The sequence below is a fragment of the Paraburkholderia sp. CNPSo 3272 genome (genome assembly GCF_024206495.1).
GTDB lineage: Bacteria > Pseudomonadota > Gammaproteobacteria > Burkholderiales > Burkholderiaceae > Paraburkholderia.
The window spans coordinates 57672-170912 of record NZ_JAMBPQ010000005.1; the positions used below are offsets into that span (position 1 = coordinate 57672).

Consider the following 113241-nt stretch of genomic DNA (forward strand, 5'->3'; position numbering starts at 1 on the left):
TGCATAGTCATGGATTCGACCTCTTGAGGCTCATGCCGCTTGCAGGGTTTCGCGCTCGGTCGCGAGATGCATGATGCGCTCCTGGGTCGCCTCGCTGGCGGAGAGTTCGCCAGTGATACGGCCTTCGCACATCACTACGATCCGGTCGCTCATGCGCAGGATTTCCGGAAGTTCCGACGAGATCATCACGATCGCCTTGCCTTGTTCGGCGAGCGCCCGCAACAGCTTGTAGATCTCGCTCTTCGCGCCCACGTCGATGCCGCGCGTGGGCTCGTCGAAGAAGAGCACGTCGCAGTCGCGCTCGAGCCACTTCGCAATGACGATCTTCTGCTGGTTGCCGCCCGACAGCAGACGCACCGGCTGCGTGGCGGAAGGCGTGCGAATGGCGAGCAGACTGATGAAATGCGCCGCCGTCTTGCGAATCTGCACGCGGCGCAGAAACATGTTCACCGAAAGGAATTTGCCGAGATTGGACATCACGATGTTCGATTCGACGTCCATGCCGGTCGCGAGACCAAAGCGCTTGCGGTCCTCGGAGAGATACCCGATGCTGTGCGCGACCGCGTCGCTCGGCGTCTTGATCGATACCTTCGCGCCTTTCACGAAGATGTCGCCGGACTCGACCGGGTCCGCGCCGAACACAGCGCGCGCGACCTCGGTGCGGCCCGCGCCCATCAGTCCCGCAAAGCCCAGTATTTCGCCTTTGCGCAGCGTGAAGCTCACATCCCTCACGAGCGGGCCCGCATTCAGATGCTTCACTTCGAGCGCGACTTCGCCCTGGTGCGCCGGCCCCTGATACGGTGCGACATCGGCGAGCGTTCTGCCGACCATCATGCCGATGATGGCTTGCACGCTCGTATCGGCGGCGGTGACGGTGGCGACGTACTCGCCATCGCGCAGCACGGTGACGCGATCGGCAATCTGCTTGAGCTCATCCATCTTGTGCGAAATGTAGACAATGCCCACGCCCCGCTCTTTCAACTGCCGAATGATGCGGAAAAGCTCGGCGATTTCCGCGTCGTTGAGCGCGGAAGTCGGCTCGTCCATGATGAGCACGCGCGAATCGAACGACAGCGCCTTGGCGATCTCGACCATCTGCTGGCTTGCCACCGTGAGCGAACCCACCACGGTGCGCGGGTCGAGGTGCACGTGCATGCGGGCGAGAATCTCGCGCGCCTGCGCATTGAGCTTGTCTTCGTCGAGAAAGAGCCCGAGGCGCCCGCGCGGTTCGCGGCCGATGAACATGTTCTGCGCGACGGTCAAATGATTCATCAGCTGGAGTTCCTGATGAATGATGCCGACACCCACGGCCTGTGCCTCGCCCGGACTCTCGAACGCGACAGGCTTGCCATCGTAGAGAATGTCGCCCGAATCTCGCGTATACACGCCAGCGAGAATCTTCATCAAGGTCGACTTGCCCGCGCCGTTCTCTCCCATCAGCGCGTGCACCTCGCCTGCCATGAGCTCGAATTGCACTTCGTGAAGCGCTCTCACGCCGGGAAAGCTCTTGCTCAGCTTGTTGACGGAAATGAGCGGCGTCATGGCGCTAATCCGCGAAGAAAAGCCAGACACATTACCGGGGCCTCTTGATTGCGTGCGCGGCGTGGCTTGCAGCGCTGCACGAAGGTGGTTGAAGGACGGGCGTTGCTCGACGTAAGACTAAGGTGTTCAAGGTGCAAAGAGATCCGGCCGTTCTTTCGCGGACCGGCGCAATTCCTCGATCACCTGATCGAGATGGTCGTGCATCGCTTTGGCTGCGGCGTCGGCACGGCCGGCGCGAATGGCTTCGAAAATGCGTTCGTGCTCCTCGAGCGTGTGCACGAGACGCTCGGGACTCGCCAGCAGTTGCCTCGCGCGGTCCAGCGCGTTGCGCGACACCGCGACGATCTCTTTCACGCGCGGCAGGTTCACCGCGTCGAGCAGGATTTCATGAAACGCCAGATCGAGCTCATGAAACTCGAGACGCTGGCCATTGCCGGCGATCTTGCGCTGCTCGTCGAGATTGGCGGCCAAGGCGTCGATTGTGGCGCGGTCCTTCATGCGCGCGACGCCGCGCACCGTTTCGACTTCAAGCGCGCTGCGAATGAACAGATGCTGGCGAATATCGTCGAGCGCGATCGGCTTGACCCGCGTGCCGCGCTGCGGCAAAACCTCGACGAGACCCGCATGCGCGAGCTTCGCCAGCGCGGCGGAAACCGGAAAGCGCGACACGCCCATGCGTTCGCAGACCGCCATCTTGTCGATCATCATTCCGGGTTCCAGCGCGAGCGTCACGATCGCTTCTCTCAGCGCATGCTCGACGGCATCGGTCAGGCTGCCGCGCTCGCCGCCTCTAATCTTTTGCAGTGCGACATAAGGATTGCCGGCAACACTCGCGACTTCGGTTGAAGAGTTCACGGCGCGCTTGATTTTGAGAAGACATGCTAGCATGCTAGGTAGCAGATTCAGCGTTGTCAACGCGTGCAAACGCCTGGTTTTCCCTACCCGAAAGCCATCCCTTCCAGAGGGAGTTCGAATGACCACGATCAGCAAACTGTCCGTTCGCGATATCCGCTTTCCCACTTCGCGTTCGCTCGACGGTTCCGACGCCATGAACGCCGCGCCGGACTACTCCGCCACTTACGTCACGCTCGAAACCGATTCCCCAGACGAATTCACAGGGCACGGCCTCACGTTCACCATCGGGCGCGGCAATGAAATCTGCGTGACGGCGGTCAATGCGCTGGCGCCGCTCATCGTCGGCAAGCGGCTCGAAGACATTACCGCGAACATGGGCGCATTCTGGCGCGTATTCACTTCGGATAGCCAATTGCGCTGGATCGGGCCTGACAAGGGCGCGATTCATCTGGCTACGGCGGCTGTCGTCAATGCGGTGTGGGACCTGTGGGCCAAATCGGTTGGCAAGCCCGTATGGAAACTGCTCGCGGACATGAGCCCCGAAGAACTCGTGCGCTGCCTCGATTTTCGCTACGTGACCGATGCGATCACGCCTTACGAAGCATTGGCCATCCTGCACCGCCACACGAAGACCAAGGGCGCACGGGAAGCTGAAATGCTCGCGCAGGGCTATCCCGCCTATACGACTTCGGCTGGCTGGTTGGGCTACGACGACGACAAGATCCGGCGCCTCGCGCGGGAAGGCGTCGCGCTGGGCTGGACGCATTTCAAGCAGAAAGTGGGCGGCAATCTCGACGAAGACGTGCGGCGCGCGCGCATACTGCGCGAGGAAATCGGCGAGAACCTGAAGCTGATGATGGACGCCAACCAGGTGTGGGACGTCGACCAGGCGGTGGCGAACATGCGGCGGCTAGCGGAGTTCGATCCGTGGTGGATCGAGGAGCCGACGAGCCCAGACGATATTCTCGGACATGCGGAGATACGCCGGCGTTTGGGGTCGATTGGGGTGGCCACGGGCGAACACTGCCACAATCGCGTGATGTTCAAGCAGTTGTTGCAGGCGCAGGCGATCGACTTTTGTCAAGTGGATGCCTGTCGGTTAGGTGGCCTTAACGAAGTGATCGTCGTGTTGCTGATGGCGGCGAAGTTCGGCATACCCGTTTGTCCCCACGCGGGCGGCGTTGGGCTGTGTGAGTACGTGCAGCATATTTCTCTGTTCGATTATTTGTGTGTTTCGGCTTCGCTCGAGAATCGCGTGCTTGAGTATGTTGATCATTTGCATGAGCATTTTGTTGATCCTGTTGTGATCCGGAATGGGCGGTATATGCCGCCTCAGCGGCCTGGTTATAGCATTGAGATGATTGCGGAATCGCTCGATAAGTATGACTTCCCTGCGGGGGAGGCATGGCGGGGTTAAGGGCCGCTTTGCGTTTTCCTTGTTTTCGCGGTGGTATGCAGGCGTTGTCCCTGTGCGCGGCGGCACCTGCTCTTCTATTGACCGTCAAAACGGGGAATGTGCGCCACCGCACGTTCTCGCGCGACTCCGGCGCACGTCGTCGCGCTTGCCCGCCTACTCTGCAGCAACCGGCTTTCACTTCCCACGCTCGCCAGTCAGGAGCCATTCGACCCATGCACGAAACAAGCCATATTGTTCGCGCGTTCATTGAGGAAGTCCTGAATCAAGGGCAGCTCGACGCCGCTGAGCGGTTTTTCTGGGAGGACATGGTCGAGCAGGCGCCGTTCCCTGGCCAGGGTCCCGGTATCGAGGGACTCAAGGATGTCGTGCGTGGGATGCGAGCCGCGTTCCCGGACATGCATTGGCGCGTCGAGGAACAACTCGCAGACGGCGACCGCGTGCTGACCCGCTTCGAGTGGACAGGCACGCACAGGGGAGCGTTCCTCGGCGTGGACGCGACGGGGCGCTCCGTCAAGGTATGGGGCATGGTCATCGACCGCTTTCAGGACGCCAGGATCAAGGAAACCCGCCTCATCATGGACACGCTCGGGTTGATGATCCAGCTAGGCGGGGTTCCTCCACCGGGCCAGTGAAACCGCGAAACCGGGTTGGTCCTGCGCCCCGCCGCACGCGCAAACCGTGCATGCAGCCCTCACCCCTCGCTACAGCGACAGCTTGCACGCCTCGTGCAGCGAAGTCAGCCTGCGCACTGGCTCCGCCACGTACGGGTTGCTCTCGTCCCATGCGTAGCCCGCCAGCACCGAACTAATCATCCGACGGATCAAGGGCGTCTGGCGCGGGTAATAAATGATGTCCTGCAGCTCCCCGCTGTACCAGCGCTCGACAAAGGCGCGGAACGTGTCGATACCCTTGCGCAGCGGCACGTCGTATTCGGCCTGCCAGTCCACCACCGCGCCGCCGAGCGCGCGCTCGAGCACCTTCACGGCAAGGTGCGCCGAACGCAGCGCGATGGTGACGCCCGAAGAAAACACCGGGTCAAGGAACTCGCCCGCGTTGCCGAGCAGCGCGAAGCCTGGCCCGTGCAATCGTTCGACGTTGGCCGAATAGCCGCCGATCTGGTTCACGGGCATGAGAAACGGCGCGTCGCCGATCAGGCGGTTCAATGTCGGCTCCTCGCGAATGAGCGCCCGCAGCCGCGCCTCGCGTTCCGCTTGCGGCACGTCGAGGAAAGCGGCATCGGCAACACAGCCCACCGACGAGCGGCCGCCCGCGAGCGGGATCATCCAGAACCACACATCGCGATGCTCGGGGTGCGTCGCGATGCAAATCTTGTTGCGATCGAAGGCGTCCAGCGCCAGCCCGTCACGCACGTGGCTGAAGATCGCGGCACGCGTCGGCAGGCCGGAAGGCGCCTCAAGATTCAGGAGGCGCGGCAGCACGCGGCCGAAGCCGCTCGCGTCGAGCACGAAACGCGCGTGCACTTCATAGTGCGCCTGGTTTTCGTCGATGACCTCCAGCACCGGCGCGTCGCCCGTGCGCATGCCGGTCACCGTGTGGCCGAAGCGCACTTCGGCGCCCTGCTGTGCGGCGCAGCCGATCAGCAGATCGTCGAACTTCGCGCGCTCCACCTGGTACGTCGTGCCCCAGCCCGCCGCATGCTTGTCGCGGAAGTCGTACGACGATACCTCGTCGCGCCACACGAAATGCGCGCCGTTCTTGTACTGAAAGCCGGTTTCCACCACAGCCTGCAGCATGCCGGCCTCTTCGAGATACGCCATGCTTTGCGGCAAGAGGCTCTCGCCGATCGAGAAGCGCGGGAAATGCTGGCGCTCCAGCACGAGCACCGAGCGTCCGGCCTTGCGCAACAAGGCTGCAGCCACGGCGCCCGAGGGGCCCGCGCCGATAATCGCCACGTCGACGGCTTCGCGTCGCGTGGACGGCGTAACGGCTTCTCCAATGCTCTTTTCCATAGTCCTTTCCCTTCTCTGCGTCCTGACGCGCTCTGTTACGTCCTGTCACGTCCAGTTACGACTGTATGCCCAATGCAAGCGCACTGCGCTGCGCGAAACCGTGATTCTGACACCCCTCGCTGCGCCCTTGCATTTACAATGCCCATTCGCGTCCATGACCGCATTCGCAACGGGTAAAAAAATATGTCGGTTTCCGAATCAAATTACGTGCCGTTCGTCCCGGAAACGGCCTTCGGCATCTGGTTTCTCCGCACCCATACATGGGAGCACCATGTGCTGCGCGTGGCGATCGACGACCTTAAGCGCCTCGTGGACGCGCCTTTGCCCGACGCGCCCGAAATCGTCGATGTCGGCTGTGGCCAGGGCAAGTCGTTCCGCCTGCTGGCCGAGGCTTTCCGCCCGCGCCGCATCGTGGGGATCGACTATCACGAGGCATCGCTCGAACTGGCGGCGCGTGCCGCGCGCACCTGCCAGGACAAATTGCAGACGCAGACCACGTTCGAACTGCTGCACGGCGACTGCGCGAACCTGCCGCTGCCCACGGCCAGCGCGGACATCGTCTTCTGTCACCAGACTTTCCATCATCTCGTCGAGCAGGAACGCGCGCTCGCGGAGTTCCACCGCGTGCTCAAGCCGGGCGGCGTGCTGCTGTTCGCCGAATCCACCGAGGCCTATATCCGCTCGTGGGTCATACGCCTGCTGTTCCGCCACCCCATGCACGTGCAGAAGAGCGCCAACGGCTACCTCGAAATGATCCGCACGGCGGGTTTCCGCTTTTCGGAGCGCAATGTTTCGCTAACCCTACCTGTGGTGGGGCCGCGCAGCCGATTTCGGTCTCTTCGAGCGCCTCGGCCTGCATCATCCCAAGCCTGGGAAGCGCCGCGAAACCCTGGTTAACGTAGCCGCCGTGAAGGCGGCGTGAACGCGCGCAAAGGCGGCACGAGCCGGGTCGCCCGCCGCCTTCCGCGGGTTACTTGCCGCTCTTGAGCGTGACCACGTCGCCCACGAGCGCCACGCCGGCGATCATTGCGCCCGCGCCACACGTGAATTCCGTGGCGCTCTCGCGCAGTTCGTTCTTGTAGTTGCTCTTGATGTTGATGACCGCGTTGCCGCCTTCCTTGCGCGCGCGTTCCTGCAGCTCCTGCACGGCCGAAAGGAACACGTGCTGGCAGGCCGCTTCGTCGCTCTTGCCAAACGCGTTCGTCTTCTTGTTCGTGGAGAACTGGCCCAGCGTCTTCTTGACCGCCGGATGAGGCTGGCCCGCAAAGTACAGCGCAATGTCGTCGCTCACCTTGCCGGGCTCGCTGTGGAGCGCGACATCCACGGAATAGGTGTCGACCGAATTGCGTGCGTAGGCTTGCGGCGCCGCGAAAGCCGCGCACAGCGCGGCGAACATCCACAGTTTTTTCATTGCTTTTCTCCGTTGGTTCAGTTCGCTTGCAGCACTACGAGGTCACCCGTGACGGCGATGGCCGCCGCGCTCTGGCTCACGCCGCAGGTGTATTCGGTGGCCGACCCGGTTTCGCTGCCGTGAAAGCGCGTGGTCACGTTGATGACGGCGTTAGCGCCCTTGTTGTGGGCGTCCGCGCGCAGCTTGTCGAGTGCGATGGCGAGCACCTTGTTGCAGCTGGCCTCGGCGCCGTCGGTCGCGCGGGCGATACGCAGGGAATGCGAGGCGTCACCCACGTGGCGCACCACTTCCGGATGCGGCTGCGCGCCGAAATATACGGCGATTTTCGCGGCGGGGTCCGCGCTGGACGCGGCTTTCGCCGTCGAGAGGGAAGCGACGGGCTGGATCGGCAGCGTGAGGCGCTGCGATCCGCAAGCGGCCAACGTCAGGCTGACGATCGCGGCGGTGCTCAGCGTGAGGCAAGTCTTTTTCATTGGAATCCTCATTATTTTCAGGGTTGCCCGAAACTTCAGACTGCGCGCCGGAAGTTCGGCGACGTGTTCACGCCGCCAAATGCGAAGTTATTGCTCATCACGTATTCGCCGTCGCGCATGCCGATAAGCTCGCTCAAGAGCTATATCGGCCATACGCTCGGCGCCTGTGGCGCGATCGAGGCCTGGTGGACGATCGAGATGATGAAGCGCCACAGGTATGCGCCCACGCTCAACCTGACCCCGGTCGATCCAGCCTGCGCGCCGCTCGACTACATCCAGGGCGAGCGCGCGCGATAGACTCCGAATAGGCATATCCCCGCGCAAGCCGTAGAATGCGGGCACCGCGGCGGATTATTAGCGACTGGCCGCCGCAACGCCCTACAGTCAGCTTGCAATAATCCGAACCCTTATCCCCCGTCACCCTCATGCTTTCCCTTTCTACCGTCGGGCTGATGGTCTCGGGCTGTGCGATTGTGCTGCTCATGCCGGGGCCGACCAACACGCTGCTTGCCGCCGCCGGTTTGCGGCAGGGCCTGCGGCGCTCCGCGCATTTGACCGCTGCCGAACTGGCCGGCTACCTGGTGTCGATTACCGTCTGGGGGCTTTGCTTCACCCACGCATCGCATTCGCTGGGCTGGCTGCCGAAGGTGTTGCGTGTGGCCAGCAGCCTCTATCTGGCGTGGCTCGCCTTGCGCCTTTGGTTCACGGCAAACGCGATCGAAACGTCGGCCAGTGGTGTGGTCGGCACGCGCACGCTGTTCAGCGCCACGGTGCTCAATCCCAAGGCCATTTTGTTCGCGGGCTCGATTTTTCCGCCGGCCGCGTTCGTGAGTGTCGTCACGTGGCTCCAGGCCATGGCGATCTTCGCGGTCCTGCTGATTCCCATTGGCCTCACGTGGATCGCCATTGGCGCCGCGCCGCGCAACGGCCGTGCGCCGTTCATTCGTCCCGCGTACTTCCAGCGTTGTGCATCCGTCGTGGTGGGCGCCTTCTCCGTGTCGCTCATGTGGGCGCTCGCGCACTGACGCTATCGCGTCATTCCCTCGCTCGCGCGGCTTGCGGCGCAACGAGTTCGGCAACGCTCAACCAGCGGCTGCCCGGCGTGCCAGCCAGGCGCTGCAGCGCCTCGGCGTCTTTGACGCCGCATTCAACCGGAAAGGTTTTCGCTGCGTGAGTGGCTAGCCAGACGGTCCGCATCACGCCATCCGTGAACGCAACGTACGGTACGGCGGCGCTCGCCGGACAAATGACTTCAGCAAGCGGCACGGGATCTTCTTCGCCGAAACTGAAACCTTCGGACGCCAGTTCGAAGCGCGGGTCGGCACGCCATGTCTGCGGATTGCCGTTTGCGAGCCCGCTCGATTCGACGAGCTTGAATTTGCCGAGCCCATACTGATTCGCGCCGATCATCTTCTGGATCAGCGCGTTGCCGTCGTTGCCGGGTTCGATGCCGTAGATGCGGCCTTGCAGCTTGTCCGCGTATTTGGCGATGTCCTGGAACGATTTGAGGCCGCCCTGGTAGACGTAATCGGGAACGGCAAGCGTGTATTTCGCGCCCGTGAGGTTCGGCGTCGAGAGCACCTTGATCGAGCCCGACTTCGTGAAGGGCTCGATGATCGGGTCCATGGTCGGCGACCAGTAGCCGAGGAACACATCGATCTGCTTGCTCTTGAGCCCTGCGAACGTGATCGGCACCGAGGCGATCGTCTCGGTCGGCGTATAGCCAAGCGCGCCGAGGATCGTCGATGCCACGCCCGTGGTCGCCGCGATATCGGTCCACCCCACGTCGGCGAAGCGCACGTCCTTGCACGCGGCGGGATCGGCCGCGTAAGCGCTGGTGCAGAGAATGGCGGCGCACGCGAGCGCGCCTGTCTTAAGCAGGGGGAATCGGCACATCGTCATCTCCTCAGGAATCGAACTGCGTCGCTGGGTCATGAAGTCTCATGACACATGGTTGTCCGGCAAAAAGCGGACTAACGTAGCAATTGCGACGAGCAATTGCGCAGAAGCGACAAGCGATTCCCGAGAAGCCCCCTGAACAGCGGCTTTAAGTTAATTGAACGATCAATATACGAACTTGAACGACGTTCCTTTCATTTTCAAAACGTAATCCGTCAGCCTCGTACACGGGGCTGTTGCCAGACCGGGTCGCGCGCGAATTCGACAAACGATTTGAGGTAATCGACCACGGCGTCGCCTTCGCGCCTGCCGAGAAAGATCTGCTTCGCGATGCCCTGCTTGCCGAGCTTCACGATCGCGAGCGGCATGCGGTCTGCGTATTCTTCCGCGAGCCAGCGCGGCAACGCGGCCACACCGCGATGGCTCGCGACCATCTGCAGCATGATGTCGGTCGTTTCGATCGTCTTGTGACGGCGCGGCGTGATGCTCGCGGGCCGCAAAAACTGGTTGTAGATATCGAGCCGGTCGGTATCCACTGGATATGTAATGAGCGTTTCGTCGACGAGCTGCTCGGGCTTCACGTAGCGCACGTTCGCGAGCCGATGGCCTTCAGCAACCACCAGCACCTGTTCGTAGTCGAACACCGGATCGAAACGAAGCCCGGGCCGGTTGAGCGGATCGGGCGTGACCAGCACGTCGATGTCATAGCCGATCAACGCGCCGATGCCGCCAAACTGAAAACGCTGCTTCACGTCCACATCGACGTCGGGCCAGCGCGCCAGATATGGCGAGACCACCTTGAGCAGCCACTGATAGCACGGAGCGCACTCCATGCCGATGCGCAACGTGCCCCGCTCGCCCGCGGCGTACTGCTTCATGCGTTCTTCCGCGAGTTCGAACTGTGGCAAGAGCCGTTCGGCCAACGAGAGCAGATATTGCCCGGCCTGCGTCAGCCGCAGGCTGCGGCCCTCGCGGTCCCAGATTTGCGTGCCCAGCTGCTGCTCGATCTTCTTGACCGTGTGGCTCAACGCCGATTGTGTGAGGAAAAGCGATTCCGCCGCTGCGGTAAGCGAGCCCTGGCGGGCGACTTCGCGGACGATGACAAGGTGAACGCGTTCGAGCATAAAAAAGAGAACCCCGCGTCAGGCTGGCGACAGATGAAGAAAACTAATGAATGGATGAAATAATGCCATTTTTCTTCATCTACGGATACCTCTATCATCGCTGCCACTCTGGATCGTTTTCAGCACTTTCATTTCGGACGGCACCGCACATGGTCACCACGCACAATCTCGGCTTTCCGCGCATCGGCGCGAAACGCGAACTCAAATTCGGTCTGGAGCGCTACTGGAAGGGCGAATCTTCGCGCGACGAACTGAAGGCGCTCGGCGCGCAACTGCGCAAGCGCCACTGGGAAAACCAGAAGGGTCTCGACTTCGTGCCCGCCGGCGACTTCGCCTTCTACGACCAGGTGCTCGGCATGAGCTTCACGCTCGGCAACCTGCCCGAGCGCGTGCAGGGCTTTCACGGCGACAAGCTCGACAACTACTTCCGCGTGGCGCGTGGCCGCTCGGCGGCAGGCGCCGAGGATCATGCCGCTTGCTGCGGCGGCGTCGCGGCCGGCGAAATGACGAAGTGGTTCGACACGAACTATCACTACATCGTCCCCGAATTCATGGCCGATACGCAGTTCAACCTCGACACCTCGCGTCTTTCGGAGCAACTGCGCGAAGCCCGCGAACTCGGCGTGAAAGCCAAGCCGGTGATCGTCGGGCCGCTCACGTACCTGTGGCTCGGCAAGGCCAAGGACGACTCGGACAAGCTGGCGCTGCTGCCGCGCATCATGCCCGTGTACCGCGCGCTGCTCGACTACTTCCGCGTGATGGACGTCGAATGGGTGCAGATCGACGAGCCGATTCTCGTGACCGAACTCGAGCCGGCCTGGCGCGCCGCGTTCGCGACGGCGTATGAAGGGTTCGAGCTGCGCAGCGTCAAGCTGCTGCTGGCCACCTACTTCGGCCAGTTGCAGGACAATCTCGACCTCGCGTGCTCGCTGCCCGTCGACGGTGTGCATATCGACGCCGTCAACGCGCGTGAAGAAGTCGCGCTGGCCGCGCAAAAGCTGCCTGCACAGAGCGTGCTTTCGGTGGGCGCAATCAACGGCCGCAACATCTGGAAGACGGATCTGACCGCCGCGCTCGAATGGCTCGAGCCGCTTGCCAAGCAACTGGGCGAGCGCCTCTGGATCGCGCCGTCATGCTCGCTGCTTCACGTGCCGGTGGACCTCGCGAGCGAAGAGAAGCTCGACGCTGAAATCCGTTCGTGGCTCGCGTTTGCGCTGCAAAAGCTCGACGAAGTGAAGGTGCTCGCCACGGCGCTGAATGCCGGCCGCGACAAGGTCGCAGCCGACCTCGCGGCGAACGCCGCCGCCATACAGGCGCGCCGCCAGTCGCCGCGCGTGAACAACCCCGCAGTGAAGGCCGCGATCGCCCGCATCGATGCACAGCTCGGCAATCGTCAGCACGCCTACGCTGAGCGCGCCGCGAAGCAGGCTGCGCGTCTGAAGCTGCCCGCCTTCCCAACCACCACGATCGGTTCGTTCCCGCAAACTGCGGAGATCCGGCAGGCGCGCAGCCAGTTCAAGAGCGGCGCGCTCGACGAGGCTGGCTACCAGGCCGCCATGCGCGCCGAAATCGAGCGCAGCGTGCGTGAGCAGGAGCAACTGGGTCTCGACGTGCTCGTGCACGGCGAAGCCGAGCGCAACGACATGGTCGAATACTTCGGCGAGCAGCTAGACGGCTACGCATTCAGCCAGTTCGGCTGGGTGCAGTCGTACGGCTCGCGCTGCGTGAAGCCGCCCATTCTGTTCGGCGACATCAGCCGCCCGAAGGCGATGACGGTGGAGTGGATCACCTACGCGCAGTCGCTCACGAACAAGCCCATGAAGGGCATGCTCACGGGCCCGGTGACGATCCTCAACTGGTCCTTCGTGCGTGACGACCAGCCGCGTTCGGTCTCGTGCTACCAGATCGCGCTCGCCATTCGCGAAGAAGTGCTCGATCTGGAAAAGGCCGGCGTGGGCGTGATCCAGATCGACGAGGCCGCATTGCGCGAAGGTCTGCCACTGCGCCGCGCGCAATGGGGCGCGTATCTGCGCTGGGCCGTCGATTCATTCCGTATCACCGCGAACGGCGTGGAAGACGAAACGCAGATCCACACGCACATGTGCTATTCGGAGTTCAACGACATCATCGCGTCGATCGCCGATATGGACGCGGACGTCATCACGATCGAGACCTCGCGCTCGGACATGGAACTGCTCGACGCGTTCGACGACTTCAAGTATCCGAACGAAATCGGGCCCGGCGTATACGACATTCACTCGCCGAACATCCCGACCGAAGCGCACATCGTGCAATTGATGCAGAAGGCCGCCGGGCGCATTCCGGCAGAACGCCTGTGGGTCAACCCGGACTGCGGTCTGAAGACGCGTCAGTGGACCGAGGTGATTCCGGCGCTGACCAACATGGTCGCTGCCGCCAAGTCGTTGCGCAGCCAGGTGCAATAAGGCGCCGAAGCGCCCCGAGCCCGTCTCGGGGCGCGTCAGTTTTCGATCTCATAAAGTTGCTTGCGCAACCATCACCGCAACTCGCGCCGCAAGATCTTCCCCGTGGCCGTCTTCGGTAATTCGTCGCGGAACTCGACGATGCGCGGGTATTTGTACGCGGCCATACGCGCCTTGCAGAACGCGATCAGTTCCGCTGCGTCTGCCACCGCGCCCGCACGCAGGCTCACCACGGCTTTCACAGTCTCGCCGCGATACGGATCGGGCACGCCCACCACGGCCGCTTCGCGCACGGCGGGATGGCCGTAGAGCACGTCTTCGACTTCACGCGGCCAGACCTTGTATCCGGCCGCATTGATCATGTCCTTCTTGCGGTCGACGAGATAGAACCAGCCCGCTTCGTCCATGAAGCCGACGTCGCCGGTATGGAACCAGCCACTGCGAAACGCATCGGCCGTCGCCGCGGCGTTGTTCCAGTAGCCGGGCACGACCATCGGTCCGCGGCAGACGATCTCGCCAGTTTCACCCGCAGCAAGCATGTGACCGTCATCGTCGACGATCGCGGCTTCGGCGCCCGGCACGGGCACGCCCATGGCGAGCGCGCCGCTGCGCGGATCGACGGGCGCCGTCCTCGCGAGCGGCACCATGTGTGTGGGCGAGTTCGTTTCGGTGAGGCCATACGCGCCGTGGATCACGTGGCCGAACTTCGCGCGAAACGCCTCCACCACACTGGGCGCAATCGGCGCGCCGCCCGAATAAATCTTCGTGAGCGTCGCGAGTTGCTCGCGGGTCGCATCGGCGTGATGCAGCAGGGCGATGAACACCGTGATCGCGCCGATCGTGAATTCCGCGCGGTGTTCCTCGATGGCGTCGAGCGTGGCCGCCGTGTCGAAGCGGTGCGTGAGAATGAGCGGCGCGCGCGCGATCCACGCCGCGCCGATGTGGCCAACGAGGCCGGTAATGTGAAAGAGCGGCGCCACGCCGAGTATCGGGCCGCCTTCGCGCAGGACGCAGAAATCGCGATAGGTCTGCGCATTGAACGCGAAGTTGCCGTGCGTGCAAATCGCGCCTTTCGGGCGGCCGCTCGTGCCCGAGGTATAGACGAGCATGGCGGCGTCGCTCGCCGCCAACGCGACCGGCGGCGGCTTGCGCCCTGGCTGCACGGCCTGCGCAGCCTGCAAAAGATCGCGTGCGCGCTCGCCTGCCTCGTTTGCCTCGCGCGGTGCGCCGAACACGCGCGGATCGTCGCGTGTTTGCAGCGCACGCGCGCGCGTCGTGAACACGCGCGGCGCGGCGTCGCCTTCGGCTTCGATGCTCGCGATCACCTCGCGAACGACTTCGCCTTCGAGCGCGGCGTCGCAGATCAGCACGCGCGTCTGCGAATCGTCGAGCAGCAGTTTCAGTTCGCGCGCGCGGTTCATCGGATTGACCGGCACCATCACGGCGCCCGCCTTCCAGATGCCGAGCAGGGCCATCACGAATTGCGGCACGTTCTGCAGATAGAGCGCCACACGGTCGCCGTGCTGTACGCCTTCGTCCAGCAGTACGCAGGCAACGTGGTCGCTCCATGCGTCGAGCGCCTGCCAGTCGAGCCTGCCGTCGAAGTAGAGCAGCGCGCTTTCGTGCGGCGCGCGAGCGAGCGCCGCCGCGAACATGTCGAGACCGTTCGTATAGTCCTGGCGCGGATTCGGCTCGATGCCGGTGTCGTAGAGCGCGCGCCAGGGAAAGCTTTCACAGGCGTTCACGTGCGTCTCCTCAAGCCGCGTCCGCCGGCTGGCCCACGGTGCTGCGCGCCATGAACCAGTAGAACAGCGCGGCGCAGCCCGCAATCGCGCCGCCCATGATGAACGCCGGCGAATACGATCCCGTGCGGTCGACGATAAAGCCCGCCACGACCGGCGAGAACGCCCCGCCGAAATAGCCGCCGAAATTCTGGATCGAACTCACGGAAGCGACCATCGACGACGGGGCGATGTCGGCCGCGAGCGCCCACGCGTTGCCGATGGTGGCCGCGATGAACGCCAGCCCCAACGTCATCAGCGCGACGCTCGCGCCTATCGTGCTCGCGAGTGGCAGCGCCGCCGCGCACACGCCCGCACCGATTGCACCCACCACGATCAGCATGCGCTTGGCGACCATGGGCGAAGCCACGCGGCGATCCACGAGTTTCTTCGCGATCCAGCCCGCGACGATCTCGCCCGCCGCGCCGCCGAACCACGGAATGCTCGCGTAGATACCCAGTTGTGCGAACGAAATATGAAAGCGATCGAGCAGATAGAGCGGCAGGAACACGAGGAAGATATTCCACAGCCAGATCGCGCAGAAGTAGCCGAAGATCATGCCCCACACGCTGCGCGAGGCGAACAGCGCGCGCCAGCGAATGGGCGCGGTGGTGAGCGAGCGCTCGTGGCCGCCGCCGCCCGCTTCGATATAGGCGAACTCCTCGCGCGTGAGCCGCTTGCTTTGCACGGGGTTGCGATAGAGAAACAGGAACAGCACGGCAAAGACGATGCCGATGGCGCCCGTCACGTGAAAGAGCGAGCGCCAGCCGAACGCGATCATCAACGCAACCAGCACGGCGGGCGCGAGCGCGGGCCCCCACTTCGACGACGAATCCCAGATGCCGGTGGCGAAGCCGCGCTCCTTGGCGGGAAACCACGCGGCCGTGATCTTCGCGGAGGTTGGCCAGCACGGCGCCTCGCCCACCGCGAGCAGCACGCGCATGACGATGAGGCCCGAGATCGAACCAACCACGCCGGTGAGCCACGTCGCCACGCTCCACCAGATCATGCCCACTGCATAGGCGCGCTTCGCGCCGAAGCGATCGATGATCCAGCCCGCCGGCAATTGCATCACGGCGTAGGTCCAGGCGAACACGGTGCCGAGCAGGCCGATTTGCGTGCGCGTGAGGCCGAGGTCGTGAATCATGCCGGGCGCGGCGATCGCGAGATTTGCGCGATCGAGGTAGTTGATGATGCCGCCGAACAGCAGCCAGATCAGCACGCGCCAGCGAAAATTCGCGGCGGTGGTGGCTGTGGCAGTCGATTTTGCGGTGGATGCGGTTGCAACCAGCTCGTCGTCCATCCTGTCTCCTCCTCGTTGGCCTACGTTTTTTTTGCGTGCGCTGATGCACACGCTCGTGAGACTCAAACCGCGTTCGTGCCCGGATCGTGGGACTTTTCGCTGTAGAAGCAACGATACGCGCGAGGGACATTGTGCGCCGGTTGGCGCGAATGGAGAACGCCGCATTTGCATAAACGCATGACGTCGATGTGAATACGCGGATCGTTATTGCATTCGCATGCTCTCTTACCAACCGTTACACAAGCGAAGCAATCGTTTCACCTGAACGGCGAGCGAGTTCATAAAATTCCTCAGACCGTTGAGCAGCAAGGCGCTACGCCACAACGGTCCCGCGCAGAGCCGCACGGAAAGCGGCATCACACAAGGCCCTGCGCGTGCAATCGATACCTACTACGCAGAAAGGAGTTCACATGACTCGCCTCTCGCTTGCCTCGCTCATCGCGGTTTCGGCCGCCAGCCTTTGCGCCGTTACGCTGAGCGCACACGCGCAGACCCCCGCGCCCACCGCGGCTTCTGCCTCGACTTCGGCGGCACCCGGCAAACTGCACGAAGCCGACAAGGCCTTCATTGCGGACGGCACGCAAACCGTCGCCACGCAGCGCGATGCCGCGCGCATTGCCGACTCGCGCTCGACCGACCGCGAAGTGAAGGCCTTTGCGGAAAAACTGGTGGCCGACTACTCGAAGCTGTCCGATTCGATGCGCGCGGCAAGCCCGCGCGGCGTGGACGTGCCGCGCAACGACCCGGATGCGGCGGTGATCAGCAGCATCAACAACCTGCGCGGCGCGGACTTCGACAAGACGTATATTGAGCAGGTCGCGCTGGCCGGCCAGCAGAAGACGCTCTCGGCATTCCAGGCGGAAATCGCCTCGGGTCGCGATGCGGGCCTCAAGAAGGCCGCGACGGAAGGCCTGCCTCTGATCCAGGCCGACTACGCCAAGGCGCAGGAACTCGCCAAGCGCAAACACCTGGCAGGCTGATGACGGTGTGAGATGCGAAGGGGCCGGCCGCACGCGCGCCGGCCCCGCTGCTGTTTACTCTTCCTTCTTATCGCCGGCCGCGAGGGCGAGCCGCTCCATGCGTCGATCGGGCACGAGCCAGAGCAATGCCACGATGAAGTAGAAGATCGCGCCAATGCGGGGATAGTCGAACGCCGCGAGCGCAAACCCCGCCAGATACAGCGCCGGTGAAATCTTGCCCTTCACGTCGTTGCCCAGCGCAATGGCTAGCGGGCTTTGCGTGCCGTGATAGCGCACCAGCGTGAATTGCAGCACGACGTAAGCCAGCGCGCAGAGCAGCAGGTTGACGCCGTAGAGCGCGGTCGGCCAGCGCCCGAACTCGTTCTCGCCCATCCAGCCCGTGGTGAACGGCAGCAGCGAAAGCCAGAACAGCAGATGCAGGTTGGCCCAGAGCACCGAGCCGTTCACGCGTCGCGCCACCTGCAGCATGTGGTGATGGTTGTTCCAGTAGATACCCACGTAGATGAAGCTCAACACATAGCTCAGATAAACCGGCCACAGCGGCGCGAGCGCAGCGAGATCGTCGCCATGCGGCACCTTGAGTTCCAGCACCATGATCGTGATGATGATGGCGAGCACGCCATCGCTGAAGGCTTCGAGTCGGTTCTTTTCCATCTGTGAAATCGGCTTGCAAGGGATGTAAGGCAAGCGGCAAGTATCGCCGAAGTCGCCGCGCGACGCCACGTAACCGCTGAGGCGTCGCAGGTGCGTATATTGCGCCATACATGGCGCGCGCATTCCTGGCCTATGATGCCCTTGAGCGCCACGCCCGGCCGCCCGCCTCGAATCATGAAGTCCACGACCTCCGCAACCCGCCACCGTCCCGAGCACCCTGAGCGGCCTGAGCGCCGCGTGCCTGTCTGGGACCTGCCTACGCGGCTCTTTCACTGGCTGACCGTCGTGCTCGTGGCCGCCGCCTACATCACGCAGCGCATGAACTGGATGCAGATGCACGTGCGCCTCGGCGAAACGCTGCTCGCGCTCGTGCTGTTTCGGATCCTGTGGGGGTGCTTCGGCAGCGAGACCGCGCGCTTCTCGCGCTTCGTCGCCTCGCCGCGCAAGGCGATCGAGCATCTGCGCCATCTGTGGCGGCGCGAGCCCGACCTCCAGGTGGGCCACAACGCGGCCGGCGGCTGGATGGTTCTGCTGCTGCTCGCGCTGCTGCTGGTCGAAACGCTCACCGGTTTCTACGACAACAACGACATCGCCGACGAAGGGCCGCTCAGCGAAATCGTGCCTGCCAAAATCGCCAATGCGATAGCCGGCCTGCACGCGTGGGGCTGGGATCTGCTCGCGGCAGCTGTCGTGCTGCACGTCTGCGCGATTGCGGTCTATGCGCTCGTGAAAGGCCACAACCTCGTCGGCCCGATGGTCAGCGGCAAAAAACGCCTGCCCGCCTCGGTGCGCGCGCCCGCGCGCGGGTCGCTTTGGCTCGCGGCCTTGCTGATGGGGTTATCCGGCGTCGTGGTGGCGCTGCTCGCCGCGTATCTTTGATGCCGGAAATTGCGGTGTAAAGCCCGCACGAAGCCCGCACAACGCGTAAAATCAGCGGCTCTTTTTCACTCGACAAGAATCATCGATGGCTACCTACCGCGAATTGCTCGCCCAGAAGCGCGAACTCGACGAGCGCATCGAAGCCGCGCGCGCCGAAGCGGCGAACGAGGCGCTGGCCAATGTGCGCGCGGCAATCGCCGAATTCGGCTTCACGCCCGACGAGGTGTTCGGCAAGCCGCGCCGCGAAAAGACCGCACGCCGCGCGCGCAAGGCTGAAGGCACCGAAGGCAAAAAGCGCGAGCGCGCCAATCTGGACCTGTTCGGCGACAACGCCTGACCGACCGCGCCCTTCACAGGCAAACAGGGCCGCAAAGGCCCTGTCGCAAGCAGCCATGCCGCGCGCGCCGGCTGGCGCACGCATGGCGTGAACACGTAACGCGTTACTGCGCGCCGAGCTTCTTGATCAGCACGTCGAGCTGCGCCACTTCCTCTTGCGTGAGATCGGTGAGCGGCGCGCGCACCGGGCCCGCGTCGCGGCCCACGAGCTTCGCGCCCGCCTTCACGATGCTCACCGCGTAGCCCGCGCGGCGGTTCCGAATGGCAAGGTATGGCAGGAAGAATTCGTCGATGAGCTTGCCAACCGTCGCGTGGTCGTCGGCGGCAATCGCGCGGTAGAACTGCATGGCCGTCTTCGGGATGAAGTTGAATACCGCCGACGAATACACGGGCACGCCCAGCGCCTTGTACGCTGCTGCGTAGACTTCGGCCGTGGGTAGGCCGCCCAGGTAGGAGAAGCGGTCGCCCAGACGGCGGCGGATCGTCACCATCGCCTCGATCTCGCCCACGCCGTCCTTGAAGCCGATGAGGTTCTCGCAGCGGTCCGCGAGCTGCTCGAGCATGTCGGCGTTGAGCTTCGAATTGGCGCGGTTGTAGACGATCACGCCCATCTTCGGCACGGCCTCGCAGACCTGCTCCACGTGCGCGGCAATGCCTTCCTGCGACGCTTCCGTGAGGTAATGCGGCATCAGCAGAATGCCCTGCGCGCCGTTGCATTCGGCTTCCTGCGCGTATTCGATGGCCACGCGCGTCGCGCCGCCCGCGCCCGCGAGAATCGGCACCTTGCCCTTGCAGGTTTCGGTGGCCGTCTTGATGACCTGCGAGTATTCGCTCTTCGTGAGCGAAAAGAATTCGCCCGTCCCGCCCGCCGCGAACAGCGCGCTCGCGCCATACGGGGCCAACCATTCGAGGCGCTCGGCATAGGTGCTCGCGCGGAAGTTGCCTTGCGCGTCGAAGTCGGTCACGGGGAACGAAAGCAGCCCTTCGGAGACGATTTGCTTGAGTTCTTGCGGCGTGGTCATGGTCTTGATCCTGTTGCGAAGTCAGTAAAGGTGTTCAGTCGATAAATGACGTTCAAGCGGCGTTCAGCGCACGAGGCACGGACGCTTGTTGTCGAATTTCCAGTTGGGAACGAGGTATTGCATCGCGATCGCGTCGTCGCGCGCGCCGAGGCCGTGCTCCAGGTAGAGTGCGTGCGCCTTTTCCAGCGCGTCCATATCGATTTCGATGCCGAGGCCCGGCTTTTGCGGCACCTGCACCTTGCCGCCCACGATCTGCAGCGGCTCGCGCGTGAGGCGCTGGCCGTCCTGCCAGATCCAGTGCGTGTCGATCGCCGTGATCTTGCCGGGCGCCGCGGCGGCTGCATGCGTGAACATCGCGAGCGAAATGTCGAAGTGATTGTTCGAGTGCGAGCCCCACGTGAGTCCCCAGTCGTTACACATCTGCGCCACGCGCACCGAGCCCTGCATGGTCCAGAAGTGCGGGTCGGCGAGCGGGATATCCACCGATTGCAGCTGAATCGCGTGGCCCATCTGGCGCCAGTCGGTCGCGATCATGTTGGTGGCCGTGGGCAGGCCGGTGGCGCGGCGGAATTCCGCCATCACTTCGCGGCCCGAGTAGCCGTTCTCCGCGCCGCACGGGTCTTCCGCGTAGGCGAGCACATCGTGTTTGTCGCGGCACAGGCGGATGGCTTCCGCGAGCGACCACGCGCCGTTCGGGTCGAGCGTCACGCGCGCTTCGGGAAAACGCTCGGCCAACGCCGTGACCGCTTCCATTTCCGCGTCGCCCGCCAGCACGCCGCCCTTGAGCTTGAAGTCGTTGAAGCCGTAGCGCGCTTGCGCGGCTTCGGCCAGACGCACGACGGCCTCCGGCGTCATCGCCTCTTCGGTGCGCAGACGTTCCCAGTCGTCGCGGCCATCGGCGCCGCTCGCGTAGGCGAGATCGGTCTTGTTGCGATCGCCAATGAAGAACAGGTAGCCGAGCATCTCCACTTCGCTGCGCTGCTGCCCCTCGCCGAGCAGCGCGGCGACGGGCACGTTCAAGTGCTGGCCGAGCAGGTCGAGCAGCGCGGCTTCGAGCGCCGTGACCGCGTGAATCGTGGTGCGCAGGTCGAAGGTCTGCAGGCCGCGGCCGCCCGAGTCGCGATCGGCGAACTGCTTGCGCACGGTGTTGAGCACCGACTGCATGTTGCCGATGGACTGGCCGACCACGAACGCACGCGCGTCTTCGAGCGTCTTGCGAATCGCCTCGCCACCCGGCACTTCGCCGATGCCGGTGTTGCCCGCGCTGTCGCGCAGCAGCACGACGTTGCGCGTGAAGAACGGACCGTGCGCGCCGGAAAGGTTCAGCAGCATGCTGTCGCGGCCCGCCACGGGAACGACGCGCAGGTCGGTGACAAGGGGCGTGGCGTTCGGTTGAACGACTTGTGTAGACATGAACGGATTACCTGTAAAAGTGCGGCGCTTGGCCCTGACAATCGAAACTTTGGGTTGAAGCGGTCAAGCGTTGGCGGCGACGATCTCCACCCAGTTCGCGCCGTTGCCGCCCTCGCCTCGAGAAACCGGTGTGAGCGCTCCGCTCGCCGCATCGATCGCGTAGACCGACACGTGTTGCGATTTTTCTCCGCACGCCACGAGAAAACGGCCCGTCGGGTCGATGCGAAAACCGCGTGGTTGCGTCTCGGTCGCGGTCGCGCCGACGTATTCGAGCGCGCCGCCTTGAGATACGCGCAGCGTGAGAATCTGGCTCGTCGTGCGCTCGGAGACATAGACGAAGCGCCCATCGGGCGAGACGTGGATATCGGCGGCCCAGACGAGCTTCGCGAGCACGGCGGGGTCGGGCTGCACCGGGTCCGTGGGGCTCGGGCGCGCAAAACCGTCGTTCAGATGCGCGAGCACCGGCGCGCGCGGCGAGACGTGCAGCGCCGTGAGCTTGCCCGTGGCGGCGTCGCGCGCGAAAGCCGCCACCGTCGCGTGGAATTCGCTCAGCACGTACAGCACGTCGCCGCCCGGCGAAAAGCGCAGATGGCGCGGACCGAAGCCCGCCCCGAGATCGACCGTGCCGATCTCGACGAGGCGCCCTGCGTCTTCCAACGCGAAAACAAACACGCGGTCGCTGCCGAGCGACGACGCATACGCAAAGCGCCCGTCGGCGGAAACGATCACCGCGTGCGCGTGCTCGATGTCGCCGATCACCTGCAGCGGCGCGCCATTGCCGCTCTCGAGATCGTTCGCGCCATACAGGCTCACGCGATGCTCGCCGTACGAAGCGCCCAACAGGAAACGCCCCTGCGGCTCGGCACACAGATACGCGAGGCTCGATTCGATCGACGTCTGCACGCGCGGCGCGAGACTGCCGCTTTGCGCGTCGATGGCGTAGTCGTTGATGCGCTTGTCCGCGCCGCGCGTGGCCGCGTAAAGGCGGCGGCGATCGGGCGAGAGCGCCATCGGCATCACGTTGTCCTGCGCGGCCACGCGCGCTTGCGACGTGAGCGCGCCATTGCGCGCATCGAGATGAAACACGCCAATGTCGCCGTCTTTCGAATTCGCGACGTAGACGAAGAAGCGTTCGGGGTTCAGCTGATTCATGGTGTGGATTTCCTTCTCGATGGGCGGTTGTGCGCGGGCTCAGTGCGCGCCGCTGCGGACCGGATCGTCGGCGAAGGCGCGGCGCGACGGCTTGTTACGGGCGAGGAACGCAGCGGCGGCGGCAATCAGCGAGGTCACTCCGAGGCCGTAGAGGCCGCCCGTAATCGAGCCCGTATGCTGTTGAAGATAGCCGAACGTGGCCGGCGCGAAGAACCCGCCCAGGTTGCCCAGCGAATTGATGAGCGCGATCACGCCGGCGGCCACGCGGGTGTCGAGATAACCTTGCGGCATCGGCCAGAACAGCGACGATGCCGCCTTGAAGCCGATGGCCGAAAAGCAGATCGCCACGAACGAGAATACCGGGTCCGACGACGTCGAAGCGAACAGGCCGCAGGCCGCGATCACCAGTGCGACGGCGAGCCACGCCTGCTGGAAGCGGTACTTCGCCGAGAGCAGCGCGAAGCAGTACATCGCGACGATGGCGATCATCCACGGAATGGCGTTGTAAAGGCCCACCTGGAAGTCGGTCAGGCCGCCCATCTTGCGGATGATCGTGGGCAGCCAGAACGTAGCCGCGTAGATCGTTAGCTGAATGGCGAAGTAGAGGAAGCAGAACAGCACGATCTGCGGGTCCTTCAGGAGGCGCAGCACCGGCACGTGCGCGCCCGTGGCGGCTTCGCGCTCGGCCTGCTCGCGCGCCAGGTACGTTTCGAGCGCGCCCTGCTCATCGCTCGTGAGCCAGTGGGCATCGCGAATGCGCGACTTCAGGAACACCCAGCTCACGCCGCACAGCACGATGGAAAAGCCGCCTTCGATCAGGAACATCCACTGCCAGCCCGCGAGACCCAGGCCGCGCACGGAAAGCAGCGCACCCGTGATCGGACCCGAGAGCACCGAGGCGAACGCCGAGCCCGCGAGAAACACCGCCGCCGCCTTGCCGCGTTCTTTCTGCGGCAGCCACTGCGCGAAGTAATAGATCACGCCGGGAAAGAAACCTGCTTCGGCAACGCCCAGCAGAAACCGCAGCACGTAGAACGAGGTGTCGTTGTGCACGAACGCCATGGCGGCCGCCACGACGCCCCACGTACCCATGATGCGCGTGAGCCATGCGCGTGCGCCATACTTTTGCATGAGGATGTTGGACGGCACCTCGAAGATCGCATAGCCCACGAAGAACAGCCCCGCGCCGAACCCATACGCCGCCGCCGAAAGGCCGATATCGGTTTTCATGTGCGCGCCGGCGAAGCCGACGTTCACACGGTCGATATAGTTGGCGATGAACATGATGAGGAAAAGCGGGAGGACGTGCCGCAGGACCTTGGCGCTGGCTGACTCCAGCAGGTCCTCATAACGGTTGGCAGGGACGGACATCGGGGTTGTCTCCTTCAGGCGCGGGCGGCGCTCGGATTAGAGGTATCGTGGTACGTTGTCTGATGACATTTTAGGCTCGCCTCTCGAAGGAGCCAATGTCGTGTTTACCCTGCTTTGGAACGGGAATCATAACCGACAAGGCTCGAATTCTCTTGTTTTCAGCGTTTTCTCCGCTGCCAACGCGGTTGCCCGCAGGTGTCCGGTGGCGACGATCTGGCGTATGATAGTTGTACGATGACTTAACTCAACGCAACGAGACCCGGAGACGATATGCAAATCACTGGCGACATGCTCATTGGAGGCCGCGCGGTGCGCGGCTCGGAAAAGCCGCTTGCGGCTTTCAATCCCACGACGGGCGAAGCGATCCCCGCACCGGCCTTCGGCAGCGGCACGGCCGCCGACGTCGACGCCGCCTGCAAGCTCGCCGCAGAGGCGTTCGACGCCTACCGCACGCTGCCCCTCGCCGTGCGCGCGGCGTTCCTCGAACGTATCGCCGACGGCATCGCCGCGCTCGGCGACGCGCTCACCGAACGCGCCCACGCGGAAACCGGCCTGCCCAAGGCGCGCCTGGAAGGCGAGCGCGGCCGCACCGTCGGCCAACTCAAGCTGTTCGCACAGGAAGTGCGCCAGGGACTGTGGCTCACGCCCACGCTCGACACCGCCCTGCCCGAACGCAAGCCGCTGCCGCGCGCCGACCTGCGTCTGCAGAAAATCGCGCTCGGCCCGGTCGCCGTGTTCGGCGCGAGCAACTTCCCGCTCGCGTTCTCGGTGGCGGGCGGCGACACGGCCGCGGCGCTGGCGGCGGGCTGCCCGGTCATCGTCAAGGCGCACGGCGCGCACCTCGGCACCTCGGAGATGGTGGGCCGCGTGATCCAGCAGGCCGTGCAGGAGATGGGGCTGCCCGAGGGCGTGTTCTCGCTCATCGTCGGCGCGGGGCGCACCGTGGGCGAGGCGCTCGTCGCGCATCCGGCCATCAAGGCCGTGGGCTTCACCGGCTCGCGCGCGGGCGGCACGGCGCTCGTGCGCATCGCCGCGAACCGGCCCGAGCCGATTCCCGTCTACGCGGAAATGAGCAGCATCAATCCCGTGTTCCTGCTGCCCGAGGCGCTCGCGGCGCGCGGCGCGGCGATCGCGCAGGGTTTCGTCGATTCGCTCGTGCTCGGCGCGGGTCAGTTCTGCACGAATCCGGGTCTGGCGATCGGCATCGAGGGCCCGGCACTCGACCAGTTCGCGCAGGCCGCTGCGCAGGCGCTAGGTATCAAGCCCGCGCAGACCATGCTCACGTCGGGCATCCATGCGGCGTATGAAGAAGGCGCGCGGCGCCTTGCCGAAACGCAGGGCGTGAGCGCGCTCGCGCAAGGCCAGGGCGCGAGCGGCCCGAACCAGGCGTTCGCCGCCCTCTTCGTGACGGATGCGCAAACCTTCCTCGCGCAGCCCGCCCTCGAAGACGAAGTGTTCGGCCCGGCCTCGACGCTCGTGCGCTGCAAGGACGAGGCCGAACTGCTCGCCGTGGCCGAGCACTTCGCGGGGCAGCTCACCGCGACGATCCAGATGGACCGCACCGACCTGCCCGCCGCGATGCGCCTCTTGCCGATCCTCGAGCGCAAGGCCGGCCGCCTGCTCGTGAACGGCTTCCCGACCGGCGTGGAGGTCACGCACGCAATGGTGCACGGCGGCCCGTTCCCGGCCACCTCCGATAGCCGCGCGACCTCGGTAGGCACGAGCGCGATGGAGCGCTTCTTGCGCCCGGTGTGTTATCAGGACTTCCCGGCCGAGCTGCTGCCGCAGGCGCTGGCTGACGCCAATCCGCTCGACCTCTGGCGGCGCAAGAATGGCGAAATGGTGCGAGGCTGAGTTAGCTCGGTATCGCCTTGCGCGCATCGCAAATGAAAACAGCGGCTGCAGTTCAACCTGCAGCCACTGTTTTTCCATGCATGCTACGCGCTACGCCTTGTCGCCCGACTCCGCCGCCGCTCGGCGCAGCCGCTCGCGGCTGCTCGAAAGGTGCATGCGCATGGCCGCGCGGGCGCCTTCGGGATCGTGCCGGGCGATGGCGTCGAAGATGCTCTCGTGCTCGCGGTTCACCAGTTCGGCGTAAGCCTGCGGATCGCGATGCGCAATGCCGGCCGAATCGACGCGACGGCGCGGGATCAGCGCCGCGCCCATCTGCGTGAGGATGTCGACGAAATAACGGTTGCCCGTGGCGCGCGCCACCGAGATGTGGAATTCGAGGTCGGCGCCCGAGCTGTCGCCGCCCGTGCGGATGACGACGTCGAGCGTGTCGAGCGCGGCGCGCATGCCGGCCAGATCGCGCTCGCTCGCACGCTGGGCGGCAAGGCCCGCGGCTTCCGTTTCCAGACTGATGCGCAGTTCCAGCACGGAAAGCACATCGTCCAGCGTGCTGGCCGGGACGACGTCGAGATCGAGCGGCTCGCGGCGCGGCTCCAGCACGAAGCTGCCTATACCGTGACGCGTTTCGATCACCGACATGGCCTGCAGACGCGAGATGGCCTCGCGCACCACCGTGCGGCTCACACCTAGTTGCGTCATGAGATTGCTTTCGGTGGGCAATTTGTCGCCGGGCTTCAGTGCGCGTGTGGCGATCTGCTCGCTGATGAAGTTGACGACCTGCTCGGCGAGATTGCGGCTACGCGCGGCGATGGGCGTGGCAAGCGACTCCGCCATGTGGATCTCCTTGGCTCGATATGCGTGCGTAAGTCATGTCATTCCATTATACGTTGTCGGACAACCGCCGGAAAAGCGCGCTCGCTTGCGACTGAGGACATCCTACGACCGCATGATGGACGCCAGCCGTGCAGGCCCGGCCACCACACGAAATCGCTCCGTGAACGATCCTTATTTTATTTCGCATTCCGATGCAATTCGCGCCGCGCCGACCCGCAGGGAGAAGCGCACATCGTTGTGTTAGCAAACATATCGCGCTGCAATAATCCGGCAGATTTATTTGCACATCCTGGCTGCACAAGTCGGCGTTCTCCGATAATCTCCTCGAAAAGGTGCGCGCCCGACCGTCTTGGACAATGAGAATCCCCCACGGACGACGCCTCAACTGATATCGAATCGCAACGCGTTTGTGTCGTTACCATCCGCAACGAGGGAATCATTGAGAACCCGCATCGTCCTCCTCATCCTTGCGCTCGCGCTGCCATGGGCGCCGCTCCTCGCGGCGCCGCCCGCCGAGCCCGCGCCTGACACAATGCAGGCCCGCGTGATGGGTTGCGCGGCCTGTCACGGCGCACACGGCGAAGGCACCGACAACGACTACTTCCCACGTCTCGCGGGCAAGCCGGCGGGCTATCTGTTCAACCAGCTCGTCGCCTTCCGCGACGGCGGCCGCAGCTACCCGCCCATGAACTATCTGCTGGCGTATCTGCCCGACGCCTACCTCAAGCAGATCGCGGAATTCTTCTCGCAGCAGCACCCGCCCTATCCGCCGCCCGCCAAACCCACGGTCGACGCGGCCACGCTCGCGCTCGGTAAAACGCTCGTCATGAACGGCGACAGCAAACGTAACGTGCCCGCCTGCGCAGGCTGCCACGGCGCCTCGCTCACAGGCATGCAGCCGACCATTCCGGGCCTCGTGGGCCTGCATGCAAACTACATCAGTGCGCAGCTCGGCGCGTTCCGCTATGGCACGCGCCGAGCTGCCGCGCCCGACTGCATGCACGACATCGCCACCCGGCTCGCCGACCGCGACATCACCGCGATCGCGGCCTGGCTCTCGTCGCAACCCGCGCCCGCCGATACGACGCCAGCGGCGGCCTCGCCGCTGCCGCTCGCGTGCGGCAGCGTCCATAACTAGCCGGGGCCTCGACGTGCGCAGACTTCGATCCCTTCTCCCGTCATCGTCAAAGCCACTCGCGGCGCGTCTTTCGCTCGCGGCCGCCGCGCTTTGCGTGGGCGCGGCCACGGCGCTCGCGCAAACGGCCGCGCCCAGCGCCAACGCAGCGAACGCGGCAAGCGCCGCCGCAGCGGCTGCCGCGGCCAACGCGAAGCCGGTGGCGAGCAACGCCGAACTGATCGCGCGCGGCGAATATCTCGCGCGCGCCGGCGACTGCATCGCGTGCCATACGGTGCCTTCGGAGCAGATGTTCGGCGGCGGCCGCCCGATGGAAACACCGTTCGGCACCCTCTACACGCCGAACATCTCGTCGGACAAGACCTTCGGCATCGGCTCGTGGACCCCCGACGAGTTCTACCGCATGCTGCACGATGGCAAATCGCGCGACGGCACGCTGCTCTATCCGGCCATGCCGTTCGCGTCGTACACCAAGGTCACGCGCGCGGACTCGGACGCGATTTTCGCGTACCTGCTTTCCACCCAGCCCGTGCACAAGGAGAACCGCCCGCACGACCTGCGCTTCCCGTATAACAAGCGCGCGCTGCTGCTTGGCTGGCGCACGCTGTTCTTCCGCCAGGGCGAGTTCAAGCCCGACCCGAAGCAGTCCGCCGAATGGAATCGCGGCGCCTATCTCGTGGAAGGCCTCGGCCACTGCACGATGTGCCACACGGCGATCAACGCGCTCGGCGGCAACTCGGCTTCGAAGGAGTTCCAGGGCGGCCTGATTCCCGTGCAGAACTGGTACGCGCCCTCGCTCACGTCGAACCGCGAAGCGGGCCTTGGGGACTGGAGCATCGAGGACATCGTCGATCTGCTGCACGCGGGCGTGTCCAAACGCGGCGCCGTGTACGGGCCGATGGCCGAGGTGGTCTACGACAGCTTCCAGTACCTCACCGAAGACGACGTGCGCGCCGTGGCCGTGTATCTGAAGTCGCTGCCGGGCCATAACAACGAAGTCGACAAGTCGCCCAAGAGCACCTTCGCAACGGAGGAAGCCGCCCGCCTCGTGCCGCTCGGCAAGAAGATCTACGAGTCGCAGTGCGCGGTGTGCCACGCGACCGAAGGCCAGGGCAAGCCGCCGCATTTCCCGCCGCTCGCCGACAACCAGTCGATTCAGATGAATTCGGCCGTGAACCCCATCCGCATGGTGCTCAACGGCGGCTATGCGCCGGGCACGCGCAAGAACCCCATGCCCTACGGCATGCCGCCCTTCGCGCAGTCGCTCTCTGATGAAGAAGTGGCGGCCGTGGTCACCTATATCCGCACGGCGTGGGGCAATCACGGCACGCCGATTTCCGAGCACGAAGTGAACGCGCTGCGTTCCGCGCCGCTTTTCTGAGGCTGCGATGATCGAGACTCCCGTACCCGAACAACCGGGCGAGCGCCCGCAACACGAACAGGTCGACGAGATCGTGGCCGGCGGCCCGGGCGGCGCGCTCGCGATAGCGGGCATTGCCACGGCGATCGTGGCCGCGCTCTGGTTCATCTTCTACTTCGTCGTGTTCCTGCCGCGCGGCGTCATCCAATAGCTCAGACAGACACGAAAAGGCCGGCCTCATGTCGAATCCGCTCGATAACCATGCCAGTGCCGAAGTCGCCGCGCGCGTCGAGCGCCGCTGGGCGACGCTCATGGTGGCGTTCGTCTCCCTGCTCGTGGCCGTGGTGGTGTTCACGGGCCTGCACTGGGCCATGATGCCGCCCTCGCGCGTGGAGCTCGTCAATCCGCAAACGCTGCACCTGTCCGGCGAATTCGTCGAGTCGAACCTCGGCAGCGCCGTGGAAACCGACGGCTCCGTGACGGTGCGCATTCTCGCCCAACAATATTCGTTCACGCCGCAGTGCATTCTCGTCCCGGCGAACACGCCCATTACGTTCCGCGCGACGAGCGCCGATGTCGTGCACGGCTTTCTGGTCACGGATACCAACCTGAACTCGATGGTCGAACCGGGCTACATCTCGACGTTCCGCACGACCTTCGACAAACCCTCCGACCACCTCATGCCGTGCCACGAATACTGCGGCACGGGCCACCAGGGCATGTGGGCCCACGTGAAGGTCATCGACCGCGATGCCTTCATGCAGATGGCGAACCAGCCAGGCAATTCAGCGCGGAGACTCAGCTGTGTTAAATAACAAGCGACTCGTACTCGCCCACTTCTGGCTCGCGTTCATCGTCTTCGGCGTGGCGCTGCTGCTCGGCGCGTGGCAGATGTTCGTGCGCAGCCCGCTGCACCCGTGGCTCAACGACCCCGAGCTGTACTACCGCTCGGTCACGGAGCACGGCACCGTGATGGGTTATGTGTTTCCCACACTCATCGCTATGGGCTTCGGCTACGCGGTCAGCGAACTCGCGCTCAAGCGCCCGCTCGTGGGCGTGAAGTGGGCCTGGCTCGGCTTCATCCTGCTCGCGCTCGGCGCCGTCACGGCCTCGGTGCCCGTTGCGCTCGGGCTCGCTTCCGTGCTCTACACGTTCTACCCGCCGATGATCGGCAACGTGTTCTATTACCTGGGCGTCGTGCTCGTCGTGGTGGGCTCGTGGGTCTGGGTCGCGCTGATGGGCGTGAACACCGCGAAATGGAAGCGCGAGAATCGCGGCAAACCGCTGCCCCTCGCCATGTTCGCGACCACCGCCGGCGCGTATCTTTGGGGCTGGACCGCGGTGGGCGCGGCCATCGAAGTGCTGTTCCAGATCCTGCCCGTGGCCTTCGGCTGGCGCAATACGATCGACGCGGGTCTCGCGCGCGTGTTCTTCTCCTGGACGCTGCACGCCATCGTCTATTTCTGGCTCGTGCCCGCCTATATCGCCTATTACACGATCGTCCCGCGCGCGATCGGCGGCCGGCTCTACAGTGACGTGATGGGGCGCATCTCGTTCATCCTGTTTCTCGTGGTGGCCATGCCGATCGGCCTGCACCACCTCTTCACCGATCCGCAGGTGGGCTCGGGCTTCAAGTTCGTGCAGTCGGTGTTCACGGCGCTCGTCTCGGTGCCGACACTGCTCACCGTGTTCACGATCAGCGCGTCGGTCGAGATCGCCGGGCGGCTGCGCGGCGGCAAGGGCCCGTTCGGCTGGATCGCCAGGCTGCCGTGGCAGAACCCGCAAATGCTGGCCGTGGCGTTCTCGTTCGTCATGCTCGGCTTCGGCGGCGCGGGCGGCCTCATCAACATGAGCTACCAGCTCGACCAGTCCGTGCACAACACGCAGTGGATCACGGGCCACTTTCATCTGATCTACGGCGGCGCGATAGTCATCATGTATTTCGCCATCGCCTACGACCTGTGGCCGCAGATCACGGGCCGCGCGCTCAACAACTGGCGCCTCATGCGCTGGCAGTTGTGGCTGTGGTTCATCGGCATGATCGTGACGACCTTCCCGTGGCACCTGGTCGGCCTCATGGGCATGCCGCGGCGCATGGCCTATTACGACTACAGCGACCCGGCGCTCGCGGGCCAGGGCGCGCTCGTGGTGCTCTCGGCCATTGGCGGACTGATCCTCGTGATCTCGGCGGTGCTGTTCTTTACGGTGCTGCTCCAGGGGCATCGCAGCGAGGCGGCCGCGCCAGAGGAATATCGCTTCAGCAAGCCGGTGCACGAGTCGGCCACGCTGCCGGCGGCGCTCAATAGCTTCGGGCTGTGGGTCGTGCTGATGATCGCCCTCACGATCACCAACTACGGCTATCCGATCGCGCAACTGCTGGCGACGCCCGAAACGGCCGTGCCCGCGATCCCGATTGGAGCGCAGCGATGAGCGACGAACGCCAGTTCTCGTTTCGCAATGTGTGGTTTCGCGCGAGCGTCGGCACGGCCATCGTCGTGTTCGTCGTCTCCGTGCTGATCGGCTTCATCTGGCTGCCTTCCGCGAAGAGCGACCCGTATTTTCAGGGCATCTGGACAGCGCTCTGCAGCGCGGCCGGCGTGCCGCGCGAGTGGCACCCTGTCGGGTCGGCGGTGCCGCCGGGCTACAAACTGAGCCAGGTCGAACTGACGCCTCACATGCTCGACGGCGCGACGACGCTCTCGGTCGGCCGCGGCGCGACGCTCGCCTTGCGCTGCACGATGTGCCATGGCCCGCGCGGCATCAGCATGGCCAATTCGCCGAATCTCGCGGGCCAGTTCGCCATCGTGGTCTTCAAGGAACTGCACGACTTCCAGACCGGCGCCCGCCAGAACGCGGTGATGTCGCCCATGGCTCGCGATCTGTCCGACGAGGACATGCGCGACCTCGCCGCCTACTACGCCTCGCTGCAGCCGATCGCGCACCTGCATGGCGACGCACCCGCCATCGTGGCGCACGGCGCGCCGCTGCGCAATATTCCCGCGTGCGCGTCCTGCCATGGCGGCGTGGACAGCAAGATCGGCAGCCCGTGGCTCGACGGCCTGCCGGCCGCGTACACCAAGGCGCAGTTGCTCGCGTTCGCGAACGGCACGCGCCATAACGACATCTCCGGGCAGATGCGCAACATCGCGCGCAACATGACGCCCGAGGAAATCGACGCGGCCGCCGCGTGGTATGCGGGCGAAACGCCGCCGAAGCAACCCTGAACCTACCCACGCGGGGCCTGCGGCGGTATGCAAATTGCGCGCCCTGCACGTCCCTCACCCAACCTCGCGGAGCGACATCATGCAAAAGACGGCATCGGCAAAATGGCACGGCGGCATCAAGGACGGACAGGGCACGATTTCGACGCAAACCGGCGTGCTCAAGGAAGCGCCGTATGGCTTCGCCTCGCGCTTCGAAGGCGGTCCCGGCACGAACCCCGAGGAACTGATCGGCGCGGCGCACGCGGGCTGCTTCACCATGGCGTTCTCGCTCTTTCTGACCCAGGCGGGCTTCACGGCCGAGAGCATCGAGACGAAATCGACCGTCACGCTCGACAAGGCGGGCGAAGGCTTCGCCATCACGAGCTGCCAGCTCGACATGACGGCGAAGATTCCGGGCATCGATCAAGCGAAGTTCGACGAGCTTTCGAACGGCGCCAAGGAGAACTGCCCGGTATCGAAGCTCTTCGCCAACAACGCGAAGATCACGCTCAACGCGAAGCTCGTTTGAGAGGCTGTCATGGCCATCCCCCATGCCGCGCCGGGTGAGGTCTTCGACGTGCGTCCGCTAGGCGGCGCGCTCAAGAACACGAAGTCGACCACCCTGATCCGCGCGCAGCAACTCGAAGTCATGCGCATCGTGCTGCCCGCGGGCAAGCGCCTGCCCGAGCACAGCGTGCCCGGCGAGATCACGGTGCAGTGCGTGGAAGGCGTGATCCGCTTTTTCGTGAACGGCGACCCGCGCACCATGCACGCCGGCGACATGCTGCTGCTCGGCGGCGGCGAAACGCACGCGCTGGAAGCGCTCGACGACGCCTCCGTGATCGTCACGATTCATCTTGCCCATGGGGACAAGTAAGGGCTAATGCGGCATCGACAAGTAAAAGGGCGTGTCCTGGCGAATGCCGGACACGCCCTTTTACCTGTCAAACACGGGTTGCCCCGCCTCGCTCATTGCTTCGGCGGCAGCGGTTCGTCATTGAGCGTCTTGAGGAACGCGATGATGTCCTGAATGTCGCTTTGCGTCATCGCCGGCTTGTCGCCGAACTTGCGGTCGAACGGCGCATCGGTCACGTCCACGTTCTTCTGGAACTGCGGCGGAATATCGTCGTACTTGTCGATCTTGCCGTCGGGTCCGTGCGGATAGAACTTGCCCGGGTCCGTATTGCGATCGTTGTAGAACGCCATCACGTCGTCGAGGTTGTGGTACACGCCGTTATGGAAAAACACCGTGCGCGTGGCCGAATTGCGCAGCGTGGGCGTGAGGAACATGCCGCAGTACTGCGTCTGGTCCTTGAAGTCCGAGCGGAACGGGCCGCACACGCCGAGATCGAAGAAGTGCGGGTCCTTGTTCTGCGCGAGCTTGTTGTTGCGCGGCACACCCAGCGCCTCGTACTGGTAGTCCGTGAACATGGGCGGCAGGCCGTCCTTGCCGGGCTTCGAGAGGTGGCAGCCCGCGCAGTTCGCCTTGTTCGGGTCGTTGAAGAGACGAAGGCCGCGCAGCTCCGCTTGCGAGAGGCGCGCGTGGCCTTCGAGCCAGCGATCGTATTTGCTGTTATACGGGTGGAACGACTGATCTTCGACCTGGTAGCGCGAGATCGCGAACATCGCCTCCGCCACGGCCAGCTTCGGGTCGCTGAAGATCCGGTCGCCGAACAGTTCCGTGAAGTGCTTCGCATACGGCGCCTTCTCGAGCTTCGTCGCCACCTGTTCGATGCTCGTGTCCGCCATTTCCACAGGATTGAGCAGCGGGCCATACGCCTGCTGCTGCAGCGTGTCGGCGCGGCCGTCCCAGAACAGGCCGCCCTGCGGCACCATCTCCACGGAGGTCGATGCGCCGCCCGCCACCTTCTGCGACTTCACGACGTCGGCGGCGGCGCTGGCCTGCTGGACGACCGTCGGCGCGTCATCGGCTTCACCCTGGTCCGGACCGATGCTGAAGTTCGGTTGGCGGTACAGATACATGAGCGAAGGCGGCGGGCGATAACCCGGCTGGTTCATCGCGAGGCCGCCCATCTGCACGTCGTGCGCGTTCGGAGGACCGTAGGAACGGTCGGGGCTGTGGCATGAAGCACAGGACTGCTGACCGGAGCCCGAGAGCGCCGGATCGAAAAAGAGCTGCTTGCCGAGCTGCGCCATCGCCGAAAGCGGTGCGACTGGCGGGCGCTGCAGCACCACCGGGTGAGGATTCGCACCAGTCAGGTTCTCGACGACCTCGCCCACGGCATCGGGCACGTTGGCGGGAAACGCCACGGCGTAGGCGCAAAAACCCAGCGCGCCGACCGCAACCACGGCGGCGGCGGCGCGCAGGACGACCCGCGTGGGGCTCGCCGCGCTGCGCGGTTTGGGTGAAGACGGTGTAGGCGAAGTGGAAAGCTCGGACATGATGCGATCTTTCTTTGCGTAATACCACGAGAAGGAAAAGCCGAATGCCGCGAGCACCCAGCGAACATCGAAGCTGGCGCGCAACGCGGCGAGAGCCATACGACGCGACAACGACGCGAGGCCGGCCGCCCGGCACGCGCGAGGCTTGCGCGGGCCGACGGTCGAACCTCGCGCCGGACGTCGATCAGATCGACGGCGCGGCGCTCAAAACGCGGCGTGCACAAGTGCGCCCTGCCGCCGCGGCGTTCAGGCGGCGCCCACCCATTCTGCGGACAGACCCCAATGCGCCTTACATCAGGGCGAGCGCATTACAACATCGCAAGATGACTACACGGCGACCGTTTAATTTCCGAATACTTTCACTTATTTTCAGAGCCGAAAGAATCGCTGGAGGGACGGTGTCTGCGGGGTTCCGGATTCGGCCCTGGATTCGCTCCGTACGCAGGGGCCGGGATTGAGCCGATTGCACTCCTTGGGCCGCGAGCTATAACTGAAAGCACAGCGCGGATGTTCTCTGCGCCCGCGCGCCCCTTCTTCTTGCGCCGCGCCGCGCTGTGCCGCCCCCGAATGCGTGGGCGCGCTTCCTTCGTGAGCAGTGAGCTAAGACGTTCGGCAGCCGTGCGCTGCGCGCAGGCATCCCGACTTTCCAGATGAGTGTGCGACTTAGGCTTTGCCTCTCGCTCGCGCGCACCTTCGCCGCGGAGTCACTCCGCCGTTATCCCGCAGTGACTCCGTCATTGCCGCGAAGGCGCACTCACGAACTCGAGAAAGGAGGTTGATATGACATTACGCCTGGCATTGATCGCCGCATGCGTGGCGGCCGTGGCAGCCGGTGCGCCCGGCACGGCGCGCGCGAAGGACGAACCCGTTTCACAGGAGCGCGCGCATCAGACGATGACCGACGACGCCGATGCTTCGGCTCAGGCCAGCACCGACATGTCGTATGGCGGCACGCCCGATACGCATAGCGCCTCGGGCCATCGCACGGGCAAGATGTGCTGGCCTCGTCCCGACTGCGACGTGTTCTTCGGTCACTGAAGCGCGCCCGCTGAACGAGCGCCGATGAATCCGAGGCGGCGGCACGCAAGATCCGCCGCCCTCGCCTCACTCACTTTGAATGCCTGCGCGCGGGCTGGCCGCCGCGTTACGCGCGCCGGGCGAAACCCACCGCGCGCCACGTAAACAGCGCGCCCGCCAGCATCAGCAGGCTCGTGCCGAGGAACACGGCGCGCATGCCAAGATGCCCGCCGACGAAGCCGCCGATCAGCGGCCCGAGCACCTGCCCCGCGAATTGCGCCGATACCGAATAGCCCAGCACGCTGCCTGCGGCATGGTCCGGCGCGTTGTGACGAATCACCGTCGCAATGCACGGCAGCAGCGCCGCGAGCGACACGCCCATGAGAAAGCGCAGCGCGACGAGTTGCCAGCCCGCCGTAACGAACGCCTGCGGCACGAGCACTAATGCCGAGGCCGCCAGCGCCACGACGATCACTTTCGCGTGCCCCACACGGTCCGCAACGCGCCCCAGCCGCGAAGCCGCGACGATGCTTCCGAGCGCCGCCGCCGACATCGCGAGGCCCGCGACGAACGTGACGCGCGCAGGGTCGCGCACGAGCGTCGCCACGTACACGGTGATGATGGGTTCGATCGACATATTGGCGAGCATCAGCAGCGTGCCCGTCACGAGCATGGCGACGATCGGGCGCTTGTCGGGCAGCGCCGACCAGCCGCCCTTCTGCGCCGCATGCGCTACGCGCGCGGGGCGCGGCGCTTCCTTGACGAACACGCAGGTCGCGATAAAGGCCGCGAAGATCGTCGCGCCCGCCACCCAGAACGTGGCGCGCAGGCCGATGAGCGGCGGCAACATTCCGCCCACGAGCGGGCCGATGAGGTTGCCGGCCATGATGCCCGACGACAGCACGCCGAGCGCCCACGCCGAACGGTGACGCGGCGTTTGCGTGGCGACGAGGATGGTCGAGCCCGACGAATAGCCGCCCGCGAAACCAGCAAGCAAACGCAGCGCGACGAGTTGCCAGATATTGCGCGACATACCGATGAGCGACATCGTGATCGCCATGCCGAGGCTCGCGCGCACGAGCATGGGCTTGCGGCCGTAGCGGTCGCCGAGGCGCCCCCACACGGGAGCGACGAGCGCCGCCGTGAAGAACGTCGCGCTGTACGCAATGCCCGACCATTGCACGATTGCCGCGTGGCCGCGCACGCCCAGTTCCTCCACGTAGAGCGGCAGGAACGGCAGCATCAGCGTCATGGCGGCGAGCGTCGTGAACGAGCCCCCCACGCACACCGCGAGATTGCGCCGCCAGTGTTGCTCGACATCGGCGTCGTGCGGATTTTCGGGTAGCGCTCGCTGCGTGCGGGAGACGGCAGGCGATGGCGTAGATGCCGATGCGGAAGTCGAATCGGACGCCCCGGCGCGATCGCGAGGCGGATCGTCGGGGTCTTCTGCGCGGGAGGTCATCGGCGGATCGAGGTAGCGGCGGGCTACGCGCTTCGCCCGCTCGCCGGGCGTAGTCGCAAGGCGCCTACGTTAAGCGAAGCGCGCCGCGCCTGTCAATTTTTTAAGCGTCCGCCGAGGATGGGCGCTCGGGCGCAGGCCGCAACTACTGGCTCGAGGCGCGCAGTTCGTTTGCCGCTATTGCACGGCGGTCTGCAGCAGCCCCACCACGCGTTGCAGCGGCAAGAGCACTTCGGCGTCGATGCCGTAAAGCGGGCCGAGCGTCTGCGAGACGTCGCGATAGTCGAGCCGCGTGTGTCCTTCGTTGTCTTCCCAGATCACCATGCGCAGCGGCAACTCCACCGCCGCGTGCGGGTTGGCCGCCATGACGGGCGTACCCGCCTTCGGATTGCCCAACAGGATGAGGCGCGTGCGGCGCAGGCTGAGCCCGGCGGTCTCGGCGGCTTCGCGCTGGTCGACGTCGGCGAAGATATCCGCGCCCGCCTTGGCCAGCGCGGTCTTCAGGCGCGCGATCGTCGTGTCGAAGTCGTGGACGCTCTTGAGCGCCAGCACGGACGAGGGATGTTGCCCGTATTCGGCCATGACAAACTCCTCCTATGGCGCACGGCCCGCGCGAATGCGCGATGCATGCAACGGCACTTTATCCCAGAATGCACAGCGGATGATCCAGGGCGCGCGCGGGGAGGGGTCAGGCGCACGGCTACCCGGGGCTCGTCTTCTTCACGCCATGCGACTGGGCAGCATGCGCAGCGTGGCGGGACCACGCGCGCCACCACGCCCACGCCGCGCCTGCCGATAGCACGCCGGCGATCAGCAGATTCACACGCATGCCCGCGCCAATCGATGCGCGCCCCGCGATCATCGCGCCCGCCACGGCCACGCCGAGCGCCGCGCCGGTCTGCCGGGCGGCGTTGAGCACGCCGGCCGCGATGCCCGCGCGGCCCTGATCGACCGTCGCCATGAGCGCCGCCGTGGCCGCAGGCGTGACGAGACTCGCGGCGAGACCGATGGCCGGCAGCGGCAAGGCCAGCAAGTCGTATCGCGTCGTGCCGCACGCCGCCGCGCCGAGATAGCCCGCCGCCGCGAGCAGGCAGGCGAGCGCGACGAGCGCGCGCGGGCCGAGCCACGCCACCGCGCGCCGCGAAAGCAGACTGCCGATCGGCACCACGACGGTGAGCGGCAGGAAGGCGAGGCCCGCGTGCAACGGCGCATAGCCGCGCTCCCGCTGAAGATACAGGCTGAGTCCGAATAGCAGACCGTAGAATGTGAACGCCGAAATCATCGAGACCAGCACGGCCGCAGTGAACACGCTATCGCGGAAGAAGCCGAGCGGTAGCATCGGCTGCGCGCGGTGCTTTTCCAGCGCGACGAAGGCGATCGCCGCTACGCATGCCAGCGCGAGACCGCCCGCGACGAGCGGAGCACGCCAGCCGTGCGCAGGCGCCTCGATGATGGCGGCACTGAGCAGCGCCAGCGCCGCGATGGCCGCGGCCTGGCCAGCGAGATCGAGCCGACGCGAAGCGCCTCTTCGCGGCTGCGGCGCCACGCGCGCGGCCATGACGATGCCCGCGAGGCATACCGGCACGTTGAGCAGAAAGATGCTGCGCCAGCCGACGAGGCCGATCAGGACGCCGCCCAGCAACGGCCCCGCCGCCATCGCGACGCCGCCGAGCCCGGCCCACACGCCGAAGGCGGCGGCGCGTTCACGCGCGCTGGCGCACGCGCCGTTGATGAGCGCCATCGAAGCGGGCACGAGCAATGCCGCGCCCACGCCCTGCAGCACGCGTCCGAGCGTGAGCAGCGCGAGGCTCGGCGCGGCGCCGCACAACGCCGAGGCCGCCGTGAAGACGGCGAGGCCGGCCATGTACACCTGGCGCGCGCCGAGCCGGTCGCCGAGCGTGCCGCCCGAAAGCAGCAGGCTCGCGAATGCGAGCGTATAGGCGTTCACGACCCATTGCAGGCCGGCCACGCCGCCCGCAAGACTCGCACCGATACGCTCCAGCGCGACATTGACGATCGAGGTATCGAGGATCACCACGACATAGCTGATGCTCGTGGCCCAGAGCACCCGGCGTTGCTGTTCCCGGCTGTGCGCCTCTTGTGTCTCGTGTATTTCGTGCATCTGCATAGGCTCTCCCGCCAGGCCGGCGCGCGTTGGGCGCCGGTCACGAGCCCAGTATCGGGCGCACAGCAGTGGCGATGCTTCGATGCGTGTCGAAACATGCGATGCTGCTCGCGCGTTACGCTTTGCGTATGTCCTGGAGAAACGCATGAACGGCACGAACATGCACCCGAGGGTGTCCGCCACAGCATTCCTGATCGCCGACCCCGCGCGGGCCGCGATACTGATGGCCCTCGCCGCTGGCCGCGCGCTGCCCGCCGGCGAGTTGGCTTACGCGGCCGGGGTCACCGCGCAAACCGCGAGCAGCCATCTGGCGAAGCTGCTGGACGGCGGACTGCTCGCCGTGGAAAAGGAAGGCCGCCATCGCTACTACCGGCTCGCGGACGCCCAGGTCGCCACCTTGCTCGAAAACCTCGCGACGGTCGGCGCATGCGCGCCGGTGCGCCGCAAGCCCCCTGGCCGCGAGGCGCAGAATCTACGCTTTGCGCGCTGCTGCTACGACCATCTCGCGGGCCAGGTGGGCGTGGCGATCACGGAGCGCCTCACGGATGCGGGGCTCATCACGGCGCAAGCGGACAAACGTTTCGCGGTGACGCCCGCGGGCGAGACATGGTTCGGCGAACTCGGGCTCGACGTCGCCGCGCTCAAGCCGGGGCGTCACGGCATTGCGCGTCAATGCCTCGACTGGACCGAGCGCCAGCATCATCTGGCCGGGCCGCTCGGCGTGGCCTTGCTCACGCTGCTGTGCGAACGCGGCTGGATGCGGCGCACAAGTGCGTCACGCGCGGTGCAGGTCACGCCGCGCGGCTGGGCCGATCTGCGCGAGCGGCTGGGCCTCACGCCCGAACTGCTGGCCGCCCACGAAGATGATTCGAATGCCTAACGAATTGCGCCTCCTCATGCCACGATAAACCGCTGCGCAAGCCGGACCCAGCACGCCGCGCCGAGCGGCAGCACCTGGTCGTTGAAGTCGTAGCCTGGGTTGTGCACCATGCAGCCGCCGTACTCCCAGGCAGGTTTCACTTTTGAAAGAAGTCACAAACTTTCATCTTGATAACCGGATGGAATCGGAGGGACGCGCAACGGCCCTCGAGCGATGGCCGGCGTTGCGCGGCCTCTCTCAACCGGAGCTCGCAGCCACGACATGACTAGACAATTAATGAGGTATACCAAGGACCGCAACAGCCCATGTCGCAACGACGACTCGACTTGCCACAAGCGCGAATTCACCGAAAGCTCACGCCTGTTCACAGGGTTTTCCATGAGTCGGGATTTATGAAATTCTCTTGCGCTCAAATTCTTTTCTCTCCATGCTTGTCTATGCAAGTCGCACGAACGAATGAACGTCCCCACGGGTCCACAGTACCCACCGACAAAGGAGCATGGTCATGCAGGCGAAGTACACCCGGCTGGCAAAAGCGCTGATTGGCGCAGCACTTGGCGTCACGCTGCTTGGAAGCGGCAGTGCCGGCGCGAAGGAATGGAAAAGCGCGACGATCGCGCTCGACGGCAGCTATGCTCCCTGGAACCTGACACTGCCCGGCGGCAAACTTGGCGGCTTCGAACCCGAACTCGTCGAAAACCTGTGCGCGCGTGCACAAATCCAGTGCAAGCTCGTCGCCCAGGACTGGGACGGCATGATTCCGGGCCTGCAGGCGGGCAAGTTCGATGTCCTGATGGATGCGATCTCGATCACGCCTGATCGCGAGAAAATCATTGCATTCTCGAAGCCCTATGCGGCCACCCCGGCAACCTTCGCCGTCTCCGATACGAAGATCCTGCCGAAGGGCGGCCCGAACACGCCGCCTCTGAAGCTCGACGCCGACGCGCGCAGCAACGCGCCCGCCATCGAATCGATGCGCAAGGCGCTGAAGGGCAAGACCATCGGCATCCAGTCGGGCACGGTGTATACCGGCTTCATCAACGCCAACTTCAAGGACGTCGCGTCAGTGCGCGTGTACAAGACCGCGCCCGAGCGTGATCTCGATCTCACGAACGGCCGTATCGACGCCACGTTCGACGACGTGACCTACTACACAGCCAACGCCGACAAGTCGCCCGTCGTGATTGCGGGCACGATGATTTCCGGTCCGATCTGGGGACCGGGCGAAGGTCTCGCGTTCCGCAAACAGGACGCCGACCTGAAGGCGAAGTTCGACAGCGCGATCACGGCGGCACTTGCCGACGGCACCGTGAAGAAGCTCGCACTGAAGTGGTTCAAGACCGACGTGACGCCGTAAGCATCGCACCCTGGCGGCGCGCGCCGCGCCTGACGCGCGCCTTCGCTTCCCGACCCGCCTGGATCCCTGCCATGTCTCTGTTATCGCTATTCAACACACTCGGCCTCGGTCCGGACGGCTGGGGTAGCGTTCTGCTCCTCGGCGCGTTGATGACCGTCGTGCTCACGCTTGCCGCATTGGCAATCGGCGCCGTGTTCGGTGCGCTCATTGCCGCGGCAAAACTCTCGCGCTTGCGCGTGCTGCGCGTTTTCGGCGACTTCTACACGACCGTCTTTCGCGGCGTGCCCGAATTGCTCGTCATCTATCTGTTCTACTTCGGCGGCTCTTCTCTCGTCACCACCGTCGGTCAGTGGTTCGGCGCCGAAGGATTCGTCGGCGTGCCTCCCTTCGCCGTCGGCGCGTTCGCGGTCGGCATGATTTCCGGCGCTTATCAGGCCGAGGTCTATCGCGCCGCCGTGCTCGCCGTTGCGCGCGGCGAACTCGAAGCCGCTCGCGCGATAGGCATGCCGACGCTCACGCTGTTTCGCCGGATTCTGATCCCGCAGGTGCTGCGCTACGCGCTGCCCGGCATCGGCAACGTCTGGCAGCTGAGCCTCAAGGACTCCGCGCTGATTTCCGTCACCGGTCTCGCCGAGCTGCTGCGGGCGAGCCAGATCGCAGCGGGCTCGACGCACCAGTACTTCCTGTTCTTCGTCGTCGGCGGTCTGCTCTATCTCGCCATGACGGGTGTGTCGAACCGTGTCTTCGGTCGCGCCGAAGCGGTTGTCGGCCGCTCGTTCAAGCGCAACTTTGCTCGCAACTGATCGGGGAGCGCACACTCATGAAAATCGATTTCGCGTTCCTGCTCGACACGATGCGCCAGCTCATCGGCGCCGTGCCGACCACGCTCGGCCTTTTCTTCGCCTCGCTCGTGCTGGGCGGCTTGCTCTCGCTCGTGATCGTCACGATGCGCGTCTCGCCGCACTGGCTGCCGAACCGCTTTGCGCGCGCCTACATTCTCGTATTTCGCGGCTCGCCGCTGCTGATCCAGATGTTCCTCGTCTATTACGGCCTTGGGCAGTTCGGCGTGATTCGCGAAAGCTTTCTGTGGCCCGTGTTGCGCGAACCCTATGTCTGCGCGGTCCTCTCGCTCGCGTTGTGCACGGCAGGATACACGGCCGAGATCATCCGCGGCGGCCTCATGGCGGTGCCCGTCGGGCAGATCGAAGCCGGCTACTCGATCGGCCTTTCCGGCTTCGCCCTGCTGCGCCGCGTGATCGGCCCCATCGCGCTGCGTCAGTGCCTGCCCGCGTATTCGACCGAAGCCGTGCTGCTCGTCAAGTCGACGGCGCTGGCGAGCCTTGTCACCGTTTGGGAAGTGACGGGGGTTGCGCAGCAGATCATTCAGCAGACCTATCGCACCACCGAGGTGTTTACGTGCGCCGCGCTGATCTACCTGTTCCTGAACTTCGTGGTCGTGCGCGTGATCGGCTTCGTCGAGCAACGGCTGTCGCGCCACCTGCGCGCGGCGCCGCCCGCCCCGCGCAAACCCGCCGCGCCGCTCGAAGCCACGCGTGCCGCGTCGTGACCCGCCGCCCTACCTGGAGAGATTGATGAATACGTCAGCACCCGTTGCGCTGTCGGTGCGCAACATCCACAAATCGTTCGGTGACCATCACGTGCTCAAGGGCATTTCACTCGACGCTCACGAGGGCGACGTCATTTCGATTCTCGGCGCAAGCGGCTCGGGCAAGAGCACGTTCCTGCGTTGCCTGAATCTGCTGGAAACGCCGGACGACGGCTCGGTCGCGCTCGCGGGCGAGGAACTCAAGATGAAGCGCCGCAGCGACGGCAAGCTGCAGCCGGGCGACCGCCGTCAGGTCGACCGCGTGCGCTCGCAGCTCGGCATGGTGTTTCAGAACTTCAACTTGTGGTCGCACATGACCGTGCTGGAGAACCTGATCGAAGGCCCCATGCGCGTGCTCAAGCGCAGCCGCGCGGAGTCGGTCGAAGAAGCCGAGGCGCTGCTCGCCAAGGTCGGCCTTGCCGACAAGCGCGGCTACTACCCCGCACACCTGTCGGGCGGCCAGCAGCAGCGGGTGGCGATTGCGCGCGCGCTCGCGATGCATCCTAAGGTGATGCTGTTCGACGAGCCGACCTCGGCGCTCGACCCCGAGCTGGTCGGCGAAGTGCTGCGCGTAATGCGCACGCTCGCCGACGAGGGCCGCACGATGCTCGTCGTCACGCATGAAATGGGCTTCGCGCGCCACGTTTCGAATCGCGTGATGTTCCTGCACCAGGGCCAGGTGGATTCGGATGGCTCGCCAGACGAAGTATTCGGCGAACTGAAGTCGGACCGCTTCCGCCAGTTCGTGTCGAGCCACCAGGATCGCAACGCTCACTAAACCCGCACCACGCACTCCCATGGCCATCACCCGTACCCAGAATCCACTCGACTGGCGCGCGATCGCTGCTGTCGCCGCTGGCGAGCCGCTGATGCTCGGCGCCGATGCGCAGGCGAACATTCGTAGCGCCCGTGTGCTCGTCGAACAGATCGTCGCGCGCAGCATCCGTGCGTATGGCGTGAACACGGGCGTCGGCGCGCTGTGTGATGTGATCGTCTCGCAAGACGAACAGCACGACCTGTCGCACAACATCCTCATGAGCCACGCAGTGGGCGTGGGCGAGCCGCTAGGCGCTGACGAGACGCGCGCGATCATGGCTGCGGCCATCAACAATTTCGCGCATGGACACTCGGGTGTGCGCCTCGAAGTCGTCGAGCGTCTCGCCACGCTGCTGGAGGCGAATTGCCTGCCGGAGGTGCCCGCGTTCGGTTCCGTCGGCTATCTGAGCCATATGGCGCATATCGCGCTCGTTTGCGTGGGCGCGGGACATGTGCGCTGGAACGGCGAGCGCGTGAGCGGCGCTCAAGCCCTGCAGCGGCTCGGCTTGCAGCCCCTGTCGCTCGAAGCGAAGGAGGGATTGAGCCTCGTGAACGGCACGCCGTGCGTGACCGGGCTCGCGGCGCTTGCGCTTCACCGCGCGGAGCGCTTGCTCGACTGGGCGGACGTCGTCGCCGCAATGAGCTTCGAGAATCTCGGCGGCCAGATCGCGGCGTTCGACACTCGTTCGCTTGCGTTTCGTGTGTCGCCGGGCCTCGCCCGCGTGGGCGAGCGTCTGCGCGCGGCGCTCGCCGGCAGCTCGCTGCTCGAGATCTCGCTTGGGCGGCGCACCCAGGACCCGCTCAGCGTGCGCACGATTCCGCACGTGCACGGCGCCGCGCGAGACACGTTCGCTGCAACGGCCGAAGTCGTGAACCGCGAGCTTGCCTCGGTGACGGACAACCCGATCGTAGCCGGCACGCCTGAGTCGCCCCAGGTGTACTCGCAGGCGCATGCGGTCGGCGCCTCCATCGCACTCGCCATGGACAGCCTCGCAACGGCGATTGCGCAGGTCGCGGCGATGGCCGAACGCCGCCTCGACCGTCTGGTCAACCCGCTCGTGAGCGGCCTGCCAGCCTTCCTCGCGCACGCATGCGGCACCCGTTCGGGCTTCATGATTGCGCAGTACACGGCCGCGTCGCTCGTCGCGCAGAACCGCCGTGAAGCCGCTCCCGCGAGTCTCGATGGCGGCGTGACATCGGGGCTGCAGGAAGACCATTTGTGCCATGCGACGCCGGCTGCGCTGAAGGCGCTCGCGGTCATCGAGAACAGCAACCGCATTCTCGGCATCGAACTGCTCGCTGCGGCACAAGCCTACGATCTGCAGCCGCTCGACGCGGCGCGCGCGCCCTATACGGACGCGCTCTACGCCAGCGTGCGCTCCACGCTGCCGACCTATCACGACGACCGCCCGCTCTCCGACGACATGACTTTCGCGTTTCGCCTCGTTGCCGATGGCGCCCCACCGCCGCTTCCCGGCCCGGCATGCGACGGCACCGGTGGCGTCTCGCGGGAAGCGCAGCTGGACATGCCGCCAATCGCGCGCAGTACGACGGCCCCGGCGAGCCGCGCGGTTCCCGGCACCGTCGGCGTCTGAAGCGAGGTCGGATATGAACGCGCCATCTTCGCTGATCGACAACTCGACGCATCCCGCGACAGCGCATAAGGTCGCTCCGGCGTATGAGCAGATCAAGCGCTACGTGGTCGATCGAATCACGGACGGGACCTGGAAGCCGGGTGAGGCCATTCCATCGGAGACAGAACTCGTCAAGGAATTCGGCGTCGCGCGAATGACCGTATCGCGCGCGCTGCGCGAATTGTCGGCCGAGCATGTGCTCAGACGCGTTCAGGGCGCGGGGACGTTCGTCGCCTCGCGCGACGTCGAATCGACCGTCCTCGAGGTTCGCAACATTGCCGACGAAATCGCCGCGCGGGGTCACCGGCACAGCGCGCGAGTGCTGACGCTGGGCGCAAGCTCGAACGATCAGGCGATGGCCGCGCTCGAGCTCGGCTGCGGTTCCGTGTTCCATTCGCGGATCGTCCACTACGAGGACGACGAAGCGATTCTGTACGAGGACCGCTACGTGAACCCCCATGTGTTTCCGGGTTATCTCGAACAGGACTTCACACGGGAAACACCGAACCATTACATGATGCGGCTCGCGCCGGTTCAACGGGCGGAGTTCCGGATCTACGCGCAAAAACCGGATGCGGACATACGACGCCATCTTGCGATGAATATTGGCGAGCCCTGCCTGCTGATGTGGCGGCGTACGTGGGTCGGCAGCGCCGTGGCGACCGCCGTCGAGCTTTGGCATCCCTCATCACGGTTTCATCTGGTCGGCAAAGTATCGGCCTAGCACCGGGTGCACCGCGCCCCGATCCTCACCGCGCCGCGCAACGTTTAGAATCTCCTCCGATCGAAGACCATCGAAGCGCCACGCGCGGGGAGCATCGCAGATGAAACTGCACCAGTTGCGCGTCCTGCTCGCGCTCGCGCAGCACGGCAGCATGCACGACGCATCGCGCAGCCTGCACATCTCGCAGCCGGCGCTTTGGTGTACCGGTCCACCGACCTGATGACGCAGGTGTGCACCGAGTTCAGCAAGGAGATTCGCCATCGCTGCCGCACGATGGTCTCGCCGCGCGCCGCCGCGCTCGCCACGGCGCGCCCGCGCAAGACAACGGGCGCAGCCGCGAAGTCACGTGCGCAAGGCTGACATCGCGGCCTGCGGAGTTTAGCCCGCTGCCTGGCCCTGCTTGCCACTCGCCTCGCGCGCCCGCGCGAGCAGGCCGAGATTGCCCTCGCCGAAACCGTGGTGGCCGCTGCGCTGCACGACTTCGAAAAAGATCTCGCCGGCATGGCGTTTGGCAAAGGTCTGGAAAAAGAGCCGCGGCACGCCGTCTTCGCCAATCTCGCCATCGATCAGCACATGGCGCTTGCGCAACGCTTCCAGGTCCATGCCGTGGCCCGGCAAACGCGAATCCACTGTGTCGTAGTAAGCGAGCGGCGGTTCGACGAACTCGACGCCATTGGCCTTGAGCGCATCGACGCTAGCGAGGATATCGCTGCTCGCCAGCGCGATGTGCTGTACGCCTTCGCCGGGATGCTCGGGCAGATAGTCGTGCAATAGCTGCGTGCGCCGCGTGCCTTCCTCATAGACAGGAATGCGAAGCTCGCCATCGGGCGACACCATCACGCGGGACTCTTCGGACACGTGCCAGTTCGCGTTGATCTCGTGGATCTCGCGAAAATGCAGCAGGTCGCGATAGAAGTCGAGCCATTCCGCAATGCGCCCCGCCCCCACCGTTTGCGTGAGGTGATCGACGCGCGTGAGGCCGGTGCCGCCGTGATCGAGATCGGTATGCGCCGTGGCGACGTCGATGGGCCGGAAGTCGATGTCGAAGATTGAAATGTCGCCCACGCCGCCGCGCTGGCCGCCGCGGCCGCGCCAGCGGTCGATGAAATAGAGGTGCGAATCGCCAATGCCCTGGATCGCGGGAATGTGCAGTTCCGCGGGACCGAGGCGCTCGCCTTCGAATGCCCACGCGCCGAGCGAGATGGCGTGCTTGAACGCGCGTTTCGCATTGTCGACGCGCACGCCTATCGCGCAGATGCCCATGCCGTACTCCTGGGCGTAGCGCGCGGCGAACGAATCGGGCTCGGCGTTCAGCAGGAAATTCATCTCGCCCTGGCGATAGAGCGTGACCGCCTTGCTCACATGGCGCGCGATCGCCTTGAAGCCGAACTGCTCGAAACGGCGCCCGAGGTCGGCGGGCTCGGGCGCGGCGAACTCGACGAACTCGAGTCCCGCCATGCCGAGCGGGTTGTCCGCCTGCGGCGGAGGATTAGAGGGGCTGGACATGCAATGGGCTCCTGACGCAAGCGCTGAAACGGACACCTCGCGCCCCGCCGCAAACTTCGCGGGCGCAACGGCCTCATGAGGCAAGCCGATTTTAACCAGTTCGTTCATTTTGACGAAGAGCGCCGCACATGGGCGGTCCCCGCGCCATCTCGGTGCAAACCCGCAAAGCGTTCGATAATCGCACGCAATTGGGCGATAATCGCGCAAACGGCGCCGGCACGCATTGCCGGACCGCGCGGGCCGCCCTATGCTGCGTCTCACGTTTTGGCACACCTCACTGCAGCATGGCACATGCGCAACATTGCCGTGCCGCTCAGGAATCGCAACGGCGAAGTCGTCGCCGCGCTCAGCACCAACATGCCGATGGGCGAAGAAAGTCCCGAGGCCGCTCTCCAGCGTGTCCTGCCGCATCTGCAGGAATGCGCGCTCGCCATGCTCAACGTGCTTTAACTGCGTTTGAGCCACGGCTCACGGGCGCGTGAGCACTGCATGATCGCCCGTCATGCGCGCATTGCCCGTCACCGCGAGTCCCGCCGTGGCGAGCGCTTCGCGCGCATGCCTGCGTATGTCGTCGACGGCGTATTGCGCATCGGCGTTGCGCACCCAGGCGCGCACCAGCAGGCGCGCGCCGCCGCTTGACGAGTAGCTGTCCACGGCAACCGTCGGCGCGAGCGTCGTGCCGCCCTGCACGCGCGGCTCAGCGCTAACCATCTCCTTGAGCTTGCCGATGGCGGCGTCCACCTGGTCGCGCCGCGCGAGATCGACCGTGACGTCGATACGCTGCGTGCCGCCGCTGCTGTAGTTGATGACGGGATTACTCCAGATCTGGCTGTTCGGCACGAAGACGACATTGCCGTCGCCGCGCTCGATGCGCGTCGTGAACAGCCCCACTTCAGACACGATGCCTGCCGCCGCGCCGCTGCCTTCGATCATGTCGCCGGCGCGAAACGGGCGAAGCATCAGCAGCATGATGCCGGCAGCGATGTTTTGCAGCGTGCCTTGCAATGCGAGGCCGATGGCGAGACCGGCGGCGCCCAGCGCGGCGAGCACGCTAGCGGTTGCGATGCCCACCTCGCTGAGCGCGGCGACGAGCGCAATCACGCGCACCGTCCACGCGGCCATGCCCGCGAGCATCGGCGCGAGCGTCGGGTCCGCGTGCGAGCGCGCCAGCATGCTCGCGCACACATGCGCGACGCGATTGGAAACCCACCAGCCGACCACCAGTATCAGCACGGCGACGATCACATTCATGACGTCGTGCGTCATCGTGGCGAGCAGCGAAGGTTGCAGATGGAAAAGGCGGTTGAGGAAATCGTCCATGATCGGGGATCAGATGGTTGCGATGGGGGCGAGGTGCGCGCCTGGCGCACCCCACAGGATCCGGCAGCAGTCTGCATGCCCGTAAGCTTTGAAAGCCTCGGCTTCCCGAGCCCATCGATCCGGCACCATTGCGGCGCGTTCTCGCGGCCATTGATTGCGCCCGCAACGATATCCCCGCCCTTCGACGCTAGAAGTCCACTGCGTCGCGAATGATCGGGCACGTCATGCAATGGCCGCCGCCGCGGCCGCGCCCAAGCTCCGCGCCCACGATGCTCACGACCTCGATGCCGGCCTTGCGCAGCAGCGTGTTCGTATAGGTGTTGCGGTCGTAAGCGAAGACCACGCCGGGCGAGGTGCACACGAGGTTTGCGCCGCTGTCCCACTGCGTGCGTTCGCGCTGGTAGTCGTTGCCGCCCGCTTCCACTACGCGCATTTTTTTGATGCCGAGCGCCGCGCTCACGACCTCGACGAAGGACTTTTTCTCCTGATGCAGTTCCACACCCGCCGGATGATCGCTGGGCCGGTACGTGAAGGTGCGAGTACGCGCGAGGAAATCCGGCGCGATCAGCACGCAGTCGCGATCGGCGAACGTGAAAACCGTATCGAGGTGCATGGCCGCGCGAATTTTCGGCATCGCCGCCACGATTACCTGCTCGGCGGCGCCCTTCTTGAAGAGCGTAGCGGCGAGCTGGCTGATCGCCTGGCGCGAGGTGCGCTCGCTCATGCCGATCAGCACCGTCTTGTTGCCGATGGGCATGACGTCGCCACCTTCGAGCGTTGCCATGCCGTGGTCCTCCGTTGGGTCGCCCCACCACACATTGACCTTGCCCGCGAAGTCCGGATGAAAGCGGTAGATCGCCGCGGCAAGAATCGTTTCCTCGTGCCGCGCGGGCCAGTACAAGGGATTGAGCGTCACGCCGCCGTAAATCCAGCAGGTGGTGTCGCGTGTGTAGATCGTGTTCGGCAGCGGCGGCAGCAGATACTCGGTGGACCCGGCTGCTTCGCGCACGACTTTGAGCGCCGCGCCGCCATGCGATTCCGGGAAATCGTGGATCGAGAGGCCGCCAAGCAAGGTCTCCGCCAGCTTGCGATCGTCGAGCCCTTCCAGATAGCTGCGCAGTTCGTCGATGAACCCCAGCCCGACCTGGTTCGGCACGATCTGATTGTCGAGAATCCACTTCTTGCCTTCGGACACGGCAACGGTTTCGGCGAGCAGGTTATGCATTTCCACGACCTCGACGCCGCGGTCGCGCATCTTCGTGACGAAGTCGAAATGGTCGCGCTTCGCGTTGTCGACCCATAGCACGTCGTCGAACAGCAGCTCGTCGCAATTGCTCGGCGTGAGACGCGAGTGCGCCATGCCAGGCGCGCACACCATCACCTTACGCAGTTGCCCGACCTCCGAGTACACGCCGAGCGGGCGCTCGTCCTTCGCCTTCGTCTTGCCGCCCTTTGCGGCTTTCTCCGCCTTTTCTACCTTCTCGACCTTCTCTGCCTTTGCGCCCTTGTCACTCTTGCCACCGCCCTTCGCCTTGGACATATCGATCTCCGCTCGTTCTCGTTAGACCGCCATGGTGCCTGTGGCAAGCGCAACGACGCCTACGATGGCCGCTACGGCCGCCACGATGAAAATGACCCAGTCGCTCGTACGCTGGAAAACCTTCAGCTTGCGCTCGCGCCGTGCGAGGAAATACAGCACCGTGCCGGGCGCGTAAAGAATCGCCGACAGCAGGATGAACTTGAGACCGCCGGCAACAATCATGAACAGCGTGTAGATCATGGCGACCGTGGCCAGCGCGAGATCGCGCTTGCGCTCTTCGGGGCGCACTTCGTAGCTCTCGCCGCGGTTCGAGACCATGAACCCGTAGGCGGCGACGAACAGATAGGGAATCAACGACATCGAGCTCGTGAGATTGAGCATCAGCGAGAACGCGTCGCGCGAAAAATACGTGCTCGCGACCAGCAACTGCACGACGATGTTGGTGATCCAGAGCGCATTGGCCGGCACGTTGTTGGCGTTTTCGCGCGCGAACACGGCCGGCATGTCCTGATTGCGCGCCGCCGCGAACATCACCTCGGCGCAGATGAGCGACCATGCCAGATACGCGCCGAGCACGGAAACGATCAGCCCGATGCTCACGAAAATCCCGCCCCACGGACCGACCACGCTTTCGAGCACGGCCGCCATGGAGGGCTGGCGCATGCCCGCCACGTCCGCGCGCGGCAGCACGGCGAACGGCAGCATGGAAACGAGCACCATGAGCGTGGTCACGCCGGCGAAGCCGAAGATCGTTGCACGACCCACGTCCGTGCGCTCCTTCGCATAGCGCGAATACACGCTCGCCCCTTCGATGCCGATGAACACGAACACGGTCACGAACATCGTCGCGCGAATCTGCTGGATGAGGCCGCCCTCTTGCGCCGCGGACTGGATGTTCAGGTGGAAGGTCCCGTATTTGAAGACGAACAGGAGGATGACGATAAACACCACGATCGGAATGACCTTGGCGAAGGTCACGATGGTGTTGATGAACGCGGCCTGCTTCACGCCGCGCAGAATGAGAAAGTGAAACAGCCAGATGCCGATCGAAGCGACGACGATGGCCGTGACCGTGTTGCCGTCGCCGAAAATCGGGAAGAACGCGCCCAGCGTGGACTTGATCAGCACCCAGTACGAAACGTTGCCGATGCAACTGCCGATCCAGTAACCGAACGCCGAGAGGAAGCCGGGGTAATCGCCAAAGCCCTCTTTGGCATAGACGAACACACCGGCGTCGAGATTCGGCTTGCGCTCCGCGAGCGCCTGAAACACGCGTGCGAGCGTGTACATGCCCACGCCCGCCACGAGCCACGCAATCGCCGCGCCGACCGGCCCCGTTGCATTGGCGAAGGTTCGCGGCAGAGAAAAGATCCCGGCGCCCACCATGCCCCCGACTACCATCGCGGTCAACTGCACGCGACTCATCTTCTGCTCGGTATCGGCCATCGGTTTCCTCGCTTTTTGTTTGGAACTGCGCTTTATCGGGCGGCCGGCGCACCGCTGCGCCGCCGTTCAGGCTTCGGGCGCCTGCCGGGTCACCGCGTCACGCGCACCGAGTTGTTGCCCATCAGCACACGCACACGATCACCGGGGACGAATTGCTGATCCGAATCCTGGACCACCGATATCAGTTGTCCCGAATCCAGACGCACGACGATTTCAAGGCCTTGCCGCTGCGTGACGCGCTGCTCCACGGCATTGCCTGCCGCGCCACCCAGCACGGCGCCGCCGATGCCCGCTGCAACAGCGCCGGTGCCGCGCCCGATGTTGCTGCCAGCCGCGATGCCGCCAAGCGCGCCACCGGTGATCGCGCCGATGCCCGTTGGGCCCGGCTGGATAGTGACGGGCCGAACGGATTCGACCGCACCGAGTTCGACCACGAACACCTGCTGCGCCTGGGCCGGCGTGAAGACAGAGCCCGAAGTCGGCGCCTCACAGCCGGAAAGCGCGAGCGAAGCAACTGCGGAGCCAAGAAGTGTTGCTGCGAGATATCGCATGAGATTCCCCCTAATGCGGCGCATTGCGGATTCGCTAATTCATTCGACCTGTTTGCTAACGATTACACATGGGTCATTAGCGAACATTCAACCTATACGTTCCCGGTAATTCTCCTTTTGCTTTCCATCCTCCGGACACCTGACGAACATTATGGAATACGATTCTCACATGATGTATTCAACGTGACATTCGTTCGAGAATAGTTCAGCAATTCCATGTGGCGCGCATTTTTTATCCGCGATTTCCCGCGCTCGCATTACGCCCGGTCAAAGATCAGAAAAAGGCTCGCACATGAAATCGACGGATGACCAGAAATTGTCGCTGCCGGTCCTGACGGGCATGGTCGTGGGCTCCATGGTCGGCGCCGGCATCTATTCGCTGCCGCGCAACTTCGCGCTCGAAGCGGGCCCGATGGCCGCCGTCATCTCATGGTGCATTGCGGGAGGCGGCATGTATATGCTGGCCCGCGTCTTCCAGCTTCTCGCCGAAATCCGGCCCGACCTCGACTCCGGCATCTTTGCTTATGCACGTGACGGCTTCGGCGGCTACGCCGGCTTTCTCTCCGCGTTCGGCTACTGGATGGCCGGTTGCTTCGGCAATGTCTCTTATTGGGTGCTGATCAAATCCACGCTCGGCGCATTCGTGCCGGCGTTTGGAAACGGCAATACACCGATTGCCATTGCCGTTTCGTCCGTCGGCATATGGGCATTTCACTGGATGTTGTTGCGCGGCATTCAGCAGGCCACGCTCATCAATGCGATTCTTACTGTCGTCAAGATTCTGCCCATTTTCGTTTTTATCGGCATTTTGAGCGTCTATGCGAGTGCGGAGCCGTTCACGGACAATCTCGCGGAAAGCGCTCGGGGGCTTGCCCCGCAGGTCAAAGGGACCATGCTCGTGACGGTATTCGTGTTTCTCGGCATTGAAGGCGCAAGCGTCTATTCGCGCTACGCGAAAAAGCGCTCGGACGTGGGCACCGCCACGATACTCGGCTTCGCCTTCGTGCTGTTGCTGCTCGTGCTCGTGACGCTGCTGCCCTATGCGCATCTCCCGCGCGTGGATATCGCCGTCATGCGGCAACCTTCGATGGCGTCGGTGCTTGGCGCCGTAATCGGCTCGCCGGGCGTGGTGTTCATCGGCGGTGCGCTCATCGTCTCCGTTCTGGGCGCCTACCTCGCGTGGTCGCTGATCTGCGCGGAAGTGCTATATGCGAGCGCGAAAGCGGACGCCATGCCAGCCGTCTTCGCGCGCCGCAACGCCCGGCAGCTTCCCACCGCCGCGATCTGGCTCACGAGCGGCGTGGTACAGGCCTTCGTCGTCAGCACCTACTGGTCCACTGACGCCTTCTCGCTCATGCTGCGCCTCACGAGCGCCATGGCGCTCATCCCCTATTTTTTCGTGGCGACCTTCGGCCTCAAGGCCATCCGCGCCCTGCCGCAATCGGCCATGAGCGCGCGAACGCGCACGCTGCGCTATGCCACAGCGGGCATCGCCACGATTTATACACTGTTCCTGCTTTACGCTTGCGGGCTGGAACTGCTGGTCATGTCCGCGCTGCTCTATGGGCCCGGCAGCCTGCTGTACATGTGGGCGCGGCGCGAGCGTGGCGAGGCGCTATTTTCCCGGCCCGAGTGGTGCGCGTTTCTCGTCGTGATGGGCGGCGGGCTCGTCGCGATCGTCGGGCTGAGCACCTCCGCATGGCGTTAGCCGCGCGCCACTGCGCCTGCCCGCATCCATCGGCCTCGTGACTGCGTTTCGCTTCACCGCCGCCATCCAAACGTTCCAAAGTTCGACAGCGAGGAACCATGCCTATCAGCTACGCGCTCCGCAAGGCGCGGCTCGCAGCGGTCGAGCAGCGCACGATGAAGGTTTCCATTTACGTCGTGTGCCTCGGTTTCGCGGCCAACGTCGGCTATGGCTTCCTCGTGCAATCCGACACGCTGCTGCTCACCGCCATTTTCTATCTGCTCAATCTCGTGAGCTCCGCGCTTGGATTGCTCGTGGCCACCGTGGTGAGCCGGCCCGCGACGACTCGCTTTGAATATGGGTATTGGTTCCTCGAGCCGCTCGTGAATGGCATAAACGGGCTCATGATGCTGCTCGTTTGCGTATATGGCTTCGTGAACGGGATTGAGGGGATACGTTCGGGCGGCCACGTGGTGAATGCGCAAGGCGTCATGCTGATCAGCGCCGCGAGTTGCGTGATTAGCTTTGCCATGGTGATCTATAAAAAGCGCGCGGCCGCGCAGATCAATTCCAAGCTGCTCAAAACCGACGGCTGGAAATGGATCATGAAATTCTCGTTCAGCGCAGCCACACTGCTCGGCTTTTTCGTGTATTCGATATTGCCCGAAAGCTTCCACTATTTATGGGCGCGCTATGTCGACAGTGCAATGACCGCGGGGCTCTCACTGATATTTCTCTTTGCGCCAGTGAAGATTGTGAGCACGAGCTTTGCCGAATTGCTGCACATGAGCCCCGAAGAGAACAATCCGCGTTCGGAGATCGAGATGGCGCTTTCGAAGCTCGAACGCGAACTTGGCATTCTGCGCTCACACACACACGTCATCCAGGCGGGCCGGCGCAATTTTGTCGAAGTCAGCGTGCTCGTCGGCGCAACCTCCACGCTAAGCGATCTCGCCTCGCAGGACGAATTGCGCGAACGCATCTGGGAAACGCTCCGCGCGAATCCGCTGGAAAGCCGGCTCATTGTGCAGATTACCGCGGACCCGCGCTGGGAAGACGGACGCCAGCCTGGATAACGCGCGCCTCACCAGAGCGCGCTCGAAGAGGGCGAGTATTCCAGCGGCGTGTCCGGCTCCTTCCTGGCGGCCATCGGAAACTTTGTAATCCGAACACGTCAGCGCGGCGACCGGGAATGGTCGATCGCTCCCGGCTGCGGTGGAACCGGGCCGACTGCAAAGCGTGGTACGGCGTTCGCCACCAGAATCAGGGCGGCACCGGCCAGGCCGCTCGATACGTGCTTCAGCGCATGCCCCGCGATCACATGGCGAGTGAGTTCCCATACCTGCCAGTCAAGGCTCTCAAAGATCTTGGCCAGCCCGTAGAAAACGATCACCATCGTCCAGCCGAATACGCTGTCCACCTTGCGTGTGAGCGTCAAGCCGACGATGAACATGAGCCCGCCGAACTGCAGGATCGCGTACGGCCACAAGCTGTTGAGTGCGAGCCAGTACTCGATCGTGCCTAGCGATACGGCAACCAGGATTAGCAACGGCACCCAGCCTACGCGCTGCCCGGTGTTCGACGTCCAGAGCATCGCCAGTATGCCGGCGAAGACGATCGTCATCGGCAGGCGATCCCAGACGAGCGTCGCGTCGGAAGGCGCCCAGTGATAGTAGGCCGACCCGATTGCGGTTAGCACGAGCCCGAATCCGGCGACTACCATGCAGGGGAATTTAGGCGGCTGCCGCGACGCATTTCGTTTCACCCAACTGAGGCAGGCGATCCCCGCCGCCAGGATGACGAGATTCGACAGCACGTCCGCGGCATGCGGTATCAAGCCCAGCGCGCGTTGGTCCGCGAAGTGGTGATACGACGCCGCCTGCGCCAGCGGCCATACCAGCTGCAACACCGTACCCACCACGAAAAGCATGATGCTGCCAAGCAGCAATCGGGTAATGTTCACGGTGCTCGTCTCCGGGTATGACGTAACACTCAACAGGCGCTGGTGCTGCACAGGTACATCTGGCCGGCAGGTGGCCGCGGCGGGCCCATGCGAGCTTGCGCACCCTGCCCGTATCATCGGACAAACCGGGCTCAGTAACAAGGTCGGCCGACCCGGTGTCTGGATGCTGTCGATTCTTCCAGTCGAGTTGCTGTTGCAGCCGTGGGCTTACGGCTCGTCGTAATCATCTCCGGCCCGCTCCAGTTCCCTCAACGCTTCTGCGGGATCCTCCGGCTTCCCGGCAGCGGTCTCATGAGTGCGCCTCGGTGAATCGACAACTGGAGGAGGCATCTTGCCGATGCCCTCGTCGACGCGTTGCAGGAGATACGGGAAGAACGGATTCGATGCAATCCGGAACATCGAGTCGAGCGTCAGAATCAACGTGCCGCGTTCTCCGCGCGGCGCGAGCGTACCAAGGTTGACATTGAAGTTCTCGTCGTCGCCCGGCTCGATGCCGTAGAGTGCGTCCGTCACGGGAAATGGAATCGCAACATGCGATAACGAAAAAATATCTGGAGGATAGTCAATGTCCAAAGGACGAACGTGAGTTGCCACACTGCCGGCATCGACACTGCGTTCGACCGTATGAGCCGAATCCTGTGAGGCGTTGGCAATGACCGTGGTGCGATAGTTCTGCGGCCCCATGCGCAGCAGACGTGTGAGCGCCGAATAGGACGCGACGCGCAGGAAGGTTCTGAAACTCACGCTGCGGTTCACATCGAACAACACGATCTCACTGCCGTTCGCGGGAAGCTTGTCATACAACGACGACATGACAGCAGGGGTGCTGACCGTGAAATCGGTCACCGACTGGAACGTCAGCACGGGAGGAAGCGAATTCAACCGATTCTCACGCTCTAGCCTCGCCATCTGCTCCTGGATGGCGCTAGTAAGCAGCCAGGACTGACGCGCTGCGTTCACCGGGAACGAGTTGTATTTGAAGGGGTTGAATTCCGGCACGATGCCGAGCCAGGCGGCCCGCGCGAACGCGGGCAACATCGCGGGTAGTCCCACGAGGCCCGCAAACCGCGCGTAACGAGTGACTCCGATCATCGGCGAAATGAGCACGAGCCGGGTGGGACGCGTGAGCGCGGGGTTCTCGATGGCGTCCATTGCATATTGCAGGGCAAGCGCGCCGCCGTTCGAGAAGCCTATCAGTTCGAGCGGCTTGTCCGGGCCCACGCGCCGGCGCGCTTCGCGAACCGCGAGTCGCGTTGCTGCGGCCCATTCCTGCCATGTGACATTGGTCAGTCCCGCAGGCACGGTACCGTGTCCAGGCAAACGGATGGCGATCGCGACAAAGCCCCGGTCACGATAGTTGCGCGCGATGTGCCGCAAACTGTAGGGCGAGTCCGTCATGCCATGCAGCAGCACCACCGCTCCAACCGGCGGTCCGGGAGGTTCCAGTATGTACGAGCGGTTCCAGTCCTGAGCGAAGTGCTCCGGATAGATCGGTGAGCCTTCGTAGTATCGGTTCGACGGGACACGCCCGGATGCGTCGATCTTTTCGACGACGTTGACGCGCACATCCTCGAAAAGCCGCGACTCCTCCCGCATGTACGCACTCCAGTCGCCGGCGTCTATTTCTTCGACGGTCATCTCCCGCGGCACGTAGGTGTGCCAGACAGATAGTTCCGGGCCGCGCAGCGAAGACCATGCCCGCAAACCCAGTGCGAGTAACGCGAGCACGACCAGAATCGACACGCATAGTGTTATTACCTTCAGCGACGTGCGTAGCATGGGTTTTCTCTTGGAAGCAACTTCAAAACACAGAGTGACCTTGAACTTCTTCTGCTGCGTATCAATTCGACCGGATGCTTCGTGATGCGTAGCCTGGTCCTATGTCTTTAAAGACTGTGTCACCTGCCCTGCGAGGGATTGCCCTTGCGGTCGGCGCTCAGGGACACGGGCGTATGCGAATCGGCGATATCCACCCAGCCACCGCCGATGGCCTGATACACGCTGATCACCTGGTTGTAGCGCGAGGCCTGCAAGTTGGCGAGGGCAAGCTCGGCGGAGAACAGGTCGTTTTCGGAGATCAGCACTTCGAGATAGCCGATCAACCCGTCTTCGAACTTGAGCCGCGAGAACCTCGCATATTCGCGCAAAGCATCGACGCGCTGCTGCTGAAGCGCGGTCTGCTCAATGGTCATTTGTGAGCTGACGAGCGCATTATTGGTGTCGTTGAACGCGCCCAGCACCGTCTGCCTGTAGGCCAGTTCGGCCTGGCGCTTTTGTGCCTCGGCTGACTGCACCTGGCCAGCAATCGCACCCGACGTGAAGATCGGCCCGGTCAGACCTGCTGCGACCGTCCAGAGCGACGCGGGCCCGGAAAGGAAGTCGCCGAACGCGGCACTGACCGAACCCAGCGCCCCCGTCAGCGAGAGGGTGGGATAGTAAAGCGCACGCGTGGCGCCGACATTCGCATTGGCCGCGACCAGATTCTGTTCGGCCTGCAAAATATCGGGCCGCCGCTCGAGCAGTGTCGAAGGCAGATCCGCCGGAATGACAGGAAGCACCAGCTCGCTCACCGACTTGCCTCGCACAATGGGCCCGGGATTACGTCCCAGCAGAATGGAGATGCCGTTTTCCACGATGGCGATCTGCTGTTTGATGGCCGGTATGGCGGATTGAGCCAGCTTGTACTGCGAGCGCACCTGGGAAAGCTCCGTCTGGGAAACCAGCCCGTCGCGATAGCGCAACTCGAATATGCGTAATGTTTCGCCGAAGTTACTCGCCGTGGCCCGTGCGATTTCGAGTTGCCGGTCGAGCCCGCGCAGCGTGATGTAGCTGGTCGCCACGCCTGTCACCAGCGAAAGTACGACGCCCCGCTGGGCCTGTTCGCTGGCATAGACCTGCGCCTGCGCGGCTTCGGTCAGGCGTCTTACCCGGCCGAACAGGTCGATTTGCCAGGAAGCGGACAGCATGCCCTGATAAAGATTGAATACGGGATCGAGCAAGGGGGACAGCGGTGGCATCCCGACCTCGCTGGTCCGGTTGCGGCTCACGTTGGCGCCATAGCCGATCTGCGGGAGACCCTGCGAGCGCGCAGCGCGCAACAAGCCGATGAACTGGTCGATACGCGCCGCTGCGATACGCACGTCCAGATTGCCCTGCAGGGCGGTTTGAATCAGGTCGTTCAACACCGGATCGTCGAATTGCTCCCACCACGCCGTGTCCACGACTTCTTCAGCCTCGGGCAAATCGACCCGCCACGTTGCGGGCACCGCCACCTCGGGGCGACTGTAGTCGGGCCCCACGCTAGTGCAGCCGGCCAGGCAACTGGTAGCGGCGGCAAATATCGCAGCACGCGTCAGCGTTCTCATGACGTACTCCAGGTTGTGCTGCGACCGCGTCCCGCGTGCGCAGGCGGTGCGGTCGGTTGCGCCACACACATCATGCCGCCACCGCGAGCAGGCCGCCGAACAGCAGCGCCGCGAGCAACAGCGTCAGACAGGAGACAGCCCATCCGCGCACGAACGCATCCGTAGACACAGCGATTCGTGCGGCCCACGTGCTGGCTCGTCGCAGTCCGCGCAGGAGGCCGCTTACATCTCCCACAGGCACGGACGGCACCGTCTTACCCCATCGATTCCAGCCAATCGCGAGCGCCGCGCCAACGAGTACCGGCCAGAGTGCCGACCACAGCGCCGCGGGAGCCAGGGCCTCGGGTAGCGAGCCTGCCGGGATACGCAGATACAACACCCACGGAACGGCGAGCGAGACCACGACCATTGCCAGCCACGCCCCCCTGAACGGCCCCGGAGCGCGCGCGTTGGAATCGGTGGTGACCACTGCACCCAGACAGCGCACGAAATGAAGCATCAGCAACGTGGTCGCGGCTGAAGACGCCGCAGCCAACGACCCAGCCAGATCGCCGCCCAGCAGGTCCTTGGCCGCGTACTTGGCCAGTGCGCCGCCCGTCAACGGCAATCCGCCCAGTCCAAGCGCGATGACCGCCGTGGGCAGCAGCACCCGTCGCAACGATCCGGCACCCGTCAACGCGACCACGCCCACGGCCAGAAACAAAGTGCCTTTGACGAGCAGATGGTGCGCGGCATAGTAAGCGGCTGCCACGACGGTAGCGGGGTCGCCTGCGGCTAGCCCCATGCCGATCACGGCCATCAGGAAGCCCATCTGGCTGACGCTCGAGTACGCGAGCACGACTTTCGGCTGGGCCTGTGTGATACCGATCGCCACGCCGTAGAACGCGCCGACCATGCCCAGCGCCGCGAAAGGGATGCCAAAGTGCGGCCATGCGTCGTTGAAAGTAAATGGCAGAAAACGAACCAATGCGATTACGCTGGCCTTGACCACCGCGCCGCTGAGCACCGCCGCCGCAGGAACGGGCGCCGCGCGATAGGCGTGCGGCATCCAGAAATGCAGCGGCACCATTCCGGCCTTCATGCCGAGGCCAACCAGGAGCAATAGGAGCGTGGCGTTGCGCCAGGGCGAGCCCGGCAACGCTGCAGCCGCATCGCGAATCAGCAGGCTGCCACCAGGCGTGGCCTGTGCGAGCAGGACCAATCCTCCCAGCACGAAAGCCTCGGCCAGTAATGCAACACCAAGATAAAGCGCGCCCGCGTATCGCGCTTCGGGCCTCTCGCCCTGGAGCACCAGCCCGCTGGCGCCGACACTCAACACCGCCAGCATCAGATAGAAGCCAATCAGATCGGCCGTCAGAAACACGCCCACGCTGCCGGTCAAGGTCATGAGCCAGCAGACGACGAACCCATCGATATCTTCGCGACCGCGTACATATCGTGCGGCATAGATTCCGGCGAAGAGCCATAACAGCGCCGCCGTGCCGAGCAACACCGCGCCTGGCGTATCGAGCGCGAAACCGAGGGCGAACCGGCTGTGGCCGAGCATCAGGGTTTCGCTCTGGCTGGCGCCGACGGCCGCGGCCAGCGCGGGCAGCGCAGCGACAGCGAACCATGCAGGCAGGCGCCTGCGAACCGGCGCCGACGCACAGAGCAGCAGCATCAGCAATGGCAACCCGACGGCTGCGACGAGCAGAGCTTGGGAGACGTTCATGGCAGCCCCGCTGGCGGCATCACCGTGCGGCCAATCTGGGCCACGTCGACTGGCAGCAGCACGGCGAGGCCAAGCAGGAAAGAACACGTTGCGAGGCCAAGCACGGCGAGCTGCTGGTAACGAGGCACCTGCTTTTGCGGCGACCAGCCGGGCGCAGCGGGCTCCATCGCGCGCATCACCACCATGAAAACGTAGACGCTCGTGAGCAGTCCGCCGACCAGCATCACGACCGCCCACCACCATTGCCCCGTCGAGAATGCCGCCGACATCAGCAGCCACTTGGCCAGAAAGCCCCCGGAAGGCGGCAAGCCGATCAACGTGGCGCCGGCCAGCGCGAAAGCCGTCAGCGTCATGGGCAGGGCGCGCCCCGCGCCGCGCAGGTCGGCCAGACGGTCATGCCCCAGCGTGCTATAGATCAGACCGGCCGCGAGGAACATGGCCGCTTTTGCGCTCGCGTGCGATACGGCCTGCAACAGGCCACCCGTGACGGCTCGAGCACTTTCGTGCTGCACAGCAAGCGGAAACAGCAGGAACAGATAGCCGATCTGGGCGACCGTCGAGTAAGCGATCAAGAGCTTCAACCGCACCTGGCGCAGCGCCACCACATTGCCGAAGAGGATCGCGAGAGCCCCCAGGCCTGCAAGCAGTTGCGAGCAGGATCCGGTTGCGATGCCGGCGAAGACGTCGACCCACAACCGCAGCACCACGAACCACGATCCCTTGATGACCAATGCCGACAGCAGCGCGCTCGCGGCGGCCGGTGCGCCCGCGTGCGCTGGCGGCAACCACAGATGCAGCGGAAACAGCGCGGTTTTGGCGAGCATGCCGGCCGTCATCAACGCCAACGCGGCCCAGGCTAGCGGCTGCGCCCCGATCCTCGCGGCAAGCAGCGCAATGTCCAGCGTGCCATAGGCGCCATAGAGCAGAAAAACCCCCAGCAAATAAAGCATCGAGCCGATCAGCGCGTACAACAGATAACGCAACGCAGCCTGCAATGTTTCGGCGCGGCCATCGAGGGACACGAGAGGAACGCCCGCAAAAGTCAGCAGTTCGAGCGCGACGTAGAGCGTGAAAATGTCTGCGCTCACAAACACCAGATTGAGCGCTCCCCATACCGCCAGCAGCAACAGCCAGAACGCCAGCGGCGCGCGTGCCTCGTTCGTGCCGGACGGTGTGCCGAAGTCGCCATTGGCGTAAATCGCCACCGCCCCCACCACCACGGCAACCACCAGCATCATGCACACCGAGAGGCCGTCGGCGCGGAGCATGACGCCCAGCGGCGGCGCCCAGCCGCCCAGCAGATAGCGCAATGCGTCGCCCGAGACCAGCAGCCTCGCCGCAATCTCCAGCACGAGGCCGAAACCGAAGGCGATCGTCACCCAGGCCACGCGTTGCGCGTGGCGTCCGCCGAGCGCCAACCCCGCCAGCATCCCGGCAAAAGGCAACAACACGACGAGCGTCAGCAGCAGGCCGCCCGGCGTCGATTGCCCCGTGAGCGCCAGCGTCGTCACCTCGCCTCCGTATTGGCGCGGGCACCGTCCGACGCCGCATCACCGTCCGACGACAGAGAATTCGAGCCTGTTTCCGCGAACCTGCGCAGCATGAGTCCGACTGCGAGCGCGGAAGCGGCGAATGACACGACGATCGCCGTGATCAATAGCGCCTGCGGCACCGGGTCGCCGGACATGCCGGCGCCAGCTCCCCGATGCGCAATCACGGCACAAGCCAGAAAGACGCCATTGCCCGTGAGGTTGAAGGCCAGCACCTTGCGCAAGGGCTGCGGGTTGACGATCAGGCCATAGAGGCCGAGACCCACGAGGGCAGCGGCGGTCAAGCCGAACAACTGCGAGACGTTCATGGGCTCACCTCCGGCCGCTGCGGTGGACCGACGAGCAGGAGGACCAGGGTCACGGCAAGCGAAGGCAGAAGCGCGGCTTCAATGATGATGATCCACAGTTTCGCCCAGCCATCGGGGTACGCGAGAAACGCTCCCGCCACGACGGCGCCGAGCAGGCCAAGCGCGATGAACACCGCCGGCCCGAGGATCAGCACGGCGCGCAGCCAGCGCCGGCTGACCGGCGGCGCATCGCGCAGACCGGACATCATGACGAGCAGCCACATGGCGGCAATCACCGTGGCGCCCTGAAATTTGCCACCCGGATGATCGGCGCCGACCCAGAAAATGTAGATGCCGATCACGACGCCTATCGGCGGCAATACACGCGCGAGATACACCAGAATGTCGTTGGGACTCACCACCTGCGCCAGTCCCGGCCTGCCGCCCCAGCAGCGGTCCGGCGCCAGCGACCAGACGCCGACCACGCCGAACAGCAACACGATGGCTTCCAGCAGCGTGTCGATCGCGCGGAATGCCAGCAGGACGGCTGTGATCGGGTTGCCGACGCCAGTCGCCCGGATGTGTCGCGCCACCTCGGGCGCCAGCGTCGGCGCGGGGTCCGGCAGGCTCAACAGGCTAACGGCAATCACGACGGCGACCGCCGTGGCGGCCACGCCTGCCGCGACACGCATCGCGAGGCCCGGCGTTTCGGCCTGGGCCGCCGCTTCAGTGACCTCAAGCCGCGACGCCGCGCGGATCAGTAGCGCGCCGGTCAGGCCCGCACCGATGGCCGCTTCGGTCAACGCGACGTCGACAGCACGAAGCACTAGCCAGGCCAGCGTGAGCAGCAGGCCGTAAGGAATGAATCCGGCGACCGCGGCGAACGTATCGCGCACGACGACCGTCCAGAGCGCAAGCCCCAGCAACAGGATGCCGATACCGACGGAGATGGCGGCGATCATGCACGCTCCTCCTGCCGGCGCGCGGCGCGCGCGATGAGTTGCGACACGTCGGACGACGTCAGCATCACCAGCAGCCAGACCACGATCAGCTTGAGGGCGATCACGATATGACCGGTCTGTGGCAACAGCCCCAGCACCACCATGCCAAGGCCTAGATTGTCGGCCTTGGTCAACGCGTGCAGCCGCGTGTACGTGTCCGGGAACCGCAACAGCCCGACTGTACCGGCCACGAAGAAGACAATGCCGGCCAGCATGGCAATGATCGTGAAAATATCGGCTGCGGCTTTCATTTCCGGTCCTCTTTCGCGATATCGCCTTCTGCCTGACGATCGGCCTTGACGAAGGCGACCGACGCGAACGCCGCAAGCACGGCGAGCGTCAACGCCACATCCACGACAGCCTCGACGCCGCTTGCCGTGCCGACCAGCAGCAACGCCGCGATCCCTCCCGTGCCGAACAGTTGCGCGGCCATCATGCGGTCGGCGCGCGTGGGCCCGCGCAGCACCGACAGAAGGCCTACGGCCACCATCAGCAGCACCAGCGCGCAAACGGCGATGAGCACGTCAGCCATGACGTTCACCGCTGACCAGCGCGCCCGCGAGGCGCCGTTCTTCGTCCGCCAGTTGTTCGTCGACCCGCTGCGAGGTGTCGAGGCAGTGGTAGACGAGCCCGTCCGCGGTCTCATCTACCGGCAGCGACCCCGGCAAGAGGCTCGTGATGATGGCGAAACCATTGCGCGCCGTTCCCGGCGGAAAACCGACACGATAGACCACGATACCGGGCCGCAAAGGCAGGCGCGGGTCCAACGCGCGGCGCGCCACGTCGATGCCCGCGAGCAGGGACTGCAAGAGGAAATGCGGAACGAATACGAGTAAGGCGCCGAGCCGTACCCTTCCCGCGACGGGAGGCAGGAGACGCAGGCTCATCTGCGTCGCGACGAGCGTCGCGATCAGGCCGCAGACGAGATCGGCCGGCTTCACGCTCGGCATCAGGATGATCCATAGCGCGAGAAAGCAAACCGCGCGTGTCAGCGCGACGCGCCAGTGCGAACGCCAGTCGAGCAGGAAAGCACGAAGCGTTGGTGAGCTCATGGAAGATGCGCCTCCTCTATCGAAAAACCAGCGAGCGCGAAAACGGCGGGCGTCTGCCGGATGGCGTCAGGCCCCGGCGGCTCAGGTCGCCCCGCTCGCCATCCCCGAAGACCGCGACGGCGGCCGCTCTTCCTTGCCAAACATCACCATGTACAGGGCCGGCAGGAACACGAGGGTCAGCAGCGTCGCCACCAGCAAGCCGCCCATGATCGCGAAGGCCATGGCGCCCCAGAACACCGTGGGCGCGATCGGGATCAGACCAAGCACGGTCGAGATCGAGGTCAACATCATTGGCCGGATGCGCGATGTGCCCGAAGCGACAACGGCCTCCAGTACGCCCATGCCCTCGTGTCGAAAAGTCTCGATCTGCACGATCAGGATCAGGCCGTTCTTGGCGATCATGCCGATCAACGCGAGAATGCCCAGAATGGCGACGAAACCAAGCGGCCGGTTGAAAACCAGCAGCGCGAGCACCACGCCGATCAGGCCCAGTGGCATCACCGAGACCACCATGGCCAGGCGCTTGAAGCTCACCAGCAACAGCATCATGCTCGTCAGCATCAGCACGATCATCACCGGGACCACGGCAAATACCGAGGCTTGCGAAATCGCGCTTTCCTCGAAGATGCCGCCAGTCGCGACGTGGTAACCCTTGGGCAGCTTCGCGTTGAACGCATCGATCTTCGAAGCGAGCGTTGCGACGACTTCGTCGGGCAGCTCCCCATGCATCACGTCGGCGCGCACCGTGAGCGTCGGTACGCGGTTTCGCCGCCATATCAGCGGCGACTCCTGTTCCTCCGTGAACGTCGCGAACTGACTGAGTGGAACCATGCGCCCGCTCGGCGTGGGCACCTGCAGCGTACTCAGTGACTGCACCGTCAGCGGCTGCTCTTCCTGCGCGCGTGCCACGACGTTGACGAGGTAGATGTCGTCGCGTATCTGCGTGAGTGGCGTTCCGGTAATGACGGTGTTCATGATGGCGGCCAGCGCGGCGGAACTCACGCCGAGCTGACGCGCTTCATCCTGGTTGATGTGGATGCGGATCTGCCGGGCCGGCTCCATCCAGTCGAAATTGATGTGGCGCGTTCGCTCGTCGGAACCCACGATACCGGCCAGATCGAGTGCGGCCCTGCGCACCTGCGCCGGATCGGGGCCCGAGACGCGATACTGCAGCGGCCACCCCACCGGCGGTCCTAGTTCCAGCGGCGACACGCGGGCGACGATACCCGGAAACTGTTCACTCAGTGTCTTCTCCAGTTTCAATTGCAGCCGGTCCCGCGCCTCGAGACTTTTCGCGACCACGATGACCTGTGCGAAAAACGGATTAGGCAGCTGAACATTGAGGGTAAGAATAAAGCGCACTGCGCCGCGGCCCACATAGCTGCTGAAGTGATCGACATCGGGATCGCTTTTCAAAATGGCTTCGAGTCGCGCGACCTGGTCCGCGGTCGCGTGGATGGACGCGTTCTGGCGCAAGGTCAGATCCACCGTCAGCTCCGGCCGGTCCGAGGCGGGAAAGAACTGCCGCGGCACGAACCGGACGAGGAAGATCGACAGCACGAACGCCGCGAGCGTGACGGCAATCGTCAACCACCTGAGCCGCAGCGCGCCGCGCAGGAAGCGGTCATAGGCCATGAGCATCTTGCCGGGCTTGCGCGGCTCCTTTTCGGCCTTGGGCGCTTTCAGGATTGCGACACCGACTAGCGGCGAGAAAATCACCGCACCGAACCACGACGCGAGCAGCGCGATGGCGACTACCGCAAAAATAGAAAACGTATATTCGCCGGCCGAACTTTTTGCGAAGCCAATCGGCACGAAACTGGAAATCGACACGAGCGTGCCGATCAGCATTGGCGCGGCCAGCGTACGGTACGCGAACGTCGCCGCCTGATCCTTGCTGTCACCGGCGGCGAGACGGTTGATCATGGCGTCGACGGTGGTCATGGCGTCGTCGACCAGCAGGGTCAGCGCGATGATCAGCGCCCCCAGCGAGACCCGGTGCAGGTCGATGTGCACGACGTCCATGATCCCGAAGACAATCGCCAGCGTCAGCGGGATAGACAATGCCACTACCGTCCCCGGTCGTATGCCCAAACTCACGAAGCTGCACACCAGGATGATGATGATCGCTTGCCAGAGCGACGCCATGAAGTCGTTGATCGCCACGTCGACGGTATCTGACTGATTGGCGACCAGGAACGGCTCGATGCCAGCTGGCAGGTTCGCGGTGGCGTCAGCCATCTCGGCCTTCAGGTTGCGACCGAGCGCCAGTATGTCGCCCGAATCGCGCATGGCGATCGCGAGGCCGATGGCCGGCCTGCCGTTGACGCGGAACATTGGCTGTGGAGGGTCGGTGAAGCCGCGTCTCACGGTGGCGATGTCGCCGAGGCGCACGATGCGCCCTCCCAGCACGAGGTTGACATTCTCGATGTCGCGTTCGGAATCGAAGGCGCCCGTCACCCTGAAGAACACCCGCTCCTGCCCGGTTTGCAGGACGCCGGTCGGCCTGATGAGATTTTGGGCTCTCAATGCGGCGACGATGGTCGGGTAGTCCAGACGCAAGCCCGCCAGACGGGTGGTCGAGAATTCGATGTAGATCTGTTCGTCCTGTGCGCCCAGGACCTCGATCTTCGACACGTCCGGCACCAGCAGCAGGCGCGAGCGAATCGCCTCGACGCGATCGCGCAACTCGCGCATGTTGTAGCCGTCGGCGGTGAAGCCGTAGATGATGCCGTAGGTGTCGCCGAAGTCGTCGTTGAAGAACGGCCCGAGCGTTCCCGCCGGGAGCGTTTGTCGCATATCGTCCACGTTTTTGCGAACCTGATACCAGACGTCCTGGACTTCGGAGGGTGGCGTGGACTGCAGAAGATCGACGAAGATTGTCGTCTGACCCGCTGTCGTATAGCTGCGTATGCGATCCAGGTGACGGGTCTCCTGCAACGTGCGTTCGAGCCGCTCGGTCACCTGCGAGAGCGTGTCGTCGACAGTGGCCCCCGGCCACGCAGCGGCCACCACCATGGTGCGGAATGTAAAGACCGGATCTTCAGCGCGCCCCAACCGCAAAAATGACAGGGTTCCCGCGACCAGCGCAGCGATCATGAGGAACATGACCAGGGGGCGCTTCGAAAGCGCCCACTCGGATAGATTCGGGCCAATCACCTGGCTGCCTCGGTCCAGTTAATTTTTTGTCCTGGCCGCAATGCCTGCACGCCGGCAGTCACGACCACGTCGCCTGTGTTGAGACCTTGCGACACCTCAACGCGGTCCTCGCCATACGCCTGAAGCTCGACCTCACGCGCCGAAACCGTCCCTGTCTTCGTATCGACCACCCAGACCGCCGGCTTCCCTCCTGGCTGGATCAGGGCGCTCGAAGGAATTTCGATGGCCGCCGCGCGCGGGAGCGTCATGTGGCCGATGACCGTACTGCCGAGGCGCATGGCCGCCGGCGGATTGAGAACTTGAACCCGGACCGCAAAGGTTCCGGTCACCGGATCGGCGCGGGGCGATACTTCGCGCACCTTACCAACGGCGGTGACCTCGGGGTTGCTGGCAAGCGCGATGACGATGTCGGGACTGGCCGGCGCGACGTCCTTGATCGCGGCGGGCACATCGAATACGGCATCCACCGCGCCCTCGCGAGCGATCTGCACGATCATGCGGCCAGCCGGAACCACCTCGCCCGGCTCCGCTCCACGCGCCGTCACCACGCCGGCTACGTCGGAAACGAGGTCGGTATAGCTCAGCCGGTTCTGCGCGATGTTGACCAACGACTGCGCCGAATCGACTTGCGACTGGGTGATCTTTGCCATCGCTTCCGACTGTTCGAACGAAGCACGCGACACGGCATGCTCCGCAAGCAGATCGCGCATGCGGGTGAACATGGTGCGCGCTTCCAGGGCTTGTGCCTGCGCGGCGGCCAACTGTGCCCGCGCGGACTGCAGGCTGCTTTCCTCGTTCATCCGGTCAAGCCGCGCCAGTACCTGGCCCGCCTTGACACGGTCCCCGACATCGACGTTGCGGGACGTCATTCTTCCGTCGATACGGAACGATTGATTGATCTCGGCCTGCGCCTGCAATCTTCCGGTCAAGGCGATGGTCGCTCCGGCCTCCTGCTTTTCTATCCTGACGACGCGAACCGGGCGCACTTCCGTCACCTGCGCCTCTTCGCCCTTACGGCAGCCCGCCAATAGTCCGCTCGCCGCCGTTACACACAGCGCACACAGCGTCACGGCCAAAGGCCGCGAAACCGTTCGACCTGCAGCATGATTCGCAAACACTGGCGTATTCCTCTGGATCCTTGGACAGGTTGCCCGTATCCACCCTGAAATGGCTTCGCGCCCTGTTGCAGCCCGGCCGGGCGTGCCGGTACATCCATCCAAAAACAACCACGATTCAAGCGCTGGAACTCGACGACACCAGGCGACGTTCCAGACTGACGATGAACACCACGATCGGAATGACGTTGGCGAACGTCACGATGGTGTTGATGAACGCGGCCTGCTTCACGCCGCGAAGAATGAGGAAATAAACCAGCGAGATGTCAGCCGACGCCACGACCATGGCCGCGTCCGCCATGCCCCCGACTACCACGCGACTCATCTTCTGGTCGGTATCCGCCATTGGTTTCCTCGCGTGGTTCGACACTTCGTTTTATCGAGAGATCAGCGACACCTGCGTTCACTTCATCGCGTCACGCGCACCGAGTTGTTGCCGAGCAGCACACGCACGCGGTCGCCCGGAACGAACTGCTGATCCGCATCCTGGACCACCGACATCAGTTGCCCCGAATCCAGACGCACGACGATTTCAAGGGCTTGCCGCTGCGTGACGCGCTGCTCGACGGCATTGCCTGCCGCGCCACCCAGCACGGCGCCGCCGATGCCCGCCGCTACGGCACCCGTGCCGCGCCCAATGTTGCTGCCAGCCGCGATGCCGCCAAGCGCGCCGCCGGTTATTGCGCCAATGCCCGTTGGACCAGGCTGGATCGTGACGGGCCGCACGGATTCGACCGTACCGAGTTCGACCACCATCACCTGCTGCGCCTGGGCCGGCGAGAAGACAGAGCCCGAAGTCGGCGCCTCGCAACCGGAAAGCGCGAACGAGGCGACCACGGAGCCAAGAAGCGTTGCTGCGAGATATCGCATGACATTTCCCCTAATGCGGCGCATTGCGGATTCGCTAATTCATTCGGCCTGTTTGCTAACGATTCGACGCATAGTCATTAGCGAACATTCAGCCAACACCTACCCGGAGAATTGTCTTTTGCCATCCATCCTCCGAATACCTGTCGAACATTATGGAATACGATTCGCACATGACGTATTCAACGTGGCATTCGTTCGAAAATGGTTCGGCGATTCAATGTGGGGCGCATTTTTTATCCATCTGCTTTGGCTTACGTCTCTTACCGGTGCTGATCAAATCCACGCCTGGTGCAGTTGAGCCGGCACCTGGAAACGGCAATACGCCGATTGCCCAGGCAATGCGACGCCGATTGCGCCCTCATTTTCGTCGCGCAAGCGGAGCGACTGACGCCTCAGATATCAACAGATGCGCTAGTCGATCTCCAGCACCATGCGTCGACAGCAATGACAAGCAGAGTTTGATCGCGATTGCGACGCGTGGCCTGGTTCTTAATCGGCTAACTACCACGAGATGCGTTAGCGGCTATAAAATTATCTCTTTCCTTCCGATCTGTTTTATCGTCTGAAACACGTTGCCGCATTGCGTCGTCGCTCCCCCGTTCAATATATTGGGCTCCTGATTATTTACTATTGACTACGGGCACAAAAAGGGAGAGCGTATCCCTTGGCATCAGGTTCGCTGTTGTCTCGATCAGACCAACAATCCGAGGTAACCATGTGGATCTTCCGTGTCGATGAACCTCGTCTTGGGGCCATCCGTATTCGAGAATGGCGCCGTCGCGCGCATCACACAATCGGCCTTCTCGTCATGCTGCTGGGCGGCGCCACCATCGGGCTGGTCGCCCTCGATCAGTCCAGCAACGCTTTCCCCGACAAACTGTTTACGGCTCTTTGGAACGGAGTCAATCTCATTACGACACTCGGCGCCTTCAGCGAATTCAGTCCGCCTCAAAAGGGCTTCATGCTTCTGGCCATGGGCGCGACACTGCTGATCGGCGGGTTCGCAGTTTCGAGACTCACAGGCATGCTATCGGGCGATGACGTGATGGCTTATCGGGAGAACAGAATCATGGAACGCAAGCTCGAGCAGCTCGCCAATCATGTCGTGGTAGTGGGATTCCATTCTCTCGGAGAGCGGGTTGCAAACTACCTGCATGAGGAGGGAAACACCGTGCTCGTACTCGTGGGCGATCAGGATCAGGCCAACCGGGCAACGGATTGCGGGCATCTGGTCGTACTCGGCTCGCCGGACGCCTTCGACGAAGTGCTCAAGCGTGCGCGACTCGACAGCGCGAAAGCCATGTTCGTCACGACACCCGACAGCAATAACAATCTGGCAATCACCCTGCTGGCCCATACGCTCAACCCGTCGCTCGCCATTGCCGTACCGGGCGAAAACCCCTTGCGAAAAGGGCTGCTGGAGAACGCTGGCGCGACCAACGTCGTCATTGCCGACGACATCATCGCCAAAGCACTGGTCATCAGGGTTACCACTGCAGCGGAGGCCGCACGATGAAGCCCGCCGCTCCTGCACCGCACCGCCTCCCACACCTGGCTTTCCTGCAGGGACTGCTGCCCTTCAATGCCGCGCAACTGCCGCACGACATCATCGCCGGGATCACGCTGGCGGCGCTCGGCATTCCCGAAGTGATGGGATACACGAAAATTGCCGGCACCCCCACCGTGACGGGCCTCTACACGATCCTGCTGCCGCTCGTGGCGTTCGCGCTCTTTGGTGCGTCGCGACAACTGGTCGTCGCCGCCGACTCGGCCACTGCCGCCATTCTCGCGGGTACCTTGACGGCCGTCGCCGCACTCGGCAGCAAGGACTATGTCGCTCTCACGAGTACAGTCGCCTTGACGGTCGCCGTAATGCTGGTGATCGCGCGTGTTTTTCGTCTGGGTTTTCTGGCCGACTTTCTTTCCCGCAGCGCGTTGATCGGCTTCCTGACCGGCGTCGGCATTCAGGTCGCAGCAGGCGAGCTTGCCGGCCTGATCGGACTCGCCAAGCAAGGGCATGGGCCGTTGATGCAGATCGCCTCCGCGTTGCAACGCGTGGCCCAGGCCAATCTTCCGACCACGATGCTCTCGATCGCGGTGCTCGTGGTGATCATCGGCTGCAAGCGCTTCGTGCCGCGCGCACCGGGTGCGCTGATCGCCGTGATCGGCTCCATCGTGGCAAGCGGCGTGTTCAATTTTGCCGGACATGGCATCGCGGTGACGGGCGAAGTACCGGGGGGACTCCCGTCATTGTTCCTCCCACCGTTGCATATGGGCGAGATCAACCAGGTACTGATCACCGCCGCCTCATGCTTCATCGTCATCATTGCCCAGAGCGCAGCAACGGCACGCGCGTACGCCAATCGCTATAACGAAAGGGGCGACGACAACGCCGATATCATCGGGCTCGCGGCCGCCAACGCGGCAGCGGCTTTCACGGGAACATTCGTCGTGAACGGCAGCCCGACCAAGACCGAGATGCTCGACGACGCGGGCGGCCGCACCCAGGTCGCCCATCTCACGACTGCCGCCATCGTGCTGCTGGTGCTGCTATTTCTCACGAGACCGCTGAGTCTGCTCCCAGCCGCCGTGTTGTCGGCCATCGTCTTCATGATCGGCGTAAAGCTGATCGACGTGAAAGGCATGACCGAACTGTATCGCATGCAGAAGGACGAACTCGTCGTGGCGTTGCTGACTGCGGGCGTGGTCGTGTTCGTCGACGTGATGCACGGCATTCTTGCTGCCGTCGTGCTTTCCCTGATCGCGCATGCACGCCACAGCTACCGCCTGCGGACCCGGGTGCTGACGCGAGGCCCCGGCGACAGCTGGATCGCGCGACATGTCGAGCCCGATCTGCTCGCCGCACCTGGGATCGTCGTCTACCGTTTCGAAGCAGACCTGTTCTATGCGAACACCGGCCGATTCACGGAAGAGGTGCTCAAGCTTGTCAACGAAGCAAGTCCGGGGCTGCGCTGGGTGGTGATCGACGCATCGGAGATCAGCAACATCGACTACACGGCAGGCAAGACCTTGATCCAGCTAGGCGGCGAACTCGACAAGCACGGTGTGGGCATAGCCGCGGTCGCCCTCCCCTCGGGCGTCCGACACGAAATCGAGCGGTACAAGGCATTGCGTGTGAGTGGCGTGCATCGCGAGGTCTTTGCAACCGTCGATGCCGCTATCGAGGCACTACGTGACATTTCGCCGTCTACGTCCTCAACTTCTCAAGACGCCAAGCCGCAATGAAGCGACCTGAAATGACACAGGTCCGATCCGGCCTTGAATCGAAAAAAGGAGTGCTGCGTGCCCGATCCCGCTAACACAAAGCGCGCCGCCCCCGGCGCAGTTCTCGCTGACCCGGGTACGGCGGCGGTGCAGGAAGACCCATCCACACTCTTTGCGGGGCGCGGCTCGCTGGCCGATCGCGTCAGACGGGGCAAGACGGCTCGCAAGGAAGTGCCGCGCGAGAAGCTCGCCGAATGCCGGATTGCAGATCGCGATCCCATCGCACTCCTCGACGCTTCCAACGTGGGGCGGGTGACGGAACTGATACCCATCCGTTATGGACGGATGGTCGCGAGTCCCTTCGCGTTCTATCGCGGCGCGGCGCCGCTCATGGCGCACGATCTGTCGAAGCTGCCGCATTCCAACGTAATCGTGCAACTGGGTGGCGATGCGCACCTTGCCAACTTCGGTCTGTTCGCGAGCCCCGAGCGGCGCGTTCTGTTCGGCCCCAACGACTTCGACGAGACGCTGCCTGGACCATTCGACTGGGACGTACGCAGACTCGCGACATCGTTCGTGATCGCTACGCGCGAGCGCGGATTTACCTTGCGTGACCAGCAACGCATCGTGCGCCGGTTGTGCGCAACCTTCCGCCAACGGCTCGCCGACTTCAGCCGCATGGACACGCTCGACGTCTGGTACTGCCAGTTCAAGGCGGCGAGCATGCTGGCCATTGCCGATTCGGTTGAGGAAAGGAACAAGGAACTGGCCGTCATCGAAAAGGCAAGACAACAGTCGTCGCGTTCCGTGCTGAGTCATGCAACCGAGGTAGTCAATGGCAAGCTGCGGATCAAGGACGTACCGCCGCTCGTGTATCACGTACCGCTGGAGAGCGCGAGTGACAGCAAGCAGTACAACGCGATGGTACGGCGCTTCTTCGCCGATTACCGGCTGACGCTTCCCGACGACAGGCGCGCACTGTTCGACCGATATGAGCTGGTCGATGTCGCCATTCGTGTGGTGGGCATCGGCTCGGTTGGAACGCGTTGCTATGAGGCGCTTTTCATGGCCGACGGCGATTGCCCGCTTTTCCTTCAACTCAAGGAGGCGCGCGCTTCCGTGCTGGAGGGCTACTTGCCGCCGAGCCGTTATCCGAATCATGGTCAACGTGTGGTCAACGGGCAGCGTCTGCTGCAGTCTGCCAGTGACATCTTTCTCGGGTGGTCGAAGATGCGCCACACCGGCAATGACTTCTATGTGAGGCAATTGCGCGACATGAAGGGCGCCTTCGACTTCACGACCTTCGACGTCGAAGATCTCGGCGAGTATGCGGTTTCCTGCGCCCACGCGTTGGCCCATTCGATGGCAAAAGCAGCCGATCCCGCGTTGCTCAGCGGATATGCGGGCAAGTCAGCGGTATTCGACGAAGCCATCGTGCGATTCTCGCTCGCCTACGCAGAACAAAATGAACAGGACTGGGCGGTTTTGAAAGCGGCAGTCAAGTCGGGACGCATTCAGGTCATTCGTCAATAGGATTCGAGCGGATTCGAGCGCCGTTCGGTCCGGAGCGGTGACGCGCGCCGCTCACGGCCTGTGCGGCGGTTCCGTAGATGCCACTCGGCCCTTTCACGCCCCCAATCCGTACCGTTTAGCGTCCCCACAACTGTACCGGTACTGTACCGAGAACTGTCGATACACTGGTTCCATCGATTCTCTTTCCGGAACCTTCGCATCATGCTGCCCGAAATGCTCAGCGCGCTGCCCGCCGGCATGCTCTTCGTCGTCGTCACGAGCATCACGCCCGGCCCCAATAACACCATGTTGCTCGCTTCCGGCGTCAACTTCGGTTTTCGTCGCACGCTGCCGCACATTCTCGGCATCAGCGCGGGCGTGGTCGTGCTCATGCTCTCGGTGGGCTTCGGGCTTGGCCAGGTCTTCAGGCACATCCCGTCGCTCTATACCGTGCTGGAAGTCGCGAGCATTGCGTACCTGCTGTATCTCGCGTGGAAAATCGGCAGCTCGGGCGACATCAAGGTGAAGAGCGGCGAGCACCGGCCCATGCGCTTTCATGAAGCCATCGCGTTCCAGTGGGTCAATCCCAAGGCGTGGATGATGGTGCTCACGGCCGCCACCACGATCCGCCTTTCCACGAACTTCGGCACCAACACGATGGCGATGGCGTTCCTGTTCTATGTGGTCGGCCTGCCCTGCATCTGCATCTGGGCCGCGTTCGGCACCAGCATGCGGCGCTTTTTGTCGAATCCGCGGCGGCTGCGCGCCTTCAATGTCTTGATGGCGCTTTCGTTGCTCGTTTCGCTGTATCCGATGTTCGCGCATTTGCTTCAACATTAAATCGACCCGCCGCCTTTCGCACATTCAAACGTTACAATCCCAAGCGGGAAACATGGGCGGCGGAGTCACACTTTGTCTGAGTTTGAAGCGGGTTTTATTCTCACCCGCCACTGGCGCGATACGGGCGAACACACCGAGGTCGACTTCTGGCTTGCGACCGAAGCGGGGCCGCGCCAGTTGCGCCTGCGTCCCCAGCCCTCTGTCGCATTCGTGCCCGCCGCTCAGGAAGCGGCGGCCCGCGCCGAGCTAAAGGGCGACGCACGCGCCGATCTACGCCCCCTCAACTTGCGCGACTTCCAGCGCCGCCCGGTGCTGGGGCTCTACTCGCCGCAATATCGCGCTCTGACCGGGAACGCCAGGCGACTCGCCAAAGCGGGCGTCGACGTCTACGAAGCCGATATCCAGCCGCCCGATCGCTACATGATGGAGCGCTTCATCACCGCGCCCGTGCTGTTTCGCGGCGATGCGGGCAGCCAGGACGAAAGCGGCGTGCTGCTCGAAGGCGAGATGAAGCCCGCCAACGGCTATCGCCCGCAGTTGAAACTGGTGTCGCTCGACATCGAAACGAGCGCCAAGGGCGAACTTTATTCGATCGCGCTCGAAGGATGCGGACAACGCCAGGTCTATATGCTCGGCCCCGCAAATGGCGACGCGAGCCTGATCGACTTCGACTTCGATTACTGCGAAAGCCGCGCGCAGATGCTCGAATGCCTCAACGCCTGGATGGCGAAGCACGATCCCGACGCGATCATCGGCTGGAATCTCGTGCAGTTCGATTTGCGCGTGCTGCACGCGCATGCCCAGCAAACCGGCGTGCCCCTGCGTCTTGGGCGCGGCGGCGAAGTCATGGAGTGGCGCGAGCACGGCATGCGGGAGAATCACTTCTTCGCGGGCGCCGCGGGCCGCCTCATCATCGACGGCATCGAGGCGCTGCGCTCGGCCACCTGGAGCTTCCCGTCGTTCAGCCTCGAATACGTCGCGCAGGCGCTGCTCGGCGAGGGCAAGTCGATCGACAATCCGTATCAGCGCATGGACGAGATCCAACGCCGCTTCGACGAAGACAAACCCGCGCTGGCCCGCTACAACCTCAAGGACTGCGAACTGGTCACGCGCGTCTTCGAGAAAACCGAGCTGATGGCGTTTCTGCTCGAACGCGCGTCCGTCACGGGGCTACCCGTGGATCGAAGCGGCGGTTCGGTCGCCGCGTTCACGCATCTGTATCTGCCGAAAATGCATCGGCTCGGCTACGTCGCGCCCAATCTCGGCGACGTGGTGGGCGAAAACAGCCCCGGCGGCTTCGTCATGGACTCGCGCCCCGGCATCTACGATTCGGTGCTCGTGCTCGATTACAAGAGCCTCTACCCCTCGATCATCCGCACCTTCCTGATCGATCCCGTCGGGCTCATCGAAGGGCTGGGCGACCCGAGCGACGAAGCGTCCGTGCCCGGCTTTCTCGGCGCGCGCTTTTCCCGCGAGAAGCACTGTCTGCCGGAAATCGTCCGCCAGGTCTGGGAGGGCCGTGAACATGCGAAGCGGCAGCACAACGCCCCGCTTTCGCAGGCGCTCAAAATCATCATGAACGCGTTTTACGGCGTGCTCGGATCGACCGGCTGCCGCTTCTTCGACCCGCGCCTCGCCTCTTCGATCACGATGCGCGGGCACGAGATCATGCGCAGAACCCGTCAACTCATCGAGGCGCAAGGCTACGACGTGATCTACGGCGACACCGATTCGACCTTCGTCTGGCTCAAGCACGCGCACAGCGAAGCCGACGCCACGCGAACCGGCAAGCAGCTCGTCGATCACGTGAATGCCTGGTGGAAGGCCGAACTGCAGGAGCGCTTCGGTCTCCAAAGCGCCCTGGAGCTGCAGTTCGAACGCCACTATTCGCGCTTTCTCATGCCCACGGTGCGCGGTGCGGAAGAAGGCAGCAAAAAGCGCTACGCCGGCCTCACACTGGCGAAGCACGGCGGCGAAGAAGTCGTGTTCAAGGGCCTCGAAACGGTGCGCACCGACTGGACGCCGCTCGCTCAGGAATTCCAGCGCGAACTGTACCGGCGCATTTTCCAGCGCGAGCCCTACGTTGAGTACATTCGCGACTATGTGCGGCGCACGCTCAATGGCGAACTCGATGACCAGCTCGTCTACCGCAAGCGTTTGCGGCGGCCGCTCGTCGAGTACCAGCGCAACGTGCCGCCGCACGTGCGGGCGGCGCGTGTCGCGGACGAGTTCAATCGCGCGAAAGGCCGTCCGCTCCAGTATCAGAACGGCGGCTGGATCAGCTACGTGATGACGACGGCCGGACCCGAGCCGCTCGAGACGCTGAGTTCGCCGCTCGACTACGCGTTCTATGTGAGCCGCCAGCTACAGCCTGTTGCGGATGCGATTCTGCCGTTCCTGCGCGAGGATTTCGATACGTTGATGTCGGGGCAACAGAGTTTGTTCTAGGCATGCGCCATCTCGGCCGCCCTAACGCGCGCGCTCAATGAACCGCCACAGCGCATCGTCCGTCGAATATGGCGCGTTGAAGCGAAACCACGCGCTCGGTTCGTCGTCGGGCCTGAAATACGAGCCAGGCGCGAGCCAGATGCCGTCGCGCAACGCCGCCGTGGCGATCGCGCCGGCCCGTTCGGGTTCGATGGCAAGGCGCGCCCACACGAACAAGCCCGCGCGCGGCCGGTGGAATATCTCGAGCCCCAGCCCGTCGAGCCGCTCCTCCACGCAGGCATGCGCGGCCTTCAGCCGTTCGTTCACGAGTTCGACATGGCGCGCGTGGCGTCCTTCGAGCAAGACCTTGTCGACCATGCGCTCGATGGTCGCCGACGAGGTGAGCCCCACCGCCATCTTCGCGCGCGCCAGTTCGCGCAGCACATCGCGCTCGGCGACCACATAGCCGCAACGCAGAGAAGGCGTGACCGTCTTCGAAAAGCCGCTCACGTACAGCACGCGCTGCAAGCCTTCCATCGCCGCGAGCAGCGGCGCGCCTGGCGGCGCAAGCTCGCGGCTCACATCGTCCTCGACGACCCACATGCGCTGGCGTTCGGCGATCTGCAGCAAGCGGAAGGCGTTGGACATCGCATACGTCGCGCCGGTGGGATTCTGCAGCGTCGTGTTCACGAAGATCGCCTTCGGCTGGTGCGCCGCCACCTGGCGCTCGAGCGCCTCGATGTCGAGCCCGGCGGGCGTGCGCGGCACGCCGCGCACCGTGAGCCCCGCGAGCTTGAGAATCTGCAGCAGATTGCAGTAGCCGGGGTCTTCCACGAGCACCGTGTCGCCGGGCCGCAGCAGCGTACGCACGATAAGGTCGAGCCCCTGCGTCGCGCCCTGCGTGAGCAGGACGTTCGACACCTCGACAGGCAGCCCCTGACGATCCAGCTGCGCCGCGATGCGCTCGCGCAGCGGCGCGTAACCGTACGGGTGCCCGTAGTCGCCAAGGCGCACGGCCGGCACCCGGCTCATGGCGCGCAAGGCGTGCTGCAGGCCGCTTTCGTTGATCCACTCGCCCGGCACCCAGCCGCACCCCGCCTTGATCGGCACCGAATGATCGGCGAACACGTCGGAGAGCAGCCACGTCGCCGTCAGCGTGGGCGGCTGCCAGCCCGTCGCGCTCGCCCGCGCCGACTCGCTCCGGGGCGCCACGCGGTAGCCCGAGCCGCGCCGCGCGACGACGAAGCCCATCGAAACGAGACGGTTGTACGCCTCGGTCACTGTATAGGTCGATAGTTCGTGCGATTGCGCGAGCTGGCGCACCGAGGGCAAGAGCGCCCCGGCGCGCAGCGTTTGCGCTTCGATCGCGCGCGTAAAGCCCTGCACGAGCTGCTCGACAAGCGTTGTAGTAACGCCGCGGCCGCGCTCCAGTTCGAGTTCGATCATCGGAAAGCAAGCGTATAGTGCGAGGGAAAACCCGTACGATTCCGGATGCCGACCAATACAGTTGGCGAGAATTGTCCAGCACGGTTTGCAGATCAGTATAGAGACTGTCTATGCCGTCGTTCAAGCCTCGGCGCTACAGTTGAGCCAAACCCATTTGAGGAGAAGCACGCATGACTTCGCGCCCCGTCATCGACGATCTCTCGTCGTTCTGGATGCCCTTCACCGCCAATCGCCAGTTCAAGGCCGCGCCGCGCCTGCTCGAATCGGCCAAGGGCATGTACTACCGCACGACCGATGGCCGCGAAGTGCTGGACGGCAGCGCGGGCCTCTGGTGTGTGAACGCGGGCCATGCGCGCGAGGAAATCGTCGCCGCAATCGCCCAGCAGGCCGGTACGCTGGACTTTGCCCCCACCTTCCAGATGGGCCACCCGCTCGCATTCGAAGCGGCCCAGAAGATCGCCGAAATCATGCCGGCCGGCCTCGACCGTGTGTTCTTCACGAACTCCGGCTCCGAGTCGGTCGACACCGCACTGAAGATCGCGCTCGCCTACCATCGCGCACGCGGCGAAGGCCAGCGCACCAAGCTGATCGGCCGCGAGCGCGGCTATCACGGCGTGGGCTTCGGCGGCATCTCGGTGGGCGGCATCGGGCCAAATCGCAAGGCGTTCTCGGGCCAGCTGCTGCCCGCAGTCGATCATCTGCCGCACACGCACAATCTCGAGCACAACGCGTTCTCGAAAGGCCAGCCGGCCTGGGGGGCCCATCTCGCGGAAGACCTCGAGCGCATCGTCGCGCTGCACGACGCCTCGACCATCGCCGCCGTGATCGTCGAACCGGTGGCAGGCTCGACCGGCGTGCTGATTCCGCCGCAAGGCTATCTGCAGCGTCTGCGCGAGATCTGCACGAAGCACGGCATCCTGCTGATTTTCGACGAGGTCATCACGGGCTTCGGTCGCCTCGGCAAGGCCACGGCCAGCGAGTATTTCGGCGTGACGCCGGACATCATCACCATGGCCAAGGCGATCAACAACGCCGCCGTGCCGATGGGCGGCGTGGCCGCGAGCCGCACGGTCCACGACACGATCGTGAATAGCGGCGCGCAGGGCGCAATCGAACTGTTCCACGGCTACACCTATTCGGCGCACCCGCTCGCCGCCGCCGCCGCGATCGCGACGCAGGATCTGTATCGCCGCGAGGGCCTGTTCGAGCGCGCCGACGCGCTCGCGCCGAAGTTCGAAGCCGCCGCGCATGCGCTGCGCGGCGAGAAGCACGTGAAAGACGTGCGCAATCTTGGCCTCGTTGCCGGCGTCGAACTCGACTCGCGCGACGGCGCACCTGGCGCGCGCGCTTACGAGGTTTTCGTGAAGTGCTTCGAGGCGGGCGTGCTGATCCGCTTCACGGGCGACATCCTGGCGTTCTCGCCGCCGCTCATCGTGACCGAAGAGGAAATCGCACGCCTGTTCGGCACGGTGCGCGACGTGCTCGCCACGGTGCAGTAACGCGCGAGGCGCGAGCTAACGGCTTACGCGCGCCTGCTTTCATTTGGTAATCCGCCGCAAGGGCGGCCCGGGCTCGGGCCGCCCTTTCTTTTTCCGGCCGTCGGCGCGCGAGGACCCGGTTCAAGCACAGCGCGCGCCATCGGCGTATCGTTGCCCTATCCGCCATAAGAAACGCGATTGCGGCGAGCGCGCATCGACCGACGTGCGCTGGCCAGGAGGGAATCTCATGAAGATGCCAGTCCGCATCGGCACGCATATCGAGGGCGTCCACTGGATCGCCGAGTATATGGAAGCGACCCATCAAATCCGTGTGTTCCGTGACGGCCGCGTGGTCGACACGATCCCCGCGCCCGCGGCCATGTTCGGCGAAGAGCGCGACGCGGGTTCGGCCAGCGACGCAGCGAGCCGCGCCGAGGAAGCCGCGCTGCTCGCCTGCCTGCGCCGCTACGTAGCCGACGTGCAGCCGGAAGAATAGGACTCTTGATCATTGTCCCTGCCTCTTGCAAGGAGAGCTCGCCGATGAACGAGCGCAACGATCGCTTCCCGCCGCAGCTTATCGAAACCGATGCGCTCATCATCGGCGCCGGGCCGGTGGGACTTTTCCAGGTATTCGAACTGGGCCTGATGGAAATCCACGCGCACGTGGTCGACTCGCTGCCGGTGGTGGGCGGCCAGTGTGCCGAGCTATACCCCGACAAGCCGATCTACGACATTCCGGCGGTGCTGATGTGCACCGGCCAACAGCTCGTCGATGCGCTGATGCAGCAGATCGAGCCTTTTGGCGCGACGTTCCATCTCGGCCAGGAAGTGCAGATCGTCGAGCCGCGCGCCGACGGCCGCTTTTTCGTGCAGACGAGCAAGGGTACGCAGTTTCTGGCGAAGACGGTGTTCATCGCGGCGGGCGTGGGCTCTTTTCAGCCGCGCACGCTCAAGCTGAGCGGCATCGAGCGCTACCGCGACACCCAGCTGTTCTACCGCGTGCGCGATGTCGAACCCTTTCGCGACAAGGACGTCGTAGTGTGTGGCGGCGGGGATTCGGCGCTCGACTGGGCGCTGCAGCTCGTGGACGTCGCGCAGAGCGTGATTCTGCTGCACCGGCGCGAGGGCTATCGCGCCGCGCCGGCAACCGTCGCGAAGATGCACGCGCTATGCGAGGAATGGCGCATGCAGTCCATCGTCGGCCAGCTGACCGGCTTCGACGACGAAGGCGGCAAGCTCAAACGCATCAAGGTGACGGGCGGCGACGGCGTCACGCGCTCGCTGGATCTCGACTACCTGCTCGTGTTCTACGGCTTGTCGCCGCAACTCGGGCCGATCGCGCAATGGGGCCTCGAGATCGAGCGCAAGCAGTTGCCCGTGGATACGGCGCGCTTCGAGACGAGCGTGCCGGGCATCTTTGCCGTCGGCGATATCAATACCTATCCGGGCAAGAAGAAGCTGATTCTCTCCGGCTTTCACGAAGCCGCGCTCGCTGCGTTCGGCGCGGCGCATCACGTGTTTCCCGAGAAGAAAATTCATCTGCAGTACACCACGACCAGCACACGCCTGCACAAGGTGCTCGGCGTGGAGTCGCCGGTATTCGACTGAACGCGGAGCGCGTGCCCCGCGCTTTGTCACCGCACGATCAGGCTTGCTCGGCGTCCTGCTCGCGGAAGATGCGGTCAGCGAGATGGAACGCCGAGTTCGCCGCCGGCACGCCGCAGTAAATCGCTGTCTGCAGCAGCACTTCCTTGATCTCGTCGCGCGTGACGCCGTTGTTGCGCGCGGCGCGCAGATGCAGCGCGAGTTCTTCGCTGCGGTTGAGCGCGACCATCATCGCGATCGTCAACAGGCTGCGCGTGTGGCGCGGCAGGCCATCGCGCGTCCAGATCTCGCCCCACGCGTAGCGCGAAATGAAGTTCTGGAATTCCTCGGTCACTTCGGTGCGGTTGGCGAGCGAGCGATCGACGTGCGCGTCGCCCAGCACCGCGCGGCGCACCTTCATGCCGGCTTCGTAGCGGTCTTCGTCGTTCATCACGCCCCCAGCAGGAAATCGACCACGATCTTGTTGTACTCGTCCGCCAGCTCGACGTTCGAGATGTGCGCGGCGTTCAGCTCGACATAGCGCGCGCCCGGCACCGATTCGGCCAGTTCGCGCCCTTGGGCGGGCGTCGCGGCCAGATCGTGCGTACCCGAGATCACGAGCGTGCGCGCCTTGATAGACGGCGCCTCGCCGCGCAGATCGGCGGCGTTGATCGCTTCGCAGTTCGAAGCATAGCCGTCCTTGTCGGTATGCACGAACACGTCGCGGACCTGCGACATCACGAGCGCATTGTTCGCGATGAATTCGGGCGTGTACCAGCGCGGCAGCACCGCTTCGGCGAGCGCGAGCATGCCTTCGCTGCGAGCCTTCGCCGCACGCGGCACCCACACTTCCGGCGAGCCGATCTTCGCGGCGGTATTGCACAACACGAGCCGGTCGATGCGGTTGGCGTAGCGCGCGCCGAGGCCGACGCCGGTCAGGCCGCCCATCGAAACACCTACGAAATGCGCGCGTTCGATGCCGAGCTGGTCCATCAGGCCGATCACGTCGCCGGTCAGTTGCTCGATGGTGTACGGGCCCTGCGGCGCCGCCGAGTGGCCGTGGCCGCGCGTGTCGTAGCGCAGCACGCGGAAGTGCTTCGTGAACTCGGCGATCTGCGGCGTCCACATCGACACGTCGCTACCGAGCGAATTCGACAGAACCACCCATGGCGCCGAGCGGTTCTCCGAACCGTCGATGCGGTAGAACAAATGCGTGTCGTTGACGGCTGCGTAAGGCATGCGTGTTACTCCTCGTGTGTCTTCCATGATCAATGGGGCGTGCGTTACTTTGCTTTCGCTTCATACGACGCGAGCACCGCGTCGACGAACGCGGGCGCCTGCCCCACGTAGTTGGCCGGATCGAGCAGCGCTTTGAGGCGCGCTTCGTCCAGGTGCCTCGTCACGGCGGGATCCGCCGCGAGGACTTCGTACAGCGTACGGCCGCTTTGCACCGCGGATTTCGATGCGTGCTCAACGAGATGATGCGCGTCCAGGCGCCCGATCCGGTCGCCGAGCGCGAGCATCACGGCTTCGCCGAGAATGAGTCCGTGCGTGATGTCGAGATTCGCCGCGAGCCGTTCGGGCCGCACTTCGAGTCCGGCCGTGATTTGCTCGATCTGCGCGAGCGCGCCGCCGGCGAGGCGCGCGAGATCGGGCAGCGCATCCCACTCGGCTTGCCAGCCGCCGAGTGCGCGCTCGTGTTCCTGAACCATGCCCGCGAACACCGTTGCGACGAGACCCGGCGCGCGCGTGGCAGCCGTCAGGACGGCTGCGCAACCCACAGGGTTGCGTTTGTGCGGCATGGTCGAGGAACCGCCCTTGCCTGCCGCCGCCGGTTCGCCCAGCTCGCCGACTTCGGTCTGCATCTGCAAGGAGATGTCGCGCGCGATCTTGCCGAGCGTGCCGATGAGCATGCCGAAGAACGATGCGGCTTCGGCAATGCGGTCGCGCTGCGTGTGCCACGGCAACGCGGGCAGCGCGAGACCGAGTTCTTGCGCGAGCGCGGCGCTCACCGCCGGGGCGGCGTCGCGCAGACTCGCGAGCGTGCCTGCCGCACCGCCGAACTGCAGCACGAGCGCCCGCTCGCGCAGCACGACGAGGCGTTCGCGATGGCGCAGCATCGCGTCGAGCCATTGTGCGAACTTCAATCCGAGCGTGGTGGGCAGCGCCTGCTGCAGCCACGTGCGCCCGACCGCCGGCGTCGCGCGATGCGTGCGCGCGAGGTCCGCGAGAGTCGCACACAGGGCGTCGATGCCGCGCTCGATCAGCGCGAGCGCGTCGCGCAACTGCAGCACGGTGGCCGTGTCGATGATGTCCTGGCTCGTGGCGCCCCAGTGAACGTACTTGGCGGCTTCGGGGTCGGCGGCCTTCACGCGCGCCGTGAGCTGCTTGACGAGCGGGATCGCCAGGTTGCCGCCCAGCGCGGCGTCGCGCGCTAGCGCCGGTGCGTCGAGCTGGTCCGCCGCGCAGGCCGCGACGATCGCGGCCACGGCGGACTGCGGAATCACGCCATGCGCCGCAGAGGCGCGCGCAAGCGCCGCTTCGACGTCCAGCATGCGTTGCAGCGTGGCATCGGGAGACCAGACCGCGTTCATCGGTTCGGTCCCGCAGATCAGGCTCGTGAGGCGTTCAATCATGGAGTGTGGCGCGCGGAAAAAAGCAGGCGTTCCGATACAGCCGGAACGAAGCGGGCGCGGCAACCGTCGACGAATGCCGACGGTTGCCGCGCCACTCACGTGCGGACGATGCGCACGTCTACAGACACTTTACGCTGCGCGACGGTTTTGCGTCGCGTCGATCAGCGGCACGCCGGCGAGCTTCTGCAGCGCGTCGAAATCGATGTCCGAATATATCTCGCGCACGGCGAGGCCTTCGGGCGTGACGTCGAACGCGGCGAGGTCGGTATAGATGCGGCCCACGCAGCCCACGCCCGTGACCGGGTACGAGCATTCGCTCACGAGCTTGCTTTCGCCCTGCTTGGTGAGCAGTTCCATCATGACGAACACCTGCTTGGCGCCGAGTGCGAGGTCCATCGCGCCGCCCACGGCCGGAATCGCGTCGGGCGCGCCCGTGTGCCAGTTCGCGAGGTCGCCGTTCACCGACACCTGGAACGCGCCGAGCACGCAGTAGTCGAGGTGGCCGCCGCGCATCATCGCGAACGAGTCGGCGTGGTGGAAGAAGGCGCCGCCGGTGAGCAGCGTGACGTGCTGCTTGCCCGCGTTGATGAGTTCGTCGTCTTCTTCGCCGGGCGCGGGCGCCGGGCCCATGCCGAGCAGGCCGTTCTCGCTGTGCAGGAAGATTTCCTTGCTCGGATCGAGGTGGTTGGCCACCAGCGTCGGAACGCCGATGCCGAGATTCACATACGCGCCTTCGGGAATGTCCGCGGCCACGCGCTTGGCCATTTCATCGCGATTGAGTCGTTTCATTGCCTCTCTCCGTTCCTTCAGGCTGCCTGGCCGCTTTGGTCGGCGTGCGCTTGATGCGCCGCTTGCGGCACTGCCACGACGCGTTGCACGAAAATGCCGGGCGTCACGATGTTTTCCGGATCGAGCTGACCGAGTTCGACGACCTCCGAAACCTGTGCGACGGCGACCTTCGCCGCGCTAGCCATGATCGGGCCGAAGTTGCGCGCCGTCTTGCGATAGACGAGGTTGCCCCAGCGATCGCCCTTGTACGCCTTGATGAGCGCGAAGTCGGCGTGCAGCGGGGCTTCGAGCACATAATGACGGCCGTCGATCAGGCGCGTTTCCTTGCCTTCGGCCAGCTTCGTGGCGTAGCCCGTGGGCGTGAAGAAGCCGCCAATGCCGGCACCGGCGGCGCGAATGCGCTCAGCCAGATTGCCTTGCGGCACGAGTTCGAGTTCGATTTCGCCGGCGCGATAGAGCGCATCGAACACATACGAGTCGGTCTGGCGCGGGAACGAGCAGATGATCTTGCGCACACGCTTCGCCTTGAGCAGCGCGGCAAGGCCGATGTCGCCGTTGCCTGCGTTGTTATTCACGATGGTGAGGTCGCGCGCGCCCTGCTCGATGAGCGCGTCGATCAGTTCGGCGGGCATACCGGCCGTGCCGAAGCCGCCGATCATCACCGTGGCGCCGTCATGCACATCGGCCACGGCGGCTTGAAGCGAGTCGAAAATCTTGTTGATCATGCCTGTTCCTGAGAGCGATGCGCATCGCGGAAGGTCCACGTCACTGGATCGCGGAAAAGTTCTATATACGAACACTGATTCGTTTAGCGAACGTCCCGCGCATTATCGGAGTGGATTCAAGCGCTTGTCAAGGCGGGTCTACCCACACGGGCAATCTACTTCATCCCGGCGCCGGCAAGCGGCGGATCGCACACGCGGCCCATCCGTCAGGCCGGGCGCGCCCGTGAGCAGATACCCCAATATGCGAAATGCCGATTCATCGACTAGTCTTTATCCGATTTCGACATAGTCAGCGCCGCCGCGCCCGCGCCTTCATGCACGACCTCGATCTGAATCTCATCCCCTTTCTCGTGGCCATGGAGGAAACGCGCAACGTGAGCCGCGCCGCCGAGCGGCTCGGCGTGAGCCAGCCGCGCGTGAGCACGGCGCTCGGCAAGCTGCGCGAGTTCTTCGGCGACCCGCTCTTCGTGCGCACCTCGCGCGGCATGGAGCCTACGCCGCGCGCGCTCGGCCTCATTCCCGCCGCGCGCGACGCGCTGGTGCACATCGAGAAAGGCATGCTGCAGGCGCAGGACTTCGATCCCGCCACGAGCACGCACACGTTCTCCATCGCGCTCTCCGACGTCGGCGAGATCGTGTTTCTGCCGCGCCTCCTCCAGGTTTTCGCCGAACGCGCGCCCAACGCAAACCTGCGTTCGGTGTCGCTGCCGCCTGGTCAGGTCGAGCGCGGTCTCGAATCCGGCGACATCGATCTCGCAGTCGGTTATTTCCCCGACCTCGGCGGCAACAACTTCTTTCAGCAGCGCCTCTTCACGCACCGCTTCATCTGCATGATGCGCAGCGGGCATCCGCTCGCGGGCAAAGCGATGACGATCGAGCAGTTTCTCGCCATGGGCCATGCTGTCGTGCGCGCCGAAGGACGCAGCCAGGAAGTGCTGGAACAGTATCTGGAGAAAAGGCGCATGCGCCGGCGCGCCGTGCTCGAAACGCCTCACTTCATGAGCCTGCCGTTCATTCTCACGCGCTCCGATCTCATCGCGACCGTGCCGCATGCAATCGGCTTCGCCTATGTGTCCGAGCACGCATCGATCACGCTCGTCGAGCCGCCGCTGCAATTGCCGCGTTTCGATCTCAAGCAGCACTGGCATCGCAAGTATCACAATGCGCCGCGTGGCGCATGGCTGCGAAGCATCGTGGCGGAACTGTTCAACGACGCCATGGACGAATGGCCCAAATGACCCCTCGCGCCAAGCACGGCAAAACATGAAACAATGGGCGCTCGTGGTGCACGCCAAAGCGGCGTCCTTCCACATGTCAGGAGCCCATGCATGAGCGAAGAAAAAAAGGCCGGGAAATCGAAACAAAGCGCGAAACAAAGCGCGAAGCTAAGCGCGACCCAAGGTGCGAAGCAACGCAAGAACGCAGCGAGCACGAGCGCCACGCGTCCGTCACGCGCCGAAGCCGAGGATGCGGTGCGCGTGCTGTTGCGCTGGGCCGGGGACGACCCGGCTCGCGAAGGGCTGCTCGATACGCCGGGTCGCGTCGTGCGCGCCTATGAGGAATTCTTCGCGGGCTATGAGGTCGATCCGCGCGAAATCCTGTCGCGCACCTTCTCGGAGGTGGACGGCTACGACGAAATGATCGTGTTGAAGGACATCCGCTTCGAGAGCTACTGCGAGCATCACATGGTGCCGATCATCGGGCGCGCACACGTGGCGTATTTGCCCGAGCATCGCGTGGTGGGTATCTCGAAGCTGGCGCGTCTCGTCGACGCATTCGCGAAGCGCCTGCAGATCCAGGAGAAGATGACCGCGCAGATCGCCGACACGCTCAATGAAATCCTGCAGCCCAAGGGCGTGGGCGTGATACTCGAAGCATCGCATCAATGCATGTCCACGCGCGGGGTGCACAAGGCGGGTGTGGAGATGGTGACGTCGCGCATGCTCGGCACGTTCCGCACCGATCCTTCCACGCGCCGCGAGTTTCTCGCGATCGTCGGCAATCCGAGCGCAATGAGCGTCTCGAATACTTGACCGGAACGCACAGATAAAGAACGGGACTGCGTGTCCCGTTCCCCTCCTTACTTGAGCGGACTTTCGTCGCCCCGCTCGATCTCGCGAATCTTGCCCTGGCGCACGCTGCTGCCCGGCGGCACGCTATGCGTGAGCCACACGTTCCCGCCAATTACCGAGCCGCGCCCGATGGTCACGCGGCCGAGAATCGTCGCGCCCGCGTAGATCACCACGTCGTCCTCCACAACAGGATGGCGCGCATTGCCCTTAACGAGCGTACCGTCGAGGTCGGCCGCGAAACTCTTCGCACCGAGCGTCACGGCCTGATAGACGCGCACGCGTTCGCCGATAATCGCCGTCTCGCCGATCACGACGCCCGTGCCGTGGTCAATGAAGAAGCTCGAACCGATCTGTGCGCCGGGGTGAATGTCGATGCCCGTTGCCGAATGCGCGATCTCGTTGATGAAGCGCGCGAGCAGCGGCACGCCGAGACGATGCAGCGCATGGGCGAGCCGATGATGCGTCATGGCCCACACGCCCGGGTAGCACAGCAGGATCTCGGTGATGTGTTGAGCGGCCGGGTCGCCCGTGAACGCCGCCTGAATGTCGCTCACGAGCAGCGCGCGAATATCGGGCAGTTGCCGGCCGAACTCGCGCGCCACGTCGAATGCGCGCGCGCGTAGCTCGTCGTCGCTCGCCTGCGAGCTTTCCGGCAGGAAGCGCAACGCGCGGCGAATCTGCTCGGCAAGCAGCCGCAAGGTGCTGTCGAGCGTATGGCCCACGTAATAGTCGATGCTCTCGTCGGTCAGGTCGGGCGCGCCGTAATGCGTGGGAAAGAGCGCGGCGCGCAGGCCGGCCACGATGGTGACGACGGCATCGCGTGACGGCAGTTCGCGGATACCGAGGGGATGGCGCGTGCGGTGCCGCTCTTCGCGCGACGCACGCAGATCGGCGACGATCTGTTCGAGACCCCAGTCGGGGGAATCAGCTTTGGACATGGTGATGCGGCAACAGACGCAGGTTCCGTGCGGGAGTGAGTGTATCGACCCTAGAGATTACCGCGTTTTGCGGGAGTTCGCCGAAGCCCTCGAAGCCGGGCTACGCCCGCTGGGCGCTCAAAGCGTGACCGTGCTCGCGTCGATCCAGCGAACGGCCCAGTCGCGCGCATGGGCGATGGCGGCCGCCTCATCGGAAAAGCGCAATTCGGCAGGGAAAAATCGGTTGGCAACGAGTTCGCCGTCGCTCGAGCGCGAAATCACCACATACGGTTGATACGTGCCGTCACCGGCACGCGCCGGTGCGCAGTTCAGCAAATAGCCACGATGCGTAAATGCAGCGTCGAAGTGCATGTGTGTCACCCGCCCCTGACTGCCTCGTCCATTTTATTTGGCGCGTGCATTCAGGATCGTGCGGCAAAGCCACAGCATGAGCCCTCGCCCGGCCCATTAATCGAAAGCGCGCCAACTCGTTGAAAGAGGATCATACTCCTGGGAAAAAGGCCGAACCAACGAAAAAAATGCAACATAGCTGGACGCGTTCTCCTGGCGAACCGGCTTGCTTTTCACCCCCGATTCAAGGGTGCGGCGCTGCAGCGGAACGGCGCTTGCGGAATTGCCTGCTGAACGCAGGCACCCAGCTCTTCCAAGGAGGAAGCATCATGAATCGTCCCGACGACATGCAAAAAGCGAATATGGGAGACGTCAGCGCGTCGCAGTCGCGGCCGCGCAGCGCCGAGCTCCACAACGACCGCACGCACGACAGCTCGGTCGACACCGACGGCAAGAACCGCGAGGCGGCGCGCCTGGCGGGCGAAGGCTGCATCGGCCCCGACGAAGTGACGACCAGCAACGCCACTCTCGTCAACAGCGTGGCCGAATCGGATGACGGCCTGGCGGGTTTCGACAGCCGCAAGGGCGTGCACCGGCTGCCGATCGCGCTCGAGTCCGGCTACGAGGTCGTCGACCTCGGCATGAGCGCGCCCGAAGAGTCCAGCGAGGTGGACTGGCAGCGCAACGCCGCACGCGAAGCGGGCGTGCGCCGCAGCCCGGGACGCCTGCACTTCGCGCTCAATCATCTGCGCCCGACGCGCGTGATCGCGTTGCAGCGCAAGCCCTGAACAACGGTTCGCCGCTCACCGTGCGGCGAACCGTTGGCGATTATCCAGGCGAGATCGCAGCAATGGCGGATACGGACAGTATCCAGTCGAGCGCAGCTAAAAATCGAAATGAAAAGCCTGAAAATTAATGAAAGCCGATAAATCGCCGGCATTACCTTGGCGAGTAGCACGCTTTTGTCGCTTTCGAAATGCCGCTTGGCTTTATTTCGGCTTCCCGCAATGCACAACTTTCGTGCAGCCTGACGCTTGTTCAGGGGACCAGAATTCTCTCCGATGTCACCGAAATCTGACAGAAATGACCCCAGCAAAGCGGGAGGATTGCAGACGAGGGGGGATCAGATAGGAATTTAGTGATAAATTCTTACATCATAAGAAGCGAGGAGCGAGTGTCTGAGGGCTTGCCCCGCGATCTCGCCCAGCGCTGATGGAGAGTGTTGAACGTGCCTCTACATTTTATTGAGCAGATGTCGCCCGTGCTCGACGCGCCCGAAGAGGCAGCGTGGTTCGACGCGGTGGCGAAGCTCGCCAGCTCGTGGGGATTCAGCCAGCTCATGCTGGCGATCTTGCCGCGCCCGGGCATGAGGCTCGAGGATGCGTTCATCCGCACGAACTACTCGGCCGCCTGGCGGCAGACGTACAACGACCACGGTATGGCCTACTTCGACCCGACCGTCTCGCATTGCACCACGCGGTCGGCGCCGCTCATCTGGTCGCCGGAGCTGTTCGCGACCGAGCAGCAACAATCCATGTATGAGGAGGCCCGCTCGTACGGGCTGCGCGCAGGCATCACCCTGCCGATCCATGGCCCGCGCCAGGAAATCGGCATGCTCTGCTTCGTCAACGACGCGAATCCCACGGACAAATTCTGGGACGACGTAAACCGCGCGCTGCCGAACCTCGTCCTGCTGCGCGATCTCGTGCTGGACACGAGCCAGCGGCACCTGAACGACCATGTCCAGTCGCTGATTCCCAAGCTCACGCCACGGGAAAAGGAATGCCTCAAGTGGACTGCGCTAGGCAAGTCCACTTGGGAAATTTCTCACATCCTGAACTGCTCTGAAGCCGTCGTGAACTTCCACATGAAGAACATTCGCGGGAAGTTCGGCGTGAACTCACGGCGAGCGGCAGCCGTGATTGCGACCCAGATGGGTCTTATTGACCCGGGCTAAGCACCATCGGTGCTTCGCCGCGCAACACGCGCTCGGCACGGCCAAGGTCGCCGTCCGAAATCGTCTTGTTGAAATACAGCCCCAGCAGGATCGACACCGGCGGCGGAATCTCCGCGCCCGACTCGAACCGGCTGCCGCGCGACTGCGTTACGCCGAAACGCGCCCAGAAGCGGCGCTGGCTCTCTTTCTTCTTCTTCCGATACGCAATGATCAGGACGCGGTCGACGACCGAGGACAGATCTCCCGGGGACGACATGGTATTCGCACCCGAGTGCCATTGATTGCCCATAAGTTCCATGATGACTCTCGCTGTCAGATATGCCTGATGAGTGACTGCCGCGGAAGTGATTCTCCTTAAGAGGCCCTATCTGCGCACCTACCTATCTAGATAGGTGTTTTTTTATATTCATAACGCATAGCTTTCGAACCGTACTGCCGCGCTTCCACACAAATCGGGAGAGTTGTCATGCAAGCTGCGATACGGATCGGACTGAGACAGGACTTCGACAACGAGGACATCAATGAAATGTACCGGCTGCGCGCGCGGGTGTTCCGCGACCGCCTCGGCTGGGACATTCCCACCATCGCGGGGATGGAAATCGACGGCTACGACGCGCTCGGCCCCCATTACATGCTGATCCAGGACGGCGCGGGCCACGTGCGCGGATGCTGGCGCATGATGCCCACCGAAGGTCCCAACATGTTGCGCGACACCTTCCCGCAACTGCTGCAAGGCAAGGCTGCGCCAACGGCCCGCAACATCTGGGAACTGAGCCGCTTCGCCATCGAATCGGGCAACGATCAGGCCTTCGGCTTTGCCGACGTGACCATGAGCGCGATGCGCGCTGTCGTCTCTTTCGCTGACCGCGCGGGCATCAACAGCTATGTGACGGTGACCACGACGCCCATGGAGCGCCTGCTGCGTCGCACGGGCATCGAGCTGACGCGGCTCGGCGCGCCGATGCGCATTGGCGTGGAGAATGCCGTCGCGCTGGAAATCGCGATGAGCCAACAGACGCACCACGCGCTGTTCGGGGCGATGGCCCAGGCCGCCTGAGAGCGACGCCGCGCAGAGACAAATATGCCCTGGCTGGGTGTTGTGCCCTTCTCGCTCAGCCAGGCAGGTTGTTGTTTTTGTCAGACAAATATAACCAGAATTCCTCTGCCGACTGCGTACACCGAACGCGGCGGCCCCTAATCGGCCTTGACCTCGTCGGCGCGCGCTTCCGCCGTTTTCTGCGCGGCCGAAGCGCTGCGCCTGAAGCGGATGTGGGAAATCCGCCCCACGCAAAGCGCCGCCGCGAGCGCCGCGCAGCCCGTCAGGCCGATCCCCAGATGGATCGCATCGACCAGAACGTGGCGCACCGCATCGATCAGCGCCGCGCCGTCGAGTCCCGCCGCCTTCATCTGCGCGACGAGACCCTCGCGCAACGACGCGTCGATCAGCACGCGCGGATCGGCGAGCTGGGGTTGCCAGCGCTGCTGCAGCGGCACGCCGATCACCGCCAGCGCGTCCCCCACCCCGGCCGCATAGCGATGGTTGACGATGGTCGCCACGACGCTGGTGCCGAGCATGCCGCCCACCATGCGCGTGGATTGCAGCAAGGCAGTCGTGATGCCGAAACGCTCCCGCCCGGCAATCTCCTGGCCGAAAATATTCAGGTTGTTCAGGATGAAGCCGAGCCCGATGCCCACCGCCGACATCGCCAATTCGAGCCAAAGGTGCGCCGTGTGGCGGGACGCGAAGGCAAGACCGGCGCAAGCCGCGACCAGCAGGCTGAAGCCGACCGTGAGAATCGTCGTGGGCTTGCGCAGCCGGATCACGATGCGCGTGTTGATCAGGCTGCCCAGCGCGATACATGCTGCGATCGGCGTGGCGAGCAGGCCTGCCTCCTGGGGCGACAGCCCGAAACCGCCCTGCAGCAGGAGCGGCGCGAAAAAAATCAGCGAGAACATCACGAAGCCCGAAAGCGTCGAGAGTGTAAACAGGGTGACGAGCTGCGGGTCGCGAAACAGATCGAGCGGGATGATCGGGTGCGTCGCGCGGCGCTCGCAGGCCAGCAGCGCCGCCGCGCCGGCGAGGACCGCCAGCGCGAGCGCGCCGTTGCCGGCCGTCAGGCCGCTTTTGGGCACCCCCTCGATCAGGGTCTGGAAACCGCCCAGCACCAGCGCGACGAGCGCGGCGCCCGTCCAGTCGATGCGCACCTCCCCAGTACGCGCCGGCTGGTAGCGCGGCAGATGCGCCCAGATGAAATAGAGCGCAAGCGCGCCGACCGGCAGGTTGACGAGAAAGGTCGAGCGCCAGCCAAAGTGCTCGCTGAGCCAGCCGCCCAATGAAGGCCCAGCCGCCGTGCCGATGCCGTAGGCGGCCGCCATGACGACCTGCCAGCGCACCCGCGCGCGCGGGTCGGGAAAGAGATCGGGAATCGAGGCGAACGCCGTGCCCACCATCATCCCGCCTCCGACGCCCTGCAGCGCGCGCGCTGCTGCCAGAAAACGCATGTCTGTCGCGAGCCCGCACAGCACGGAGGCCGCCGTAAACACGATCACCGCGGCGATCACGAAGCGCTTGCGGCCAAAGTAGTCGCCGAGCCGGCCGAACACGGGCACCGTCACGACCGAGGCCAGCAGGTAGGCGCTCGCGATCCACGCGTAGAACTCGAAACCGTGCAGTTCGGCGACGATCGAGGGCAAAGCGGTGCTGACGACGGTTTGATCGAGTGCGACGAGCATGTTGACGAGGCCGATGCCGAGCATGGCCAGCAGCGCGTCGCGAAACGGCAGGTTAGCGGAGGAAGGTTTCACAGGAGGGGAAGACTGCGCAGAGCGAAAAAGAGGCAACGATAACGGGATGCCGGTGCGCGTGCAACATAACGGCATAGCAAACGAAAAACCGACGGCGCTGTGGTATTCCGACGCAACCTACTTGATCTTCCTTCCTGCACCTTCCACATTTCATACAGTCCGGCTGCGTGTTGACCTGCGATCCATTAAGCTTCTCGCCAGTCACGACACGCCGCGCACGCCTCGACGCAGCATTGCCCGGGGCCGCGCGATTCTCGATCCCACTCCAAGAGGAGGTCTTATGTACACACGCATCCTTGTCGCCGTCGACGGCAGCGCCACCTCGCGCCGCGCCTTCGAAGCCGCGCTCGACCTGGCGAAAGCGATGGGCGCGACCCTGCAGCCGTATTACGTGATCGAGAACACGCCCATGTATTTCGACGCGCCGGGCTACGACCCGTCTATCCTGCGCAACCAGATGATCGCGCAGGGCAACGAACTCGCGGAAGAAATGGACAAGGCGATGGGCGAGCGTGGCGTGCAAGGCGCCATGCTCACGGGCGAAGCCTCCTCGCTCGACGACGTGCCGACGCTCGTGCTCAACGCCGCAAAGACCGCGGGCGCCGACCTGATCGTGATGGGCACGCACGGCCGCCGGGGCTTCCAGCGCCTGATCCTCGGCAGCGTCGCCGAACGCTGCGTGCGGCAGTCAACGCTGCCCGTCCTCCTCATCCCGTCGGCCGCCGGAAATGCCGGGCATTAGTCGCATGATTGCTGGCAGTTCTGGGTGCTATTGGAAAGTCGCTTGCGCGCCGTCAGCCGCCGCGTGAGCGGCTTCTGATAAGCCTCAAAACGACTCATCTTAAATGCGCGTCGCTTTGTCACTAATCTGAGATTCGACCCCGGTAGACAATGCCTGGACAGAAATCAAAGGAGCATTGTCCATGCTGAACAATACCGTCGCTTCTCAAACCACCGCGCGCCGCAGCAATCGCACGCCCCTGACGACGGCGCCGCGCACGTCCACGCGCTGTTCGGTTTGCGCCATGCGGCACCTGTGCATGCCCCAGGGCCTCACGCTCGACGACCTGCCAAAGCTCGAAGCCTTGATATGCTCCGCGCGCAGCGTGCGGCGCGGCGAAGCCCTGTATCGCGCTGGCGACACCTTCGACAACCTCTACGTCGCGCGCTCCGGTTCGCTCAAAACGGTCATGGCGCACCGCGACGGGCGCGAGCAGGTCACCGGGCTGCGTCTGGCCGGCGACCCGCTCGGCCTCGACGGCATCAGCACCGGCTTCCACACCTGCAGCGCCGTGGCGCTCGAAGACAGCTCGGTCTGCCTTATCCCCTACTCGGCGCTCAAGCATTTGTGCCGCGAAACCGGCGCCATGCAAGACCGGCTGCACCGCCTCATGAGCGAGCAGCTGATCCGCGAATCGTCGCAAATGATGGTGCTCGGCTCGCTCTCCGCCGACGAACGCGTCGCCGCGTTCCTGCTGGACGTTTCCGAACGCAACGGCCAGCGCGGCTATTCGCATGCGGAGTTCAACCTGCGCATGACGCGTGAGGATATGGGCAGCTATCTCGGCATGACGCTCGAAACGGTGAGCCGCACCCTGTCGAGATTTCAAAAGCGCGGCCTGATCGACGCGCAGGGCAAGCTGATCCGTATCATCGATATCGAAGGTCTGCGGCATCTGTAATTCCCGGCAAACCCCCGGCGGGCGGCCCCCCGGGGATTCCGACGCCGCGCCTTGCTGGCGCGGCAACGCCGTTGGCACAACTCCTGCGCGGGAGTTAAAGTTTCGTACTACGCCCACGCAAGGAGAATCGCCGAAATGCATCTCCCGCAATCCCCCACGCTCGCGGCCCGTCTCGAAGCGGCGCGCAGCGCCAGCGACGCGCTCTTCAACGTCGTCAAGCCCGAGTTTCTGTACGAGCGGCCCATTCGGGAGCGGCACCGCATCGTGTTCTATATGGGTCATCTGGAAGCATTCGACCGTAACCTCTTCGACAAGCGCCTGTTCGACCTGCCCTCCGCCGATGCGCGCCTCGACCAGCTGTTCGCGTTCGGCATCGATCCTGTCGATGGCGGCCTGCCGACCGATGTGCCCGCCGACTGGCCCGACCTCGCCGAAGTCCTGGCCTATGGACGCGACGCACGCAGCCGCATCGACGCGCAGCTCTCGACGCTCGACCTGCCGCCCGATGCCTCCAATCACGACACGCCGGGGCAGTTGCTGAACGTCGCGATCGAACATCGGCTCATGCACGTCGAAACGCTCGCCTACATGCTTCACCAGTTGCCGTTCGCACAAAAGCAGGCGCCCGCCGCTACGGGCGCGCGAACCGACCCGCTCTATACGGTCAAGGCCGCAACGGTGCACGTGCCCGCGGGCCGCACGGAACTCGGCATGACCGCCGAGCGTGGCCTGTTCGGCTGGGACAACGAGTTCGGCGAGCAGCAGGTCGACGTGCCGGCCTTCGAGATCGACCGCTACATGGTGACGAACGGCGCGTTTCTCGAATTCATCGAAGACGGCGGCTACCACAAGCGCGAACTCTGGAACGACGCGGACTGGGCATGGAAGGAAAGCGCACGCGTGGCGCACCCCGTGTTCTGGTCGCGCGGCGCCGAAGGCTGGACGCTGCGCACGATGTTCGAAGACATCGCATTGCCGCTTGCATGGCCCGTGTATGTGAGCCACGCCGAGGCCAGCGCCTTTGCGCGCTGGCGCGGCATGGCGCTGCCGAGCGAGGCGCAGTGGCAGCGCGCGGCGCACGGCGCCCTGCCCGGCCGCAGCGACAACTTCGATTTCCGCGACTGGAATCCGGTGGCCGTCGACGCCACGCCGGACAGCGCCAGCACGTGGGGCGTGGAGGGTCTGTACGGCAACGGCTGGGAGTGGACCTCCACGCTCTTCGGTCCACTGCCGGGTTTCAAGGCGTTCCCGTTCTATGAAGGGTATTCGGCAAACTTCTTCGACGGTCAGCACTACGCAATGAAGGGCGGCTCGCCGCGCACGGCCCAGTGCATGTTGCGACCAACGTTCCGCAACTGGTTTCAGCCGCGTTATCAGTATGTTTATGCGGGATTTCGCTGCGTGCGCAACTGACTCGCCAATCGAACACACGGCAGAGCGCGATCGGCAAGCGACCTATCCCCACCTCCGTCGCACGCCGGCCGTCAAGGCCGTCATGGCGTTTCTCGTGGAATGTGCCATCGCGACACGATAGCGTGCAAGATCGGCTTACCGTGAGCCGGGCACCCGCTGCCCTGGCAAGAAGCCGCCGTCGAATCCAGACAGCGCGGGAAAGCTGGTCGATTTCCCGGGCGCGGCGAGGCCGCCGGCATTGCTTTGCGTGGTTCGCAGGCCCGGGGCCAGAAACAGGAACTTCCATCCGTCGTAGGTCTGCGCCCCCTCGAAATCCTCGTATTGCCGCGGAAATCCCGCGCGCTTGATCGTGGCCTCGTCTGAGCGGCTGAAGACACCGTAGAACCGATCGCCCTGCAGCATCGGCACCCAGTCGTTCTTGCCCGTGACCGGATCCGGATAGGCAAAGCGCAGATGGTGCAAGGGCTTGGGAAACCGTCGGTCGTCGAGCAGTTCATCGACTGATGCGGGATAAGCCCGGCCGACGCGGTAGTAGCGCAGAATCGCGAGCCGATACTGGTTGCCGGCGAACAGCAGTTGCTTCTCCTGCTCGCGGCGGCGTTGCAGCGACCACACGTCGAGCGCCCCCGCCAGAGCAATCGACAGCAGCATCAGCGCAATCAGGAGCGTCAGCAGCACCAACCCGCCCTCATGCGCGGCACGCGGCCGCGCGCGTTGCCTCGCCCGCGCTTTCGCGCGCGAGGCGAAACGCGACGTGCCGGCCGCGCGGCTCATTTGGCGCTCCCTTCTGCGCGCGGTGGCGCTCCCTGAGGAGCGCTCGCCGGCGCCACGTCGTAGACGCCCGGCTTGTTTTCGTCCGGCGAAGCGATCACCGCCCATTTGTCATCGCCATTGACGGGATCTACGGGGACGGCGCGCAAGTAATGCTTCGCCACCAGTTCGTCGAGCGTCTCGGGATATTGGCCGTTGTCTCCGTAGTACTGATCGATCGCATTGCGCATCACGGCGACGTTCTGCTGCCTGACCTGCTCCTTGCCGCGTTCGATGCTGTGCATGTAGCGCGGCACCGCGATTGTCAGAAGCAGGCCGATGATGGCCATCACGACGACGAGTTCGATCAGCGTGAAGCCGCGGGCCTTGTGCGTGCGAGCGGGTTTCATGATGCATCGTCACCATTGTTTGTACGGGATGCCGTTAATGCCGACGCGATCGGATTTCGACGACACGTCGAACACATCCTTGCCAGCCTGTTCGCCGCTCATGCCCGGGTCGCCGGCCGCCGCCGGATCCGGCGGCTCGCCATAAGAGCGCACGCTCCACGTGTCTTCCGCAAGCGTGTCCGGGTCGCCGCTAAAGAAAGGATCGCGCGGCACGTGACGCAGGAACATCAGCAGTCCGCCCTTCGGATCCCTGGCGTTCTTCACGCCCGTCACGAGCACGCTCAACGTCGGCGGATAGCCGGACGCTTCGGCATCCTTGTCGATGAGACCGGTATCGCTCGCCTCCTTGTAGGCGTCGAGCGCGGTACGGATCTCGCGCAATGCGTCGCTCAGCTGCTGCTCCTTCTGACGCTGCACCATCAGTTCCGAGAATGGCATGATTGCGAGCGCGAGAACGCCGACGAGCGCGAGCGTAACCACCAGTTCGATCAGCGTAAATCCGCGCTGATCGAGCTGGCGTGTGGCGCGCAAGCGCATCGTTCTCGTTGCGGTAGCCACGGCTCAGTACCCACCCTCGACTGGGCGAAGCGGGTTATCGCTCGGCATGGTGCCAGGCGGCATAGTCAGCATTGGCGGCGGCGCAGGCGCTGCAGGCGCCGCGGGCGGGGGCGCGGGGGCCGGTGCCGCGGCGGCCGCGGCCTCGCCGCCCGTCTGCTCCGCGGCCGTTGGTTCGGCGGGTGCCGGCGCCGCGCTCTGGCCGGACTGCTGCGCGGGAGCCGCTTGCGGCGTCGGCGTTCGCGAGAAGCGGCCGCCGTAGGGTTCGGGCGGCGGCGTCGTGCGCGGCGGCGGGGCCATTTGTCCGAACGCGCCATTCGAAGGCGACGGCAGCGCGGGGTACGCTTCGGCTCCGCCTCGCGACGACGCGCCGCCAACCGTGCCGCCGCCGACCATGCCCGGCATCGGCTTGCCCGCAGGCGCCACGGACGTTGCCGCGTTCGCCACGACGGGATCCAGCCGGAGCTGATCGGCGTGCACATTGACATCGGTACCCGACCACAATTCCTGTGTATCCGCATCGGCGGCTAGCTGCGGCCGGACGATGTGCGGGGTGATCTGCAACACGATCTCCGTCTTGACATGGTCGCCCTGGTGGTTGGAGAACAGCCTCCCCAGCACCGGCAACTGGCCAAGACCGGGCACTTTGTTGGCATTCCTGCGGTCTTCGTCCGAGATGAGGCCGCCCAGAATCTGCGTTTCGCCATCGCGCAGGCGCAGGCTCGTCGAGGCGCTGCGCGTTCCGATCTGATACGCGAGCGAATTCAGGCCGTTCGAATTGCTGCTTGAAATCGTATTCGTGATGTTGCTGACTTCGAGATTCAACTGGATGCCGACGTCGCCGTCGCGATAGACCCGTGGCTGCACCTCGAGCTTGATGCCGACATCGAGGTACTGAATCATTTGCGTATAGGACGGCCCGCTCGTGCTCGGCGTGCTGGAACTCGAAATCACCGGCACCTTATCGCCGATCATGATGCGCGCCTTCTCGTTGTTGCGCGTCCTTATGCGCGGGCTCGCGAGAAGATTCGCGTCGGTATCGGTGAGCTTGAAGTTCGCCGTGGCCGAGAGGCTGCTGACATTCAGTTCATTGATCGTCAGATGATGCAGCAAGCCCCATGTCGTCGCGGTGCTCGGCGTCGACATCGTGAACGAGTTAGGCCAGTCGATACCCAGATCGGTGAGGCGCTCGTGCGACACTTCCAGCACCTCGACTTCCATCATCACCTCGGGATCCGGCAAATCCTGCGCGGCGATCATCTCCTCGGCAACCTTGATCGTGTCGGGTGTGCCGCGAACCGTCACGGTATTCGCACGCTCGTCGATTACGACTTCCTTGACCTTCAGGATGCTCTTGAGCAACTGCTGGATCTGCTTGGCGTCGACGTTCGACAACTGGAACGTGCGCACCTTGAGTTCCTGATATTCGAGCTGTTTCGCAGGCGTGGCGGGATAGATGAACAGCGTGTTCGCGTTGAGCTGCTTCTTGTCGAGCTGATTCTGCATCAGGATCATGTCGACCGTGTCCTGCACCGACGCGTTCGTCACGAAGATCGTCGTCTTCAGATCAGCGCGGACGTCGCGGTCGAAGATCACGTTCAATCCCGTGGTGCGCGACAACGCTTCGAATACCATGCGCACGTTCGCGTCGCGAAACTGCAGCGTCACGGGCTTTTGCATGATCGACGAAGCCGCGAGCTTGTCATCGCGATCCGCCCGCTGCTGGCTGAGCCTGGCGTTGAGTTCCGTCTGCATCTGCTGCGCAAGGGTGTTGGTCGGGTTCTCCACCAGCACGCGGTGCACCCGCTCGGCCGCCTGCGCATACGCCCCGCGCTTCATCATGCGTTCGGCCTCCTGCAGGATGGCCAGGTCTTTGCGGTCCTGATCGATCTGCAGGCCAATCTTGCGTATGCGCTCATTGGTCGGGTCGATGTCGTACGCCTGGAAGAGATTGCGGATCGCTTCGTCGTACTGATAGTTCTTGCGGTACTGATCGGCTTGGTCGAGCAGCGTGCTGACCTGGGCGTTGCGCTGGTTCAAATAGTCGACCTTCGCCTGGGCGTCGGTCGGGTCGTCATGCACGTTCGGGACGTGCACGCAGCCGCTAAAGGCGAGCACCGACACGGCGATGGCAAGCGCGCGTCTTCTCGCGACCTGCATCGCGTCCGGGCGAGGAACAGGGAGCCCGATGACTGGGGAAAGGCGTGTTGCTGGGCCGCTGCCTGAGTCGCGGTCCGCACCCCGAGTGCGTGAGGTTTTCATTTACTTGTCCTCTCGTGGAATGGCGACCACCTGTCTTTCGTGCAGCGGCAAATAGGTCAACACGACGTCCGACTCCGACACCGACTCGACGCGGTACTGGTTGTCGATCACGTCGCCCGGCGACACGATCAGCAACTGGTCTGCATTGCTGAGAAAGACTTGCGGCTTGGCCGCCTTGGCATCGAGCTGCCCCACGTAGGCGAAAGGCACGGGCGGCGCGGTGGGGGGCGCGGGACGCACCGGCGCGGCCGGCACTTCGACGGGCGGCGGCGGAAGCCAGGAAGACGCCGTGAAGGGATCGTGAGCCGATTCGAGGGAAAGCGGCGCGCGCAACGAGACGAGCTTCGCATGAGCCGACGACGACGCCGCAGACGCAGACGCAGTCGCCGCAGCCTTCGCGGCCGCCTCGGACGGGTGCGTACGGCGCCTGGCATCCGGCCGCGCGTGCGTGTCGTTGGGATGCTGGCTGTCGAGCGCGGCGACTGGCGCCGGCATCTGGCGCGCCGCGACCAGCACGCGATACCCTGCCCCGGCGGCCGCGATTGCGCAAAACACCAGCAGCACACGCATGCGCAGAGCGGGTTTCATGGCTGGGCGCTCCGGTAAATCAGTTCGAAGCGCACCCGCGCATCGAGAATATTGCCGTCCACCGCGGGACGTTCCACATGGATTTCCCTCAGCGCCGCATTCGGCACGTTATTGAGCACCAACGCGAGAAAATGCCGGATCGCACTGTACTGATCCTTGACGGGCAGCATCACCTGATAGCGCGTGAAGCGCGCGCCCGCATCCGTGCTCACCTGGTACTCGGCGGACCCGAGTGACAGGTTGCTGCCGCGCGCCTGCTCGAATATGGACGCGATATCATCCGCACTTTGCGAAAAGCGCGGGAACAGCTCCGGCAAGGCCTCGAGCGCTACCGCGTCGACCTGCGCATCGTGCTTGCCAGCCGCATGGCGTGTCTTTGCCGCCTGTACGACCTGCGCCGGGGCCCGCATCTCACTCGTATCGGCCTCCACGCTGGCAATCTCGGCGCACATGAGTATCGCTGCGCCGATCATCAGGACACCGATTAATCCGGGCAAGCCGAACAGACGCCGCAGCTCGAATCGAAGTGTCAGCAGACGGTCGCGCAACTGAGCCGCATTCATGACTTCCTCCAGACGGCGGTGATCTGGAAACGAACCGGCTTGCCCGGCACGTTGTTCTCGACCAGATGATCGTTGAGTACCGCTTCGCGCAGCAGCACGCTGGTCTGCAGATACTTAAGGTACGCAATCATCGCGTCGATATTCTTCGCTTCGGCCGTGATGCGAATCTGGCTCTGCGCGGGGTTCTGGTCGATGCCGATCAACGCCACATCATGGTCCGGATAATCTTCCACGATCGAAAAGAGGTCTTGCCACGGTACGGTCAGTTCGCGCAGTATCGACAGGCTCTGCTTTTCCGCCAGCCTGGCGGCCGGCGTGAGCGGCGGCGTCACCGCGTGTCTCTGCGCGAACGTCCGGTGCCGCACGGCGTCGAGCTGCGCCTGCACGCGATCGTTCTCGGCATAAGCACGCCAGAGCCGCGCGCCGCATCCGAGCAGCAGCACAACGGCGACGCACAGCAAGATCAGGCCGCTCGTCCCGGCGCGTGCGCGCCGCCTGCCGAAGTCGATATCGAGGAGCTGGATCATTGCGCATACTCCATCAGCCGGCGCGCGGGCGAGTTCTCCGTCGTCGGCTGTGCCGGCCGTATCGCGGCCGCAAAGCGCGCTTCGAACGGCGCCGGGTCAGTGTCGTTGCCGAACAGATAGATCGTGCAGTCCTCCCGCTTGAGGCCCGCTCGCGTCGCCGAGCGCTCGAACAGCTGCTCGGCCAACTCGGCAAGCCGTGGCGCATTGCCCGCGTCGCCGGGAAACAGGCGCTGAGCATCGTAGGCGGCCCAGCCGCGCTGCTCGATCATCACGGCCTGCATCAGCTCCTCAGCGACGAACATCAGCAGTGCGTCGCCGCCCGCCGCCATGTCGATGCTATTGAGCATCTCGGGCAGACACAGTTTCAGGCGCCCAATCCGCACCTGTCCGGCGGCGCCGACTTCATGAATGCCGTCATGGAGCGCGCGGGACATGGCGCTCGCAAACAGCGCGCGGCCGCCCTGCTGCACGCAGAAGCGCACCAGCAGCGTTGCGCCGTCGATCCCGTAGGTGTCGGTGAAATGGGCCAGCGCGACCTCTTCGAGTTCGCGCGCTCGCAGCGTGCGAAAGTCGCCGCGCAATATCGCGTGGATGCCCCAGAAGTCGTCCAGCACCACGTGTGCGTTGCGCGTCGATGGCTTCGCCTCGCGGGGCGCTTGTTCATCCGCATCATCTGCATCGGCCCCGGGCGTGGTGACGAGCGCCGTACGCAGCGCGTCGAGCAAACCCGCTTCTGTGCCGTACTCGTCATCGGGAATCGTGAAGCTGGCCGGCTCCGGAGGCGGCACCTGCTTGCGCGGGCGCCAAAGTCCGGGCGCGCGTACGCCGACGACGATCTCGCGTGTGCCGACTCCGATCGAAACCGGACTATTCGACCATCGTGACACGATTGATCTCCTCGAGAGTCGTTTCGCCGCGCTTCACCAGATCGATCGCGGCGACGCGCAGTGTCTGCATGCCGTAGCGCATCGCCGCGGCCTTGATGTGGCCGAGCGGCGCGCGCTCCGACAGCAATTGCCGCAGCTCGTCGTTCATGCGCAGGGCCTCGGCGATCGCACGCCGTCCGCGATAGCCGCTGCCACGGCAAGCGCCACAGCCCGCACCGCGGCGAAAGAGGTAGCCGCCCGCCGCGTCCGGGTCGATGCCCGAACGGATGAGCGTTTCCGTATCCACCCTGTCTTCGGTCACGCAGTCCGGGCAGCATCGCCGCAACAGGCGCTGGGCCACCACGCCATTGAGCGCGGAGACGAAGCTGTACGGGTCGACCTCCATGTTGGTGAAACGGCCGATCACGTCGAACACGTTGTTCGCGTGTACGGTCGTGAACACCTGGTGCCCGGTCAGTGCCGCCTGCACGGCGATCTGTGCCGTTTCCGGATCGCGGATTTCCCCGACCATGATCTTGTCCGGGTCATGCCGCAGAATCGAGCGCAGCCCGCGGGCGAACGTGAGCCCTTTCGCCTCGTTGACCGGGATCTGCAGAATTTCACCCAGCTGGTATTCGACCGGATCTTCGATCGTCACGATCTTCTCGAGGCCGTTGTTGATTTCCGTGAGGATCGCGTAGAGCGTCGTCGTCTTGCCGCTGCCGGTCGGACCCGTGACGAGCAGCATGCCGTACGGCATCGACGCGAGCTTGCGCATGAAACGCGTATCTCCCTCCTGAAAGCCGAGTGCCTCGAGCGTCAGGCCGCCCGCCGATTGCGAAAGCTGGTAGCGGTCGAGGATCCGCAGCACCGCGTCCTCGCCGAACTGGTTCGGCATGATCGACACGCGGAAGTCGATTTCCCGCCCCGCGTACTGCGCCTTGAAACGGCCGTCCTGCGGCACGCGCCGCTCGGCGATGTCGAGCTCGGAGATCACTTTCACGCGCGAGAGCACCTGATCCGCGACGTCGCGGCCCTCGGCACGGCCGACCACGGCGAGCACGCCGTCCACGCGGCACTTGATCATCAACCCATTCGCGCGGCATTCGAGGTGAATGTCGCTCGCCATCATCTTGAGCGCGTCATAGATCGTCGAGTTGAGCAGTCTGACCACCGGACTGTCGTCGCTGCTGATGCCCTGCAGCGTCAACGCCAGCGAGGCCGGATCAACCGTGTTCTGGATCGGGTCGTCGAACGCGAGGGAGTCCATCGCGCGCACGTCCTTTTCGCGCACGCTCAGATACGCATTGATGTCTCCCGCGCTCGCGAGCGCCCAGCTATACGGCAAGCCCGGCTGCGAGCGCATCCGATGCTCGACCCAGCCGCGCGTGCGCGCATCGAGCGGATCGGCGATCGCGAATAGCATCCCGTGATCGACGTCGGGATCGTGGAAGCACACGCAAAGCCGAGTCGTTGCTTCGACGAACGAAATCACTTCGAAATCCGGTTCGAGCTGATTCAGCTCGCGCATGCCGATCGACTTCATGCGAAAGAGCGCTGCCAGCTGCACGCGCAGTTGGTCCGCACTGAGCGAGGTTTGCGCCATCAGCTCCTCGAGCGCGCGAATGCCGGAACCATGCCGTTCGCCGAGCGCTCTCAGTGCGCCGCGCAGATCTGCGCGCGCTTCGGCTTGTGTGCCATCCGGCTGGGCGATGAGGGTATCCACGCGCTTCCCCAATTCGGTCTACTGAATGCTCGACGCAATTTCAAAGATCGGCATGTACATCAGCACCACGATCCCGCCTATCACCACGCCGATGAAGATCATCATCGCGGGTTCGATCAAGCGCGAAATCAGATCGATCGTGCGCGATACCTGCGCCTCCTGGAACGCCGCGATGCGGTCGAGCACGGGGCCGAGACCGCCCGTCTTCTCCGCGACCGTCAACAGGCGGTACGCAATCGCGTTGGCGAGCCCCGCCTCCTGAAACGCGTCCGAAACCTTCGCGCCGTTGCGCACCCGGTGCAGCGCGCGCGCGAGCGCCGTCTGGTCCGCTCGTCCTACGAGGCCCTGTGCGAGGTCGAAGGCTTTCACGGCCGGTATGCCGCCGTCGACGAGCATGGCCGTCGTGCGATAGAACTGCGACTGACGAAACACGCGGAAATGTTGCCCGATACCGGGCAGCGCCAGCATGCGGTCGGCGATCCAGTTGCGCACGAATGGGCGGCGCAACGCGAAGCCAGTCGCCACGGCCAGCACTGCGACGCTCATGGACAGCCCGGAGCCGTGCGCGTGCACCAACCCGCCCCAGGCCATCAGCATGCGCGACAGCAGCGGCAACTCGCGCCCGCTGTGTTCGAGCAGGCTCGCGAAGCGCGGCACCACGAAACCGAGCAGGAACAGGACGACCGCCGCGCCGACGAATAGCAGAACCGTCGGATAGATCGCCGCGGACACCACGCGTGCGCGTAGCTCGTGGAGGGTCGCGCTGTTGCGCGAGTAGCGCGTGAGGCTGTCGGCGAGACCGCCGGTCTGCTCGCTCGCCTTCACGCACGCGACCAGCACCAGCGGGAAGATATGGCTTGCGTGCTCGAGCGCCGCAGACAGCGAGTACCCTTCTTCGAGCTGACGCAAGAGGTCGCGATACACCTGCGCCGACGTCTCGCGGCGCTCGTTGCCGCCAAGCGTGCGCAACGCGTCGACGACACCGACGCCCGCATCGAGCAGCGCGGCCAGTTCGCGCGCGAAGAGTTCGACGTTGAAGCGGCCTCCGGGAAGCCCCAGCCGGTTCGCACGTTGCCGCCGCCGGCCACCCTCGGCGCGCACCGAAACGACGCGCAGACCGCGCGAACGCGCGAGTGCCGTGGCTGCCGCGGGCGTTTCGCTGTCGATGCGAAGCGTCTGGACCGAGCCATTCGTATCGAAGACACGCAGCAGGTACTTCACGTCGACTCTCCTTGCTGAGAACCCACCAGCGGCGCGGCGGCCTCGCCGCGCACTCCTACCACGACGAGATCGTGACGTTCTCGCCAGAGCCGTCACCGCGTCCGTTCTTGCCGAGCGAAAACAGGTCGTAGTCGCCGTGGTCGCCCGGCGAACGATACTGATACGGGCGATCCCACGGATCCACGGGCACCGCCTTCTGCAGATACGGGCCGCTCCACCGCGTGGCGTTCTGCGGCTTCTCCACGAGCGCCTCGAGGCCTTCTTCGGTCGTGGGATAGGCGCCGACGTCGAGTCGGTATTGATCGAGCGCCTGGCCGAGCGACACGATCTGCGCACGCGCGATCTTGACGTTCGACTTGCCGACCTGTTCGAAATATCGGGGCGCAACGAGACCGGCCAGCAAGCCGATGATGACCATCACGACCAGCAGTTCGAGCAGCGTGAAGCCGCGGCGCGCATACGTGCGTGCCGGTGCCGCAAAACCGGCGCAACGCCGTGGCGCCTGTGACTCGGGCCTCCGCACACCGCGTTGGATAGAGGTCGATTCGCTATGCACGGCTCCCCCTGTATCGACTCACCGCTTCAGCGCCGCTGAAGCCGTTGAATGCATTCTTGTTCAGGTCGATACGGGCAATAAGTAGGGAGTGCCGTCCAAAGACATGGGTAAAGACCCTCCAGTTGCACGAACCCGTCTGGAGGGATATCACACATGCTCGTCGTCGGGCAACGACAGCACGCCCATGTCGATCGCAATGCGCACGAGGCCATTCAGGTTCCTGATGCCGAGCTTGCGCATCAGGTTCGCGCGATGCTTTTCGATGGTCTTGGGGCTCAGACTCAGGCAGGCGCCGACCTGACGGTTGGTGTGCCCTTCGACGACGAGCCGCAGCACCGTGCGTTCGCGGCCCGTCAACGCGTTCCAGAGCTGCGCCTTGTGGGCGAAGTCCTCCTGCGATCCGTGCGCACCGCCGCTGATCCGGTTGGCGCCGGCCACGCGCTTGCCCTTCATCACGAAGCGCATTTCCCGCACCAGTTGATCGAATGACGCGTCCTTGACCACGTAGCCGTCGGCACCCGCGGCGAACGCCTCCCGCACATGGTCTTCGCTCCAGTGAACGGTGAGGACGATGATCCGGACGCGCTGGGACTCGCGCTTGATGGCGGTGATCGCTTCGAAGCCGCTGCCGCCGGGCATCGTCAGATCCATCAGGATCAGATCGGGCAGCATCTCTTTCGCGAGGCGATGAGCTTCGAGCCCGCCGCTCGCCTCGCCGACGATGCAGTAGTCGTCCAGTTCGGAAACCATGCGACAAAGACCGCTGCGCAATAAATGCTGGTCCTCGGCAATCAGCACACGATGTCTTTTTTCCAATTTCGTCGCTCCGTGCGGGACGCTGCAGGCCTAGTTGGAAGCGACGACGTCGTGATAGGCGGCGAGCAGTTCCGACGGCGTGGCGAAGCCGTCGATGCGCAGCCAGGGCTTGCCCGGCGCGGCGCGCAGGAACGCAACCGGCGTGTGATTCATCTTGTCGCCCCGGTAGACGTTGAACGCGCGCTGCGCCGCGATGCTCGCCTCGACCGTGCCGGTATAGTGCTGCCACTCGGGGCCGGCTTCGAACCTGGCCGCATAGGCCTTCAGACGCGCAGGCGTGTCCTCTTCCGGATCGATCGAGATCGAGACGATATGGACCTTGTCCCGGTCGCTGCCCAGATCGTTCTGAAATTGCTCCAGCGTCTGGCTGGTCATCGGGCAGATCGTCGTGCACGTGGTATAGATGAACGTCACGATCACCGGACGGCCATCGTTCAACTCGTCGACGAGCGAAACGGTCTTGCCGTCATCGCGCACGAGGTCGACCGAAGGCAGCGTGTATTGCTCGGTCGTGCGCGTCGTCATCCCCGCCATCATGTGATGATGCATGTGAGGATCGGCAGCGGCGTCGTCGGCAGGTGCGCTCCATGCTGCTGGTGCCGCGAGTGCCACCGCCGCCAGTACCCCGATCCTTAATTTTGCAGTCCTGTTCATACCGGTCTCCAGAAGTGAGGAGAAAGGTCGCTTCTCGCGATGCGCAGGTCGCGGCGCTTTCAACCCCTCGCGAGCCCAGTGTCATGAATTTGCCAACGACCGTCATTGGTGGAGGGACCCCAAAGGACGGTAGGGTATGCCCGCTTGATGGAAAACCCGCACCGGGCAATGGGGGGCTCCCCATACTACGAGCCCACAAATTCCCCGTTGCGGCCCGCATCGATCACGGCCTAAAATCCCGGTATTCTTACGATCTGCTTATGTCGACGCATCGGGGGAGTTCCAATGGATGCGATTCAGCCAGGAGGACCGCAGGTAAGATTGCTCGATCTGATCGAAGCAATGCGCAAGCTTCGTCGTGCGGCCTGCGCCAGCCACCCCGACCCCGGCGTCGTCACCGACGCGCGCGGCGCCGCGCTCGCGATTCTCGCGCCCGATGGCACCTTCGTGTCGGTAAACCGCAGCGCTGCCGCGCTGCTCGGCTATTCGAGCGCCGAACTCGTCGGCAAGAGTCTCGTCGAGCTCGCGCCAGACGACGCTCATGCCGCGTTGGCAGATGAATTGTCCGCCAGCGCGGCTCGCGATTTTCATTCGTTTACGGCCGTGCTCACCGGTCGAACCGGTCATCCAACGCGGCTTGCCTTGCATCAGCAGAGGGTGCCCACGAAAGCGATGGATTCGGCCGTCTCGCTGACGCTGTTCGAGGAACCGCTGATGGTCGAGCCCAGGTCTGCCGACCCCGTCGATTTGCTCGACGCAAGCGAGCGGTTGTGCCAGACATATCTGATGATAGGTCAGCAGAAAGAACGCCAGCGTCTCGCTTCGGAGTTGCACGACGGCCTTGGCCAGGCACTCACCCTCGTCAAGCTGATGACAGAGGACGCGCTGATGCGCATCCGTCGCGGCCAAGTCGACGATGCGGTGCAGCTGCTGGATTCAACCGTGTTCAGGATCCGCGAAACGATCGGCGACGTGCGGCAGATATGCGGTGAACTGAGGCCGCTCATGCTCGACAAACTGGGGCTGCCCGCGGCATTGGGTTCACTGTGCCGACGCATCGAACGCGGCACGGAGGCGATGTCGGTCGTGTTCGACTGCGATGTCGCGGACAATGACGTGCCCGAACATCTTAAAGCCGACATGTTCAGAGTCGCTCAGGAGGCGCTGAACAACGCCGTCAAGCATGCCGATGCGACAGAAATCTCGCTCAGCCTGCGCGGCGACGCGGCCCGTTTGATGTTGACGATTCAGGACAACGGCATTGGCTACGAGAGCCATCCATTCGCCACGGACGAAGCGTATGCGAGCGGATTGGGACTCATCGGCATGCAGCACCGCGTAGAGATGCACGGCGGCGCGTTTTCGATCGAGTCGTCCGCGACGAGCGGGACCCTCGTCTGCGCGACCTGGACGCGCTAGCGCTGCCCTCGCCGCACTCAGGTTCCGGTCTCGCCCAGCCGGTATTCGGGCTCTTCGCCGCCCGGCCCCGAGCCCGGCGCCGGATCGGCGCGTTCCGGTACATGCGCGTCGTCCACGTCCGGCTCGGCGCATTTGGCTGCGAGCGAGGTCAGCAAGCCCATGCTCATCGCAACGAGAACCAGTTCGGTCAGGTTGGCGATATGGAGCTTATGCATCATGCTCGCGCGATACTTCTCGATCGTCTTCGGACTCAGGTTCAGATATTGTCCGACCTGCCGGTTGGTGCGCCCTTCCGCGATCAGCTTCAGCACGCTGCGCTCGCGCGCCGTCAGCACATCCCAGGCATGCTTCGGTGCGGGCGCTTCGCGGCCGCTGACGAACGAGTCGACCATATACCCGTAGACGTCCGCACTCAGATGCTTCTTGCCCTGCATGACCGAGCGCATCGCGACCAGCAGTTCCTCGAACGAGACGTCCTTCAGCACGTAACCGTCGACGCCGGCACGCAGCGCTTCCCGCACGTACTCCTCGCTTTGATGCACCGTGAGCGCGATGATCCGGATGCCCGGCGATCGCCGTTTGATTGTCGCGCTGGCGTCGATGCCGTTCATCCCTCGCATCGACAGGTCCATCAGGATCAGCTGGGGGGCGAGGGTCATCGCCTGCTGGCAGGCTTCCTTGCCGTCCCGCGCTTCGCCGACGACGTCGTAGTCGGCTTGCGCACACAGCATCGAACGTAGACCATTTCGCAGCAGATCGTGATCCTCTGCGATTACAACGCGACATTTGGTATTCACGTCTTGTCTCCCGGTACCCCTGCCCTCGGCCGCCATAACCGCATTAACGATTCGACGAAATTCTTCCCTTCCACACAGCTTTCACTGTTTACATTCGAATTCCTAACTGTTAGCTTTATGTTATTTTCTGATTACTGTGTGTGGGCGTGCCGTCGCAAGGTTCGCGCCACTTCTCGCAGAGCAAGCAACGGCGCGCATCTCCACTTTCCGGGACACTTCGGCCGCGCATCGAGTGCCGAAAAATGTTTCAGTTTCGAACTCTTCTGAAATCTCCAGAAGATTAGCTGCTGCCATGGATGGCGGGAAACTCGTTCATTTTTATCATTGCGTGAAAATTGATGGATGATATTTGCATCCGGCGAGAAGAATTAAAGCGCCAGCCATGACGGCGTTAGCCGGTGCCGTTGATTACCGCCTATTACCATTTATTTCGAATGTTAAGTTTTTGCAATGTGCTTTTGGGCCGCTCCTTCGCGTCACAAAGTGTAGGGAGGTGCCCCATTGCCGAGCCGTTTTTTCTTCCACCACAATTCAGGTGCAGGAGAAAACAACGATGCATTGCCACCCGTCATCCCGCTTCGGAAACGCGATCATTGCCGCATTCGCGATGCTCGGTGCGGTGTTGCCGGAAACGGCGTGCGCGCAAATTTTCGGCACGGTCGACAGCAACGGCGCCATCGTTCTGACGAACGTGCGCGGCAAGCCAGGATTGAAGGTAATCGTCGCGGGCGAACCGCTGGGCGAACCCGGCGCGAGGCGCCGGTCGCGCAAGTCACCGGGCGGCGCCGACTCGCCCCTGTACGCGGACGTGATCGATGAAGCGAGCCGCTCCTTTCGCGTTCAACCCGAGCTACTTCGCGCGGTGATCGACATCGAGTCGGGCTACAACGCGAAGGCGGTTTCCGACAAAGGCGCGCTGGGACTGATGCAGTTGATGCCGCAGACCGCTGCGCGATTCTCGCAAGGCGACATGTTCAATCCGCGAGACAACGTGCTGGCCGGCGCCCGCTATCTGCGCTTCCTTCTCGATCTATTCAAGGACGATGTAGAACTCACGCTGGCCGCCTACAACGCCGGTGAGAATGCGGTGATTCGCGCCGGCTATCGCGTGCCGTCGCTGCC

The 113241-nt window shown here is 64.3% G+C and carries 107 protein-coding genes and 6 pseudogenes (2 of these 113 running past the window's edge); 49 read left to right on the top strand and 64 right to left on the bottom strand.

Annotated elements, in window-relative coordinates; genetic code table 11:
* The 3 genes from M3I53_RS08160 to M3I53_RS08170 form a co-directional block, all read right to left on the bottom strand.
* Positions 1–11, bottom strand: the beginning of a protein-coding gene (locus M3I53_RS08160) for an ABC transporter permease (RefSeq protein WP_254315453.1). It extends 1015 nt beyond the left edge of the window; only the first 11 of its 1026 coding nucleotides appear in the window; the start codon lies at positions 9–11; its stop codon lies off the left edge, out of view.
* A gap of 19 nt (positions 12–30) precedes the next feature.
* The gene (locus M3I53_RS08165; RefSeq protein ID WP_254315454.1) at positions 31–1542 is read right to left on the bottom strand and encodes a sugar ABC transporter ATP-binding protein; all 1512 of its coding nucleotides are present in this window, start codon (positions 1540–1542) and stop codon (positions 31–33) included.
* Between the two features lie 126 nt (positions 1543–1668).
* Entirely contained in the window at positions 1669–2430 is a 762-nt protein-coding gene (locus tag M3I53_RS08170) for a GntR family transcriptional regulator (protein WP_254315455.1), read from the bottom strand.
* A gap of 85 nt (positions 2431–2515) precedes the next feature.
* Here M3I53_RS08170 and M3I53_RS08175 point away from each other — a divergent pair, with 85 nt between their 5' ends.
* Positions 2516–3814 carry an L-fuconate dehydratase gene (locus tag M3I53_RS08175; protein WP_254315456.1) on the top strand — a complete coding sequence of 433 codons (1299 nt, stop codon included), beginning with the start codon at positions 2516–2518 and terminating at the stop codon, positions 3812–3814.
* 212 nt (positions 3815–4026) lie between these two features.
* Positions 4027–4446, top strand: coding sequence for an ester cyclase (locus M3I53_RS08180; protein WP_254315457.1), 420 nt, complete (start codon positions 4027–4029; stop codon positions 4444–4446).
* A 69-nt stretch (positions 4447–4515) separates the two neighbouring features.
* Here the strand turns inward: M3I53_RS08180 and M3I53_RS08185 are convergent, their stop codons facing one another.
* Entirely contained in the window at positions 4516–5784 is a 1269-nt protein-coding gene (locus M3I53_RS08185; protein ID WP_254315458.1) for an NAD(P)/FAD-dependent oxidoreductase, read from the bottom strand.
* A gap of 183 nt (positions 5785–5967) precedes the next feature.
* On the opposite strand from M3I53_RS08185, the pseudogene M3I53_RS08190 reads away from it, so the two are divergent.
* Positions 5968–6706 (top strand): annotated as a pseudogene (locus tag M3I53_RS08190) (class I SAM-dependent methyltransferase).
* Positions 6707–6754: 48 nt separating this feature from the next.
* Here the strand turns inward: M3I53_RS08190 and M3I53_RS08195 are convergent.
* Both M3I53_RS08195 and M3I53_RS08200 read right to left on the bottom strand, forming a co-directional pair.
* Positions 6755–7195, bottom strand: coding sequence for a YbjQ family protein (locus tag M3I53_RS08195; RefSeq protein WP_254315459.1), 441 nt, complete (start codon positions 7193–7195; stop codon positions 6755–6757).
* A 17-nt stretch (positions 7196–7212) separates the two neighbouring features.
* Positions 7213–7668, bottom strand: coding sequence for a signal peptidase (locus M3I53_RS08200; RefSeq protein ID WP_254315460.1), 456 nt, complete (start codon positions 7666–7668; stop codon positions 7213–7215).
* A gap of 111 nt (positions 7669–7779) precedes the next feature.
* On the opposite strand from M3I53_RS08200, the pseudogene M3I53_RS08205 reads away from it, so the two are divergent.
* Both M3I53_RS08205 and M3I53_RS08210 read left to right on the top strand, forming a co-directional pair.
* Positions 7780–7973 (top strand): annotated as a pseudogene (locus M3I53_RS08205) (beta-ketoacyl-ACP synthase); the annotation flags it as partial.
* Between the two features lie 120 nt (positions 7974–8093).
* Positions 8094–8693, top strand: a complete 600-nt coding sequence (locus tag M3I53_RS08210) for a LysE family translocator (RefSeq protein ID WP_254315461.1) — start codon at positions 8094–8096, stop codon at positions 8691–8693.
* Positions 8694–8703: 10 nt separating this feature from the next.
* Here M3I53_RS08210 and M3I53_RS38585 read toward each other — a convergent pair.
* From M3I53_RS38585 to M3I53_RS08220, 3 genes and pseudogenes are all read right to left on the bottom strand, one after another.
* A pseudogene (locus tag M3I53_RS38585) lies at positions 8704–9009 on the bottom strand (hypothetical protein); the annotation flags it as partial.
* Between the two features lie 15 nt (positions 9010–9024).
* Positions 9025–9564 (bottom strand): annotated as a pseudogene (locus tag M3I53_RS08215) (glycine betaine ABC transporter substrate-binding protein); the annotation flags it as partial.
* A 218-nt stretch (positions 9565–9782) separates the two neighbouring features.
* The gene (locus M3I53_RS08220) at positions 9783–10691 is read right to left on the bottom strand and encodes a LysR family transcriptional regulator (RefSeq protein ID WP_254315462.1); all 909 of its coding nucleotides are present in this window, start codon (positions 10689–10691) and stop codon (positions 9783–9785) included.
* Between the two features lie 149 nt (positions 10692–10840).
* Here M3I53_RS08220 and metE point away from each other — a divergent pair, with 149 nt between their 5' ends.
* Positions 10841–13135, top strand: a complete 2295-nt coding sequence (metE, locus tag M3I53_RS08225; RefSeq protein ID WP_254315463.1) for a 5-methyltetrahydropteroyltriglutamate--homocysteine S-methyltransferase — start codon at positions 10841–10843, stop codon at positions 13133–13135.
* A 71-nt stretch (positions 13136–13206) separates the two neighbouring features.
* On the opposite strand, the gene M3I53_RS08230 is transcribed toward metE, so the two are convergent.
* Positions 13207–14877 (bottom strand): AMP-binding protein, encoded by a 1671-nt coding sequence (locus tag M3I53_RS08230; protein ID WP_254315464.1) that lies wholly within the window; start codon positions 14875–14877, stop codon positions 13207–13209.
* Between the two features lie 10 nt (positions 14878–14887).
* Entirely contained in the window at positions 14888–16216 is a 1329-nt protein-coding gene (locus M3I53_RS08235) for an MFS transporter (RefSeq protein ID WP_254315465.1), read from the bottom strand.
* 410 nt (positions 16217–16626) lie between these two features.
* Between M3I53_RS08235 and M3I53_RS08240 the strand changes: the two genes are divergently transcribed.
* Positions 16627–17196 carry a DUF4142 domain-containing protein gene (locus M3I53_RS08240; RefSeq protein ID WP_254315466.1) on the top strand — a complete coding sequence of 190 codons (570 nt, stop codon included), beginning with the start codon at positions 16627–16629 and terminating at the stop codon, positions 17194–17196.
* A gap of 54 nt (positions 17197–17250) precedes the next feature.
* Here the strand turns inward: M3I53_RS08240 and M3I53_RS08245 are convergent, their stop codons facing one another.
* A complete protein-coding gene (locus M3I53_RS08245; protein ID WP_254315467.1) occupies positions 17251–17850 on the bottom strand; it encodes a TMEM175 family protein in 600 nt (199 codons plus the stop codon).
* Between the two features lie 174 nt (positions 17851–18024).
* Between M3I53_RS08245 and M3I53_RS08250 the strand changes: the two genes are divergently transcribed.
* Together M3I53_RS08250 and M3I53_RS08255 are read left to right on the top strand one after the other, a co-directional pair.
* Entirely contained in the window at positions 18025–18729 is a 705-nt protein-coding gene (locus M3I53_RS08250) for a cytochrome b/b6 domain-containing protein (protein ID WP_254315468.1), read from the top strand.
* A gap of 85 nt (positions 18730–18814) precedes the next feature.
* The gene (locus tag M3I53_RS08255; RefSeq protein WP_254315469.1) at positions 18815–19066 is read left to right on the top strand and encodes an H-NS family nucleoid-associated regulatory protein; all 252 of its coding nucleotides are present in this window, start codon (positions 18815–18817) and stop codon (positions 19064–19066) included.
* Positions 19067–19169: 103 nt separating this feature from the next.
* Here the strand turns inward: M3I53_RS08255 and kdgD are convergent, their stop codons facing one another.
* The 4 genes from kdgD to M3I53_RS08275 form a co-directional block, all read right to left on the bottom strand.
* Positions 19170–20087, bottom strand: coding sequence for a 5-dehydro-4-deoxyglucarate dehydratase (kdgD, locus tag M3I53_RS08260; RefSeq protein WP_254315470.1), 918 nt, complete (start codon positions 20085–20087; stop codon positions 19170–19172).
* A gap of 63 nt (positions 20088–20150) precedes the next feature.
* Positions 20151–21500 (bottom strand): glucarate dehydratase, encoded by a 1350-nt coding sequence (gene gudD / locus M3I53_RS08265; RefSeq protein ID WP_254315471.1) that lies wholly within the window; start codon positions 21498–21500, stop codon positions 20151–20153.
* Between the two features lie 63 nt (positions 21501–21563).
* Positions 21564–22652 carry a lactonase family protein gene (locus M3I53_RS08270; RefSeq protein WP_254315472.1) on the bottom strand — a complete coding sequence of 363 codons (1089 nt, stop codon included), beginning with the start codon at positions 22650–22652 and terminating at the stop codon, positions 21564–21566.
* Positions 22653–22691: 39 nt separating this feature from the next.
* On the bottom strand, positions 22692–24023 hold the full coding sequence (locus M3I53_RS08275) for an MFS transporter (protein WP_254315473.1): 1332 nt from the start codon (positions 24021–24023) through the stop codon (positions 22692–22694).
* A gap of 270 nt (positions 24024–24293) precedes the next feature.
* Between M3I53_RS08275 and M3I53_RS08280 the strand changes: the two genes are divergently transcribed.
* Positions 24294–25877, top strand: coding sequence for an aldehyde dehydrogenase (NADP(+)) (locus M3I53_RS08280; RefSeq protein ID WP_254315474.1), 1584 nt, complete (start codon positions 24294–24296; stop codon positions 25875–25877).
* Positions 25878–25967: 90 nt separating this feature from the next.
* Here M3I53_RS08280 and M3I53_RS08285 read toward each other — a convergent pair whose 3' ends face one another.
* Positions 25968–26708, bottom strand: coding sequence for a FadR/GntR family transcriptional regulator (locus tag M3I53_RS08285; RefSeq protein WP_254315475.1), 741 nt, complete (start codon positions 26706–26708; stop codon positions 25968–25970).
* 409 nt (positions 26709–27117) lie between these two features.
* On the opposite strand from M3I53_RS08285, the gene M3I53_RS08290 reads away from it, so the two are divergent.
* The 8 genes from M3I53_RS08290 (at position 27118) to M3I53_RS08325 (ending at position 33283) form a co-directional block, all read left to right on the top strand.
* Positions 27118–27846 carry a c-type cytochrome gene (locus tag M3I53_RS08290; protein WP_375542480.1) on the top strand — a complete coding sequence of 243 codons (729 nt, stop codon included), beginning with the start codon at positions 27118–27120 and terminating at the stop codon, positions 27844–27846.
* 94 nt (positions 27847–27940) lie between these two features.
* Positions 27941–29224: a c-type cytochrome gene (locus M3I53_RS08295; protein ID WP_375542486.1), complete on the top strand. Its 1284-nt coding sequence runs from the start codon at positions 27941–27943 to the stop codon at positions 29222–29224.
* Between the two features lie 7 nt (positions 29225–29231).
* The gene (locus tag M3I53_RS08300) at positions 29232–29414 is read left to right on the top strand and encodes a hypothetical protein (RefSeq protein WP_254315476.1); all 183 of its coding nucleotides are present in this window, start codon (positions 29232–29234) and stop codon (positions 29412–29414) included.
* 28 nt (positions 29415–29442) lie between these two features.
* Positions 29443–30018, top strand: coding sequence for a cytochrome C oxidase subunit II (locus M3I53_RS08305; RefSeq protein WP_254315477.1), 576 nt, complete (start codon positions 29443–29445; stop codon positions 30016–30018).
* The gene (locus M3I53_RS08310; RefSeq protein ID WP_254315478.1) at positions 30008–31633 is read left to right on the top strand and encodes a cbb3-type cytochrome c oxidase subunit I; all 1626 of its coding nucleotides are present in this window, start codon (positions 30008–30010) and stop codon (positions 31631–31633) included. The genes M3I53_RS08305 and M3I53_RS08310 overlap by 11 nt, the downstream gene beginning before the upstream one ends.
* The gene (locus M3I53_RS08315; protein ID WP_254315479.1) at positions 31630–32427 is read left to right on the top strand and encodes a c-type cytochrome; all 798 of its coding nucleotides are present in this window, start codon (positions 31630–31632) and stop codon (positions 32425–32427) included. The genes M3I53_RS08310 and M3I53_RS08315 overlap by 4 nt, the downstream gene beginning before the upstream one ends.
* Positions 32428–32506: 79 nt before the next feature.
* The gene (locus M3I53_RS08320) at positions 32507–32935 is read left to right on the top strand and encodes an OsmC family protein (RefSeq protein WP_254315480.1); all 429 of its coding nucleotides are present in this window, start codon (positions 32507–32509) and stop codon (positions 32933–32935) included.
* 9 nt (positions 32936–32944) lie between these two features.
* Positions 32945–33283: a cupin domain-containing protein gene (locus M3I53_RS08325; protein WP_254315481.1), complete on the top strand. Its 339-nt coding sequence runs from the start codon at positions 32945–32947 to the stop codon at positions 33281–33283.
* A gap of 92 nt (positions 33284–33375) precedes the next feature.
* On the opposite strand, the gene M3I53_RS08330 is transcribed toward M3I53_RS08325, so the two are convergent.
* Entirely contained in the window at positions 33376–34809 is a 1434-nt protein-coding gene (locus tag M3I53_RS08330) for a cytochrome-c peroxidase (protein ID WP_254315482.1), read from the bottom strand.
* Positions 34810–35589: 780 nt separating this feature from the next.
* Here M3I53_RS08330 and M3I53_RS08335 point away from each other — a divergent pair.
* Positions 35590–35847, top strand: a complete 258-nt coding sequence (locus tag M3I53_RS08335) for a hypothetical protein (protein WP_254315483.1) — start codon at positions 35590–35592, stop codon at positions 35845–35847.
* Positions 35848–35953: 106 nt separating this feature from the next.
* Here the strand turns inward: M3I53_RS08335 and M3I53_RS08340 are convergent, their stop codons facing one another.
* The 3 genes from M3I53_RS08340 to M3I53_RS08350 all read right to left on the bottom strand — a co-directional run bounded on the left by M3I53_RS08340 (position 35954) and on the right by M3I53_RS08350 (position 39413).
* Positions 35954–37288, bottom strand: a complete 1335-nt coding sequence (locus M3I53_RS08340; RefSeq protein WP_254315484.1) for a multidrug efflux MFS transporter — start codon at positions 37286–37288, stop codon at positions 35954–35956.
* A 174-nt stretch (positions 37289–37462) separates the two neighbouring features.
* Positions 37463–37867 carry a DUF302 domain-containing protein gene (locus tag M3I53_RS08345; protein WP_254315485.1) on the bottom strand — a complete coding sequence of 135 codons (405 nt, stop codon included), beginning with the start codon at positions 37865–37867 and terminating at the stop codon, positions 37463–37465.
* Positions 37868–37985: 118 nt separating this feature from the next.
* Entirely contained in the window at positions 37986–39413 is a 1428-nt protein-coding gene (locus M3I53_RS08350; RefSeq protein WP_254315486.1) for an MFS transporter, read from the bottom strand.
* Between the two features lie 142 nt (positions 39414–39555).
* Between M3I53_RS08350 and M3I53_RS08355 the strand changes: the two genes are divergently transcribed.
* The 9 genes and pseudogenes from M3I53_RS08355 (at position 39556) to M3I53_RS08395 (ending at position 46787) form a co-directional block, all read left to right on the top strand.
* Positions 39556–40290: a helix-turn-helix transcriptional regulator gene (locus M3I53_RS08355; RefSeq protein WP_254315487.1), complete on the top strand. Its 735-nt coding sequence runs from the start codon at positions 39556–39558 to the stop codon at positions 40288–40290.
* Positions 40291–40795: 505 nt separating this feature from the next.
* The gene (locus M3I53_RS08360; protein WP_254315488.1) at positions 40796–41647 is read left to right on the top strand and encodes a transporter substrate-binding domain-containing protein; all 852 of its coding nucleotides are present in this window, start codon (positions 40796–40798) and stop codon (positions 41645–41647) included.
* 71 nt (positions 41648–41718) lie between these two features.
* On the top strand, positions 41719–42450 hold the full coding sequence (locus tag M3I53_RS08365) for an ABC transporter permease (protein ID WP_035514088.1): 732 nt from the start codon (positions 41719–41721) through the stop codon (positions 42448–42450).
* 17 nt (positions 42451–42467) lie between these two features.
* Positions 42468–43214: an ABC transporter permease gene (locus tag M3I53_RS08370; protein ID WP_254315489.1), complete on the top strand. Its 747-nt coding sequence runs from the start codon at positions 42468–42470 to the stop codon at positions 43212–43214.
* 25 nt (positions 43215–43239) lie between these two features.
* Entirely contained in the window at positions 43240–44031 is a 792-nt protein-coding gene (locus M3I53_RS08375; protein WP_254315490.1) for an ABC transporter ATP-binding protein, read from the top strand.
* 19 nt (positions 44032–44050) lie between these two features.
* Positions 44051–45664: a histidine ammonia-lyase gene (gene hutH / locus M3I53_RS08380; RefSeq protein WP_254315491.1), complete on the top strand. Its 1614-nt coding sequence runs from the start codon at positions 44051–44053 to the stop codon at positions 45662–45664.
* A gap of 13 nt (positions 45665–45677) precedes the next feature.
* Positions 45678–46427 carry a histidine utilization repressor gene (gene hutC / locus M3I53_RS08385; RefSeq protein WP_254315492.1) on the top strand — a complete coding sequence of 250 codons (750 nt, stop codon included), beginning with the start codon at positions 45678–45680 and terminating at the stop codon, positions 46425–46427.
* Between the two features lie 100 nt (positions 46428–46527).
* Positions 46528–46623, top strand: a pseudogene (locus M3I53_RS08390) (LysR family transcriptional regulator); the annotation flags it as partial.
* A 2-nt stretch (positions 46624–46625) separates the two neighbouring features.
* Positions 46626–46787 (top strand): hypothetical protein, encoded by a 162-nt coding sequence (locus M3I53_RS08395; RefSeq protein ID WP_254315493.1) that lies wholly within the window; start codon positions 46626–46628, stop codon positions 46785–46787.
* An 18-nt stretch (positions 46788–46805) separates the two neighbouring features.
* Here M3I53_RS08395 and M3I53_RS08400 read toward each other — a convergent pair whose 3' ends face one another.
* On the bottom strand, positions 46806–47933 hold the full coding sequence (locus tag M3I53_RS08400) for a 4-hydroxyphenylpyruvate dioxygenase family protein (protein WP_254315494.1): 1128 nt from the start codon (positions 47931–47933) through the stop codon (positions 46806–46808).
* A gap of 291 nt (positions 47934–48224) precedes the next feature.
* Between M3I53_RS08400 and M3I53_RS08405 the strand changes: the two are divergent.
* Positions 48225–48383, top strand: a pseudogene (locus M3I53_RS08405) (IclR family transcriptional regulator C-terminal domain-containing protein); the annotation flags it as partial.
* 18 nt (positions 48384–48401) lie between these two features.
* Here M3I53_RS08405 and M3I53_RS08410 read toward each other — a convergent pair.
* The 4 genes from M3I53_RS08410 to M3I53_RS08425 form a co-directional block, all read right to left on the bottom strand.
* Entirely contained in the window at positions 48402–49253 is an 852-nt protein-coding gene (locus M3I53_RS08410; RefSeq protein ID WP_254315495.1) for a mechanosensitive ion channel family protein, read from the bottom strand.
* 187 nt (positions 49254–49440) lie between these two features.
* Positions 49441–50631: an arginine deiminase gene (locus M3I53_RS08415; protein WP_254315676.1), complete on the bottom strand. Its 1191-nt coding sequence runs from the start codon at positions 50629–50631 to the stop codon at positions 49441–49443.
* Positions 50632–50814: 183 nt separating this feature from the next.
* Positions 50815–52239, bottom strand: coding sequence for a basic amino acid/polyamine antiporter (locus M3I53_RS08420; RefSeq protein ID WP_254315496.1), 1425 nt, complete (start codon positions 52237–52239; stop codon positions 50815–50817).
* A gap of 89 nt (positions 52240–52328) precedes the next feature.
* Complete coding sequence (locus M3I53_RS08425) at positions 52329–52790, bottom strand: hypothetical protein (protein ID WP_254315497.1); 462 nt, start codon at positions 52788–52790, stop codon at positions 52329–52331.
* Between the two features lie 292 nt (positions 52791–53082).
* On the opposite strand from M3I53_RS08425, the gene M3I53_RS08430 reads away from it, so the two are divergent.
* Both M3I53_RS08430 and M3I53_RS08435 read left to right on the top strand, forming a co-directional pair.
* A complete protein-coding gene (locus M3I53_RS08430) occupies positions 53083–54498 on the top strand; it encodes a basic amino acid/polyamine antiporter (RefSeq protein WP_254315498.1) in 1416 nt (471 codons plus the stop codon).
* 98 nt (positions 54499–54596) lie between these two features.
* Positions 54597–55553, top strand: coding sequence for a cation diffusion facilitator family transporter (locus M3I53_RS08435; protein WP_254315499.1), 957 nt, complete (start codon positions 54597–54599; stop codon positions 55551–55553).
* Positions 55554–55651: 98 nt separating this feature from the next.
* Here the strand turns inward: M3I53_RS08435 and M3I53_RS08440 are convergent, their stop codons facing one another.
* The 14 genes from M3I53_RS08440 to M3I53_RS08505 all read right to left on the bottom strand — a co-directional run bounded on the left by M3I53_RS08440 (position 55652) and on the right by M3I53_RS08505 (position 70550).
* Positions 55652–56440 (bottom strand): hypothetical protein, encoded by a 789-nt coding sequence (locus tag M3I53_RS08440; protein WP_254315500.1) that lies wholly within the window; start codon positions 56438–56440, stop codon positions 55652–55654.
* Positions 56441–56647: 207 nt separating this feature from the next.
* Positions 56648–58219 (bottom strand): carboxylesterase, encoded by a 1572-nt coding sequence (locus tag M3I53_RS08445; protein ID WP_254315501.1) that lies wholly within the window; start codon positions 58217–58219, stop codon positions 56648–56650.
* A 119-nt stretch (positions 58220–58338) separates the two neighbouring features.
* A complete protein-coding gene (locus tag M3I53_RS08450) occupies positions 58339–59805 on the bottom strand; it encodes an efflux transporter outer membrane subunit (RefSeq protein WP_254315502.1) in 1467 nt (488 codons plus the stop codon).
* A gap of 70 nt (positions 59806–59875) precedes the next feature.
* Positions 59876–61516 (bottom strand): proton-conducting transporter membrane subunit, encoded by a 1641-nt coding sequence (locus tag M3I53_RS08455; RefSeq protein ID WP_254315503.1) that lies wholly within the window; start codon positions 61514–61516, stop codon positions 59876–59878.
* Positions 61513–63027 (bottom strand): proton-conducting transporter membrane subunit, encoded by a 1515-nt coding sequence (locus M3I53_RS08460; RefSeq protein ID WP_254315504.1) that lies wholly within the window; start codon positions 63025–63027, stop codon positions 61513–61515. The genes M3I53_RS08455 and M3I53_RS08460 overlap by 4 nt, the downstream gene beginning before the upstream one ends.
* Positions 63024–63374, bottom strand: coding sequence for an NADH-quinone oxidoreductase subunit K (locus M3I53_RS08465; protein WP_254315505.1), 351 nt, complete (start codon positions 63372–63374; stop codon positions 63024–63026). The genes M3I53_RS08460 and M3I53_RS08465 overlap by 4 nt, the downstream gene beginning before the upstream one ends.
* On the bottom strand, positions 63371–64315 hold the full coding sequence (locus tag M3I53_RS08470; protein ID WP_254315506.1) for a hydrogenase subunit MbhD domain-containing protein: 945 nt from the start codon (positions 64313–64315) through the stop codon (positions 63371–63373). The genes M3I53_RS08465 and M3I53_RS08470 overlap by 4 nt, the downstream gene beginning before the upstream one ends.
* Positions 64312–64605: a monovalent cation/H(+) antiporter subunit G gene (gene mnhG / locus M3I53_RS08475; RefSeq protein WP_069267110.1), complete on the bottom strand. Its 294-nt coding sequence runs from the start codon at positions 64603–64605 to the stop codon at positions 64312–64314. The genes M3I53_RS08470 and mnhG overlap by 4 nt, the downstream gene beginning before the upstream one ends.
* A complete protein-coding gene (locus tag M3I53_RS08480) occupies positions 64602–64886 on the bottom strand; it encodes a monovalent cation/H+ antiporter complex subunit F (protein WP_069267111.1) in 285 nt (94 codons plus the stop codon). Before M3I53_RS08480 ends, mnhG begins: the two co-directional genes overlap by 4 nt.
* The gene (locus M3I53_RS08485; RefSeq protein ID WP_254315507.1) at positions 64879–65406 is read right to left on the bottom strand and encodes a Na+/H+ antiporter subunit E; all 528 of its coding nucleotides are present in this window, start codon (positions 65404–65406) and stop codon (positions 64879–64881) included. The genes M3I53_RS08480 and M3I53_RS08485 overlap by 8 nt, the downstream gene beginning before the upstream one ends.
* Positions 65407–65487: 81 nt before the next feature.
* Positions 65488–68565 (bottom strand): efflux RND transporter permease subunit, encoded by a 3078-nt coding sequence (locus M3I53_RS08490; protein WP_309249491.1) that lies wholly within the window; start codon positions 68563–68565, stop codon positions 65488–65490.
* Positions 68562–69635 carry an efflux RND transporter periplasmic adaptor subunit gene (locus M3I53_RS08495; protein WP_254315677.1) on the bottom strand — a complete coding sequence of 358 codons (1074 nt, stop codon included), beginning with the start codon at positions 69633–69635 and terminating at the stop codon, positions 68562–68564. The genes M3I53_RS08490 and M3I53_RS08495 overlap by 4 nt, the downstream gene beginning before the upstream one ends.
* A gap of 163 nt (positions 69636–69798) precedes the next feature.
* Positions 69799–70026, bottom strand: a complete 228-nt coding sequence (locus M3I53_RS08500) for a hypothetical protein (RefSeq protein ID WP_254315509.1) — start codon at positions 70024–70026, stop codon at positions 69799–69801.
* Between the two features lie 62 nt (positions 70027–70088).
* Complete coding sequence (locus tag M3I53_RS08505) at positions 70089–70550, bottom strand: hypothetical protein (protein WP_254315510.1); 462 nt, start codon at positions 70548–70550, stop codon at positions 70089–70091.
* A 715-nt stretch (positions 70551–71265) separates the two neighbouring features.
* Here M3I53_RS08505 and M3I53_RS08510 point away from each other — a divergent pair.
* The 5 genes from M3I53_RS08510 (at position 71266) to M3I53_RS08530 (ending at position 78575) form a co-directional block, all read left to right on the top strand.
* Positions 71266–72066 (top strand): TrkA family potassium uptake protein, encoded by an 801-nt coding sequence (locus tag M3I53_RS08510; protein ID WP_254315511.1) that lies wholly within the window; start codon positions 71266–71268, stop codon positions 72064–72066.
* Positions 72063–73796, top strand: coding sequence for a SulP family inorganic anion transporter (locus M3I53_RS08515; RefSeq protein WP_254315512.1), 1734 nt, complete (start codon positions 72063–72065; stop codon positions 73794–73796). The genes M3I53_RS08510 and M3I53_RS08515 overlap by 4 nt, the downstream gene beginning before the upstream one ends.
* Positions 73797–73853: 57 nt before the next feature.
* Positions 73854–75308, top strand: coding sequence for a DUF2252 domain-containing protein (locus M3I53_RS08520; protein ID WP_254315513.1), 1455 nt, complete (start codon positions 73854–73856; stop codon positions 75306–75308).
* A 201-nt stretch (positions 75309–75509) separates the two neighbouring features.
* A complete protein-coding gene (locus tag M3I53_RS08525) occupies positions 75510–76127 on the top strand; it encodes a LysE family translocator (RefSeq protein WP_254315514.1) in 618 nt (205 codons plus the stop codon).
* Positions 76128–76199: 72 nt separating this feature from the next.
* Entirely contained in the window at positions 76200–78575 is a 2376-nt protein-coding gene (locus tag M3I53_RS08530) for a DNA polymerase II (RefSeq protein ID WP_254315515.1), read from the top strand.
* A gap of 21 nt (positions 78576–78596) precedes the next feature.
* Here the strand turns inward: M3I53_RS08530 and M3I53_RS08535 are convergent, their stop codons facing one another.
* Positions 78597–80000, bottom strand: coding sequence for a PLP-dependent aminotransferase family protein (locus M3I53_RS08535; protein ID WP_254315516.1), 1404 nt, complete (start codon positions 79998–80000; stop codon positions 78597–78599).
* A gap of 170 nt (positions 80001–80170) precedes the next feature.
* On the opposite strand from M3I53_RS08535, the gene M3I53_RS08540 reads away from it, so the two are divergent.
* From M3I53_RS08540 to M3I53_RS08550, 3 genes are all read left to right on the top strand, one after another.
* Positions 80171–81499: an aspartate aminotransferase family protein gene (locus M3I53_RS08540; RefSeq protein WP_254315517.1), complete on the top strand. Its 1329-nt coding sequence runs from the start codon at positions 80171–80173 to the stop codon at positions 81497–81499.
* A gap of 226 nt (positions 81500–81725) precedes the next feature.
* Complete coding sequence (locus tag M3I53_RS08545) at positions 81726–81974, top strand: hypothetical protein (protein WP_069267122.1); 249 nt, start codon at positions 81726–81728, stop codon at positions 81972–81974.
* Positions 81975–82018: 44 nt separating this feature from the next.
* The gene (locus tag M3I53_RS08550; protein WP_254315518.1) at positions 82019–83086 is read left to right on the top strand and encodes an NAD(P)/FAD-dependent oxidoreductase; all 1068 of its coding nucleotides are present in this window, start codon (positions 82019–82021) and stop codon (positions 83084–83086) included.
* Between the two features lie 37 nt (positions 83087–83123).
* On the opposite strand, the gene pcaC is transcribed toward M3I53_RS08550, so the two are convergent.
* From pcaC to M3I53_RS08575, 5 genes are all read right to left on the bottom strand, one after another.
* A complete protein-coding gene (pcaC, locus tag M3I53_RS08555; protein ID WP_028206361.1) occupies positions 83124–83513 on the bottom strand; it encodes a 4-carboxymuconolactone decarboxylase in 390 nt (129 codons plus the stop codon).
* A complete protein-coding gene (pcaD, locus tag M3I53_RS08560) occupies positions 83513–84301 on the bottom strand; it encodes a 3-oxoadipate enol-lactonase (RefSeq protein ID WP_254315519.1) in 789 nt (262 codons plus the stop codon). Before pcaD ends, pcaC begins: the two co-directional genes overlap by 1 nt.
* 44 nt (positions 84302–84345) lie before the next feature.
* The gene (locus M3I53_RS08565) at positions 84346–85698 is read right to left on the bottom strand and encodes a 3-carboxy-cis,cis-muconate cycloisomerase (protein WP_254315520.1); all 1353 of its coding nucleotides are present in this window, start codon (positions 85696–85698) and stop codon (positions 84346–84348) included.
* 129 nt (positions 85699–85827) lie between these two features.
* Positions 85828–86487 carry a 3-oxoacid CoA-transferase subunit B gene (locus M3I53_RS08570; RefSeq protein WP_042260188.1) on the bottom strand — a complete coding sequence of 220 codons (660 nt, stop codon included), beginning with the start codon at positions 86485–86487 and terminating at the stop codon, positions 85828–85830.
* Between the two features lie 17 nt (positions 86488–86504).
* Positions 86505–87212: a 3-oxoacid CoA-transferase subunit A gene (locus M3I53_RS08575; RefSeq protein WP_254315521.1), complete on the bottom strand. Its 708-nt coding sequence runs from the start codon at positions 87210–87212 to the stop codon at positions 86505–86507.
* A 314-nt stretch (positions 87213–87526) separates the two neighbouring features.
* Between M3I53_RS08575 and M3I53_RS08580 the strand changes: the two genes are divergently transcribed.
* Positions 87527–88450: a LysR family transcriptional regulator gene (locus M3I53_RS08580; protein WP_254315522.1), complete on the top strand. Its 924-nt coding sequence runs from the start codon at positions 87527–87529 to the stop codon at positions 88448–88450.
* 90 nt (positions 88451–88540) lie between these two features.
* On the top strand, positions 88541–89245 hold the full coding sequence (gene folE, locus M3I53_RS08585; protein ID WP_254315523.1) for a GTP cyclohydrolase I FolE: 705 nt from the start codon (positions 88541–88543) through the stop codon (positions 89243–89245).
* 47 nt (positions 89246–89292) lie between these two features.
* On the opposite strand, the gene epsC is transcribed toward folE, so the two are convergent.
* On the bottom strand, positions 89293–90222 hold the full coding sequence (epsC, locus tag M3I53_RS08590; protein WP_254315524.1) for a serine O-acetyltransferase EpsC: 930 nt from the start codon (positions 90220–90222) through the stop codon (positions 89293–89295).
* A gap of 117 nt (positions 90223–90339) precedes the next feature.
* Positions 90340–90573, bottom strand: coding sequence for a hypothetical protein (locus M3I53_RS08595; protein WP_028206369.1), 234 nt, complete (start codon positions 90571–90573; stop codon positions 90340–90342).
* 326 nt (positions 90574–90899) lie between these two features.
* Here M3I53_RS08595 and M3I53_RS08600 point away from each other — a divergent pair, with 326 nt between their 5' ends.
* Together M3I53_RS08600 and M3I53_RS08605 are read left to right on the top strand one after the other, a co-directional pair.
* Positions 90900–91340 carry a DUF3005 domain-containing protein gene (locus tag M3I53_RS08600; protein ID WP_254315678.1) on the top strand — a complete coding sequence of 147 codons (441 nt, stop codon included), beginning with the start codon at positions 90900–90902 and terminating at the stop codon, positions 91338–91340.
* Positions 91341–91804: 464 nt separating this feature from the next.
* Positions 91805–92509, top strand: coding sequence for a LuxR family transcriptional regulator (locus M3I53_RS08605; protein WP_028206371.1), 705 nt, complete (start codon positions 91805–91807; stop codon positions 92507–92509).
* Here M3I53_RS08605 and M3I53_RS08610 read toward each other — a convergent pair.
* On the bottom strand, positions 92493–92807 hold the full coding sequence (locus tag M3I53_RS08610) for a helix-turn-helix transcriptional regulator (RefSeq protein WP_035514098.1): 315 nt from the start codon (positions 92805–92807) through the stop codon (positions 92493–92495). The two genes, M3I53_RS08605 and M3I53_RS08610, sit on opposite strands and share 17 nt — an antisense overlap.
* A gap of 168 nt (positions 92808–92975) precedes the next feature.
* Here M3I53_RS08610 and M3I53_RS08615 point away from each other — a divergent pair, with 168 nt between their 5' ends.
* Complete coding sequence (locus tag M3I53_RS08615) at positions 92976–93566, top strand: acyl-homoserine-lactone synthase (RefSeq protein WP_254315525.1); 591 nt, start codon at positions 92976–92978, stop codon at positions 93564–93566.
* 137 nt (positions 93567–93703) lie between these two features.
* Here the strand turns inward: M3I53_RS08615 and M3I53_RS08620 are convergent, their stop codons facing one another.
* Positions 93704–95266: an MFS transporter gene (locus tag M3I53_RS08620; protein WP_254315679.1), complete on the bottom strand. Its 1563-nt coding sequence runs from the start codon at positions 95264–95266 to the stop codon at positions 93704–93706.
* 328 nt (positions 95267–95594) lie between these two features.
* On the opposite strand from M3I53_RS08620, the gene M3I53_RS08625 reads away from it, so the two are divergent.
* The 3 genes from M3I53_RS08625 (at position 95595) to M3I53_RS08635 (ending at position 98409) form a co-directional block, all read left to right on the top strand.
* Positions 95595–96056: a universal stress protein gene (locus M3I53_RS08625; RefSeq protein WP_254315526.1), complete on the top strand. Its 462-nt coding sequence runs from the start codon at positions 95595–95597 to the stop codon at positions 96054–96056.
* Positions 96057–96237: 181 nt separating this feature from the next.
* Entirely contained in the window at positions 96238–96996 is a 759-nt protein-coding gene (locus M3I53_RS08630; RefSeq protein ID WP_254315527.1) for a helix-turn-helix domain-containing protein, read from the top strand.
* A 135-nt stretch (positions 96997–97131) separates the two neighbouring features.
* Entirely contained in the window at positions 97132–98409 is a 1278-nt protein-coding gene (locus M3I53_RS08635) for an SUMF1/EgtB/PvdO family nonheme iron enzyme (protein ID WP_254315528.1), read from the top strand.
* Positions 98410–98544: 135 nt separating this feature from the next.
* On the opposite strand, the gene M3I53_RS08640 is transcribed toward M3I53_RS08635, so the two are convergent.
* From M3I53_RS08640 to M3I53_RS08700, 13 genes are all read right to left on the bottom strand, one after another.
* Positions 98545–99183 (bottom strand): type II secretion system protein, encoded by a 639-nt coding sequence (locus M3I53_RS08640; RefSeq protein ID WP_254315529.1) that lies wholly within the window; start codon positions 99181–99183, stop codon positions 98545–98547.
* Complete coding sequence (locus M3I53_RS08645) at positions 99180–99569, bottom strand: type IV pilin protein (RefSeq protein ID WP_254315530.1); 390 nt, start codon at positions 99567–99569, stop codon at positions 99180–99182. The genes M3I53_RS08640 and M3I53_RS08645 overlap by 4 nt, the downstream gene beginning before the upstream one ends.
* A gap of 9 nt (positions 99570–99578) precedes the next feature.
* Positions 99579–100106: a type II secretion system protein gene (locus M3I53_RS08650; RefSeq protein WP_254315531.1), complete on the bottom strand. Its 528-nt coding sequence runs from the start codon at positions 100104–100106 to the stop codon at positions 99579–99581.
* 24 nt (positions 100107–100130) lie between these two features.
* Positions 100131–102386, bottom strand: a complete 2256-nt coding sequence (locus M3I53_RS08655; protein WP_254315532.1) for a type IV pilus secretin PilQ — start codon at positions 102384–102386, stop codon at positions 100131–100133.
* Positions 102387–102974: a hypothetical protein gene (locus M3I53_RS08660; protein ID WP_254315533.1), complete on the bottom strand. Its 588-nt coding sequence runs from the start codon at positions 102972–102974 to the stop codon at positions 102387–102389. It lies immediately after the preceding gene.
* The gene (locus M3I53_RS08665; protein ID WP_254315534.1) at positions 102971–103537 is read right to left on the bottom strand and encodes a hypothetical protein; all 567 of its coding nucleotides are present in this window, start codon (positions 103535–103537) and stop codon (positions 102971–102973) included. Before M3I53_RS08665 ends, M3I53_RS08660 begins: the two co-directional genes overlap by 4 nt.
* The gene (locus M3I53_RS08670; RefSeq protein ID WP_254315535.1) at positions 103534–104064 is read right to left on the bottom strand and encodes a hypothetical protein; all 531 of its coding nucleotides are present in this window, start codon (positions 104062–104064) and stop codon (positions 103534–103536) included. Before M3I53_RS08670 ends, M3I53_RS08665 begins: the two co-directional genes overlap by 4 nt.
* Positions 104061–104951 carry a hypothetical protein gene (locus M3I53_RS08675; RefSeq protein ID WP_254315536.1) on the bottom strand — a complete coding sequence of 297 codons (891 nt, stop codon included), beginning with the start codon at positions 104949–104951 and terminating at the stop codon, positions 104061–104063. Before M3I53_RS08675 ends, M3I53_RS08670 begins: the two co-directional genes overlap by 4 nt.
* Positions 104932–106656 (bottom strand): GspE/PulE family protein, encoded by a 1725-nt coding sequence (locus M3I53_RS08680; protein WP_375542481.1) that lies wholly within the window; start codon positions 106654–106656, stop codon positions 104932–104934. The genes M3I53_RS08675 and M3I53_RS08680 overlap by 20 nt, the downstream gene beginning before the upstream one ends.
* Before the next feature lie 18 nt (positions 106657–106674).
* Positions 106675–107877 carry a type II secretion system F family protein gene (locus M3I53_RS08685; protein WP_254315537.1) on the bottom strand — a complete coding sequence of 401 codons (1203 nt, stop codon included), beginning with the start codon at positions 107875–107877 and terminating at the stop codon, positions 106675–106677.
* Positions 107878–107932: 55 nt separating this feature from the next.
* Positions 107933–108400: a type II secretion system major pseudopilin GspG gene (gene gspG, locus M3I53_RS08690; RefSeq protein ID WP_375542482.1), complete on the bottom strand. Its 468-nt coding sequence runs from the start codon at positions 108398–108400 to the stop codon at positions 107933–107935.
* Positions 108401–108580: 180 nt separating this feature from the next.
* On the bottom strand, positions 108581–109249 hold the full coding sequence (locus M3I53_RS08695; protein ID WP_254315538.1) for a response regulator transcription factor: 669 nt from the start codon (positions 109247–109249) through the stop codon (positions 108581–108583).
* 30 nt (positions 109250–109279) lie between these two features.
* Positions 109280–109903 (bottom strand): SCO family protein, encoded by a 624-nt coding sequence (locus tag M3I53_RS08700; protein WP_254315539.1) that lies wholly within the window; start codon positions 109901–109903, stop codon positions 109280–109282.
* 285 nt (positions 109904–110188) lie between these two features.
* On the opposite strand from M3I53_RS08700, the gene M3I53_RS08705 reads away from it, so the two are divergent.
* Complete coding sequence (locus M3I53_RS08705; protein WP_254315540.1) at positions 110189–111322, top strand: PAS domain-containing sensor histidine kinase; 1134 nt, start codon at positions 110189–110191, stop codon at positions 111320–111322.
* Positions 111323–111339: 17 nt separating this feature from the next.
* Here the strand turns inward: M3I53_RS08705 and M3I53_RS08710 are convergent, their stop codons facing one another.
* Positions 111340–112119 carry a response regulator transcription factor gene (locus tag M3I53_RS08710; protein WP_254315682.1) on the bottom strand — a complete coding sequence of 260 codons (780 nt, stop codon included), beginning with the start codon at positions 112117–112119 and terminating at the stop codon, positions 111340–111342.
* A gap of 553 nt (positions 112120–112672) precedes the next feature.
* Here M3I53_RS08710 and M3I53_RS08715 point away from each other — a divergent pair.
* Positions 112673–113241, top strand: partial view of a lytic transglycosylase domain-containing protein gene (locus M3I53_RS08715; RefSeq protein ID WP_375542487.1) — the 5' portion only. 64 nt of this gene lie beyond the right edge of the window; only the first 569 of its 633 coding nucleotides appear in the window; its start codon is at positions 112673–112675; the stop codon falls past the right edge of the window.

Bases quoted from the DNA above. Each gene is read 5' to 3' on its own strand.
- M3I53_RS08600 (WP_254315678.1), top strand. From the start codon at position 90,900: ATGCAAAAAGCGAATATGGGAGACGTCAGCGCGTCGCAGTCGCGGCCG.
- M3I53_RS08270 (WP_254315472.1), bottom strand. From the start codon at position 22,652: ATGAATCAGCTGAACCCCGAACGCTTCTTCGTCTACGTCGCGAATTCG.
- M3I53_RS08195 (WP_254315459.1), bottom strand. From the start codon at position 7,195: ATGAAAAAACTGTGGATGTTCGCCGCGCTGTGCGCGGCTTTCGCGGCG.
- M3I53_RS08575 (WP_254315521.1), bottom strand. From the start codon at position 87,212: ATGATCAACAAGATTTTCGACTCGCTTCAAGCCGCCGTGGCCGATGTG.
- M3I53_RS08550 (WP_254315518.1), top strand. From the start codon at position 82,019: ATGAACGAGCGCAACGATCGCTTCCCGCCGCAGCTTATCGAAACCGAT.
- M3I53_RS08335 (WP_254315483.1), top strand. From the start codon at position 35,590: ATGACATTACGCCTGGCATTGATCGCCGCATGCGTGGCGGCCGTGGCA.
- M3I53_RS08350 (WP_254315486.1), bottom strand. From the start codon at position 39,413: ATGCAGATGCACGAAATACACGAGACACAAGAGGCGCACAGCCGGGAA.
- M3I53_RS08220 (WP_254315462.1), bottom strand. From the start codon at position 10,691: ATGCTCGAACGCGTTCACCTTGTCATCGTCCGCGAAGTCGCCCGCCAG.
- M3I53_RS08615 (WP_254315525.1), top strand. From the start codon at position 92,976: ATGCAAGCTGCGATACGGATCGGACTGAGACAGGACTTCGACAACGAG.
- M3I53_RS08315 (WP_254315479.1), top strand. From the start codon at position 31,630: ATGAGCGACGAACGCCAGTTCTCGTTTCGCAATGTGTGGTTTCGCGCG.
- M3I53_RS08245 (WP_254315467.1), bottom strand. From the start codon at position 17,850: ATGGAAAAGAACCGACTCGAAGCCTTCAGCGATGGCGTGCTCGCCATC.
- M3I53_RS08630 (WP_254315527.1), top strand. From the start codon at position 96,238: ATGCTGAACAATACCGTCGCTTCTCAAACCACCGCGCGCCGCAGCAAT.
- M3I53_RS08375 (WP_254315490.1), top strand. From the start codon at position 43,240: ATGAATACGTCAGCACCCGTTGCGCTGTCGGTGCGCAACATCCACAAA.
- M3I53_RS08435 (WP_254315499.1), top strand. From the start codon at position 54,597: ATGCCTATCAGCTACGCGCTCCGCAAGGCGCGGCTCGCAGCGGTCGAG.
- M3I53_RS08400 (WP_254315494.1), bottom strand. From the start codon at position 47,933: ATGTCCAGCCCCTCTAATCCTCCGCCGCAGGCGGACAACCCGCTCGGC.
- M3I53_RS08240 (WP_254315466.1), top strand. From the start codon at position 16,627: ATGACTCGCCTCTCGCTTGCCTCGCTCATCGCGGTTTCGGCCGCCAGC.
- M3I53_RS08485 (WP_254315507.1), bottom strand. From the start codon at position 65,406: ATGAGCTCACCAACGCTTCGTGCTTTCCTGCTCGACTGGCGTTCGCAC.
- folE (WP_254315523.1), top strand. From the start codon at position 88,541: ATGAGCGAAGAAAAAAAGGCCGGGAAATCGAAACAAAGCGCGAAACAA.
- M3I53_RS08605 (WP_028206371.1), top strand. From the start codon at position 91,805: ATGTCGCCCGTGCTCGACGCGCCCGAAGAGGCAGCGTGGTTCGACGCG.
- M3I53_RS08425 (WP_254315497.1), bottom strand. From the start codon at position 52,790: ATGCGATATCTCGCAGCAACACTTCTTGGCTCCGCAGTTGCTTCGCTC.
- M3I53_RS08330 (WP_254315482.1), bottom strand. From the start codon at position 34,809: ATGTCCGAGCTTTCCACTTCGCCTACACCGTCTTCACCCAAACCGCGC.
- M3I53_RS08320 (WP_254315480.1), top strand. From the start codon at position 32,507: ATGCAAAAGACGGCATCGGCAAAATGGCACGGCGGCATCAAGGACGGA.
- M3I53_RS08620 (WP_254315679.1), bottom strand. From the start codon at position 95,266: ATGCTCGGCATCGGCCTCGTCAACATGCTCGTCGCACTCGATCAAACC.
- M3I53_RS08640 (WP_254315529.1), bottom strand. From the start codon at position 99,183: ATGAGCCGCGCGGCCGGCACGTCGCGTTTCGCCTCGCGCGCGAAAGCG.
- M3I53_RS08355 (WP_254315487.1), top strand. From the start codon at position 39,556: ATGAACGGCACGAACATGCACCCGAGGGTGTCCGCCACAGCATTCCTG.
- hutH (WP_254315491.1), top strand. From the start codon at position 44,051: ATGGCCATCACCCGTACCCAGAATCCACTCGACTGGCGCGCGATCGCT.
- gudD (WP_254315471.1), bottom strand. From the start codon at position 21,500: ATGTCTACACAAGTCGTTCAACCGAACGCCACGCCCCTTGTCACCGAC.
- M3I53_RS08415 (WP_254315676.1), bottom strand. From the start codon at position 50,631: ATGGTGTGCGCGCCTGGCATGGCGCACTCGCGTCTCACGCCGAGCAAT.
- M3I53_RS08370 (WP_254315489.1), top strand. From the start codon at position 42,468: ATGAAAATCGATTTCGCGTTCCTGCTCGACACGATGCGCCAGCTCATC.
- M3I53_RS08670 (WP_254315535.1), bottom strand. From the start codon at position 104,064: ATGATCCAGCTCCTCGATATCGACTTCGGCAGGCGGCGCGCACGCGCC.
- hutC (WP_254315492.1), top strand. From the start codon at position 45,678: ATGAACGCGCCATCTTCGCTGATCGACAACTCGACGCATCCCGCGACA.
- M3I53_RS08420 (WP_254315496.1), bottom strand. From the start codon at position 52,239: ATGGCCGATACCGAGCAGAAGATGAGTCGCGTGCAGTTGACCGCGATG.
- M3I53_RS08185 (WP_254315458.1), bottom strand. From the start codon at position 5,784: ATGGAAAAGAGCATTGGAGAAGCCGTTACGCCGTCCACGCGACGCGAA.
- pcaC (WP_028206361.1), bottom strand. From the start codon at position 83,513: ATGAACGACGAAGACCGCTACGAAGCCGGCATGAAGGTGCGCCGCGCG.
- M3I53_RS08305 (WP_254315477.1), top strand. From the start codon at position 29,443: ATGTCGAATCCGCTCGATAACCATGCCAGTGCCGAAGTCGCCGCGCGC.
- M3I53_RS08580 (WP_254315522.1), top strand. From the start codon at position 87,527: ATGCACGACCTCGATCTGAATCTCATCCCCTTTCTCGTGGCCATGGAG.
- M3I53_RS08540 (WP_254315517.1), top strand. From the start codon at position 80,171: ATGACTTCGCGCCCCGTCATCGACGATCTCTCGTCGTTCTGGATGCCC.
- M3I53_RS08645 (WP_254315530.1), bottom strand. From the start codon at position 99,569: ATGAAACCCGCTCGCACGCACAAGGCCCGCGGCTTCACGCTGATCGAA.
- M3I53_RS08655 (WP_254315532.1), bottom strand. From the start codon at position 102,386: ATGAAAACCTCACGCACTCGGGGTGCGGACCGCGACTCAGGCAGCGGC.
- M3I53_RS08430 (WP_254315498.1), top strand. From the start codon at position 53,083: ATGAAATCGACGGATGACCAGAAATTGTCGCTGCCGGTCCTGACGGGC.
- pcaD (WP_254315519.1), bottom strand. From the start codon at position 84,301: ATGCCTTACGCAGCCGTCAACGACACGCATTTGTTCTACCGCATCGAC.
- M3I53_RS08250 (WP_254315468.1), top strand. From the start codon at position 18,025: ATGAAGTCCACGACCTCCGCAACCCGCCACCGTCCCGAGCACCCTGAG.
- M3I53_RS08410 (WP_254315495.1), bottom strand. From the start codon at position 49,253: ATGGACGATTTCCTCAACCGCCTTTTCCATCTGCAACCTTCGCTGCTC.
- M3I53_RS08595 (WP_028206369.1), bottom strand. From the start codon at position 90,573: ATGCACTTCGACGCTGCATTTACGCATCGTGGCTATTTGCTGAACTGC.
- M3I53_RS08545 (WP_069267122.1), top strand. From the start codon at position 81,726: ATGAAGATGCCAGTCCGCATCGGCACGCATATCGAGGGCGTCCACTGG.
- M3I53_RS08480 (WP_069267111.1), bottom strand. From the start codon at position 64,886: ATGGCTGACGTGCTCATCGCCGTTTGCGCGCTGGTGCTGCTGATGGTG.
- M3I53_RS08345 (WP_254315485.1), bottom strand. From the start codon at position 37,867: ATGGCCGAATACGGGCAACATCCCTCGTCCGTGCTGGCGCTCAAGAGC.
- M3I53_RS08665 (WP_254315534.1), bottom strand. From the start codon at position 103,537: ATGAATGCGGCTCAGTTGCGCGACCGTCTGCTGACACTTCGATTCGAG.
- M3I53_RS08650 (WP_254315531.1), bottom strand. From the start codon at position 100,106: ATGCGCTTGCGCGCCACACGCCAGCTCGATCAGCGCGGATTTACGCTG.
- M3I53_RS08610 (WP_035514098.1), bottom strand. From the start codon at position 92,807: ATGGAACTTATGGGCAATCAATGGCACTCGGGTGCGAATACCATGTCG.
- M3I53_RS08300 (WP_254315476.1), top strand. From the start codon at position 29,232: ATGATCGAGACTCCCGTACCCGAACAACCGGGCGAGCGCCCGCAACAC.
- M3I53_RS08455 (WP_254315503.1), bottom strand. From the start codon at position 61,516: ATGAACGTCTCCCAAGCTCTGCTCGTCGCAGCCGTCGGGTTGCCATTG.
- M3I53_RS08210 (WP_254315461.1), top strand. From the start codon at position 8,094: ATGCTTTCCCTTTCTACCGTCGGGCTGATGGTCTCGGGCTGTGCGATT.
- M3I53_RS08535 (WP_254315516.1), bottom strand. From the start codon at position 80,000: ATGATCGAACTCGAACTGGAGCGCGGCCGCGGCGTTACTACAACGCTT.
- M3I53_RS08705 (WP_254315540.1), top strand. From the start codon at position 110,189: ATGGATGCGATTCAGCCAGGAGGACCGCAGGTAAGATTGCTCGATCTG.
- M3I53_RS08285 (WP_254315475.1), bottom strand. From the start codon at position 26,708: ATGGCGGAGTCGCTTGCCACGCCCATCGCCGCGCGTAGCCGCAATCTC.
- M3I53_RS08200 (WP_254315460.1), bottom strand. From the start codon at position 7,668: ATGAAAAAGACTTGCCTCACGCTGAGCACCGCCGCGATCGTCAGCCTG.
- M3I53_RS08165 (WP_254315454.1), bottom strand. From the start codon at position 1,542: ATGACGCCGCTCATTTCCGTCAACAAGCTGAGCAAGAGCTTTCCCGGC.
- M3I53_RS08445 (WP_254315501.1), bottom strand. From the start codon at position 58,219: ATGCTACGCACGTCGCTGAAGGTAATAACACTATGCGTGTCGATTCTG.
- M3I53_RS08565 (WP_254315520.1), bottom strand. From the start codon at position 85,698: ATGATTGAACGCCTCACGAGCCTGATCTGCGGGACCGAACCGATGAAC.
- M3I53_RS08660 (WP_254315533.1), bottom strand. From the start codon at position 102,974: ATGAAACCCGCTCTGCGCATGCGTGTGCTGCTGGTGTTTTGCGCAATC.
- M3I53_RS08340 (WP_254315484.1), bottom strand. From the start codon at position 37,288: ATGACCTCCCGCGCAGAAGACCCCGACGATCCGCCTCGCGATCGCGCC.
- M3I53_RS08510 (WP_254315511.1), top strand. From the start codon at position 71,266: ATGTGGATCTTCCGTGTCGATGAACCTCGTCTTGGGGCCATCCGTATT.
- M3I53_RS08525 (WP_254315514.1), top strand. From the start codon at position 75,510: ATGCTGCCCGAAATGCTCAGCGCGCTGCCCGCCGGCATGCTCTTCGTC.
- M3I53_RS08505 (WP_254315510.1), bottom strand. From the start codon at position 70,550: ATGCGATATCTCGCAGCAACGCTTCTTGGCTCCGTGGTCGCCTCGTTC.
- kdgD (WP_254315470.1), bottom strand. From the start codon at position 20,087: ATGACCACGCCGCAAGAACTCAAGCAAATCGTCTCCGAAGGGCTGCTT.
- M3I53_RS08360 (WP_254315488.1), top strand. From the start codon at position 40,796: ATGCAGGCGAAGTACACCCGGCTGGCAAAAGCGCTGATTGGCGCAGCA.
- mnhG (WP_069267110.1), bottom strand. From the start codon at position 64,605: ATGAAAGCCGCAGCCGATATTTTCACGATCATTGCCATGCTGGCCGGC.
- M3I53_RS08180 (WP_254315457.1), top strand. From the start codon at position 4,027: ATGCACGAAACAAGCCATATTGTTCGCGCGTTCATTGAGGAAGTCCTG.
- M3I53_RS08700 (WP_254315539.1), bottom strand. From the start codon at position 109,903: ATGAACAGGACTGCAAAATTAAGGATCGGGGTACTGGCGGCGGTGGCA.
- M3I53_RS08170 (WP_254315455.1), bottom strand. From the start codon at position 2,430: ATGCTAGCATGTCTTCTCAAAATCAAGCGCGCCGTGAACTCTTCAACC.
- M3I53_RS08465 (WP_254315505.1), bottom strand. From the start codon at position 63,374: ATGAACGTCTCGCAGTTGTTCGGCTTGACCGCCGCTGCCCTCGTGGGT.
- M3I53_RS08500 (WP_254315509.1), bottom strand. From the start codon at position 70,026: ATGGCGGATACCGACCAGAAGATGAGTCGCGTGGTAGTCGGGGGCATG.
- M3I53_RS08515 (WP_254315512.1), top strand. From the start codon at position 72,063: ATGAAGCCCGCCGCTCCTGCACCGCACCGCCTCCCACACCTGGCTTTC.
- M3I53_RS08235 (WP_254315465.1), bottom strand. From the start codon at position 16,216: ATGGACGACGAGCTGGTTGCAACCGCATCCACCGCAAAATCGACTGCC.
- M3I53_RS08275 (WP_254315473.1), bottom strand. From the start codon at position 24,023: ATGTCCGTCCCTGCCAACCGTTATGAGGACCTGCTGGAGTCAGCCAGC.
- metE (WP_254315463.1), top strand. From the start codon at position 10,841: ATGGTCACCACGCACAATCTCGGCTTTCCGCGCATCGGCGCGAAACGC.
- M3I53_RS08625 (WP_254315526.1), top strand. From the start codon at position 95,595: ATGTACACACGCATCCTTGTCGCCGTCGACGGCAGCGCCACCTCGCGC.
- M3I53_RS08280 (WP_254315474.1), top strand. From the start codon at position 24,294: ATGCAAATCACTGGCGACATGCTCATTGGAGGCCGCGCGGTGCGCGGC.
- epsC (WP_254315524.1), bottom strand. From the start codon at position 90,222: ATGTCCAAAGCTGATTCCCCCGACTGGGGTCTCGAACAGATCGTCGCC.
- M3I53_RS08570 (WP_042260188.1), bottom strand. From the start codon at position 86,487: ATGAAACGACTCAATCGCGATGAAATGGCCAAGCGCGTGGCCGCGGAC.
- M3I53_RS08325 (WP_254315481.1), top strand. From the start codon at position 32,945: ATGGCCATCCCCCATGCCGCGCCGGGTGAGGTCTTCGACGTGCGTCCG.
- M3I53_RS08470 (WP_254315506.1), bottom strand. From the start codon at position 64,315: ATGATCGCCGCCATCTCCGTCGGTATCGGCATCCTGTTGCTGGGGCTT.
- M3I53_RS08255 (WP_254315469.1), top strand. From the start codon at position 18,815: ATGGCTACCTACCGCGAATTGCTCGCCCAGAAGCGCGAACTCGACGAG.
- M3I53_RS08365 (WP_035514088.1), top strand. From the start codon at position 41,719: ATGTCTCTGTTATCGCTATTCAACACACTCGGCCTCGGTCCGGACGGC.
- M3I53_RS08635 (WP_254315528.1), top strand. From the start codon at position 97,132: ATGCATCTCCCGCAATCCCCCACGCTCGCGGCCCGTCTCGAAGCGGCG.
- M3I53_RS08450 (WP_254315502.1), bottom strand. From the start codon at position 59,805: ATGAGAACGCTGACGCGTGCTGCGATATTTGCCGCCGCTACCAGTTGC.
- M3I53_RS08175 (WP_254315456.1), top strand. From the start codon at position 2,516: ATGACCACGATCAGCAAACTGTCCGTTCGCGATATCCGCTTTCCCACT.